Origin of the sequence: Paenibacillus woosongensis (genome assembly GCF_009725165.1) — a bacterium.
In the GTDB taxonomy this organism is placed as follows: domain Bacteria; phylum Bacillota; class Bacilli; order Paenibacillales; family Paenibacillaceae; genus Fontibacillus; species Fontibacillus woosongensis.
On the sequence record NZ_WNZW01000008.1, the window covers coordinates 57,672 to 173,014 of the forward strand.

General features: G+C 51.7%; 99 protein-coding genes and 2 pseudogenes (2 of these 101 cut by a window edge). 36 read left to right on the forward strand and 65 right to left on the reverse strand.

Annotation, left to right across the window (positions count from 1 at the left end):
- From GNP95_RS17780 to GNP95_RS17830, 10 genes are all read right to left on the reverse strand, one after another.
- Positions 1-186, reverse strand: partial view of a M15 family metallopeptidase gene (locus GNP95_RS17780; RefSeq protein WP_330163491.1) — the 5' end (the start) only. 672 nt of this gene lie to the left of the window's left edge; 186 of the gene's 858 nt are visible here — the first part of the coding sequence; its start codon is at positions 184-186; its stop codon lies beyond the left edge, outside the window.
- A 110-nt stretch (positions 187-296) separates the two neighbouring features.
- Positions 297-1,697 carry a DEAD/DEAH box helicase gene (locus GNP95_RS17785; protein ID WP_155612199.1) on the reverse strand — a complete coding sequence of 467 codons (1,401 nt, stop codon included), beginning with the start codon at positions 1,695-1,697 and terminating at the stop codon, positions 297-299.
- Positions 1,698-1,852: 155 nt separating this feature from the next.
- Entirely contained in the window at positions 1,853-2,491 is a 639-nt protein-coding gene (locus tag GNP95_RS17790) for a ThuA domain-containing protein (protein WP_155612200.1), read from the reverse strand.
- Positions 2,492-2,539: 48 nt separating this feature from the next.
- Positions 2,540-3,373, reverse strand: coding sequence for a uroporphyrinogen-III synthase (locus GNP95_RS17795; protein ID WP_330163492.1), 834 nt, complete (start codon positions 3,371-3,373; stop codon positions 2,540-2,542).
- Between the two features lie 252 nt (positions 3,374-3,625).
- Positions 3,626-4,837 (reverse strand): methyl-accepting chemotaxis protein, encoded by a 1,212-nt coding sequence (locus tag GNP95_RS17800; protein ID WP_230873895.1) that lies wholly within the window; start codon positions 4,835-4,837, stop codon positions 3,626-3,628.
- A gap of 223 nt (positions 4,838-5,060) precedes the next feature.
- The gene (locus GNP95_RS17805) at positions 5,061-5,876 is read right to left on the reverse strand and encodes a winged helix family transcriptional regulator (RefSeq protein ID WP_155612203.1); all 816 of its coding nucleotides are present in this window, start codon (positions 5,874-5,876) and stop codon (positions 5,061-5,063) included.
- Entirely contained in the window at positions 5,858-6,247 is a 390-nt protein-coding gene (locus GNP95_RS17810) for a Fur family transcriptional regulator (RefSeq protein ID WP_155612204.1), read from the reverse strand. The genes GNP95_RS17805 and GNP95_RS17810 overlap by 19 nt, the downstream gene beginning before the upstream one ends.
- A gap of 397 nt (positions 6,248-6,644) precedes the next feature.
- A complete protein-coding gene (locus tag GNP95_RS17820) occupies positions 6,645-7,922 on the reverse strand; it encodes a GerAB/ArcD/ProY family transporter (protein ID WP_330163493.1) in 1,278 nt (425 codons plus the stop codon).
- A 14-nt stretch (positions 7,923-7,936) separates the two neighbouring features.
- On the reverse strand, positions 7,937-9,142 hold the full coding sequence (locus GNP95_RS17825; protein ID WP_155612206.1) for a Ger(x)C family spore germination protein: 1,206 nt from the start codon (positions 9,140-9,142) through the stop codon (positions 7,937-7,939).
- 78 nt (positions 9,143-9,220) lie between these two features.
- Positions 9,221-11,779 (reverse strand): spore germination protein, encoded by a 2,559-nt coding sequence (locus GNP95_RS17830; RefSeq protein WP_155612207.1) that lies wholly within the window; start codon positions 11,777-11,779, stop codon positions 9,221-9,223.
- Positions 11,780-11,960: 181 nt separating this feature from the next.
- On the opposite strand from GNP95_RS17830, the gene GNP95_RS17835 reads away from it, so the two are divergent.
- The 4 genes from GNP95_RS17835 (at position 11,961) to GNP95_RS17850 (ending at position 15,552) form a co-directional block, all read left to right on the forward strand.
- Positions 11,961-13,514 (forward strand): FAD-dependent oxidoreductase, encoded by a 1,554-nt coding sequence (locus GNP95_RS17835; protein WP_155612208.1) that lies wholly within the window; start codon positions 11,961-11,963, stop codon positions 13,512-13,514.
- A gap of 163 nt (positions 13,515-13,677) precedes the next feature.
- Positions 13,678-14,004 (forward strand): PadR family transcriptional regulator, encoded by a 327-nt coding sequence (locus GNP95_RS17840; RefSeq protein WP_155612209.1) that lies wholly within the window; start codon positions 13,678-13,680, stop codon positions 14,002-14,004.
- Positions 14,001-14,606 carry a DUF1700 domain-containing protein gene (locus GNP95_RS17845; RefSeq protein ID WP_155612210.1) on the forward strand — a complete coding sequence of 202 codons (606 nt, stop codon included), beginning with the start codon at positions 14,001-14,003 and terminating at the stop codon, positions 14,604-14,606. The genes GNP95_RS17840 and GNP95_RS17845 overlap by 4 nt, the downstream gene beginning before the upstream one ends.
- Complete coding sequence (locus tag GNP95_RS17850) at positions 14,599-15,552, forward strand: DUF4097 family beta strand repeat-containing protein (protein ID WP_155612211.1); 954 nt, start codon at positions 14,599-14,601, stop codon at positions 15,550-15,552. Before GNP95_RS17845 ends, GNP95_RS17850 begins: the two co-directional genes overlap by 8 nt.
- An 88-nt stretch (positions 15,553-15,640) precedes the next feature.
- On the opposite strand, the gene GNP95_RS17855 is transcribed toward GNP95_RS17850, so the two are convergent.
- The 3 genes from GNP95_RS17855 to GNP95_RS17865 all read right to left on the reverse strand — a co-directional run bounded on the left by GNP95_RS17855 (position 15,641) and on the right by GNP95_RS17865 (position 17,815).
- On the reverse strand, positions 15,641-16,090 hold the full coding sequence (locus GNP95_RS17855) for a hypothetical protein (RefSeq protein WP_196427232.1): 450 nt from the start codon (positions 16,088-16,090) through the stop codon (positions 15,641-15,643).
- A gap of 135 nt (positions 16,091-16,225) precedes the next feature.
- Complete coding sequence (locus GNP95_RS17860; RefSeq protein ID WP_155612212.1) at positions 16,226-16,894, reverse strand: amino acid ABC transporter permease; 669 nt, start codon at positions 16,892-16,894, stop codon at positions 16,226-16,228.
- Positions 16,895-16,948: 54 nt separating this feature from the next.
- Positions 16,949-17,815 carry an amino acid ABC transporter substrate-binding protein gene (locus GNP95_RS17865; protein ID WP_155612213.1) on the reverse strand — a complete coding sequence of 289 codons (867 nt, stop codon included), beginning with the start codon at positions 17,813-17,815 and terminating at the stop codon, positions 16,949-16,951.
- A gap of 182 nt (positions 17,816-17,997) precedes the next feature.
- Here GNP95_RS17865 and GNP95_RS17870 point away from each other — a divergent pair, with 182 nt between their 5' ends.
- The 7 genes from GNP95_RS17870 (at position 17,998) to GNP95_RS17900 (ending at position 23,772) form a co-directional block, all read left to right on the forward strand.
- Positions 17,998-18,153, forward strand: a complete 156-nt coding sequence (locus GNP95_RS17870; RefSeq protein WP_155612214.1) for an RAxF-45 family protein — start codon at positions 17,998-18,000, stop codon at positions 18,151-18,153.
- A gap of 104 nt (positions 18,154-18,257) precedes the next feature.
- Positions 18,258-20,261 carry a ribosomal protection-like ABC-F family protein gene (abc-f, locus tag GNP95_RS17875; protein WP_155612215.1) on the forward strand — a complete coding sequence of 668 codons (2,004 nt, stop codon included), beginning with the start codon at positions 18,258-18,260 and terminating at the stop codon, positions 20,259-20,261.
- Positions 20,262-20,300: 39 nt separating this feature from the next.
- On the forward strand, positions 20,301-20,963 hold the full coding sequence (locus GNP95_RS17880; protein WP_155612216.1) for a DNA-3-methyladenine glycosylase family protein: 663 nt from the start codon (positions 20,301-20,303) through the stop codon (positions 20,961-20,963).
- A 140-nt stretch (positions 20,964-21,103) separates the two neighbouring features.
- A complete protein-coding gene (locus tag GNP95_RS17885) occupies positions 21,104-22,396 on the forward strand; it encodes an ArnT family glycosyltransferase (RefSeq protein WP_155612217.1) in 1,293 nt (430 codons plus the stop codon).
- Complete coding sequence (locus GNP95_RS17890; RefSeq protein ID WP_330163494.1) at positions 22,393-22,914, forward strand: glycosyltransferase family 2 protein; 522 nt, start codon at positions 22,393-22,395, stop codon at positions 22,912-22,914. Before GNP95_RS17885 ends, GNP95_RS17890 begins: the two co-directional genes overlap by 4 nt.
- Before the next feature lie 182 nt (positions 22,915-23,096).
- On the forward strand, positions 23,097-23,444 hold the full coding sequence (locus GNP95_RS17895; RefSeq protein WP_155612218.1) for a DUF2304 domain-containing protein: 348 nt from the start codon (positions 23,097-23,099) through the stop codon (positions 23,442-23,444).
- Positions 23,428-23,772: an EamA family transporter gene (locus tag GNP95_RS17900; protein ID WP_155612219.1), complete on the forward strand. Its 345-nt coding sequence runs from the start codon at positions 23,428-23,430 to the stop codon at positions 23,770-23,772. The genes GNP95_RS17895 and GNP95_RS17900 overlap by 17 nt, the downstream gene beginning before the upstream one ends.
- Positions 23,773-23,889: 117 nt before the next feature.
- Here GNP95_RS17900 and GNP95_RS26610 read toward each other — a convergent pair whose 3' ends face one another.
- From GNP95_RS26610 to cidR, 8 genes are all read right to left on the reverse strand, one after another.
- The gene (locus GNP95_RS26610) at positions 23,890-24,357 is read right to left on the reverse strand and encodes an ATP-binding cassette domain-containing protein (RefSeq protein WP_330163496.1); all 468 of its coding nucleotides are present in this window, start codon (positions 24,355-24,357) and stop codon (positions 23,890-23,892) included.
- Between the two features lies 1 nt (position 24,358).
- Positions 24,359-25,744 carry an ABC-F family ATP-binding cassette domain-containing protein gene (locus GNP95_RS17905; protein ID WP_330163497.1) on the reverse strand — a complete coding sequence of 462 codons (1,386 nt, stop codon included), beginning with the start codon at positions 25,742-25,744 and terminating at the stop codon, positions 24,359-24,361.
- Positions 25,745-26,153: 409 nt separating this feature from the next.
- Entirely contained in the window at positions 26,154-28,046 is a 1,893-nt protein-coding gene (locus GNP95_RS17910; protein ID WP_155612220.1) for an ABC transporter ATP-binding protein, read from the reverse strand.
- The gene (locus GNP95_RS17915) at positions 28,043-29,770 is read right to left on the reverse strand and encodes an ABC transporter ATP-binding protein (RefSeq protein ID WP_155612221.1); all 1,728 of its coding nucleotides are present in this window, start codon (positions 29,768-29,770) and stop codon (positions 28,043-28,045) included. Before GNP95_RS17915 ends, GNP95_RS17910 begins: the two co-directional genes overlap by 4 nt.
- Entirely contained in the window at positions 29,767-30,258 is a 492-nt protein-coding gene (locus tag GNP95_RS17920; RefSeq protein WP_155612222.1) for a MarR family winged helix-turn-helix transcriptional regulator, read from the reverse strand. Before GNP95_RS17920 ends, GNP95_RS17915 begins: the two co-directional genes overlap by 4 nt.
- A 657-nt stretch (positions 30,259-30,915) precedes the next feature.
- Positions 30,916-31,713 carry a delta-lactam-biosynthetic de-N-acetylase gene (pdaA, locus tag GNP95_RS17925; protein WP_155612223.1) on the reverse strand — a complete coding sequence of 266 codons (798 nt, stop codon included), beginning with the start codon at positions 31,711-31,713 and terminating at the stop codon, positions 30,916-30,918.
- Between the two features lie 154 nt (positions 31,714-31,867).
- On the reverse strand, positions 31,868-32,917 hold the full coding sequence (locus tag GNP95_RS17930; protein WP_155612224.1) for an oxidoreductase: 1,050 nt from the start codon (positions 32,915-32,917) through the stop codon (positions 31,868-31,870).
- A gap of 94 nt (positions 32,918-33,011) precedes the next feature.
- The gene (gene cidR, locus GNP95_RS17935) at positions 33,012-33,902 is read right to left on the reverse strand and encodes a cidABC operon transcriptional activator CidR (protein ID WP_155612225.1); all 891 of its coding nucleotides are present in this window, start codon (positions 33,900-33,902) and stop codon (positions 33,012-33,014) included.
- 138 nt (positions 33,903-34,040) lie between these two features.
- Between cidR and GNP95_RS17940 the strand changes: the two genes are divergently transcribed.
- Positions 34,041-34,421, forward strand: coding sequence for a CidA/LrgA family holin-like protein (locus GNP95_RS17940; RefSeq protein WP_155612226.1), 381 nt, complete (start codon positions 34,041-34,043; stop codon positions 34,419-34,421).
- Complete coding sequence (locus GNP95_RS17945; protein WP_155612227.1) at positions 34,418-35,104, forward strand: CidB/LrgB family autolysis modulator; 687 nt, start codon at positions 34,418-34,420, stop codon at positions 35,102-35,104. Before GNP95_RS17940 ends, GNP95_RS17945 begins: the two co-directional genes overlap by 4 nt.
- Positions 35,105-35,311: 207 nt before the next feature.
- Here the strand turns inward: GNP95_RS17945 and GNP95_RS17950 are convergent, their stop codons facing one another.
- Positions 35,312-35,728: an exosporium protein C gene (locus GNP95_RS17950; RefSeq protein WP_155612228.1), complete on the reverse strand. Its 417-nt coding sequence runs from the start codon at positions 35,726-35,728 to the stop codon at positions 35,312-35,314.
- Between the two features lie 115 nt (positions 35,729-35,843).
- Positions 35,844-36,824, reverse strand: a complete 981-nt coding sequence (locus GNP95_RS17955) for a Gfo/Idh/MocA family protein (RefSeq protein WP_155612229.1) — start codon at positions 36,822-36,824, stop codon at positions 35,844-35,846.
- 353 nt (positions 36,825-37,177) lie between these two features.
- Here GNP95_RS17955 and gdhA point away from each other — a divergent pair, with 353 nt between their 5' ends.
- On the forward strand, positions 37,178-38,557 hold the full coding sequence (gene gdhA, locus GNP95_RS17960) for an NADP-specific glutamate dehydrogenase (protein WP_155612230.1): 1,380 nt from the start codon (positions 37,178-37,180) through the stop codon (positions 38,555-38,557).
- Between the two features lie 124 nt (positions 38,558-38,681).
- Here gdhA and GNP95_RS17965 read toward each other — a convergent pair whose 3' ends face one another.
- On the reverse strand, positions 38,682-39,578 hold the full coding sequence (locus GNP95_RS17965; RefSeq protein ID WP_155612231.1) for a LysR family transcriptional regulator: 897 nt from the start codon (positions 39,576-39,578) through the stop codon (positions 38,682-38,684).
- Positions 39,579-40,061: 483 nt separating this feature from the next.
- On the opposite strand from GNP95_RS17965, the gene GNP95_RS17970 reads away from it, so the two are divergent.
- The gene (locus GNP95_RS17970; RefSeq protein WP_330163498.1) at positions 40,062-43,163 is read left to right on the forward strand and encodes a X2-like carbohydrate binding domain-containing protein; all 3,102 of its coding nucleotides are present in this window, start codon (positions 40,062-40,064) and stop codon (positions 43,161-43,163) included.
- Positions 43,164-43,907: 744 nt separating this feature from the next.
- On the opposite strand, the gene GNP95_RS17975 is transcribed toward GNP95_RS17970, so the two are convergent.
- The 4 genes from GNP95_RS17975 to GNP95_RS17990 are packed head-to-tail and all read right to left on the reverse strand — an operon-like array spanning position 43,908 to position 50,062.
- Positions 43,908-45,905, reverse strand: coding sequence for an amino acid ABC transporter ATP-binding/permease protein (locus tag GNP95_RS17975; protein WP_155612337.1), 1,998 nt, complete (start codon positions 45,903-45,905; stop codon positions 43,908-43,910).
- Between the two features lie 2 nt (positions 45,906-45,907).
- On the reverse strand, positions 45,908-47,653 hold the full coding sequence (gene cydD / locus GNP95_RS17980) for a thiol reductant ABC exporter subunit CydD (protein ID WP_155612232.1): 1,746 nt from the start codon (positions 47,651-47,653) through the stop codon (positions 45,908-45,910).
- The gene (gene cydB, locus GNP95_RS17985; RefSeq protein ID WP_155612233.1) at positions 47,653-48,669 is read right to left on the reverse strand and encodes a cytochrome d ubiquinol oxidase subunit II; all 1,017 of its coding nucleotides are present in this window, start codon (positions 48,667-48,669) and stop codon (positions 47,653-47,655) included. Before cydB ends, cydD begins: the two co-directional genes overlap by 1 nt.
- On the reverse strand, positions 48,656-50,062 hold the full coding sequence (locus GNP95_RS17990; protein WP_155612234.1) for a cytochrome ubiquinol oxidase subunit I: 1,407 nt from the start codon (positions 50,060-50,062) through the stop codon (positions 48,656-48,658). The genes cydB and GNP95_RS17990 overlap by 14 nt, the downstream gene beginning before the upstream one ends.
- 354 nt (positions 50,063-50,416) lie before the next feature.
- Here GNP95_RS17990 and GNP95_RS17995 point away from each other — a divergent pair, with 354 nt between their 5' ends.
- A complete protein-coding gene (locus tag GNP95_RS17995) occupies positions 50,417-52,681 on the forward strand; it encodes a stalk domain-containing protein (protein WP_155612235.1) in 2,265 nt (754 codons plus the stop codon).
- A gap of 152 nt (positions 52,682-52,833) precedes the next feature.
- On the opposite strand, the gene GNP95_RS18000 is transcribed toward GNP95_RS17995, so the two are convergent.
- From GNP95_RS18000 to GNP95_RS18015, 4 genes are all read right to left on the reverse strand, one after another.
- Entirely contained in the window at positions 52,834-53,256 is a 423-nt protein-coding gene (locus GNP95_RS18000; RefSeq protein WP_155612236.1) for a nitrous oxide-stimulated promoter family protein, read from the reverse strand.
- 17 nt (positions 53,257-53,273) lie between these two features.
- Positions 53,274-54,923, reverse strand: a complete 1,650-nt coding sequence (locus GNP95_RS18005) for a hypothetical protein (RefSeq protein ID WP_155612237.1) — start codon at positions 54,921-54,923, stop codon at positions 53,274-53,276.
- A 3-nt stretch (positions 54,924-54,926) separates the two neighbouring features.
- A complete protein-coding gene (locus GNP95_RS18010) occupies positions 54,927-55,715 on the reverse strand; it encodes an ABC transporter ATP-binding protein (RefSeq protein ID WP_155612238.1) in 789 nt (262 codons plus the stop codon).
- Between the two features lie 144 nt (positions 55,716-55,859).
- A complete protein-coding gene (locus tag GNP95_RS18015) occupies positions 55,860-57,317 on the reverse strand; it encodes a catalase (protein ID WP_155612239.1) in 1,458 nt (485 codons plus the stop codon).
- A 257-nt stretch (positions 57,318-57,574) separates the two neighbouring features.
- Between GNP95_RS18015 and GNP95_RS18020 the strand changes: the two genes are divergently transcribed.
- Positions 57,575-58,354 carry an alpha/beta fold hydrolase gene (locus GNP95_RS18020; RefSeq protein WP_155612240.1) on the forward strand — a complete coding sequence of 260 codons (780 nt, stop codon included), beginning with the start codon at positions 57,575-57,577 and terminating at the stop codon, positions 58,352-58,354.
- Positions 58,355-58,432: 78 nt separating this feature from the next.
- Here GNP95_RS18020 and GNP95_RS18025 read toward each other — a convergent pair whose 3' ends face one another.
- The 3 genes from GNP95_RS18025 to GNP95_RS18035 are packed head-to-tail and all read right to left on the reverse strand — an operon-like array spanning position 58,433 to position 61,613.
- On the reverse strand, positions 58,433-59,278 hold the full coding sequence (locus GNP95_RS18025) for a carbohydrate ABC transporter permease (RefSeq protein WP_155612241.1): 846 nt from the start codon (positions 59,276-59,278) through the stop codon (positions 58,433-58,435).
- 3 nt (positions 59,279-59,281) lie between these two features.
- Positions 59,282-60,223, reverse strand: a complete 942-nt coding sequence (locus GNP95_RS18030) for a carbohydrate ABC transporter permease (RefSeq protein ID WP_155612242.1) — start codon at positions 60,221-60,223, stop codon at positions 59,282-59,284.
- A gap of 43 nt (positions 60,224-60,266) precedes the next feature.
- On the reverse strand, positions 60,267-61,613 hold the full coding sequence (locus GNP95_RS18035; RefSeq protein WP_155612243.1) for an ABC transporter substrate-binding protein: 1,347 nt from the start codon (positions 61,611-61,613) through the stop codon (positions 60,267-60,269).
- A gap of 234 nt (positions 61,614-61,847) precedes the next feature.
- Between GNP95_RS18035 and GNP95_RS18040 the strand changes: the two genes are divergently transcribed.
- Entirely contained in the window at positions 61,848-62,618 is a 771-nt protein-coding gene (locus tag GNP95_RS18040) for a response regulator transcription factor (RefSeq protein ID WP_230873896.1), read from the forward strand.
- Positions 62,615-64,375: a cache domain-containing sensor histidine kinase gene (locus tag GNP95_RS18045; RefSeq protein WP_155612244.1), complete on the forward strand. Its 1,761-nt coding sequence runs from the start codon at positions 62,615-62,617 to the stop codon at positions 64,373-64,375. Before GNP95_RS18040 ends, GNP95_RS18045 begins: the two co-directional genes overlap by 4 nt.
- Positions 64,376-64,472: 97 nt before the next feature.
- Here GNP95_RS18045 and GNP95_RS18050 read toward each other — a convergent pair whose 3' ends face one another.
- Positions 64,473-65,297 carry a helix-turn-helix transcriptional regulator gene (locus tag GNP95_RS18050; protein WP_155612245.1) on the reverse strand — a complete coding sequence of 275 codons (825 nt, stop codon included), beginning with the start codon at positions 65,295-65,297 and terminating at the stop codon, positions 64,473-64,475.
- A gap of 130 nt (positions 65,298-65,427) precedes the next feature.
- On the opposite strand from GNP95_RS18050, the gene GNP95_RS18055 reads away from it, so the two are divergent.
- Entirely contained in the window at positions 65,428-66,714 is a 1,287-nt protein-coding gene (locus GNP95_RS18055; RefSeq protein ID WP_155612246.1) for a Gfo/Idh/MocA family protein, read from the forward strand.
- A gap of 514 nt (positions 66,715-67,228) precedes the next feature.
- Positions 67,229-67,297 (forward strand): annotated as a pseudogene (locus GNP95_RS26845) (oxidoreductase); the annotation flags it as partial.
- 811 nt (positions 67,298-68,108) lie between these two features.
- On the opposite strand, the gene GNP95_RS18060 reads toward GNP95_RS26845, so the two are convergent.
- The 5 genes from GNP95_RS18060 to GNP95_RS18080 form a co-directional block, all read right to left on the reverse strand.
- On the reverse strand, positions 68,109-69,104 hold the full coding sequence (locus GNP95_RS18060; RefSeq protein ID WP_330163499.1) for a siderophore ABC transporter substrate-binding protein: 996 nt from the start codon (positions 69,102-69,104) through the stop codon (positions 68,109-68,111).
- A 44-nt stretch (positions 69,105-69,148) separates the two neighbouring features.
- Positions 69,149-69,907: an iron ABC transporter ATP-binding protein gene (locus tag GNP95_RS18065; RefSeq protein ID WP_330163500.1), complete on the reverse strand. Its 759-nt coding sequence runs from the start codon at positions 69,905-69,907 to the stop codon at positions 69,149-69,151.
- The gene (locus GNP95_RS18070; RefSeq protein ID WP_155612247.1) at positions 69,901-70,851 is read right to left on the reverse strand and encodes an iron chelate uptake ABC transporter family permease subunit; all 951 of its coding nucleotides are present in this window, start codon (positions 70,849-70,851) and stop codon (positions 69,901-69,903) included. The genes GNP95_RS18065 and GNP95_RS18070 overlap by 7 nt, the downstream gene beginning before the upstream one ends.
- Entirely contained in the window at positions 70,841-71,794 is a 954-nt protein-coding gene (locus GNP95_RS18075; RefSeq protein WP_155612248.1) for an ABC transporter permease, read from the reverse strand. The genes GNP95_RS18070 and GNP95_RS18075 overlap by 11 nt, the downstream gene beginning before the upstream one ends.
- Positions 71,795-72,189: 395 nt before the next feature.
- A complete protein-coding gene (locus GNP95_RS18080; protein ID WP_155612249.1) occupies positions 72,190-73,194 on the reverse strand; it encodes a Gfo/Idh/MocA family protein in 1,005 nt (334 codons plus the stop codon).
- 168 nt (positions 73,195-73,362) lie between these two features.
- Here GNP95_RS18080 and GNP95_RS18085 point away from each other — a divergent pair, with 168 nt between their 5' ends.
- Positions 73,363-73,494 (forward strand): DUF4023 domain-containing protein, encoded by a 132-nt coding sequence (locus GNP95_RS18085; protein ID WP_155612250.1) that lies wholly within the window; start codon positions 73,363-73,365, stop codon positions 73,492-73,494.
- 94 nt (positions 73,495-73,588) lie between these two features.
- Here GNP95_RS18085 and GNP95_RS18090 read toward each other — a convergent pair whose 3' ends face one another.
- The 3 genes from GNP95_RS18090 to GNP95_RS18100 all read right to left on the reverse strand — a co-directional run bounded on the left by GNP95_RS18090 (position 73,589) and on the right by GNP95_RS18100 (position 75,566).
- On the reverse strand, positions 73,589-73,771 hold the full coding sequence (locus tag GNP95_RS18090) for a hypothetical protein (protein ID WP_213591880.1): 183 nt from the start codon (positions 73,769-73,771) through the stop codon (positions 73,589-73,591).
- Between the two features lie 115 nt (positions 73,772-73,886).
- Positions 73,887-74,615 carry a DUF6081 family protein gene (locus tag GNP95_RS18095; RefSeq protein WP_155612252.1) on the reverse strand — a complete coding sequence of 243 codons (729 nt, stop codon included), beginning with the start codon at positions 74,613-74,615 and terminating at the stop codon, positions 73,887-73,889.
- 30 nt (positions 74,616-74,645) lie between these two features.
- Entirely contained in the window at positions 74,646-75,566 is a 921-nt protein-coding gene (locus GNP95_RS18100; protein WP_155612253.1) for a prenyltransferase, read from the reverse strand.
- A gap of 177 nt (positions 75,567-75,743) precedes the next feature.
- Between GNP95_RS18100 and GNP95_RS18105 the strand changes: the two genes are divergently transcribed.
- The 4 genes from GNP95_RS18105 to GNP95_RS18120 all read left to right on the forward strand — a co-directional run bounded on the left by GNP95_RS18105 (position 75,744) and on the right by GNP95_RS18120 (position 78,512).
- Positions 75,744-76,250 carry a hypothetical protein gene (locus GNP95_RS18105; RefSeq protein ID WP_155612254.1) on the forward strand — a complete coding sequence of 169 codons (507 nt, stop codon included), beginning with the start codon at positions 75,744-75,746 and terminating at the stop codon, positions 76,248-76,250.
- Positions 76,251-76,351: 101 nt separating this feature from the next.
- The gene (locus tag GNP95_RS18110) at positions 76,352-76,894 is read left to right on the forward strand and encodes a PadR family transcriptional regulator (protein WP_330163501.1); all 543 of its coding nucleotides are present in this window, start codon (positions 76,352-76,354) and stop codon (positions 76,892-76,894) included.
- A 128-nt stretch (positions 76,895-77,022) separates the two neighbouring features.
- A complete protein-coding gene (locus GNP95_RS18115; protein ID WP_155612255.1) occupies positions 77,023-77,742 on the forward strand; it encodes an ABC transporter ATP-binding protein in 720 nt (239 codons plus the stop codon).
- Positions 77,739-78,512, forward strand: coding sequence for an ABC transporter permease (locus GNP95_RS18120; RefSeq protein WP_155612256.1), 774 nt, complete (start codon positions 77,739-77,741; stop codon positions 78,510-78,512). The genes GNP95_RS18115 and GNP95_RS18120 overlap by 4 nt, the downstream gene beginning before the upstream one ends.
- A 59-nt stretch (positions 78,513-78,571) precedes the next feature.
- On the opposite strand, the gene GNP95_RS18125 is transcribed toward GNP95_RS18120, so the two are convergent.
- Positions 78,572-79,519: a 1,4-dihydroxy-2-naphthoate polyprenyltransferase gene (locus GNP95_RS18125; RefSeq protein WP_155612257.1), complete on the reverse strand. Its 948-nt coding sequence runs from the start codon at positions 79,517-79,519 to the stop codon at positions 78,572-78,574.
- A 244-nt stretch (positions 79,520-79,763) separates the two neighbouring features.
- On the opposite strand from GNP95_RS18125, the gene GNP95_RS18130 reads away from it, so the two are divergent.
- A complete protein-coding gene (locus GNP95_RS18130; protein WP_155612258.1) occupies positions 79,764-82,433 on the forward strand; it encodes a putative bifunctional diguanylate cyclase/phosphodiesterase in 2,670 nt (889 codons plus the stop codon).
- A 62-nt stretch (positions 82,434-82,495) separates the two neighbouring features.
- On the opposite strand, the gene GNP95_RS18135 is transcribed toward GNP95_RS18130, so the two are convergent.
- The 3 genes from GNP95_RS18135 to GNP95_RS18145 all read right to left on the reverse strand — a co-directional run bounded on the left by GNP95_RS18135 (position 82,496) and on the right by GNP95_RS18145 (position 86,120).
- Positions 82,496-83,896: a sensor domain-containing diguanylate cyclase gene (locus GNP95_RS18135; RefSeq protein WP_155612259.1), complete on the reverse strand. Its 1,401-nt coding sequence runs from the start codon at positions 83,894-83,896 to the stop codon at positions 82,496-82,498.
- A gap of 203 nt (positions 83,897-84,099) precedes the next feature.
- Entirely contained in the window at positions 84,100-84,627 is a 528-nt protein-coding gene (locus GNP95_RS18140; protein ID WP_155612260.1) for a hypothetical protein, read from the reverse strand.
- 182 nt (positions 84,628-84,809) lie between these two features.
- Positions 84,810-86,120 (reverse strand): NCS2 family permease, encoded by a 1,311-nt coding sequence (locus GNP95_RS18145; RefSeq protein WP_330163502.1) that lies wholly within the window; start codon positions 86,118-86,120, stop codon positions 84,810-84,812.
- A gap of 247 nt (positions 86,121-86,367) precedes the next feature.
- Between GNP95_RS18145 and GNP95_RS18150 the strand changes: the two genes are divergently transcribed.
- A complete protein-coding gene (locus GNP95_RS18150) occupies positions 86,368-87,123 on the forward strand; it encodes an SDR family NAD(P)-dependent oxidoreductase (RefSeq protein ID WP_230873898.1) in 756 nt (251 codons plus the stop codon).
- Positions 87,124-87,330: 207 nt separating this feature from the next.
- Here the strand turns inward: GNP95_RS18150 and GNP95_RS18155 are convergent, their stop codons facing one another.
- Complete coding sequence (locus GNP95_RS18155; protein WP_155612262.1) at positions 87,331-88,407, reverse strand: YeiH family protein; 1,077 nt, start codon at positions 88,405-88,407, stop codon at positions 87,331-87,333.
- A gap of 229 nt (positions 88,408-88,636) precedes the next feature.
- On the opposite strand from GNP95_RS18155, the gene GNP95_RS18160 reads away from it, so the two are divergent.
- Complete coding sequence (locus GNP95_RS18160; RefSeq protein ID WP_155612342.1) at positions 88,637-89,569, forward strand: LysR family transcriptional regulator; 933 nt, start codon at positions 88,637-88,639, stop codon at positions 89,567-89,569.
- A 58-nt stretch (positions 89,570-89,627) separates the two neighbouring features.
- Here the strand turns inward: GNP95_RS18160 and GNP95_RS18165 are convergent, their stop codons facing one another.
- From GNP95_RS18165 to GNP95_RS18190, 6 genes and pseudogenes are all read right to left on the reverse strand, one after another.
- Positions 89,628-89,963: an ArsR/SmtB family transcription factor gene (locus GNP95_RS18165; RefSeq protein WP_155612263.1), complete on the reverse strand. Its 336-nt coding sequence runs from the start codon at positions 89,961-89,963 to the stop codon at positions 89,628-89,630.
- Positions 89,964-89,965: 2 nt separating this feature from the next.
- A pseudogene (locus tag GNP95_RS18170) lies at positions 89,966-90,402 on the reverse strand (SRPBCC family protein).
- Between the two features lie 253 nt (positions 90,403-90,655).
- Positions 90,656-92,767: an alpha-galactosidase gene (locus GNP95_RS18175; protein ID WP_413773760.1), complete on the reverse strand. Its 2,112-nt coding sequence runs from the start codon at positions 92,765-92,767 to the stop codon at positions 90,656-90,658.
- Between the two features lie 106 nt (positions 92,768-92,873).
- Positions 92,874-94,190 carry an ABC transporter substrate-binding protein gene (locus GNP95_RS18180; protein WP_155612265.1) on the reverse strand — a complete coding sequence of 439 codons (1,317 nt, stop codon included), beginning with the start codon at positions 94,188-94,190 and terminating at the stop codon, positions 92,874-92,876.
- 124 nt (positions 94,191-94,314) lie between these two features.
- Positions 94,315-95,961: a response regulator transcription factor gene (locus tag GNP95_RS18185; RefSeq protein WP_155612266.1), complete on the reverse strand. Its 1,647-nt coding sequence runs from the start codon at positions 95,959-95,961 to the stop codon at positions 94,315-94,317.
- Positions 95,954-97,777, reverse strand: coding sequence for a cache domain-containing sensor histidine kinase (locus GNP95_RS18190; RefSeq protein ID WP_155612267.1), 1,824 nt, complete (start codon positions 97,775-97,777; stop codon positions 95,954-95,956). Before GNP95_RS18190 ends, GNP95_RS18185 begins: the two co-directional genes overlap by 8 nt.
- Positions 97,778-97,955: 178 nt before the next feature.
- Here GNP95_RS18190 and GNP95_RS18195 point away from each other — a divergent pair, with 178 nt between their 5' ends.
- The 6 genes from GNP95_RS18195 (at position 97,956) to GNP95_RS18220 (ending at position 103,583) form a co-directional block, all read left to right on the forward strand.
- Positions 97,956-98,843, forward strand: coding sequence for a carbohydrate ABC transporter permease (locus GNP95_RS18195; protein WP_155612268.1), 888 nt, complete (start codon positions 97,956-97,958; stop codon positions 98,841-98,843).
- The gene (locus tag GNP95_RS18200) at positions 98,843-99,673 is read left to right on the forward strand and encodes a carbohydrate ABC transporter permease (RefSeq protein ID WP_155612269.1); all 831 of its coding nucleotides are present in this window, start codon (positions 98,843-98,845) and stop codon (positions 99,671-99,673) included. The genes GNP95_RS18195 and GNP95_RS18200 overlap by 1 nt, the downstream gene beginning before the upstream one ends.
- Positions 99,674-99,911: 238 nt before the next feature.
- Positions 99,912-101,150, forward strand: coding sequence for a peptidase T (gene pepT, locus GNP95_RS18205; protein WP_330163503.1), 1,239 nt, complete (start codon positions 99,912-99,914; stop codon positions 101,148-101,150).
- Positions 101,151-101,311: 161 nt separating this feature from the next.
- Positions 101,312-102,169, forward strand: coding sequence for a carbon-nitrogen hydrolase family protein (locus GNP95_RS18210; RefSeq protein WP_155612270.1), 858 nt, complete (start codon positions 101,312-101,314; stop codon positions 102,167-102,169).
- Between the two features lie 30 nt (positions 102,170-102,199).
- Complete coding sequence (locus GNP95_RS18215; protein ID WP_155612271.1) at positions 102,200-102,871, forward strand: GNAT family N-acetyltransferase; 672 nt, start codon at positions 102,200-102,202, stop codon at positions 102,869-102,871.
- A 40-nt stretch (positions 102,872-102,911) separates the two neighbouring features.
- Entirely contained in the window at positions 102,912-103,583 is a 672-nt protein-coding gene (locus tag GNP95_RS18220; RefSeq protein ID WP_155612272.1) for a GNAT family N-acetyltransferase, read from the forward strand.
- Between the two features lie 131 nt (positions 103,584-103,714).
- On the opposite strand, the gene GNP95_RS18225 is transcribed toward GNP95_RS18220, so the two are convergent.
- The 10 genes from GNP95_RS18225 to GNP95_RS18270 form a co-directional block, all read right to left on the reverse strand.
- Positions 103,715-104,470, reverse strand: a complete 756-nt coding sequence (locus tag GNP95_RS18225; protein WP_155612273.1) for an SDR family NAD(P)-dependent oxidoreductase — start codon at positions 104,468-104,470, stop codon at positions 103,715-103,717.
- Between the two features lie 91 nt (positions 104,471-104,561).
- Positions 104,562-105,314, reverse strand: a complete 753-nt coding sequence (locus GNP95_RS18230) for an SDR family NAD(P)-dependent oxidoreductase (protein WP_155612274.1) — start codon at positions 105,312-105,314, stop codon at positions 104,562-104,564.
- Between the two features lie 18 nt (positions 105,315-105,332).
- Complete coding sequence (locus GNP95_RS18235; RefSeq protein WP_155612275.1) at positions 105,333-105,740, reverse strand: MarR family transcriptional regulator; 408 nt, start codon at positions 105,738-105,740, stop codon at positions 105,333-105,335.
- Positions 105,741-105,965: 225 nt separating this feature from the next.
- The gene (locus GNP95_RS18240; RefSeq protein ID WP_330163504.1) at positions 105,966-108,272 is read right to left on the reverse strand and encodes an ATP-dependent DNA helicase; all 2,307 of its coding nucleotides are present in this window, start codon (positions 108,270-108,272) and stop codon (positions 105,966-105,968) included.
- A 133-nt stretch (positions 108,273-108,405) separates the two neighbouring features.
- A complete protein-coding gene (locus tag GNP95_RS18245; protein WP_155612276.1) occupies positions 108,406-109,404 on the reverse strand; it encodes a DUF3829 domain-containing protein in 999 nt (332 codons plus the stop codon).
- Positions 109,405-109,554: 150 nt separating this feature from the next.
- A complete protein-coding gene (locus GNP95_RS18250; protein ID WP_155612277.1) occupies positions 109,555-109,749 on the reverse strand; it encodes a helix-turn-helix transcriptional regulator in 195 nt (64 codons plus the stop codon).
- On the reverse strand, positions 109,746-110,258 hold the full coding sequence (locus GNP95_RS18255) for a DUF6773 family protein (RefSeq protein ID WP_155612278.1): 513 nt from the start codon (positions 110,256-110,258) through the stop codon (positions 109,746-109,748). The genes GNP95_RS18250 and GNP95_RS18255 overlap by 4 nt, the downstream gene beginning before the upstream one ends.
- A 182-nt stretch (positions 110,259-110,440) precedes the next feature.
- Complete coding sequence (locus GNP95_RS18260) at positions 110,441-112,315, reverse strand: SLC13 family permease (protein WP_330163505.1); 1,875 nt, start codon at positions 112,313-112,315, stop codon at positions 110,441-110,443.
- A 212-nt stretch (positions 112,316-112,527) separates the two neighbouring features.
- Entirely contained in the window at positions 112,528-112,806 is a 279-nt protein-coding gene (locus GNP95_RS18265; protein ID WP_155612279.1) for a hypothetical protein, read from the reverse strand.
- Positions 112,807-112,887: 81 nt separating this feature from the next.
- Complete coding sequence (locus GNP95_RS18270) at positions 112,888-114,501, reverse strand: bifunctional metallophosphatase/5'-nucleotidase (protein WP_155612345.1); 1,614 nt, start codon at positions 114,499-114,501, stop codon at positions 112,888-112,890.
- A 207-nt stretch (positions 114,502-114,708) separates the two neighbouring features.
- Between GNP95_RS18270 and GNP95_RS18275 the strand changes: the two genes are divergently transcribed.
- Positions 114,709-115,343, forward strand: the 5' portion of a protein-coding gene (locus GNP95_RS18275; protein WP_155612280.1) for a phosphate/phosphite/phosphonate ABC transporter substrate-binding protein. The gene runs 352 nt beyond the window's last position; only the first 635 of its 987 coding nucleotides appear in the window; the start codon lies at positions 114,709-114,711; its stop codon lies beyond the right edge, outside the window.

Genomic DNA, 115,343 nt, shown 5'->3' on the forward strand with positions numbered 1-115,343 from the left:
CTGACCAGAGCTTTCCCTAGCAGCATTGCCCTGCCCTTCGTTCCCATTTGACGGGTTAGCTTCCGGTTGGGACACTGCGGCCGAATTATCCGGCTGCGGTGGCGTATTCTCCTTACCGCAAGCCGTTATGGCGACCGCAGCCAGTATACAAATCAACAAGACCGATAGGATCCTTCTGTCCTTCACTTTGCCCTCTCCCCCTAACCTCTTCCCCTCAAGGACGAGGCATTATTTCTATATATTTAAAACGTATTTTAGCCACACTATGTTGCGTTTCAATTTCAAACCGGCTGTATTTACCGCCCCCGGCGCCCTCCCCGTTCCGATCTGCCGCGCCGGCCGCCGCCGTCGCTGCGGGAGGCGTGTCCGCTTTTCGCATTAGATGGCTTGGTTCCCCTAGCCTGGCTCGACCGGGTGGATTGACGTTCACGGCCGCCCTTCCCGCTGCCTTGGCCGCGGCGCACTTCGCCTGCTCTTCCTCCAGCCGGCTTCCTGCCCTCAGGCCGTCTCCCTTTTCCGGCGGAGTCCTTGGATTCCCGTTTGCCTGCTGTATCCCTGCTCACAGAGGCTGCCGTTTCGCTCTTCTCCTGGCGGCGCCGCTCCAGCTTCATCGCTATGCCCCGTTCAATATGGCGCAGCGCATCGATATCCCGCGGAGAAGCAAAGGTTATCGCAACCCCTTTCCCGCCAGCCCGGCCCGTACGGCCGATCCGGTGTATGTAGCTGTCCACATCCTGGGGAATATCATAATTAAACACATGGGTTACTCCTTCAACATCGATGCCTCTGGCCGCTACATCGGTAGCAACGAGCAGCTCCAGCTTCGCATCGCGGAATGCGCGCATCACCTGCTCCCGCTTGGATTGGGATAAATCCCCGTGCAGCTCGTCAGAGGCAAACCCGGCCTCCTGCAAAGCCTCGTTCAGCTTGCTCGCCCGCCGCTTCGTCCGGCAGAAGATAACCGCCAAATAAGGGCGATGGGTGCGGATGAGTTCGATCAAGGCCCCCTGTTTGCCACGATCCGTGCATTCCACAAGAATTTGACGGATGTTATCCAGCGTGACGCGGGAGGTCTCCGCGATGCGGATATCTCGTGGCCGGTCCATGTATGACCGGGCAAGCCGCTTGACATTGTCCGGCATCGTCGCGGAGAACAGCATGGTCTGGCGGTTTTTCGGAACCATATGAATAATCGCCTCTACTTCGGCCAGGAAGCCCATATGCAGCATCTGGTCCGCTTCATCGAGCACGAGCATACGTACAGCACCCAGCGTTAGCGAGCCGCGGCGCAAATGATCCAGCAGCCGGCCCGGTGTACCGATGACCAGTTGTGTGCCATTGTGCAATTTGCGAAGCTGCCGCTCCACATCTTGCCCTCCATAAGCAGCGAGAATCGATATCCCCTCGCGGGAAGCAGCCAGCTTGCGAGCCTCCGCCGTAATTTGGATGGCTAATTCCCGGGTTGGCGTGATGATCAGCGCCTGCGGGTCAGGGCGATCCGCCTTCAGCTTGTCCATGATTGGCAGCAGGAATGCCAGCGTCTTCCCTGTTCCCGTCTGGGCCTGGACGATCGCGTCCTCCCCTGCTAGCAGCACAGGAATAGCCTCCTCCTGTACTGGTGTCGGAGTGCTGATGCCATGATGTTGTAGCGTTCGAATAAGCTCAGGCGAAATGCCCCATTGATCGAAAGTCGTCAAATATATCCACCTCGTTGTTTAGTATCCTGCTTTGTTTCAGGTTTTCCCTGCTTTAAAAAAGGCCGAACCCGCATCCAATCAGCGTTCCGGCCTTTTGTAGAAGGTTGCTTTGGTTCCGTGATACAACGCGGAATGAAGCCGCGCTTCAAATCCGTTTAGCCCGGCGATCTTGCCGCCCACTTCGCGGCCTGCAGCACGAGCTTGCGATACTCCGGATGCTGGAACACAGCCTGATCGCGTCCTGGAAGAAGATAGACTACGCGGCCGAGCCCGTAGCTATGCGCCCAAGCCGCAGGATGCCATTCTCCATTCATCTCGTATTCCAGCAAAATCGTCGTTTCGCAAAACGGATCAAATTCGAACCGGTATGGCTCGTCCTCGATTTCAAAGGGCGAAATGTCAAGCATAATATCATGATCCGGCGCTGTCACGCGCATCTGCAATTTCTGCAAGGAAGGATGCGATACGTTTCGGGCGCCAATGAGCTGGGCAATCTCGTATTTCTTTTGCAAAACAATGCCGTTATGAAGAACTAACAGTCCGCGCCCGCCGCTAATGCAGGACAGAAGACCTGAGGTCTGCTTGGAGGACAGCCTCTCCCTCCAGCTGTCGTGATAGGAAATGCAGAGGTCGAAAGACTGTAAATTGCTTTCCTCAAGCATATGATTGTTCTCAGTACATTGTACTGAAAAGCTATCATTCAAAATATGGGTTATCTCCCGATCAACCCCTTGCAGGGGATAAAATTTAGGATGAGTATAATCACCAATCAGCAGCGCTCTCTTCTTATTCATGAATTGCTCCTCCTGTCCGTAAAGTCCCCATCCCCGGCAGGGCAGGGCTTATTTGCCAGCCAGCAGGGGATCGCTTTCGCCGGCGAAATAACGCGCTAGTTCAACAATCATGCTCCCCATTCGTTCTTCCTTTGGAGCGACTACGCGGGGAATTCCCGCTTCATACAGTCCCTGAGCGGTTACTTTGCCCACGGCAACGGCGATTACCGGCCCGCGCAGCGCAGAGATCAGCTCGTCGAAGCGGCCTTGCTTCTCCGCATATTCCAGCAGAAACCTTACTTGCGGACTGCTTGTAAAGGATACGGCATCAACTTTCCCCTCTACAATATCCAGCAATAAGCGGTTTAAGTCTTCCTCCGGGGGAGCAATATGACGATAAGGCAATATTTCCGTGCAGACCGCCCCCTGCCGCTCAAGCCATTCCACCAGCTTTGGCGCACGGTCGCCGTATAACTGCAGCAATACCGTAGCACCCTTCAATTCATATGCGGCCAGCTCACGGATCAGTCCATCCGTACTGCCGTCATCGTCGCGGACAAGAGGCGTCAACTGGCGCTTCTTCAAAACATTCGCCGTCTTATACCCCCGCGCGGCGATGCGCGAATTAGAGAGATTGGCCAGCAATACCTCCAGCAGCCCCATCTCCTCGGCCATCTCGAACAGAGCATTAAGCCCAATTCCCGTGGTAAAAATAGACCAGTCCGGAGGTTGGCTCACCCACGTCCGAATCCCCTGCCGCAGTTTCTCATCTTCCAAAAACACAGTCCCCTGCGCTGGTCGGTACAACGGAATTCCGCCCATATTCTCGATCAGCTTGCCTAGCTCCTCCGCACGGCGAGGCCCAGTCAGCGCAATTCGCTTGCCTTCTAATCTTCTAGCCACTTCTCTACCCCCGTATTCAGCTATCATTGCCAGCAGCTTCGTTTAACATAAGCTTAAACGACACAGGGGGTTAAGTAAATCGTTCTATTGCATCTTTCTCGTTAGAATGAATTCCGGCCGTTGCATTTATGCATCCAACTTTAGAATCAGGAACACCTGGAAAAAATCCCCCTTAAATGCGAAAATGCCGCCTAGCCATCGTTTAACCGACGGCGAGGCAGCATTCCATTGTTCTGGCATGCCTAATTCTATTTAGGATTTCCGCAATCTAAACTTGCCTGACATCTCTTCCAGCTGCCCCGCAATCGAAGACAACTGGGTCGTGGAGGACGCGATCTCCTGAATTGAAGCGAGCTGCTCCTCGGCGGCTGCGGAAATCGCCCCGACATTGTCCGCACCTTCTTCTGTAATGTTGCGGATTTCGGAGATAATCTGCGACACTTTCCCGGCTCCCTGCGTCAATTCGCGGGCCGAGCCGGATACCTCTTCGATTTTGGCTGCTGCTCCGCGGACGGCTCTACGGATGCGCGAGAAGCTGCGGCCGGATATATCGACGGCAACAATTCCTTCCTCTACGCCCTTTTTCGCATTCTCCATCGATTCCAGCGCCCGCTGTACCTCCGTTTGAACACCGTCAATAAGCTCCTCGATCTGATGGGCGTAGCTCTCAGAGCCTTCGGCAAGCTTCCGGACTTCCGAAGCAACAACAGCAAAACCGCGCCCTTCCTCCCCGGCTCTTGCTGCTTCAATCGATGCGTTCAAGGCAAGCAGATTGGTCTGCTGGGCGATTCCTGTAATGACACCGACAATCCCGCCGATATTCTCGGTATGCTCGTTCAAGGTTTGAATGACCCCGCCGAGCTCATCGACCGTTTGATGAATATACTCGATTTTTTCAACGACGCTGAGAACAGACGTATTTCCTTCTTCAGCCACGGCTGTAGTCTGCTCCATCGTCTCGCTGACCTCTTGAATATGGCCCGAGATCGCCGCGGCCTGCCGTGAAATATCCTCGACACCTTCTACCCCGCGAATCATATTATGCGTTTGGCGTTCGCTGCCAGAGGCCACTTCCTGTATAGCCTGAGTTACATGCTCGATTGCTCGGGTCGTCTGGTCTGCGCTTGCCGACAGCTGGTTCGCCGACAAGCTGACCTGATTGGACGCTTGCTGCATCTCCGCCAGCATAACATTCCATTGATCGACCGCTTCCTGCAGCCGCTTGGCCACTATGCCGATCTCATCATTACGCTCGGCTCCGCTGACCCGCTCCGACAAATCGCCTCCGCTGATTTTCTGAATAGATGCACTTAAGCGTTGAAGCGGACCTGTTATGCTTCGAATCAATAGCGCAGACACCAACAAAGCAAACACAACAGACACTACAGCCACGATCCATTTCATGGACTCGTCCAGCAGCAGCAGTAACACCACAGGAACGGCGGCAATCAACAGACTAGCCATAAATAATGAAAACGTTACGCGTTTCTTCATTCACTTCAGTTCCTTTCCTTCATAGATTTGACCCTAACCTGTTTTGCTTGTATATGTAATATTTATATTGTTATATTCGACATAAATCGCATATTTTCCTTTTTCACAACGACGCATAAAACCGCTCAGCCGATAAGCGAGCGGTTTGCATGATTTTAATAGTATCAGCACTATTCGTTTGTAGTCGGCTCCTTTAATCCGCCAAACGGTATCCAACTCCTCGGACAGTCGCGATATAAGTCGGATTCGCGGCCCGGTCGCCGAGCTTCTTGCGCAGGCTCTTGATGTGCACGTCCACTACGTTGCTCCCGCCCATAAAGGAGGTCTCCCACACGTCAGCAAGCAGCTCTTCTCGGGACAGTACGCTCCCTTCATGATCCAGCAATTTAATCAGCAGCTCGTATTCCGTCTTGGTCAGCTCGATAGCTATGCCGGACCGGTACACCTGCATCTTCTTGCGGTCGATCCAAAGATCTTTATAAGTTGATGTTCCCCCGGCTGGTAAAGCACCGGAAGCCGGACGATGATTGCTTGTGCGGATAATCCGCTGAACATGATACAGTATCTCATGCGGCGAGGAAGGCCAGACGAGGAGCTCGAGGTGCATTAAGCTCGGGTCCATTTGCGATAGCAACGCCTCGTTCACCAGCAGCAGGGAAGGGACATCTTCGAGATCCTGCAGCATTCGCTTGGTAAGCATCGAAACCTCTTCACTGCCCCGATAAGCCGTCAGGTCAAAGATAACAAGATCGGCAGCCAGAGCATTGCGGAGGCCCTGCTCCAAATGATGAAATACAAGGACATCGAAGCAGCCTACCGACAGATCCCTTACAAGCTCATAAATTTCGCTGGGAAATGGGCTGACGAGGATGACGCGCTGCGTCACCGGACATGCCTGAGGATAATCATTACCGAACAGCTGCTCATTGTATCCAAGCCCTTGCTCTGGGCGCCTAAACGGAGTAACCGATCCGCTCTGTACTCTTTTTTTTATTTCTTCTGCCTGCATTCTGGGCACACCCCCCCAAATACAACATGGGCATGATGCACGTCATATCCGGTCTCCTTGGCTACATCAGCGCTCCATTCCTCCGGAACCTTCGACATCACTTCATCCACTCTACCGCACACCTCGCACAGAATATGCTGGTGATCATCCAGCTTGGCGTCATAACGGCTTGCGGCCTCGCCCAGCTTCAATTCACGGATCAGCTCTTTGTCGGTTAAGTATCTGAGCGAATTATATACCGTGCCGTATGCAAAATTATAACCCTGTTCGACAAGACGGTTCATTACTTCCGCCGCAGTCGGGTGGTCATTCGCATTGCGGACGACATCGTAAACTGCTTTACGCTGTGTCGTTAAATTTAGTGATTTCATATATAGAATCATTCCTTATGATTTGTTTTTAGAATTAGTATAAGTCTTATTATATAATTCGTCAAGCCGGCTCCGGCTGCCCCCGGAAAAATTCAACTTCTGCATGGGAACAGCCAGTCCATTCACATAATAAGACTATAAATCTGACTAAAAGGATGGATTACCGATGTACGTGAAAAAATATGCGATTACCATTTTGTTCGCCTTGTTATGCGCTGCATTTAGCATGTGGGTCGATGTCCGGACTGGCTTTCCATGGAACACCATTTTTATAAACACGAGCCATTCCTTCTTCACGGGTGCAGAAAAATGGGCTGCTTGTGCAATGCTCCTGCTTCTCGTTGTACCCGATATGCTCCGTGCTATGTATGCGAAAAAGAAAAATCCGGCCGGCAAGTCAGCTTCCGCCACCCCCAACGCCTCCGCCGCTTCCGGGGCCGCTTCGGGGAACTTCGTATCCGGCTCCGGAACTGCCTTCAGTTCCGGTATAGGCGGTCCCAGCGGCACTAGTGCCGGATCCGCCCATTGTCCCGTCCCCGGCTCCTGTCCCGAATCCCCCGCCGGTTCCGGTTCCAGCTCCGGATCTTGAACGGAAAATAAACTTGCGAATCACAGCTGCAACCAGAAGAATTAACGGAAGCACAATAAAAAATAACGGATCGACCAAATATAGCATTTTCCCCCCTTTCATTAAATGCTCGCTATATGAACGGGTTTCAAAAGCCGTCAGCGCCAAAATAATGAGAGTGAGCGGGTAAATTAATTTCTGGTACGGGATATTGAAAATATTTGATATCCCTATGACCGCTGCAAAGAAGTAAATGCAGGTTTTGAAGTAAATGCCAATAATAAACGCCATAACGGCAAAGATATCTGGCCGCTGAATGAAGTCGGAGATCGAAGCCTTCCCGACCATAATCAACATGGGAAAATAAGAACGCTCGGCAAGATCAGCCCCCAGCACAGCTACTGTCGTCGCCACGGCTAAACTAAGTAGAAGGCCACTAAACAGAAGGGCTAAATATCCGGCTTTAACCCCCTTTTTAGGATGATTCAGGAACGGCAGCAGCATGTTGAACGCAATGACCTCTGCAAATGGGAACTGATAATTTGTTCTGGACACCGCCCGGAGCAGCGGGCCTATGCCCCCGCCCAGCACAGGCAACAGCCGACTAATATCGACAATGTGCGCAAAAGCAATGAGAAGCAGGCTCAGCGCGCCGATCATCATCATGACTGCCAAAAGAATCAAAGCCGTCCGGGCGAGCACCTCCAGCCCTTTATGTAACGTATAAGCAATAGCAATCATCATGAGAATATTAACAATAAAAACGGGGGTTTCCCGCAGCGTCGTAGCAATGACCAGCAGCCCGCCGTCCATCAAATCTCTCGAAGCCTTATACAAGAAAAATACCATATAGCTGATTCCAACCAAGGTTCCCAGGTATTTACCAAGCAGCAGTTTACCATATTCCGTAGGCAGCATATTGGGGAACCACAGGTACAGCATCGAATATCCCGTATACAGCAAAATACCGATGACCATTCCGAGCAGAACAGCCAGCCACTCATCCTTGCCGGCTTCCATTCCCAAATTGACGACAAGTCCCGTACCCAGCTCGAACAAGACTATTAACGAAAATATTTGCAAAGGAGTGATTTTGATTTTCTCCACTTCGCTATGCCTCCCTAGCGTTGATGAAATTTATAGGAACGGTCACGCAGCTGCGTATTGCGTATGACGGAATCCACTTTATATTCAACTTTAAGCTGCGGAAATAGATCTTCCCATTGATTCTCAATCTTTTTCCAAGCCGCAGGACTTTGGCGCTCGATAACTCCTCCAAACCCAAAAATATCGCTCTTTGCCGATTGTGCTTTTTGGACAACGGCCTGCAAGTCGCTGACAATCGCCTCGTTCGCTTTTGCTTCAATCATTTGAAGCACCTCAGGCTGCTTCAAATCAATGGGGGTGTTGACGTCCCTCACTGACAACTGCAATTTGACTCCGACCTGGATCACCGGGTGAAGCGGATCGTCCAGTTTGGCTTTCAAGTCGGTTTTGGAGCGAATAACATCCATGCCCATGCTGCCTATTTCCTGATCGGGCTGCAAGACCAGTGAGGTTTTTTTCATTTTATTCTTTATCCAGACCATTCCGCGGCTTTCGTTCGGGGATAACCAATCCACCAGCTTATCTCCTTTGAAAATAGCGGGGGCGCCGATCACGATCAACGAGCTTTTTACGCTTTCCAAATTGCTCTTCTTGCCCAGTCCACTTACGTCGCCAAACGCCTCCAACCCATTGATGACAGGTCCTCCTCCAGGGATGAGCAAGTCCCGCATGATGTCATCTATTTCCATAGGGTAATTTTCCCCTAGCTGGCTCGACGCAAACTCAACTTTTTCCGAAAGAGAAAAGGCCATAATTTTGCCAATGGGCGTTAGAGAAGTAGTCACAACTTCGGCGGTGAGATCTTCTTTGACAATAACAACATCAGAGGTCAACCGAATATCAGAGTCCCTGTCCAGAAAGTCCATAATTTCCCCAATGCCTTTCCGGGCAACACTCTCAGATATGGCAATGAGCCTGGTATGCGCTGTGGAAGTCAAGCGCGGCACTTGGCGGGAAGCGTTACGGATCGCTTCGCTAATCGTGTAACCCTTGCCACTGTAAACAGAAGTCGGTGTAGCCCCTCTGCCGGTTTTACCCGAGATTTCGTCGGCAATGATCACCTGGAAGGTTACCAGAAGCTGCCCCTCCTCTCCCGGCGCTAGGTCGATGCCGATGCCAGAAACGACCGCCCTCCGGTTCAATTCAATAGCGTCCCAACAGCCGCTCGTCAGCACAATACAGCAGAAAGCCAAAGCGACGGCTATAGTCCTCTTTATCATGGATCGCTCCTCCTGCTAGAAACAAATTAGTGTAAAGAGCGGCCTGCCAGTTCAGTTCATCACATACCCGGCAACCCCTTATAACCCGTGATCCGAAGCCCCCTGTTGATCATGGGGCTCTTGTGAGCCCTGCTGGCCCTGTTGACCCTGCTGGCCCTGCTGGCCTGGCTGGCCCTGCTGCCACTGCTGGCCCTGCTGGCCCTGCTGGCCTTGCTGCCACTGCTGGCCCTGCTGGCCTTGCTGGCCCTGCTGGCCCGGCTGCCACTGCTGGCCCGGCTGGCCCTGCTGCCACTGCTGGCCTTGCTGGCCCTGCTGGCCTGGCTGGCCCTGCTGCCACTGCTGGCCCGGCTGGCCCGGCTGGCCCTGCTGCCACTGCTGGCCTGGCTGGCCCTGCTGCCACTGCTGGCCCTGCTGGCCCTGTTGACCCTGCTGGCCCTGCTGGCCTTGCTGGCCCGGCTGCCACTGCTGGCCCGGCTGGCCCTGCTGCCACTGCTGCCACTGCTGGCCTTGCTGCCACTGCTGGCCTTGCTGGCCCGGCTGCCACTGCTGGCCCGGCTGGCCCGGCTGCCACTGCTGGCCCTGTTGGCCCTGCTGGCGGCTGGACCCTATCGAATTTTTATTTCGGCCCTCCCGAATGAGATGCTGCTCTCTGATCTTGTCTGGCGGAGTCCTTAAGATCCAAGCTGGCATACGGATGAACGTATCCTTTTGATCCTTCGGAACAAATGGTGTAATAGGAGCTAGATACGGAACTCCAAAGGATCGAAGACTGTTCATATGGATGACCAGCATCAGAATTCCCAAGGTAATGCCGTACAATCCGAACGTACCAGCCAAGACCATGAATGCAAACCGGATTAGCCGTCCAGCAACAGCGATATTGTAAGCAGTCGGGGCGAAGCTGGAAATTCCCGTCAAAGCCACGACGATAACCATTCCCGGAGTAATCAGTCCCGCCTCAACCACGGCTGTTCCCAAAATAAGCGCACCCACAATCGATATCGTCTGCCCGACGGCTCTTGGCATGCGCAACCCCGCTTCACGGAGCAGTTCAAAGGTAACCTCCATCAGCATCGCTTCAATAAATGCCGGAAAAGGAACTCCTTCCCGTTGCGCAAGCAGACTGACCAGCAGCAACGAAGGAATCATCTCATAATGAAACGTTGTTAGCGCTATATATAGAGCCGGTCCAAGAAGCAGCACGATAAAACTAAGATAACGAACCCCGCGCATCAGAATAACAATATCGAAACGCTGCGAGTAATCCTCCGGCGATTGAAAGAAATGGCCGAATACGGTTGGCAAAATTAAGACGAAAGGTGTGCCGTCTACAAGGATGATTACCCGGCCCTCCAATAAATGTCCAGCCGCGGTGTCAGGCCTCTCTGTGTTAAATATGGTAGGGAACGGAGTAAAAGTCTTATCCTGAATAAACTCCTCGATATAACCGGATTCCAGTACACCATTAAGCTGAATGTTCTCCAGGCGCTGCCTGACTTCCTGAACAAGCTTCGGGTCAGCCAGGCTCTGGATATACATCATGGCTACATTCGTATGAGTAACAGCGCCAATTTTCATGGTCTCCAGCCATAAATCCGCGTTTTTGATTCTGCGCCGAAGGAGGGATATGTTGGTTGCGATCGATTCAACAAAGCTGTCTTTCGGCCCCCGGACGACTAGCTCCGTAGTTGATTCCGTAATGGATCTCCATTCTCCGCCACGGGTTCCGGCTATAATGGCTCTATTGCTTCCCTCCAGAAATATTGCTGTATCCCCGGACAAAATATCAAACACCACTTGGCTCCACTCAGAAACTATTTTTGATTCACCCAGGGACAGAAGTCGCGCCTGCAATTGGTCCAGCATTGCTTCCGAATCTTTCGCTTCCAATCCCCCCAGACCAGTTATGGTTTCCATAACAAAGGAATTGATAATCATTTGATCGCTTAAACCATTTAAGTAAATAACAGCGATAGAAATCGGCTTCTCTCGCCCCAAACTCATTTTGCGCACAACGATATCCGGGCTATCTCCGGTTTCTTTATGAATGCGCTGTACATTTTGCTGCAACTCCCCAGAAATCTCCTTATTACTGGTTCCGCCCTGTGGAGTACTGCTCTGAAGGTTAGGACTGCCCTGCGAATCAGCGCCTTCCTGGGAGCCGGTACTGCTCTGGGAACCAGAAGATCCTTGCGACCCTGCACCTCCCTGTGTGGAATCTACCTGGGAGGTGGAACCATGCGATGAACCGTAATCCTTCTGTGAATCTGCACTAGTCTGTGAGCTACTGCCATTTTGCAAGTTATGGCTGCTCTGTAACCCGGCTTGATTCTGCTTCGTACTGCCGTTGCTCCGAGACCCAGCATCACCATGCTGCACACTGCTGCTTTCAGACCCAGCATCATTCTTTTGCGTGCTGCCGTTGCTTTGGATACCTGCATCTTCCTGGTGCGTTCTATCGCTGCTTGGAGGCTCCGATTGATTCTGCTGAGAATTAGCATCCTTTCGAGAATCGCTCTCGTTCTTGCCTTGGCTTGTATCCCCGTCCGATCCGCGATAATGATTGCCGCTCTTCCTCTGCTCTTGATTCCCTTGAAATTGGCGTCTGCTTCTACCGATAAATTGATTGCGTTTCATGATGGCAGCTCCTGTCGCTTAACTTACCCCCATTATTTGCTAATAAGCCCATTTTCATGCGGATGCATTACAAGTACCGAAGAAACGCAATCGGCAACAAAAGAACAAAACCTAGCTATGCTTTAATTTGCCAACAACGTGGTAATAATGAAAAACGACTGAGATTATTAGGAGGTTGCCGATGAATAACCAAACTTACGGTTCTGGAGAGCTACCCCGGTATCCCCAATCCATGTGGCGGGATACGACCAACCTGCCCTCTTTTCCCCGGCTCCAAGAGGATATCGAGACCGACGTCGCCATTATCGGCGCTGGCATTACGGGCATTACCACCGCCTATCTGCTATGTAAGGCAGGCTTTAAGGTAGCCGTTGTGGATGCGGCCGAAATTCTTGACGGAACGACCGGGTTCACAACGGCCAAAATCACGGCCCAGCACGGACTGATTTACGACAAGCTGCGGAAGCATTTTGGAGATAAAGAGGCCAGACTCTACTATGAAGCAAATGAGGAAGCCCTCTCTTTCATTCGATTCACAGTGGAGGAGCATCAAATCGACTGCCAATTGCAGCAGCAGGATGCCTATTTATACGCCGACTCCGAGGAGCAGGCAGAGCAGCTTCGCAAAGAATGGGAGGCTTATGAGCAGCTAGGGCTGCCGGGCGAATGGTGCGACACCTTGCCGATTCCCATCCAGGTCTATGGAGCCATACGGATGAAGAATCAGGCTCAATTCCACCCGCTGCAATACCTGCGAACCCTCGTTGAATACGTAACTTCACATGGCGGAACCCTCTACGAAAATACGACCCTGGAGGATGCGGCTGACCATACCCGGGACGGGCGGCGGCAGCTCACTACCGAGGGCGGTCATAAAATCACCTGCCAATATGCGATCTCTGCCTCGCATTTCCCGTTCTATGACGGAGGCGGGTTCTACTTCACTAGACTACATGCGGAACGTTCTTATGTGGTTGCCATCGAACCAGAGATTCCGCTGGAACAGGGCATGTACATTAATTGCGGCGACCCTAAGCGTTCCCTGAGATCAGCCCTGCTGAACGATGAGCAAGTTATTCTGGTCGGCGGAGAATCACACAAAACGGGAAAGGGCGAATGCACGTTCAAGCACTATGAAGAACTGGAGGAATTCGGCGGCAAGCTGTTCGGAGCCAAACGCATCCCTTACCGATGGTCGACTCAAGATCTCGTCACAATAGACGAAATCCCTTACATCGGGGCTATTACTGCAAACGAGGACAAGGTTCTGGTAGCCACCGGATTTGCCAAATGGGGAATGACGAACGGAACCGCAGCCGCTCTGATGTTCCGCGATCTCATTATGGGCCACGGCAACAAGTATACGGATCTGTATACGCCTTCCCGCTTTAAAGCAAATCCGGGCGTGAAGAACTTTACTGTACAGAACGCTGATGTCGCCAAGGAATGGGTATCTGGCAAGGTAGAATTGATCCGCCGTAAAGCGGAAGATTTGAAAAATGACGAAGGCGGGGTTGTACGGCATCTCGGCAAGCGGGCCGGCGGCTATAAGGACAAGGAAGGCCGACTTTACATCGTTGATACGACATGCACACATCTCGGCTGCGAGGTGGAATGGAACGAGGCCGAGCGCTCCTGGGACTGCCCATGCCACGGATCAAGGTTCAACTACGAAGGAAAAGTGCTGGAAGGGCCGGCCACGGAAAGCTTGCCGCTGCTCAGTCAGGAGCCTTGACGGCGGTGATGGCATACCTGAGAATAAAACCTGGATTGCACGTAGGCACCGACTGGTGCCTTTCTTTCATCTTGCTATATTGCATTATTCAGTACTGGATGATATCATGTAGAAAACTGCTGATAAATACTGCTAAATATATGAAAAAAAGAGGCGATGCCACTTGGATATCAGTATCCAATTCAAAAAAGGCGCCTTGGAAATTTGCGTCCTCGTACTCATCCACGAAAAGGATCGCTATGGATATGAGCTGGCCCAATCCGTCTCGGAGCATATCGAAGTGGCGGAAGGCGCCCTATATCCTCTGCTGCGCAGGCTCGTGAACGAAGGCCACTGCACGACGTATTTACAGGAATCGAGCGAAGGGCCTCCCCGTAAATATTACAAACTGACCCCTCAAGGGGAATTACACATGAAGAAGCTGGTGATTGAATGGAAACGATTCGTCAGCAACGTATCCAATTTAATCGAGAGAGGGAACCACTTATGACAAAGAGCGAATTCATCTCGCTGCTCAGTACTCATTTATCGGCGCTCCCGCCGGAGGAGCGCCATGAATTGATGGAGGACTATGAAGCTCATTTTGCTTTCGGCCTTCAGAATGGAAAGACCGAGGAAGAAATCGTCCGTGAACTGGGCGATCCGGCTGAACTGGCCCAGGAAGCCCTGGGCAACCGTTCAGCTCCACAGCACCCCTTATACTGGTTCGGGGAGTCGCCGCAGGGACAAACGGACGCTGTCCCTCCCGGAGATCGCGGCACCCGCTACCGGAAAGCTGCTCCAGCAATTTATGCCGGGTTGTTCTTCCTTAACCTGGTCATGATGCCTTTGCTGGCTGCTCTATGGGCAGCAGGCCTAGCTCTTGCACTAGGGGCCGTTGGCGGCATTGTGAGCCCTGCTGCCCTGCTGCTAGAATATGCATTTAACGGGGCTCTCTTGCCGGCAAAAGCTTTTGCCGCCCTCACCTTGGTCGGAATCGGTATTCTTCTCGCCATCAGTACGCGGCATGCCTATTCCGGCATCCTAAAACTAAGCGCGTCTTATTGGGCATGGAACGTCCGAGTCGCCAAAGGAGTTAAGATCAATGAATAAAAAAGGATGGAGCTTAATCGCGACCCTTTGCGTCATCCTGGGCATCAGCGGGATGATCTATCAAGGCTTCGACTTCGAGAAAGAACAACCTGCCTATACGCAGAAATGGACGTTTGGGGATGACGAACTGCAGTCGCTGTCCATTGACAGCGACTATAATGTCAATTTTGAATTTATCCACAGTCCAGATGGTACGAATTACGTGGAAGCTAGCGGAAATTTGCCCCAGAAATCAATTGATAAGCTGACAGGGACGACAATCGCCTCGCAGTCCCTCGCCCTTCATTTTCAGGAGGAGTATGTCATTCGTTTCCTCAGCTTCAACTTTCGATCCTCCACCCAGCATGTGACGGTGGCCTTGGCCGATCCGGAGCAATCGTTAAATCGAATCTCTGTCGATCTGCTGGCCAACAACGGTAATTTCAAGGCTTTACGCGCCAAAGAAATATCATTGGAGACGAAATCAGGCAACCTGTCGGGCCAGAATTTAACCGCCGACCGCTTGAAGATCCAGAACTTCTCCGGCATAATCTCGCTGGATGAGATTGCGGCCGATACCGAGCTTAAGCTAACCTCTGGCAACGTGAAGCTCAACAATATAAAAGGATCTTTAAATTCCGAAATGACCTCTGGGGATTTCTCAGCTCAAGATATGAAAGGCGATATTCAGGTTACGGGCACCTCGGGCAATATAAAAATCAGTGATTGGACGGGGAACGGAATTATTAAGTCCACCTCCGGCAATATCACGATTAAGGAGCAGCGCTCGGACTCACTGGATATATCCATCCATTCTGGAAACGTTGCCCTTTCTGCTGACCCTGAATTTCAAGGCAACTACGACCTTAGGGCCACTTCGGGCCGAATCGAAGCGCCGGATTCACCTAGCGTAACCGAAGACCTCATTAAGGTGCGCTCGACCTCAGGAAATATTACGATCAAATAACTGTTCTAATCTATCCTATTCAAAAAATAGCCCCTGGCTCTAAAAGCCAGGGGCTATTTTGACATATGACATGCTGAATTGCGATTCGCTAGGCAATTTCGCCCGCGATGGCATCGCGGTATGACTTCAGCGAGTAGTAAATGACCGTCTGCATAATGCTCTGATCTTCCTCCGGGATTAGCGTCTTGGCATAGTCCCAGGCGTTCTCTTCGATACGAAGAGCAATTCTCCTGCGCTCCAGCTCGTTGTCGGCTGCATCCAGAAGATCCGACAGCTCCTTCAGACTGGCATCCTCCGCATGCCCGAGTTCATGGGCGAACACGATACTCAGCACCTGCGGGAAAACATCCAGCGAACCAAAGAGACTTAGGCACTGCTTCTTGATTTCCTCCAAATACATCGTGACGTTATGGTTGGCGATACTGTATTTGCCGCCAACGTTCCGACCACCGGGGAAGCGCGAACGAACGTCGAGGGTAACCGTGCTGCCGGACTGCTTCAGCAGCTGATCCATAATAAGTTGTGCTGTTCTTTTCAAGTAGACTCCCCTTATTTCATGTAAAATTGACACTTCGTAATCTGATTTTCCTCAACCAGCACGTTTTTGCCTTCCTCATTATAATGCAACGGATTTCAGAAATAAATAACAGAGCAACCACATTTTTTACATGGCTTATTTGACGGCAAAACGATCCAGCCGTTTCTCTATATGCGTCTGCAATGCCGAAAGAACCGTGCTGAACAGCAAATAGATTAAAGCCACCTCGCTATACACGAGAAGCGGCTCATAGGTCACGGATGTGATTTCCTGCGCCTTGCGGAACATTTCCGCATAGGTGACCGTAAAGGCCAGCGAGGTATCCTTCACTAGACTGATGAAGGAGTTGCCCAGCGGCGGAACCGATACGCGGGCCGCCTGAGGCAGTATCACGTAATATAGTGCCTGGATCCGGCTCATCCCCAGTGAATAGGCCGCCTCCCATTGCCCCTTCTCTATTGACAATATCGCTGCGCGGACGATTTCCGATCCGTAAGCTCCGACGCTTAACGTGAAACCGATGACCGCTGCGGAAAAAGGCTCCAGCGTAATGCCGACACTAGGCAAGCCGTAGAAAATAATAAACAGCTGCACGAGGAGCGGAGTTCCCCGTATAACCCATACGTAGAACTTCGCGGCTTGACGAATCAGCGTCCACTTTGACAGCCTCGCAAGGGCGGTCAAAATGGCCACCAGCATGCCAAGGCCAAAGGTAATCAACGTAAGGGGAATAGTAAAAGCAACCCCCGCTTTAAGCAGGGGCAGCAGCGAATCGATAAATATTTGTACAAGTCTGTCGTTCATATCAAGACATCCTTTGCGGGCAGACCAGCGGAATCAACCTGTTCCGGATTCAGTTTATTTAGATACGTCTGCGCCAAAATATTTGTTGGAAATCTCCAGGTACGTGCCATCTTCCTTTATCGCTGCCAATGCTTCATTGACGGCAGCTACAAGCTCATCATTTCCTTTGTTGAACAGCGCTGCGCTTTCAGCAGCCTCCGGCAGCTCATCAACGACTTTTAGCGGCACGTCCGGCTTTTGATTTTTCAAATCCAAGAAGGACAACCCGTCGTTCACCGTTGCATCGATCCGCTTCGAGAGCAGCAGGTCGATCGCCTGGTTAAAGCCTTCGGTGCCGACGATTTCCGCCCCGTTCTCCCTGGCGATATCCGTTAAATTGCTCGTCAGCGACTGCCCGGCTTTTTTCCCTTTAAGATCAGCAAATTTCGCAATGTCGTTATTATCCTCGCGGACGATCAAGGCGGCACGGGATACGATGTAGGAATCCGAGAAATCGTATTTCTCTTTGCGATCCTCGCGAATGGTGACCTGATTGAACACGGTATCGAACCGCTTCGCATCCAGTCCGGCGAAAATGCCGTCCCACGGCGTCTCGATGAATTCAGCCTCTACGCCAAGACGCTTGGCAACCTCCTGAGCCAGCTCCACGTCAAAACCTGTCAGCTTGCCGTCTTTGTCATGGAACGTGAACGGCGCGTACGTTCCCTCCGTTCCGATCCGGATTTTGCCGTTTGCCTTGATTGTTTCAAGCAGGTTCTTCTCCCCAGAGGCTGTCTCCGTCTGGGCTCCTGCACCAACATTGCCTTTACCCGCAGAGTCATTTGCCGTATTGCCAGAGCCGCTATTCGCTCCACCGCCGCAAGCGGCTGCAAGCAGGACCGTTAATACTAAGGTTAGAACTGTTAAGCTGAGTTTCTTCATATCTACCAGACCCCTATCTATAATTAAAATTTAATTCATATAATTCAACTCGGATTAATTGAATATATTACGCTTCAACCCCGATTTCGTCAATCCCTTTTTTTATATCAGCAAAAGGGCTGTTGAAAATAAATGCCAAAGCGGATACAATTTGAACATAACATTAAAAGGAGGTGGGTAGAGTGGATCGCAAGTTCGCATGGAATCGAATCAGCCAATTGCCTATGGCATTATTTGGCATTTTCTACGGTGTGGCTGACAACGGGATTAGTCTGTCCATTTTTAGCTATTCGATATCCAAATTACACTTGCGAAATGCCGCTCCTACCTTAACCTAACGGATCGTTACGTGAAGAAGGCTGCAGAATTTCTGCAGCCTTTTTTCGTCTCCAGGGTGGCTTTGCTTCAAGGAAGCGGCATGGGCCGAAGGAGATTATATAGAATGATTATCCAATGCAAAAGTGTCCAAAAATATTACGGTGCCGAGCTTGTGCTCAGCGATGTTACCTTTGAAATCAAATCCGGCGAAAGGGTAGGCTTGATCGGACGCAACGGGACCGGCAAGACGACGCTGATGCGCCTCTTATCCGGCAGCGAGACACCCGATCATGGCTCTATCGCCGTCCGCAAGGACACAACGTTTGGCGTTCTCGCCCAGATTCCTGACTATGACAACCGTATGACGGTATACGATGTGCTGCAATCCGCCTTTGAGCCTTTGCTCATGATCCAGGCGCAAATGCGGAAGCTGGAAGCGGAAATGTCCGCGCTATCCTCGGCAGGCATGAACACTCCTAACATGGATCGCCTAATCCAGCAATATGGAAGCCTGCAGGAAGGCTTTGAACGAAACGGCGGCTTTGAAATGGAGGCGTCCATCGAACGTGTGGCCCAAGGGCTCGGTATCCCTGCCAGCTCCTTCAAGCGGGCCTTCAGCTCCTTATCCGGCGGAGAGAAGACGAAGATCGGCCTAGCCGTCATTTTGCTTCAGCAGCCGGATGTTCTTCTGCTTGACGAGCCAACCAATCATTTGGATATGGCTGCCGTCCATTGGCTAGAGGAATTTCTGCTCGCTTTTAAAGGTACCGTTACCGTGATCTCCCACGACCGCTACTTTCTCGACAGGGTGGCCGATAAAATCATCGAAATCGAGGACGGCGAGGCATTTACCTATCCCTGCAGCTACAGCGAGTACAAAAAAGAGAAGGAACGCAGGCTGCTCCAGCAATTTGCCGACTATCAGGAACAGCAGAAGAAAATCAAGAAAATGCAGGAGGCCATTAAGCAGCTGATCGAATGGGGAAACCGTTCCAATCCGCCGAACGCAGGATTCCACCGTAGAGCAGCTTCCATGCAAAAGGCGCTGGACCGTATCGTCAAACTGAAAAGACCTGTGCTCGAACGAAAGCGCATCGATCTGCAGCTGTCGCAGTCCGACCGTTCCGGCAATGATGTCATCGTCCTGCGGGAAGCAGGTAAAAGCATAGGAGAACGCACGCTCTACCGGGGCGTAAATCATACACTTCGCTACGGAGAGAACGCTGCCTTAATCGGCCGAAACGGCGCTGGAAAAACTACACTTATGAAGTGCATTCTAGGCATAGAACCCGTTCAGGAGGGGGAGATTCGGCTCGGCTCACGCGTGGAAACCGGCTATCTTGCGCAAGAATCAGCACCCAAGGACAACTCCTGCACGGTACTGGAATATTTCCGGAATGAGCTCGCCATGGAAGCTGGGGAAGCCCGTAATCAGCTTGCGCGCTTCCTTTTTTACGGAAGTGACGTTTTCAAGAAGGTTCATAGTCTGTCAGGCGGTGAATGGACGAGGCTGAGATTGGCTATGCTGATGTACCGCAAACCGAATTTGCTGCTCCTGGATGAACCGACCAACCATCTGGATATCGACTCCCGGGAAGCCCTGGAGGACGCGCTCGAGGAATATCCCGGCTCTGTGCTCGTCATCTCCCATGACCGATATTTTATCAACAAAATCGCAGACCAGATTTGGGAGCTTGCTGGAGGCAAAATGTTCATTACCGAAGGCGGCTATGCCGACTATCAGGCTGAGCTGAATAAGCGGAAGCCTGCGGCAAACAGACAGTCCGCGCAGGCATACGAATTCAGCGCGGCGAGAGATTCCGCTCTCCCCAAATTGCCCTCTTCGGAAGCTTCCCCTAACGGAAAAATGCGAAACAAAGCAGAGCAGATCTCGGGGCAAGAGCACGATCCTTCTGTCTCTTCCGCCGCTAACCCTGCCACGCTCCGCAAAATGGAACAGGAGATATCCTCCCTGGAGCAGAGGATTGCACAGATCGATGAGGCTATGCTTGATCCGGGCATCGGGAGCGACGCAGATAAGCTGAACGTTCTGCTGGAGGAGCGTGTTGAAATTCAGCGGACTCTCGATCCGCTCATTGATAAATATATTTCCCTTTTAGAAAAGTGATGGGGCTGTTATTTCAGCAAAATAAGGAGTGAATGTCCGATGAACCCGATATCCTTCCATCTTCAAATGGATGACCCTCGCCTGGCCGCCTTGTCTGAGGCCGATGACCGCATGGGGGCCTTGATCTCGCTGATCGGCGAGATCAAGACGGCGCCGCAAGGCCCGCATTTCGCTGCCCTTGCCCGCTCGATCATCAGCCAGCAAATTTCCGTCAAGGCTGCGGCAACGATCCGGGGCAGGGTGCTGGAATTGGCTGGCGAGCTCTCCCCGGACGCCTTATCGGCGGTAAATGACGAAGCCTTGCGGGGAGCGGGACTGTCCGCTTCCAAGGTGGCATATCTCCGCGACCTCTCCGGCAAAGTGCAGTCGGGTGAAATCGTACTGGATCGCCTGCACGAAAAGAGCGACAATGCGGTTATCCAAGCGCTTACTTCAATTAAAGGCATCGGCAGATGGACGGCCGAGATGTTCCTGATCTTCGGGCTCGGCCGCGAGAATGTCGTATCTGTGGGAGATGCCGGGCTTCAGCGCGCCGCCAAATGGCTCTATGACCTGGAAGAGCGGGTGGATCGCAAGTATCTGCAGCAGGTCATGGATCTATGGAGCCCTTACAGTTCCATCGCCTCCCTCTATTTATGGGAAGCAATCAATATCGGACATGTAGACTCCGGCCAAACGCTCAGCGAGCTTCTCTACAAATAAAATTGAATATTACACTCTGGATCGCTTTATAATTGTGGGATATTTTCCCATAATATATGATATATGAACATGGCCTATTTAAAACGCCGCAACTTGTTTATATATATATTTGAATATTTTCTAGAGTGGAGTTGAAGCTTTTGTTCGGAATTGGAGGGGTGAGCCGCGGGGCCAAGCTGTATTTAGCCGGTTTAATGGCCTTCGTTGGTATTGTTTCCTGTGTCGTTGTTTTGGCCTATAATGATTACTTTTTTCTTGGCGATCCGCTTAAGCCTAACAATGATGACGTCAAATATATTCAGACTTCCCGCCTTCTGCTGAATGAAGGCGTGCTTGCTTATAATACCGGAGACAAGCCGACGGCCTTCATCATGCCTGGCCTTCCGCTTATTCTGGCGGGATTCATGGCCCTGTTCGGACAAGAGGAAGGCGGGGTCATCGCTTACCGGCTATATCAATGCATCCTGCAAGTGCTGTCGATCTATCTGATCTTCTGGCTGGGCAAGCGCATCTTCAACACCCGGACAGCTCTCGTTGCCTGTACGATCAGCGCGCTTTATTTGCCGGATTATTTCTCTTCTGGCGTCATTCTATCGGAAACGACCTTTAGAACGATTCTCCTGCTTCTGCTATGCGTGACCATCATGGCCCTGGAAAAAAATACAGCGCGTTATTATATCCTGATAGGAGCATTGACCGCTGCAGCGGCTTATTTCAAGCCCCATGCCTCCCTCTACCCTGCCGTCTTTCTCGTTCTCTGGTGGAGGCATCGGCTCCCATGGCGTTCCATGCTGAAGTATGGCCTGCTCATGAGCGGGGTTTATATCCTTCTGCTGACTCCCTGGTGGGTCCGGAACTGGCTGACGTTCCATGAGTTTATCCTGTTCACGAATTCCGGGGGAAGCCCCTTCCTGCTCGGAACCAGAATCCATGGGCAGCTGCCGCCAGCCGGCTTCTTCGAGGCCTATCCGCAATACGACCCGGACACCTTGTTCCAGGGCGCTGACCGCCTGGCGATTCAAAAGGGTATCGATATTATCAAATACGGCTTCCAGCATGAGCCCTTGAAATATCTCTACTGGTTTACGGCGGGCCGATGGGTTGAGCTGTATTTTCATCCTTTCTACTCACGCCCGATCTGGCCCGTAACGAGGCCAGTGATGAATGTCATTCAAATCAGCCTGATGATCATCAATATGCTCGGCATTTGCTGGGCTCTGCTTAAGCATCGCTGGGACAAGCTTCTCCCGCTTGTTTTGGCACTCGGTTATTTCACCGTTATTTATATCCCCTTCGTTGCTTTTAACCGGTATGGCTATCCGAACATGATTCTGTTAATACTATTCGGGTCATATTTCGTAGAACAGCTTTTCGGGTACTTCAGCAAGCTTTATAACAATGGCTTAAGAAGAAGGAGGACGGTGACCCCATGAAAACTCTCATTATCATCCCGGCATATAATGAGGAAGGCAGCATTGCCTCCGTGATCGCGGATATCCGCAGACATGTGCCGAATACAGATATTGTCGTCATCAACGACGGCTCAACCGACCGGACGGAAGAAATCGCCAGGGCCAGCGGCGCCCGCGTCTTGACGATGCCTTACAATGTCGGAATTGGCGGCGGCATGCAGACCGGTTATATATATGCAAAAATGCAAGGATATGATGTGGCCGTGCAAATGGATGCCGACGGTCAGCATCCGGCGAAGGAGCTGCCTAAATTGATCGAACAGGCGTCCAAATACGATCTCGTGATCGGCTCCAGGTACGTGAAATCCACGTCATACCGCTCGCCGCATATGCGCCGCATCGGCATGATCTTTTTCTCCAGCTGGTCTCGCTCCTTACGAGACAACGGTTCACGGATACGACCAGCGGTTTTCGGGCAGCCGGACGCAAAGTCATCAATTTGTATGCCAGCTATTATCCGATCGATTACCCTGAGGTAGAATCCCTCGTCTACCTTAAGCGCCATGGCTGCAAAATTACGGAGGTATCCACGGAAATGCAGCGGAGACAGGCAGGCCGATCCTCGATCACGCCCGCAAGGTCCGTCTACTATATGGTTAAAGTAACTCTATCTGTCATTATGAGCGCAATGCGATATAATAGAACGGCGGTGATCAAGTAGATGTTCATCAACATTCTATCGGTATCGGTCGCGATTGCTTTTCTCGTCATCGTATTGGAACTCGTGCGAAGACAGAGGCTGAAAGAACAGTATTCCCTGTTATGGATATTATTCAGCATCGTACTGCTTATCGTTTCATTAAATGTATCCTTGATGGAATGGATCGCGGACCAGCTTGGCGTGAAGTACGCTCCGGCCGTCCTTTTCCTTTTCGGCCTGCTGTTCTGCTTTTCGCTCATACTTCATCTTACGATCGTCATTACCAAGCTGACGAGCCAGGTACTCCGCCTGAGTCAGGAAGTGGCGATCTTAAAGGCTCGGGAGGCTCTTTATGGAAAAAACAATTAGTTATGTAATGCTCTTCGGCAACATTCTGCTGCTGGTCACGGGGCAGGTTCTCTTTAAGGTCGGGCTGACGCGGTCAGGAGGGCTCGTATGGAACAAGCTGCTTCTGTCCCCGATGATTATCGGCGGCGTTGCCCTTTATGGGCTGGCCACGATTCTGTGGTTTGCCGTCCTCACCCGCTTGCCGCTAAGTGTAGCCTATCCGATGCAAGCCTTCGCCTACGTTCTTGCACTTATACCTGCTTACTACCTGTTTGGCGAATCCATCTCGGCTGCTAAGCTGGCCGGCGTTGCCGTCATTCTGTTCGGCGTATACCTGCTAGCGAAATAATCGCATATCTCTGCAAACAAAAAAAGACGCCCCTTTGGCGTCTTTTTGAATTGATCAGTTTGAATGTGATCGACAGCAGCTTACCTTACTGGAAGAACGCTTTAGCATCCGTTTTTATCATACCTCGGACAGAGCCTGTATCTTCCTGCGGATATCGGCAATTGCCCGCATCAATTCCTCCCGTTCTCCGGGAGATTCCGGCTCCGCACGCGCCATCAGAACAGCCAGCTCCAGCCCCAGGCGCTCCCGTTCGTTGTCAGCCACTTGCCCGGCGGAATCCCGCCGGTTCCCCCGATCCTTGGATTCATATTCCTCCACCGTACCCGGGAACCACTCCGGCTCCTTCCTCCCGTCCAGCAGCAGCAGCCGATTGCAGACCTTGCGGGCCAAATATCTGTCGTGTGTTACGATCATAAGCGCCCCTGGATATGAGCACAACGCTTCCTCAACGACTTCCCGCGTCTCGATGTCCAGATAGTTTGTCGGCTCATCGAGGATGAGCAGATTGGATTGGCCGAAAAACAGCCTCAGAAACGCTACCCTGCATTTCTCGCCCATGCTCAAATCGCCGATTTTCTTATACACCTCATCCCTGGAAAATAAAAAAACAGCCTAGAATTGTCCTTGCATGCGATTCGGTCATATCCGGCAGCACCAGCAGGCTGTCCAGAATACTCGTGCCTTCATCCAGGTTATGCAGCTCCTGGGCAAAATAGCCGATCTGAGCCTGCGGATGCAGGGCAACCGCGCCTGAAGATGGGGCAAGCTGACCCGTCACCAGCTTGAGCAGCGTAGACTTGCCCGTTCCGTTAGGCCCCAATACGCCGACCCGGTCCCCCCGTTCCACCTGCAAGTTGAAATGGCGGAACAGCAGATCCTGCCCGTAGCCGAAGCCAACATCGTTCATGCGCAGCAAGGTCGACGCTGCAAACGCTCCGTCCTGCAGGCTCATTCGAAGCTTTTTTGCCTCGCGGGGCTTCTCCACCCGATCCCGCTCCAGTCGCTCCAGCTCCTTCTGCTTCGCATGATAACGCGAAATATTCTTCTTCGCCTTCGCCTTGTAGAAGCTCGCCGTGATCGCCACATCCAAATTATCCGCGCGGGCAGCCCGGTGGGCCATATGGAACCATTCCTGGTAGCGCCGGATGGATTGCTCCAGAGCCTGCTTCGCCTGCTCCTGCTTTTTGTACATCGTCATTTGGGTGCGCCGCTCGACCTCCTTCTGCTGCCGGTAATCGCTGTAGCCGCCTGCATAACGCCGGCATCCGTCGGCATGCAGCTCTAGAACGGACGTGGCCGTCCGGTCCATGAATGTCCGGTCATGCGACACGTACAGGATCGTCCCTTCATAGGTGCGGACCCACTCTTCCAGGTCGTTCAGCGACTGGGTATCGAGATGGTTCGTCGGCTCATCCAGCAGGACGAACTTCGGCTCGCGAACCATCAGGGCAGCGAGCTGCGCTCTCGTCTTCTGTCCGCCGCTCAGCCGGTCAAACGGCAAATTCCACAGCTCCGGCGGCAGGTTCATTTGCCCCAAGCGCTTCTCTGCTTTGACCTCCCAATCATAGCCGCCAAGCTGCATATACCGCTCATAAATCAAACCGTATCGCTCCACGCTTGCCTCCGAGGCTTGACCCGATCCCATTCTGCTCTGCAATTGCTCCAGTTCTTTTTTCAACTCATAGATTTCTCCGGATCGGGACTGCACGTATTCCAGCAGCGTTAATGGCGAATCGAGGTCGACCTGCTGCTCCATCCAGCCCCATTCTTCGAGCGGCAGCACTCTATGGACACGCCCCTCCTCGAAGCTGATCTTGCCCAGCAGGCCCTGCAGTAAAGTCGTCTTTCCGGAGCCATTGCGGCCGAATAGCGCTACCCGCTCTCCGCTGCCTACTTCAAACGAGAGGTCTGTAAACAATGCCTCCCCATTCCATTCCTTTCTTAAGCCCTTAACTGTTAAAACCATCGTCATTTCACATCATCCCCCGTTTCGCGAATATAGAACGCAAATAACCGTGGCCAGCGGCACACGGTCAGATACACATACAGCGAAATAGGGGTACAACCATAAGCGGAAACAGAGCCCAGACGCAAAATAAGCGCTGGTTCAGCTATCCTTATGATTATATCAGTCTTTTTGAGTACAAAAAAAGAAGACCCTAAGTCGACACACGTATCCCCGACCGGCTCCCGATGTCTCGAGAGCGCCGCTTGCCTGCTGACAAGTTGTCTTGTGGGAACGTGTTCTTACTCCATCGTCTAAGGGTCCTCCTGAATAGTTAAAATAATGGGTTGCTTCTTACTCTTTTATTATTACCATGAATTCCAATCGAGAGCAAGCCGCCTTTCCGGATTTACCGGATTAAACGAATTTAGCGGGTTTATCCGACTTCGAGATCAAAGCCGCCTTTGGAGAATTGGCTGTTGTACAAATCGGCGTAGAATCCGCCTTGTGCCAGCAATTCTTCATGGGTGCCCTGCTCGATGACCGAACCGTGATTCATGACCAGAATCAAGTCCGCATCCTTGATCGTCGACAAGCGGTGCGCAATGACAAAGCTCGTGCGCCCCTTCATCAGCTCATTCATCGCCTTCTGGATATAAATTTCTGTCCGCGTATCCACGCTGCTCGTTGCTTCATCCAGGATAAGAATCGCCGGATCGGCAAGAACAGCCCGCGCGATGGTCAGAAGCTGCTTCTGGCCTTGTGAGATGTTGGAGGCTTCTTCGTTCAGAATCGTATCATACCCGTCCGGCAGCGTGCGGATGAAATGATCGGCATGTGCCGTCACCGCGGCCTGGATAATCTCCTCCTCCGTCGCTCCTTCACGCCCGTAGGCGATATTGTCACGAATCGTACCGTTGAACAGCCAGGTATCCTGAAGCACCATGCCAAATAGACTGCGCAGGTCCCCCCGGCTCATCTCCGTAATATCGACCCCGTCGATCGTAATCGAGCCGCCGTTCAATTCATAGAAACGCATCAGCAGATTGATAAGTGTCGTCTTCCCGGCCCCCGTAGGGCCCACGATGGCGATCGTCTGTCCTTTCGAGGCATGAATATTCATATCCTCGATCAGTATCGCTTGATCCTGGTATCCAAAACGAACATGATTGAAGGAGACCTCTCCTTGCGGCTCTTCAATTTTAACGGGGTGAGCCGGATCTGGAATTTCCTCGGCTTCGTCCAGCACCTCGAATACACGTTCTGAGGAAGCGACAGTGGATTGAATGATATTGGCAATGTTAGCCGTTTGCGAGATCGGCTGGGACAGCTGTCTCGTATACTGAATGAACGCCTGAATGTCGCCGATCTTGATTTTTCCCTTCAGGACCAGGATGCCGCCTACCACGGCAACAAGCACATAACCGATATTGCCGATGAAGCTCATGATCGGCATGATCACGCCCGAAATGAATTGCGCCTTCCAGCCCGCCTCATAGAGGCGCTCGTTGATCTCATCGAATTGCTGCAGCGATTTCTGCTCGCGGCCGAACACCTTGACCACCTTGTGGCCAGTGTACATTTCCTCCACATGACCGTTCAGCATGCCAAGCTCTTTCTGCTGGCGGACAAACTGGCGCTGGGAACGCTTGGCGATCGAGGTGATCGCCACGATGCTCAGCGGGATCGTCAATACCGCAATCAACGTCATTAACGGACTGATCGAGAGCATCATCACGATAACCCCGATAATGGTCAGAACCGATGATATCAGTTGGGTCATGCTCTGCTGCAGAGTGGAGCTGATATTGTCCATATCGTTCGTTACCCGGCTGAGAATTTCCCCATGCGTTCTGCCGTCATAATATTTGAGCGGCAGACGCGACAGCTTGTCGTTCACTTGCTTCCGCAAATTGTAGACTGTCTTCTGCGAAACGTCCGCCATTAAATACTGCTGGAAGTAGCTGAATAGAGCACTCAATAAGTACAGTCCAAGCAAAGTAAGAATAATTCTTCCGATGGCATCGAAGTCGATAGCCGCCCCCGGAATCCCCTTCATTTTCCCCATGATTCCTTCGAATAGTATGGTCGTCGCATCCCCCATAACCCTTGGGCTAAGAATGGCGAATACCGTACTGAGGACAGCCATGAGGACCACGGAACCAATCTGCAGCCGGAACGGACGCATATAAGTTATAAGGCGTCTGAGCGTGCCTTTGAAATCCTTTGCCTTTTCGGCCGGCGCCCCCATCCCGGGCGGGCCGCCATGCCCCCGGCCTCCGCCGAAGCCGCCAGGTCTTTTTGCGCTTTGCTTTTGGCTCTGGCTCATGCGATCTCCTCCTCTGAAAGCTGGGACAAGACGATTTCCCGGTACACCTCGCAGGTCTCCATCAATTCCTGATGCTTGCCGATCCCCGCAATTCGGCTCTCGTCCATCACGATGATCTGATCGGCATCCAGTACGGTACTTACCCGTTGGGCAACGATAATGACGGTGGATTCCCCGGTCTCCTGCTTGAGCGCTGCTCGCAGCTTGGAATCCGTCTTGAAGTCAAGCGCCGAGAAGCTGTCGTCGAAGATGTATATCTCCGCCTGGCGTACCAATGCCCGGGCAATGGAGAGACGCTGCTTCTGACCGCCGGAGACGTTGGAGCCGCCCTGCGCGATTGGGGAGTCATACCCATGCTCCATCTTGGAGATGAAGTCGGCCGCTTGGGCAATTTCCGCCGCATGCCGCACCTCCTCATCGCTGGCATCCTCTTTCCCGTATCGGATATTGTCGCTGATCGTGCCTGTGAACAGTACGGCCTTCTGCGGAACGAAACCGATCTTCGAGCGCAGCTCGTGCTGGGACATGTCCCTGACATCGGTGCCGTTCACCAGTATGCGGCCTTCCTCCACATCATAAAATCTCGGAATGAGGTTAATCAGCGTGGACTTGCCGGAGCCTGTGCCGCCGATGATCGCCGTCACCTCGCCGGGACGGGCCGCAAAGCTGATATCCTGGATCGCCGGCTTCTCGGCGCCAGGGTAGCTGAACGACACGTGCTGGAACTCGACATGACCCTTTTGCCCATTCACGGGTGCTGGCGTATCCGTATCCTTGATGACTGGAGTCATGTCCAGCACCTCATTGATCCGGACAGCCGAAGCCGACGCGCGCGGAATCATCACGAACATCATCGATACCATTACAAGCGAGAACATAATTTGCATCGCATACTGCAGAAATGCCATCAGATCCCCAACCTGCATCACTTCCGCGTTGATGCGCAGCCCGCCGAACCAAATAATTGCTACCGACGACAGATTCATCACCAGCATCATGACCGGCATCATGAAAGCCATGATTTTGTTTACTTTAATTGAGGTATCCGTCAAGTCATAGTTCGCTTGGTCAAAGCGCATTTTCTCATGCTGAACCCGGTTAAAGGAACGGATGACGCGGATTCCCGTCAAATTCTCCCGCATGACCAGATTCAATTTGTCGATCTTCTTCTGGATCGCCTTGAACAGCGGAATGCCCTTTCGGGCAATTAGAAAAATAGCCAGCGCCAGCACGGGCAGAACTACCACGAAAATGAGCGACAGCGTGGGGTCCTTCGAGACGGCCATAATGATTCCGCCTATACAGAGCATCGGCGCCATGACCATCATCCGCAAAATCATGATCAGCACCTGCTGCACTTGCGTAATGTCGTTCGTTGTACGCGTAATCAGTGACGCCGTGCCGAGCTTGTCGAACTCCTCCAGGGAGAAATTCTCGACATGGTTAAACACCTTCCCCCGCAGCAGCTTTCCGAATCCTGTCGCCGCCCGGGAGGCGAAATAGCTGGCTGCGATGGAGCAGAGCATTCCCCCAAGCGCTACCAGCAGCATAAAGGAGCCAACCTTCCATATATATGGTGTATCGCCGTTGACTACGCCAATATCCACGATATCCGCCATCAGCGTCGGCAGGTAAAGCTCGGATAGCGATTGAAAAAACACCAGCACGAGCACGGCCAGAACCGGCAGCCGGAACGGCTTCAAAAACCGAAAAAGCTTAGTCATCGTCCATCATCTCCACTTTCCCTATGAATGTCGCTCTTCTCTTTCATACCAGCCTCCAAATGCTCATAGACCTGTTCAAGCAGCGAGGCCAACTGCTCCGTCTTCTCTTTTCCCAGGCGCTCGTACAGCTCCTTGAATCTGCGCGCTACATCCTCCTTGGCCTGCTTCGTCACAGCCTTTCCCTGCTCCGTCAGCTTCACTCTGACAACGCGCCGGTCCTCCTGGTCGTTATACCGGGTGACCAGCCCCCCGCGCTCCAGATTCTTGATGAGCTGGGTAATGGTCGGCGAGGTAACCTCCATCATGGAGCTAAGCGAGGAAACGGAGGAGCCTCTTTCATCCTGAGTACAACCGTACTGGATGCAGAGCAGCATTTTGATTTCGCTATTGTTCCATCCGCCAACCGCCATCTTGTGCCAGTCGGCACGGCGAAAACGGTGAAGCGCCTCAATAAGCCTCTGGGCTACCGGATCGTCGCCCATAATCATGTAATCACTCCCTGCGCATTTATTTATACTATTTAATAATTAGTATACCTATTTATTAGTACACCTAATTATATTTCCGTCATTTTTCAAAGTCAAATATCTGCGGAGCAGCAATGTTATCCAATATGCAGACCGTAAATTTACGCGACGACGGCAGATGATGAGATCCAGAGCAGGAGTGTGACCGCGACCGTCACTTTATAACGGATCTCACAAGCGCTATTCGTTTGAAAACAGCACCTGTCAAAGTGTAACGAATCTAGGGAGCGTTATTTCATTTTTTCTGCACCAAGCAGAGGATAAATGGGCAAATAGAGTGGCTAGCAACCGTTAGGATTAAAATCACAGCAAATATGTACAAATAAGGTGGATGAGATTCGTTAGATCTGGTTAACAGTCAGCAGCAGCCGAATGCCGCCTCTTTCGAGTTGTCTTGTCTGGTGGGTTCATCCGCACGGACGAGACACCTGGCCTTTCACTACAAAATTTGCTTGAAAAGATGCACCGACAAGTCCCCCGATGTTTGCTTCCCTAGCGATCGTATAAGAAAAACGTCTGTCGACATACTCTCCAGGATGGTGCCGCTGAAAAAACTTATCGTTCCATAACCCAAAAAGACCCCGCCGCAGGCGAGGTCTTAATCATGTATACTTTTGTTCAAAATGGCAGCTTAATTCCCTCCAGCTCAGGGAGTGCTCTGAATTCATAGCCTTGCCGCCTAGCCTCGTCGATGATGGACCCCAGCGCCTCCATGTTATCCTTTGATACCGAGTGCAGCAAAATAACGGCTCCCGGATGCAGCTGCCCAACTACCTTCTTGAACGCATAACCGCTTCCCTTCTGATCCTTCGTATCCCAGTCCTTGTAGGCTGCGGACCAGAAAACATTGGTGTAGCCAAGCTCTTTTGTAACGCGCAGCGTCCGTTCGTTAAAGATGCCTCGCGGAGGGCGAAGATATCCCATATCGCTCTGTCCAGTCAAAGCGACGATCTCTTTATTTACCCGTTCCAGCTCTTCCTTGATCTGTGCGTCGGAAATGGTCGTCATGTCCGGGTGGCTCCACGAGTGATTCGCGACGATATGCCCTTCGGCGGTCATCCGTTTGACGAGCGCAGGCTGATCTTTTACAAAATGCCCGGTAACAAAAAATATCGCCGGCACCTTTTTCGCTTTAAGCGTATCAAGAATCGGTGCCGTATAACCGTTCTCGTAACCATTGTCGAACGTCAGGAACAAATCCTTGCGTGAGGTATCGCCCAAAAAGATTGCGCCATGCTTATCGACGATCGGTTTAAATCCCTCCTCGTCGATAGAGGGAAGCTGCCCGCCCACGCTTCGCTTAAAGCCGAAATGATAAGGCCCGTCTGCTGCGGCCGAGGCCGAAGCTGCCGTCCCAACCGGCAGGACGCCCAGAAGACAGCATACCGCCATCGCCGTCAACAACGCCATTCTCATCCTTGGTTCTCTCCTTTTTATCATGATAGGTCATTGTATTTTCAGCTGTATAGGCAAAAAATATGCATCCGTTCGCAACAAATAAGGCTATCCCGCGCAGTCTAATGTATAGACTGACAGAATAGCCCATTCAATATATCCTTATTTTAAATCCTTAGCCGCGGTGATCCAGGGGAAGCACCCGTCCCTGGGAGTGGCTCTCCATAGCCAGTTCGATAATCCGTATCACATCACGGGCATCTTCGGCCGCGACAGGAGAAGGCTGTCCCGCGCTAATGGCATCTGCCAGCTTCCGGTAGAATGTTTCATAGCCCCCCGTCAGCGTCTCCACCGTTCCGCTTACAGCGAGGCCGCCGATATCGGTGGTCAGCTTGCCATAATTCGCTTCGTTATCCCGGCCCCAATTCTCATCGCCAGGGCCTGACCCTTTCCGTAGCTGAGCTTCCTGCGGGTCGAAGCCGTGCTTGATGAAGCTGCCTCGATCCCCGTGCAGAATGAAGCGCGGGCCTTGCTCCCGAACCAATGATCCGGAATGAAGGACGACCCGCAGGTTCGAATAGCCGAGCACAAGGTGAAAATAATCATTAGCCTTGCTGCCTTTGCGTTCCTTGCGCAAATCCGCCCATACGGTGTTCGGTTTTCCAAACAGCGTCAAAGCCTGATCAATCAAATGCGAACCGAGATCATAGAGAATACCCGAGCCCGGTAAATCCTGTTCGCGCCAGCGTCCGGTCACTTCCGGCCGAAAGCGGTCGAAATGAGCTTCGTAGTACGAAACGCTGCCTAGTACGCCAGAATCCAGCAGGCGGCTAATGGTCAAGAAATCATTATCCCAACGACGATTATGATAAACCGTAAGCAGCAGCTTCTTATCCTTAGCAAGCGCAATCAAACGATCTGCTTCCGCCGAGCTATTCGTAAAAGGCTTCTCCACGACGACATGCTTGCCCGCCTCCAGCGCTTGGGCCGCATATTCATAATGGGTTAAATTCGGACTGGATACGACCACAAGCTGAATATCCGGATCGCTCAGCAGCTTTTCTACATCCTCGTATACCTTCGCTTGGGGATAATTCCCCTTCACTTTAGCAGGCTGAGAAGATACGACCGCAGCGAGCGTCATACCTTCCGTCCGGTCAATAAGCGGAGCGTGAAATACGGAGCCCGATAAACCGAAACCGATAAGTCCTACCTGAATTGCCATTCCTGTTCCCCCTCTGTTTCAAGTTCCAATGATCGTTTGTTCAAATCGAATAATGCCCCTATTATACCATCGGACAACTCTAGCAGCACGATTATTAAAACACCGTTGACAGCTCCGATTTGGCAAATGCGATCCACTCCCGGGTAGCAAACGACATATAGCGGTCATCGCGCCATATGATACCGAGCTTCCACGGGATGACGGGCTTCACGAGAGGGATGATCTTAACCCGCTTATTGTCGATCTCCCGGCAAATCGTCTCTGGAAGAAGTGTAATGCCCAGGCCTACGGCCACCATTTCACTGATTAAGTCCCATTGCGAGCTCTCATAGATAACATGCGGCTGAAATCCAAATCTGGCGCACTCGCCGATAATCCGGTCATGCAGCGTAAAGTCTTCCCGAAACAAGACGAAGTCGTCCTGGGCCAGCTCCGCCAGCTCAACTTCCGTACGCTCCGCTAGCGGATGGGAGGGATGGACGACCAAATTCAGCTTCTCCTCCACGAATGGGAAGCTGCTTAATCCCTCATGCGTCGTCGGCAGGACGACAACGCCGACCTCCAGCGTGCCGGCGGCTACTTCAAGCTCTACCTTTTTCGCCCCGTCTTCATACAGCTGGATCGTAATATCTGGATACCTCTTATGAAATTGCCCGATCACCTTGGGAAAGAAGCTGGCGCCTACCATAGGGGGGAGCCCAATTCGGATATGCCCCTTCTTTAAATTACGAAGATCATCCAGCTCCGAGGTCAGGTTGTGGAACGAAGCGACGATCTGCTGAGCCTGTCCGGCAATAATCTGTCCGGCATCCGTCAACTCCACTCTCTTGCCCAGACGGTCGAACAGCACGACGCCAAGCTCGTCTTCCATCGCCTTGACCGCTTTGCTGATCGCCGGCTGCGTGATATATAGTGCACCTGCGGCTTTGGTGAAGCTGCCATGCCGGGCGACCTCGATTAAATATTGAAGCTGCCGAATATCCATAGGTTCTAATAGTCCCCTTCATTATCGATAACTTTTTGGAATAGTATACATTATTTATATTCATTTTACTCATGAAAGTAATTAATGTAACATTTTCATTACTAACTGAAAACAAACAATGAAAGGAACCGGCTTCCCATGAATAAATTACGTAACATCGCCTTGAGCGTGCTGCAAATCACTCTTTTATTCTTCATTTCGATGGCGATGAACCAGCTGGCCGGTATGCTTCATTTACCTATCCCTGGGTCCATACTTGGCATTATCGTCATCTTTGCACTGCTCAAATTGAATGTCATCAAGCTGACCTGGATCGAACAAGGGGCCAATCTGCTTCTGGCCGAGCTGCTCCTGTTCTTCATCCCTTCCGCGGTCGGCATCATGAAATATATTCCGCTGCTGGAGAGTGACGGGGTTCGCATTCTAATTGTCGTTATTTCCAGCACGTTCATCGTCATGCTAAGCTCAGGGCTCATTGCCTCAAGAATTACCAAACGAAGGGAGAGCAACGCATCATGATCACCGGTCTATTCTGGCTGGCCCTTACGCTTATCATCTACGCGCTGTCCAAACGTTTGTATCAGGCCAAACCCAGCGTCTACCTGTCCCCGCTGCTGGTGACTCCGATCGTGCTCGTGATCGGCCTAATGTGGGCGCATATTCCTTATGAGTCTTACAATTCAGGCGGCAAATGGCTTAGCGATATGCTGCAGCCTGCGACGATTGCCTTTGCCGTACCGCTGTACAAATATTATAACGTGCTTAAGAAGCATGCGGCGGTCATCATCGTCAGCGTCCTATCGGGCTCGATCGTCGCTATCATCTCTTCAGCCGTGTTAGCTGAATGGCTGCGCCTGGATCATCAGCTGGTCAGCAGCCTGATCCCCCGCTCCATCACAGCACCCATCGCAATGAGCGTATCCCAGGCCATCGGCGGGATTCCTAGCATGACAGCGATTTTTGCCGTCATTACCGGTCTGCTAGGCAGTATTATCGGGCCCTATGTATTGAAGTGGTTCCGTATCGACAATGAAGTCGCCCGCGGCGTGCTGCTCGGTACCGGCGCCCATGGCACGGGAACCTCCAAAGCGTTCGAGCTTAGCTCCTTAACCGGAACGATATCCAGCATCTCCATGATTCTCGCCGCTTTGTTTACGCTGGGAGCTGCTCCTGCCCTCATCACTCTATTATTCTATGGATGAGTACGAAGTATGTTAATTCTAGGGTTCCTCCAAAATTTATATAGATTCGATTCAGGCTTTGCCGGACGGCAAGGCCTCTTTTTTCGCATCATGAACCTCTTCGTGTCGGCACACGTCAAAAGAGACCGAGAGACGAGCTCTCGGTCTAATCTGTGCAGATCGTGCAAAATCGTGCTGACTGGAAGGGAGGTTTCTACTCTGCCGAAGTTACGGAGCTGTAGCCAGCGCGCTGAATACAATCGGGCCGATGACTCTAGCTGTATTTGTAGCAGCCGCAACTTGTTCCACCGATAAAATGTAGTCATGCACCCCGGGAGCTACGTTCGAATCTACAGCTATCAATGTGGTGAGATTGACGTTCTCGAAATTCGCTTCAACAGCCTGTTCAGCGTAATAGATTTCGTGGCCGTCACGGAGAATACGGAACAATACGCGGGGAATTCCCGTCAAGCCCTGTAGTCCCACTGTCGCCGTCAATTCGACCGTATTTACAGGCGCGTTGGCAGGAATGGAAACGCGCACCAGTGCAATGCCCTGGCCAGCCGGAGTTTGCGGCACATTAATTGCCGCTCCGTTGGTAATAGGGGTTGGCACATTTGTGACATGTTGAAGAAGCACTGCCATATTTCTATCAACTCCTTTCATGGAATACTACATATTATGAAGGAGCGATAGAATGCGATCGGGCGGCTATTCTAAGGATTTTGCTCATTTTTACGAGAAAGCTAGATTAGAAACGTCACATCGCCGGAACAGAGACCGGCTTGCCGCTTAGTGACGACTCGAGAGCTGCGCAGGTCACCGCCTGGGTGCGGACAGCATCCGCATAGTCAGAACGAATCCGCGATGCATCTCCTGTTCGCACCGCATGGATAAATGCGGCAGTTTCGGCGGCGTATGGATTGTCCGTGCTGGAATAGCTCGTGGACACTCCGTTGTTTTTGACCTCCAGCTTATCGGGATCCCATGCCAGGATGCCCTGCTCGGTGTAGAAGCTCAGGCCGATTTCTCCTACCGCCCCCGGCAGCACGCAGGTATTCGAGATATTGGCTATGGCTCCGCTAGAGAGCTTTAACGTGACCGTACCGACATCCGGAACCGTCACGCCTTCATGCTGCCCCTTCACGATCCGATCGCCGTAGGCTGCATAGACTTCCTCCACCTCACCGGCGGTATAGCGCAGCAAGTCGACTAAATGCGTCGTCTGCTCGATGAACTGTCCGCCCGAGCCTTCCTGTTTTCTCCACCAGCCTACGCCAGGCATGCTGCCCATCCAGGCGCCAAGAGCCATGCCGATCGTTTGTCCTTGCAGGAGCTCCTTAAGCTGCGCAACCGACTGCTTGTAACGGAAATGGTATCCGACCGACGTCATGACGGGACTCTGGCGGAGCTGCTCCAGAATGCGGCGGGGACCATCCAAGTTGACGCCTAGCGGTTTCTCTACAAGAAATGGAACTCCCCGGGCGATCAGTTCCGTCTCCACGCCCTCATGCGACATTGGCGGGATGCATAAATACACGGCATCCAGCCGCTCGCTGTCCAGCATGGCCGTCAAGCTGTCATAGCCCTTTGCGCCGGGATAGCGGGAAGCAAGCGCATTCGCTTTTTCCATGCTTGTCCCGCAGGCTGCTGCTACACGTACGCCCTCGGTTTCCGCTAGAATGTCCCCGTGCACCTTGCTGAACCAGCCTGTACCCACAACTCCGATATTCAAAGTCATCGCTATTCTCTCCTTTATCTGCTCTGGTATAGAGGATATCCGGCCCATTGCCGCATTAAATTTAAGCGTAACCGCTCTACCAATAAATCACAAGAATAAAAGCATTCCGTTTAGAATGCCGGCCATTTGGCACATCCCTGTCACAATTTCGATCATCTTTTTCATTAAAACTATGTCATTTTTCATATAATAAAGTAATGAAGTATCCTGCTAGTACCCCAAAGTTCATCTCAATATGGCATGAAGTTCATCTAAATAAAGTTTTGTTTAGGAATGGATTACATATTACAATTGATTCAGACAAATCGTGAAAAAGAGAACACGTTTAATTTTGTGTGAAAGGTGGGATAGCGATGGCTATCATGCAACAACAATCCAGCAACCTTGACGAGGCTAAGCAATACGTCAACGAGGTGTACGAGACGGTCAAGAAGCGAAACCCTGGAGAAACGGAATTCCATCAAGCAGTTAAAGAAATTTTGGATTCCCTGGTACCCGTATTCGCCAAACATTCCAAATACCGGGACAATGCGATTCTCGAAAGAATCGTCGAACCAGAACGGCTGATTACTTTCCGCGTGCCTTGGGTAGATGACAACGGAAAAGTGCAAGTAAACCGCGGCTTCCGCGTTCAATTCAACAGCGCAATCGGACCGTACAAAGGCGGAATCCGCTTCCATCCTTCCGTCAATGCCAGCATCATCAAATTCCTGGGCTTCGAGCAAATCTTCAAAAATTCCCTGACAGGACAACCGATTGGCGGCGGTAAAGGCGGCTCGGACTTCGATCCTAAAGGCAAATCTGATAACGAAATCATGCGCTTTACACAAAGCTTCATGACCGAATTGTCCAGATACGTCGGACCGGATACGGACGTACCTGCTGGCGATATCGGCGTTGGCGCCAGAGAGATCGGATATATGTTCGGGCAGTACAAACGCCTAGTCGGCGGCAACGAAGCCGGCGTATTGACCGGTAAAGGCTTGCTGTATGGCGGCAGCCTGGGAAGAACCGAAGCGACGGGATATGGCCTGGTCTACTTTACGAGAGAAATGCTGAAAACGAAGGGCGAGCGCCTTGAGGGCAAAACCGTTGTCGTCTCCGGTTCGGGTAATGTCTCGATCTACGCCATTGAGAAGGCGCAAGAGTTCGGCGCTAAAGTTGTCGCATGCAGCGATTCCAACGGCTATATTTATGATGAGAACGGCATTGATCTGGCTACGGTGAAACGCATCAAAGAAGTGGAAAGAAAACGGATCAAAGAGTATGTCAACGATCATCCTTCAGCCATCTATGTGGAAGGCTGCGAGAACATCTGGAGCATTCCTTGCGATATTGCCCTGCCATGCGCGACGCAAAATGAAATTAACGAAGAGTCGGCAAAACTGCTTGTGGCTAACGGCGTGAAGTACGTTGCTGAAGGCGCCAACATGCCTTCCACGCTGGAAGCGATCGAAGTATATTTGAACAACGGAGTATACTTTGGCCCAGCCAAGGCCGCCAATGCCGGCGGGGTTGCCGTTTCCGCACTGGAAATGGCCCAAAACAGCGCGAGACTGGCCTGGTCGTTCGAGAAAGTGGACAAAAAGCTGAAAGATATCATGAAGAATATCTACAGAAACAGCGTAAATGCCGCCGAGGAATATGGATATTCCGGCAACCTTCTGGTAGGCTCGAACATTGCCGGCTTCCTGAAAGTTGCTGACACGATGATTGTTCACGGCGTCGTATAAGGATGACGGAAGGTATTTAAACCAGCACAAACAAATAAAGCAAACTAAAAAGGAGCTGTCCCTAAAGCAGATTTCTCTGCCAGGGCGGCTCCTTTTTGTCTTCCTTTTCTAAAAAAAACAGCAGCTAAGATCCGAAATTAGGCGCCATTTCTTTCAGGAAGTCATAGAACAGCTTTTCCGTAGGCGGCAGCTCCCGGTTCGCCGGAATGATCACTCCGACATCGCGCGTAACAAGCGGCTCCGTGATTGGCAAGGCCGTTATTGAATCGGGAAGATATTCGCCTAGCGCGATTTCCGGCAGCACCGTCAGGCCAAGGCCTGCAGAGACAAGGCCCTTGATCGCATCCAGATCGTCCCCCTCGAACGTCACCTTCGGCTTGAAGCCGAGATCGCCGCAGGCGTTCACGACGATTTCCCGCAGCACGAAGCCTTCAGGGAACAACACGAACAAATCATCCTTCAAATCGCTGAGCTTGACCGAGGGCCGGCCCGCCAATGTATGCTTGGCAGGAAGCAGCGCCTTAAATTTTTCCCGGAACAGCACCTCGACTTTGATTTGCGACTCGTTTTTTGGCACAGGGCCCATAATAGCGAGGTTCATATCCCCTTTGATTACGGAATCGACGAGCTCGCGGTACGAACCATGCTGCAGCTGAAAATGTACGGCAGGGTAGCGCTCCCGAAAGGCGGACACGACGCCGGGGATCATCTGGGACGCCAGGCTGCTTGGAAATCCGATCCGCACCGTCCCCCGCTCGGGGTCCAGAAACTCGCTGATCTCCTGACGCGCGTTATCCAGTACTTTGGTCAACTGCTCCATATGAGCGAGAAATAATTTGCCGATGGGGGTCAACTTTACCTTCCGGCCTTCATGGATGAATAAATCGACGCCTAACTCGGACTCCAGTTTGAAAATCTGCCTGCTGACAGCGGACTGCGAGACATGAAGCGCATAAGAAGCTTCCGTCACATGCTCCAGCTTCGCCACCTCGATGAAATATAAAATTTGCCTCAATTCCATTCCGCCGCTTCACCTCCGGGTTCCCATAGTATAGCCCTTATTATATAAGTTAAGCTGACAGAACAAAAGCAGGGGATGAAAACGTTCTCCTTATGTCACAGTCATTATTCTATTTATTGAATAATTTACAATTATAAGGTAATATTAACCTACCTATCCTATTATTTTCACTACTTTTCATAGTAAAATACGCTGTCTAATGCCACAATCTCGTATGGTTCATAAAAAGGAGGTGTTCCTGCACTCATCCGTATATTCTTCTTTGTCTTACCTGCCCCCATTGATCCTGCACATATCTGACGTTATGCCGCGTCACTGTATACTAACTGCAGCTCATTACCTGCGGTCACCCAGATACCACTCTGCCAACGCGAACCAACTCATGGACATTTGAAATTCCCGACCTTTAAATTGTTAACGTGTGCAAAGAATGGAACCCTGTTCTATCATTCAAAATCAATCCATTGTGAGGAGGTTTATTAAGTGCCAAAAACATCTATTTTCAAAAGAATTCCTTATAAAAGATTCCATCTTGTACTATTATCTATCTTTATTGCAGGATCTGCGTTTACAGGCTTGCTGGGTGCAGACCGCTCGCATGCTGCGGCAAGCGAAAGCTACCAGTGGCGCAAGGTGATGACCGGCGGGGGCGGCGGCTTTGTGCCGGGGATTATTTTCAATCCGACCGAACGCAATCTCATTTACGCCCGGACCGATATCGGCGGAGCTTACCGCTGGAACCCGGCCGATAACAGCTGGATTCAGCTGCTGGACTGGGTGGGCATGGACGAATGGGGTAAGACCGGGGTTGATGCCCTGGCTACGGACCCAGTCGACCCGAACCGTCTGTACCTTGCCGTCGGCACTTATACGAACAGCTGGGATCCCAATAACGGCAGCATTCTGCGGTCTACAGATAAAGGAGACACCTGGCAAGTATCCAATCTGCCCTTCAAGGTAGGCGGGAACATGCCTGGGCGTTCGATGGGCGAACGGCTCGTTATTGACCCGAACAAAAATAACATTCTTTATTTCGGAGCGCGCAGTGGCAACGGACTATGGAAGAGTACCGATTACGGGGCCACCTGGAGCAAGGTAACGAGCTTCCCGAATCCCGGCACCTATGTCGAAAATCCCGATTACGAGTATCAAAGCGATATCGTGGGGCTGGCCTGGATCACGTTCGATCCTTCGACCGGCTCGCCCGGACAAGCTACACAAACGATTTACGTAGGCGTCGCGGATAAAAATGAAAGCGTATACCGAAGTACGGATGGCGGGGCGACATGGTCTGCCGTTCCGGGTCAGCCGACAGGGTATCTTCCGCACCACGGCGTCCTAGCCTCCAATGGGCAGCTGTACATTCCATATAGCGATGGCGTGGGCCCTTACGACGGAACGAAGGGCGATGTCTGGAAATATGACACGGCCACAGGAGCCTGGTCTAACATCAGTCCGATTCCGTCCAGCAGCAGTGACAACTACTTTGGCTACGGAGGATTGGCCGTGGATGCCCAGCATCCGAACACCATTGTCGTTGCTACGCTCAATTCCTGGTGGCCGGACGCCATCCTGTTCCGCAGTACGGACGGCGGAGCTACCTGGAGCCGCATTTGGGATTGGGACGGGTATCCGAACCGGACGTTCCGCTACACCCAGGATATCTCCGGCGCCCCATGGCTCGATTTCGGCAACAACCCGTCCCCGCCGGAGGTTACGCCAAAGCTCGGCTGGATGATCGGCGATCTGGAGATCGATCCCTTCAACTCCGACCGGATGATGTACGGAACCGGAGCTACGATTTACGGTACGAACAACCTTACCGCTTGGGATACAGGCGGCAAAGTTAACATTAGCGTGATGGCCAAAGGCATTGAAGAGACCGCGGTCAGCGCTCTGATCAGCCCGCCGTCAGGCGCGCATTTGGTTAGCGGACTGCTGGATGTGACTGGATTCCGGCACGATGACCTGACCCAGCCTCCAGCCAAAATGATGACCAACCCGAACAGTACGACGGACATCGACTACGCCGAGTTGGATCCAAGCTTTATCGTGCGCGTAGGACAGGCCGACAAATCCGCTAACCCGAATGCCAAATCCATTGGCTTCTCCCGGGACGGCGGCTCGAACTGGTACGCCGGAAACGGCGAGCCTGCCGGAACCGCGGGCGGGGGCCAGGTTGCGCTTTCCGCCAATGGGAATGCGATTCTGTGGAGTACTCCGGACGTGGGCGTCTTCTATTCCAGCAATGGAGGGAATTCCTGGACGGCGAGCACCGGCGTGCCAAAGGGAGCAAAAATCGCCTCTGACCGCGTTAACTCCAATAAATTTTACGCTTGGGCGGCGGGGAATTTCTATGTAAGCACCAACGGCGGAGCCGCGTTTACCAAGACTGCGGCGACAGGACTGCCTGCGGAAGGAGACCTGGACTTTAAAGCGGTGCCTGGCATTGAGGGTGATATCTGGCTCGCGGGGGGCAACGCAACGGGCGGCAAATACGGCCTGTGGCATTCTACCGATTCCGGGGCATCCTTTACGAAGCTCGCCAACGTTCAGGAGGCTAACGTGATCGGATTCGGTAAGGCTGCGCCTGGACAGAGCTATATGGCGCTCTACACCAGCGCCAAGATTGACGGTGTGCGCGGCATTTTCCGCTCCAATGATGCAGGAGCTACCTGGATAAGAATCAATGATGACAAGCATCAATATGCCTCTACCAACTCGGCCATAACCGGGGATCCGAGGATTTATGGTCGCGTATATATTGGTACGAACGGACTTGGAATCGTATACGGGGACGCGCTGACGAATCCGCCGGAGCCGGAGCAGCCGACGACACCTGACTCCACGATCTCGCCTACGACAGCCGCCTTCGACAAGAATGCCAGCAATCAGGCCGACGTGACGGTAACCATGACGCTTAACGGGAATACATTAACCGCTATTCGCAATGGGTCCACCGTATTGACGCAGGGCAGTCATTATACGGCTTCTGGCTCCACTGTTACGATTCTCGGCAGCTATTTGGCTTCGCAGCCGCTCGGCCAGCTCAGCTTGACGTTTCAGTTCAGCGCTGGGGCTCCTTCGTTGCTGAACATTACAGTGAAGGACTCGACCGTTACGACGCCTGCCGGAGACATTAAAGTGCAAATGTACAATGGATCCGTAACGAACGTAACGAACACCCTTAATCCGCGGATTAAGCTGACGAATACCGGCAGCCAGGCCATCAGCCTCTCCGACGTCAAGCTGCGTTACTACTATACCGTTGACGGAGAGAAGCCCCAGACCCTGTTCTGCGACTGGACGCAGGTCGGCAGCTCCAATGTGACAGGCACCTTTGTCAAGCTGCCGACTGCGGCAAGCGGAGCTGATCACTATGCGGAGATCGGCTTTACAAGCGGGGCGGGCAGCTTGGCGGCAGGCCAAAGCATCGACCTGCAAATTCGCATCTCCAAGAACGACTGGAGCAACTATTCGCAAAGCGATGATTACTCCTTCGACCCTGCTTCGACATCCTATCAGGATGCCCTGCGTGTCACTGGCTACGTAGCCGGCAGTCTGCAGTGGGGAGTCGAGCCGTAACCACGGCTGACGGGGTTAAGCTGCCGGTCGCCATGATCACACTGGTGGATGCCTTGATGCGCGCGGCCTTTTGCTGAGCATCGTAAGCAGCGTGCGGCGCCGGGCAGCCTGCGGTGCCATGAGCGGCGCGCGGTGCCGTGATAACGCGGGCGGTGCCGTGACGGCGTGGGCGGTGGCGGTGGGCAGTGCCGTGGACGGCGGGCGGTGCGACAGGCATTGGCGATTTCTGCGCGATAGCGAAAAAAAGAACCTTACCTGTGAGGTGCCCCTATGTTAGGTTAGATCTAGCATAGGGGTACTGTCATTCCAGTGAGGTTCTGCCTGGTTGTAGTGTTTCTCTCCAATAAAATTAAAAACTATTGATTTATGACTAAATGGTCATGATCGATCCGGTAACTAAATGTATTTCATGCAGTTAGTTCATCGGTTTTAGCCGTATTAGAGGGAAATAACTGCACACTGCATTTAGTTTTAAGCTATTTCGACGAATTCGCCCCGTTCAGGCAAACTAACTGTATGTTTTACATATAGCGCATAGTTTTTTTATAAAACAGCCTAACTAGCTGTATAAAATACATTTAGTTTCGAATTATCAACGAAGGTTGCATTGTACCGGGGTGTGACCAGTTTTTTTCCTCCTGAGCATTCTGCACTTTCGCAATTATTTTCCCTATCTGTTATCTGAAAGGAGAAAAATCCTGCTTAGAAGCAGGATTCATCTTCAATGCCGGCAACAATACAAAACTACCCTATATCCTCCGGCCGATCCAGCGCATAAAGGCTGCGGTACCGCGGCTCCCGTGCCAGCAGCTCCTCGTGTGTACCGCGCATTATGATCTCGCCGTGCTCCATAAAGACGATCTCGTCCATCATCTCCGCGCCGACCAAATGGTGTGTGACCCATACGAGCGTCTTGCCCTCCGTCGACCGGAAGATGGTCGACAGGAGTTCGCGCTCGGTGCGCGGATCCAGCCCCACGGTCGGCTCGTCTAGGACGAGCACCGGCGCATCCTGCAGCAGGATGCGCGCAAGCGCCACGCGCTGCCGCTCTCCGCCGGAGAAACGCTGCCCGGTCTCACGCATCGGCGTGTCCAGTCCCGCCGGCAGCGCGGCGATCAGCCCGTCAAGCTGCGCTTGCTGCACAGCTAGGCCAAGCTCCTCCTCCGTGGCGCTTTGACGCCCAAGCCGGATATTGTTCGCTACCGTCGTATCGAACAGATGCGGGCTTTGGTTCAACACGGAGATGACCTTGGAGATGTCATCCCCAAGATGCGCCGCGGGAACGCCGTTAATTAGCACGCTGCCTTCAACCGGCGAGATGGCGCCCTGGATGAGCTTCAACAGCGTTGATTTGCCAGCACCGCTGCGGCCGATCACCATGACCCGCTTGCCTTGCGGAAGATTAAGCGATACATCGCGGACGGAGTACAAGATACCCTCAGCAGCCGTTTGCGCCACCTTCTGGTTATGGTTCTTCTGGTTATAGTTCTTCTGCTCACGGCCATTCTCCTTAGCCCGCTCAGCCTTTTGCTCATGATCCTTCTGCTCATGGTCCTTCTGCGCATTCCGCTCAGCCTCATAGGCGAAGGAGACGCCCTGCAGCTCCAAATGCACGTCCATAGCCTGGGCAGCTGCAAGCACAGCGGCCACGCGCTTCTGGTGCAAAGCCGATTCCGCATGAGACTCGTCCACCACAGTGTCCATGGATCGTACCAATGCAGGCTTCGTTATCCGGTCCAAGCGGCGCAGCGATTCCTGGTACTGCGGCGTGCGCTCAATCGCTTCAGACAGAGGCAGGAATGCATCGGCCAGCGGGAATACGACAAGCACGAAGGCCGCGATTAGCACGGGGTCGATCTGTCCAGCTGCCGCCTGACCACCCGACCAATAAATCATCGATACGACGGCAATCCCAACCACCAACTGGCCGATCAGGCTTCTCCATCTCGCCCAGGCACGCAGCTTGCGTTCCTTGCGGGCTACGACATCCTCGTCATGCTCGTAAGATTCCAGAAACTCCGCAGGCCGGCCGCTAACTACCCAATCTCCGATGCCCATGACTGCATCTGTCAGCTTCTGATATAACCCGTTACGCTCCCGCTTCACCTCGGCATTCGTACGTCTGGTCAGCATCAGCGAAATATAAGGCAGCACGGCAACGAGGATGAAAATATATCCCGCTACCAGCAAGGCAAACAGCCAGTCGAACTGCCCTAAAGCGATGACGGCAATCCCATAGATAATCACGGCGACGAGACTCGGGAAAACCGTACGGATATACACATTCTGCAGCTGCTCGATGTCGTCCGCCAGCACGCCGAGAATATCCCCCGCCCGGTAACGGGAGCGGATAAACAACGCCTGGGGCTCCAATATGTTGTACAAGCGAACCCGCATTTTCGATAAAATCCGCAGCACCGCATCATGTCCAACTAGCCGCTCCACGTAATGAATGACCGCCCGGCCGATCCCGAACGCCCGAATGCCAACAATCGGTACATACACGAGCAGAATATTGTAGGGCTGCAGCGACGATTTAGAAATCAGGAACCCGGAAGTGAACATCAGCATGCTGGCAGCTAGGATTGTCAGCGTACCGAGAATCAAATACAAGGCGAATCGTCCGCTGTAAGCACGGAAATATGGAGTAATCCACTGCCCCTGCTGCTCCTGCTGCTCCTGGCCGGCCGAGTGCCCGGCAGGGTTCTTTTTGCGGTTCCAGTTCATGGCATCCTCCCTCATGCTCACAATATCCTCTCCCGGTGTAATGTTAACAAGCGATAATATGCGCCCTTTCTTGCGACCAGCTCGTCATGAGTACCCATCTCAGCAATCCGGCCCTGCTCCATAACGATAATGCAGTCCATGGCCCGCATCCAGTGCAGGCGGTGGGTCGCCAGCAGCACAAGCTTGCCTGCGAACAAAGGCAGCATCGTCGCCTTCAATTCATATTCCGTTTCAATGTCCAAATGAGCTGTCGGCTCATCCAGCAGCAGGACTGGCCGCTCGCTGAGCAAAGCGCGAGCCAGCGCTACACGCTGCTCCTGGCCGCCGCTCAAAGCGCGCCCGCCCCCGCCGATAGGCTCATCATACCCGGCAGGCAGCGAAGCCGCCAAAGCGCCGAGCCCCGCGGCGGCGGCGGCCTGCTCGATTGCAGCACGGGAAGCGACCGGCGAATAGAAGGCAATATTCTCTGCCAGCGTACCGCTGAATATATAAGGATTTTGCGGGATGTACGTAATTTGCTTTCGCCACTCCGCGCTCGCCAGATCCCCCAGCTTCACGCCGTTCAGTTCGATTTCGCCCTCCGTCGGGCGCAGGAAGCCGCCCAGCACATCGATCAGGGTCGATTTGCCGGCCCCGCTCTCGCCGATAATGCCGATTTTGCCCATACCGCCCAACTCAAGCTCGGACAGATCCAACGAGGGCAGCGAAGTTTGACCCTCCTCCTCATGCTGTACCGTCAGCGATGACAGCTTCATGACACTATCGGCATGCCACTCCAGTGACGCCCCTTCGGGCAGCTGCGCCAAGGCGGCTTTCTCCGCCTCTCCTTCGGCGATAATCGCATTCATCGCTTCGCCGGCCTCCTTGCCATCAAGAGTCGCATGATAATCCGCCCCGACCATCCGGACAGGCAGGAAGTACTCCGGGGCCAGAATGAGGATCGTCAGCCCCGTCAACAGCGTCATGTTGCCGTCGATCAAGCGCAGGCCAAGGCTGACGGCCACGGATGCGACCGACAGCATCGTGAAGAAGTCAAGGGCAAACGAGGACAGGAACGCTACGCGCAGCGTCCGCATCGTCGCAGAGCGGTAAGAATCGCTCACTTTCTCGATCGACTTGCTATGCCGCTTGCTGTGCCCGAGAAATTTCAAAGTCTCCAGCCCGCGCAGCGAATCCACGAAATGATTCGACAAGGTGCGGTACGACTTCCATTGGCGATCCATCTGCTTGCGAGCAGCCAATCCTACTAGAATCAAGAATGCGATAAGAATCGGCAAAGTGATGACCAAAATGACAGCCGCCGTAACATCCAGGGTAAATACATACAGCAGAATCAGCGCCGGTGTCATCCCAGTCGCCAGCATTCGGGGAAGGAACAGCTCCAGATAGTTGCGGAACTTCGTCACGCCATCCAGGACAAGTGTTACCAGATTGCCGGTACCCTCTCTTTTGGCAAACCGGGGGCCCAGCTCGAATAGCTTCTCCATTACCTGCTTGCGCAGCTCCTTGCCTGTCCGCTCGGCGAAGCGGTGAGCTATCCGCTGCTGCAGAAGCGAGGAAATTTGCCGGACGATAAAAGCAAGCAGGAACAAGACGGCCCCGCCGAATTGCTCCTGCAGCTTAGCGCCGGCAAACAGGGCGGAGATGACCTCCGCCAGCCATTTGGCCTGCAATATGATTGCGATGCTCTGAATGAGGGTCAGAACGCCGATCCCGGCAAGAACCGGCTTGATCCCTTTAAACTTCATTAAATCGCGTCCCATCAGTACTCTAAATGCTCCTTCTCATTAATGCGTTTATGAAAGACGAAGTAACTCCAAATTTGGTAGCCAAGTACGAATGGCAGCAAAGTCAGTGCAACGATCGTCATGATCTTTAATGAATATGGACCAGACGCCGCATTGTGAATCGTCAGCGAATAAGCTTCGCTGATCGAGCTGATCATGACGCGAGGGAACAACCCAATAAATACGGAAGAGATCGAAAGGGCGATCAACGTACCCGTCATCCCAAAAGCCCAGCCGTCTCTCTTCTTGCTGATGAACTGCCCGGCAAGCAGGAAGGCCCCCAGGCCAACCACTGCGATCAGCGTCAGCGGCAAGGCGCGAACCTCGAATACATCCGTTTGGAAGTACGTCATCACTCCAAAGATAACGAACAGCGCCGCTAGCGGAATAAGCAGCTTATGCGCCAGCTTGCGGGCACGTTCCTGCAAGCTGCCCGTCGTCCGCAAGGTCGTGAACAGCAAACCGTGCACGAGACACAGAACAACAACGGTAATCCCGCCGATAAGAGTGTACAGATTGACCATATCGAACAATCCGGCCCTCATCTCCATATCGCTGTCGATTGGCAGCCCTTTGAGCAGCCCGGAGAACACGACGCCGAGCAGAAATGGAGGCAGCAGACTTCCAAGGAAAATGGCTAGATCCCAGGTTTTCTTCCAGCGCTCGCTCTCCCCCTTGCCCCGGAATTCAAAGGCGACCCCGCGGCCGATCAAGGCGAGCAGCAATACGACAAGCGGTGTGTAATAGCCGCTGAACAGCGTGGCATACCAGTTCGGGAAGGCCGCAAACATCGCGCCTCCCGCCGTCAGCAGCCAGACTTCATTCGCATCCCAGAAAGGACCGATCGAGTTGATCAGCACCCTTCTTTCCATATCATTCTTAGCTAGAAACCGAGTACTCATCCCTACCCCGAAGTCAAAGCCCTCCAGAAAAAAGAAGCCGATAAACAGAACTGCAACGAGGATGAACCAGAGCTCATTAAGAGATAGCATGGTATCCCTCCTTACCATATGGATCTGCCGATTGCTCATCATCATTCGCATTATCGGCATAAGGACCCTTCTTAATCACTTTAACGAATAAATACACCATCACTGCGGCCAATACCGCATAAATTGCCGTAAACGCAATTAGCGAGAATAGGATCTGGCCGGAGGTCACGCTCGGCGATATGCTGTCCTCTGTCCGCATGTAGCCGAAAACCGTCCATGGCTGACGCCCGATTTCCGTCATGATCCAGCCCGAAGTATTCGCGATGAGCGGCAGCGAAATCGCCCACAGCATCATGCGGTAGTACCATTTGTTCGGACGATCCAGCTTTTTGCGCCAAGCCAGATATGTGCCGTACATTCCGAGTACAATCATCAGCGAGCCTGCGGCCACCATAATCCTGAAGCTCCAGAAGGTAGTCCGTACGGGCGGAATGTAGTCGCCGGGACCGTAAGTTTGCTCGTATTCGGCCTGCAGCTCGTTCATCCCTTTTACCTCTCCGGAGAATTCGCTGTAGGACAGGAAGCTGAGCAGATAAGGAATTTTAATCTCAAAAGAGTTCTCTCCGGTCTTCGGATCGATATGCGCATACACCGTCCATGGCGCCGGATCGCCGCTTTGGCCCCATAATCCTTCGGCTGCAGCCATTTTCATCGGCTGAGTCTTCACCAAATATTGCGCCTGCTGGTGACCGTACAATGCCGTGGCAAACGAAGTAATCAAACCGACGATGATCGCGATAGTGAACGATTTCTTAAAGAAATCCATATCCTCGCGTCTCATCAATTTATAGGCGCTGATCCCCGTAATGAGGAATGCTCCCGTCGCGAATGCGCCAAGCACCGTATGCGGGAATTCCACCCACAGCTGACCGTTGCTGATCAGCGCGAAGAAATCATTCATTTCTGCCCGGCCATTATTAATCGTAAAACCGACGGGACGCTGCATAAACGAGTTGGCCGCCAAAATCCAAAAGGCTGAGGCAATCGTACCAATGGATACGAGCCAAATGCTAAGCAAGTGTAATCGTTTGGACAGGCGGTCCCATCCGAAAATCCACAGCCCGATAAACGTCGATTCCATAAAAAAGGCGAATAGCGCTTCAACGGCCAGCGGAGCACCGAAGACGTCGCCCACAAAGCGCGAGTAGTCCGACCAGTTCATGCCGAACTGAAATTCCTGCAGAATCCCGGTTACGACCCCCACGGCGAAGTTGATGAGGAATAATTTGCCCCAGAACTTGGCCATGCGCTTGTAGATTTCTTTCCCTTTGGCCACATACATGGTTTCCATGATCGCGATGAGCAGCACCAGACCTATGGACAACGGCACAAAGAAGAAGTGAAAGATTGTTGTTGCTGCAAATTGGATACGCGCGAGCATTACCGGATCCATAAAAATACACCCTTCTTTCATCTTTGGTTTCACTATTGTGAATTCTATCACGGATTTATGAAAACAAACGGGTAAAAAGTAATCGTTTTGTGACAAGAATCACATAATACGGTGCTCAGTATGTTGACAACGCCATAAACCCGCATCACGACAGGGTTTTTTCGAGATATTTGCATTTGTGGAGATATTGTGAATGGGCCTCTTGAGCAAAACGGCAACCTGCATCTTTTGCCTTTGACCGTAACTTTTCATCCCTATGCAGCGTCTAAACATGAGGTACCGAAAGCTGGAAGTGGCTACGTACTCATTTATTCTAATCGTCAAATATTTAATAGAAGGAGTCATTATATCAAGATGAAATTGAAAAGCATTTCTCTAGCAGCTGCGCTCCTCGTCTTGCAGGCCGCACTGGCTGTACCTGCCGCTATGGCGCAGGCACCCGTTTATGGTTCAGTCGTCCAGGAGGAGAACCTGCCAAGCCATCAGGTACATACTTTAACAAATGCGGTAGCCGCTGGCTCTACAGATTCGAACGGCGTTCCGGCACAAAGTCCGGCAGACGCGACTGTACCGGGCAATACCGAAGCCGGCAATACTAACGAAGGTTCAACCGAACCGCAAGTTCCTGAAGCTCCCGCATCGGATCAGCCGGCAGGCGATTCAGCATCAGGACATTCTACGCCAGATACATCCGTGCCGGGTAGTCCATCCGACACTGCGGCTGATAACCCAGCTGCCCCGCCAAGCGGAGGTGGCCAGCTGATTCTTTATATGAACAGCACGCGCATGGAGCAGGACGGCCAGGAATATACCTCTTCCCAGCCCATGACCGTGAAGGACGGCGTATCCTATGTCAGCATTCGCTCCCTGGTCGACCGGGTCGGCTATCAAATCGCTTATGACTCGAAGACGAAGGAGACAATTATCAAATACGGAGAGGACGAACTCCGCTTCAAGACCGACAGCAAGACCTACCGCGTAAACGGCAAATCGATGACGATGAAGGGCGCCAGCTACCAGGACAATAACGTGTTCATGGTGCCGCTCACCTCCATCACCCAGGCCCTCAACATTTCTTATAAAGTAGAGGGCAAAAAAGTCATCATGCAGTTGTCCACCAAACCCGTTGCTTCCTTTACCGTGCTGAACGACAAAATTATAGCCGGTGAAACGACGGTGCTCTATCAAACGAAGTCCTCCTCCCCTAAAGGCGTGCCCATCGTCGATGAGAGATGGGAAGGACGGCAGGACATCTTTGCATCAGCAGGCACTTACACGGTTTCCTATTCCGTCCAGGATGCTAATGGAGAGTGGAGCGATCCTTATGTCCGGACGATCGTCGTCGCTAATCCGAACGTTCCTCCTGTAGCCCAGTTCAAGACGGACAAGGACCAATACAAGATGGGCGAACCGATTACGATTACCGACCTGAGCTATGACGAAGACGGCGAGATCGCCGACCGGCAATGGATGAACAACTATCCGGCCTTCTTTACGCCGGGGCCAGTTATTATCCAATTGATCGTTACGGACAACGACGGGGCATCCTCAAAAATTGAGCATACGATCAATATTACGACAGAGACGCTGTATACGAAGGATGAGTTCTCCAAGCTCTTCACCCCGATCGGCAGCAACTTTACGATCAACGGCGGAGAAGCCCTTGGCTACGAACGGCTCACCTACACTTATTCAACGGAGCCGTACACGCTATTCAAGGATAATGGCCCTGAGCCTGTGTACTCCGAAGGCGTGCTGTACCGGGATACGATTAGCGGCCTTACACGTTTCATGACGCACCATGTCAATAAAACCGAAGAGAAGGGCAAAGTCTACATTATCGCCAAAAATATCAACGAGGTACCGGCCAATCTGGAGGTCATCACCTCAGGCATGGCCGGCCCGGATATTTATGCGGAAATTACCGGGACGAAATCCGTCGCCCGATATTTTGAGAATTACAAGAATGACAGCAAGAAGCAAACGATCACGCTGGCTCCCGGCGAGAGCAAAATCATCTTCGATGACATGATTAAGCTCGCGCTGAAGCCGCAGGAGACGATCTCCTTCCTAGGCGATCTTTATAGTGATTCGCCAATTGAATACACCAGTGTCTTCGTCAAGGACGGGCAAGACCCGCTCGCGGTTGTAGACACGCTGCCGGTGCTCGACCCGATTCAATCGGTCATGCGCGGCACATTTACGGATTCCACGCGGGTATTCGAGCATTACGAAACGATCGGCGGCGGCAAGAACTACCGCCTGTCCTTGACGGATAATTCCGCCGATCCTTTCCAGATCGGGACGGACACGGTGCTGGGCGTATCCAGCGTCAATGCGGGCAACTACGGCGTTATCTATAAAATCAAGCTCCGCGTAGCTCCTCGCACGCTTATCACGTTTAATCCGCGCGGAGGATTGTACATGGGAGCTGCCCTGATCAACGGCAACCTGGTCAGCTTCTCCCATACAGGCAAAGACAATGTTTCCAGCCAGACCAGCGTGCTGCACCGTACTGGAGATTCTGAAGAAATTGTTGAAATTTGGACGACACCGTCCGCAGGAAGCAACTTGCCATTTTCCATTCTGTTCATGCCTCTTCCTGAAATTAAGCACTAATAAACTCATATCTATAAATATCAACAGCCACCCCTCGCAGCATTGCTGCATATTGGGGTGGCTGTTCCATTTTGACGAGCCAGTGCATCCGCGTCATGCCGGGAAGGCGCTGTAAGCCCCGGCCATGCGGTGCTGCGATGCATGGCAGCAGTCTAGATACTGCGGCTGGTTCTGCCGTCGAGGACATGGCGGAAAGCGAGCCAGGGATGCCTGAACAGCATTCGAGCCCCGGCATAGCGCATCACCCGCCTGATCTCCTCCTGTTCCTGCGGTGCGTAGCAGTGAACCGGGCAGCTGGCACAGGTCGCCTTCTCCTCGCCAAAGCGGCAGTAAGTCAGACGCTTTTGACTGTAATTGTACAAGGCGTAGCAATCCTCGCATAACAGGGTCCGTTTGGCAGGGTTGTTTTTGTCCGCAACCTTCATCCGTTTCTTTCCCTTGTCTATGACCGAATGGCGCTTCTCCGCTTCCAGATGCACGCCTTGGCAATATATAAGCATCATGTGGGCGACAGTCTCCTTCTCACGGCGGATTCTCGGCCCTTCCTGCCTTGCTGCTTTCGCTTCATATACCATGGTTAAATACAAGCCTCCTATTTAGCTTTCGATGATGAGAATACCCGGCTCCAGGTCACTGCATTTAGTATAAGCAAAATAACCAAATATATATAAACACCATAACTTACGGAAGCAGCTGCCAGGTGGATGCCACCGAGCACAGCGATCAGCAGCATCAGCATGAATACACGCAGGCCTTCGCTTTGCTGGGCAGCCTCGAAGGGCTGGGAGAAAGGAAGCACCTTGGATAGAAAGGCGAACGAAACGACCGAGAAGAACATAATGACCAAGCCGAACACGATCAAATCCAGAATGATGGCTGGGCCAAACAAGAAGACAAAAATGACGCTTTCCAGCATATAAACCGGAAAAACCAAACGAATCAGCGCCGCCAAAACCGTTCCTCTATGGATGGCGGATCGTTCGGCAACCGGAACGGTATGGTAAATCCAGGCCGCCTTATACTTGCCCGAATAACGCAGCATCATAATCACCGTCGGGACAAGCAGCGCGCAGGAATAAATGAACAGATGCAGCTTCGTGCCAGGGAGCCCGCGCAAGCCGATATCCTTCAACTGCGTAAATATGAATATAAAAGGGAAGATAAGCGAGAAGCCTAAAGAAGGGTACACCTTCAGCTTAAATTCACGCTCATTGCCGATCATCGTCCACGCAAAACGAAAGAAGGCTTTCTCCTGCGGGCCTACGGGAAGAAGCCTTGCGATGAATCTGCTCCACCCGGCTCCGGCCTTATCGCTGCGCTCGCCTGGATCGGCCAGCTTCTGAAGATTTCGCTCCAGCAGCGGCATCAGCTTAATATACATGGCAATGGCCAAGATCGGCACCAGCAGGCCAAGCAGCGTAAAGAAAATAAACAGCGGATCGCGATTCCCTTGCAGAAGCACCTCAAACGGAGCGCCAAACCAGATCGGCACGATAAAAATCTGCCACCATTTCGGCTGGAACACCACATCGAGATTTACGATATTAAACAGCCGGATGAGCAGCTGGTAGCCGATCGTAATCGCAATCGTAAGGCCGATTTGCACATAATTGATCATGTCCTTCAGCTTCTCGCCGTCGAAAAACCGCAGAACCACAACATATAGCATCGCGGTGAGTACGACGACAAAAAGATCCATAAGGATTAAAGCCAGCAGAAACACGATAAAGAACACCACGCCATGCTTCAACAGACCGACAATAAGCGGAATATTGCCGAGAGCGCCCGTCAGAAACACCATGTAGATGAACACATGGACGGTCTTCGCCATCGAAATCGTCTTCCTGTTGATCGGTTTCGTGCCAAGAATATTCCGGTCCCGGACATCGAGCAGCACGGAGGAGAAATCAGAAATTAGCGCCGTAAGCGTCATAAACATAAAAATGCCGAACAACAGGCTCATTTGAAAAATATAATTATCGCCAAGCAGAATGAACGGTGTGCTGAAGGCGCCGAATATGCCGTAAATCCATAAGGAGCTGAGGAAATTGTTGCTGTCCTTCGCGTCCTCCCGGTCGGGGGATTTCTTCCCTTTCCTATTGTTCATAAAGGTAGGCACTCTGCGGGCATCCATCATCAGCTTCACCTGTAAAATATGCCTCATGACGGCATAGTCCACACCGGCCTTCTCGAACAGGCCGCGAAAACGGTCCAAGACGAGCAATGATTTGTAATTTTTCATCCGCTACACCTCTTGGACAATGCTTACGAACTGTTCCGCGATCGCCCGATGCTCGTTGAATCCAGTCAGTTGGTTGAATATTTGCTCCAGCGAGCCCTCCTGGCTGCGCTCCTTCAGCTCTTCAAACGTGCCGTCGGCCACGATGCGCCCGCCGTCGAGCAGGATGATCCGGCTGCTGATCTTCTCAACAACCTCCATAATATGCGAGGAGTAGAAAATCGTCTTTCCATTAGCAGCTAGAATCGCCAGCAGCTCCTTGACCACCATCACGCTGTTTGCATCCAGGCCGCTCAGCGGCTCGTCCAGAAACAGAATATCCGGGTTGTGCAGCAGGCTGGAGGTGATGAGCACCTTCTGCTTCATCCCCTTGGAGAATGTCGCGATTCGCGTATCCAGCACATGGCCGAGGCCTAGCTGTTCCAGCAGTCTCCGCCCTTTCCTCTCCGCATCCTCCGCCGTCAGCCCGTACAGCTCCCCAATAAACGTTAAATATTCCCGGGCTGTCAGCGTGTCGTACATTTCGGCAATTTCGGGCACATAGCCGATTTTGCGCTTATATTCCACATCCCCGTCCTTCGGACTTTGGCCAAGCACGCGCACTTCCCCGTCATAGCCGTCCACCAGGCCAAGCATGATTTTCACCGTTGTGCTCTTGCCTGCCCCGTTAGGTCCAATGTATCCGATAATCTGTCCCGGATAAACCTCCAGATCAATCCCGTTAAGCACATACTTCTCCTCGAACTTCATGCGTAAATCCCGGATCGAAATTAGAGGCTGCCTTGGTTCATTCATTCCCTCAGTCCCTTCTTCAGCAATATTCCTAATTCATATTATCCAGGATATGTATAGTTTTCTCAATGATACGACTAACAAAAAGAGACTGGCCCCCGCCGCGGCATGGGATCAGTCTCAGTATATGAAGGCATGAAGACGGAATTAAGACTCTTTCGGCATAAAACCGCTAATATCTACGCCAAGCCCTTGGGCCACGCGCATGCCATACTCCGCATCTGCGCGGAAGAAGTTGCATACGGCACGAAGCTGAGTCTGCTCTGGGGTCTGGCTCAGATCGCTAACCAGATTCAGAATCAGATTGTTCTTCTCCTCCGCCGTGAAGCTGCGATACAGTTCCCCCGCTTGCGTGAAATCGTCCGTCTTGGCGATGCGCTCACGGCCTGCTTGGCCGGATACCGGCATTACGCTCTCGCGGTAAGCCGGCGCTTCCTTCGGACTATCATCGAAGCTGTTCGGCTCGTAGTTAATCGGGGAAGGATCCTGCTTCACGTTCATAAGCCCGTCTCTTTGGTGATTACGCACCGGAGCATAAGGGCAGTTGACCGGAATTTGCAGATAATTGGCCCCCAAGCGGTAACGCTGGGTATCCGGGTAGGAGAACAGTCTGCCCTGCAGCAGCTTATCCTCGGACGGCTCAATGCCCGGAACAAGTATACTCGGCGAGAATGCGGACTGCTCTACTTCGGCGAAGAAGTTATCCGGATTCCGGTTCAGCGTCATTGTACCGACCTTTACCAGCGGATAGCTGTCCTCCGGCCATACTTTCGTAGGGTCGAGCGGGTCGAAGCTCCAGCGGTCCAGATCCTCTACAGGCATTAACTGCACATGCAGTTCCCACTGCGGGAATTGGCCCCGCTGAATATGGTCGTACAGGTCGCGGGTCGCATGGTTAAAATCCCGGCCTTGCACTTCGCCGACTTCGGCTGCGGAGAAGGTAGCGACGCCCTGTTTCGACTTCCATGTATATTTTACGTAAGTCACTTTGCCTGCGGCATTTACCCATTTGAAGGCGTGTACGCCGAAGCCGTCCATTTGGCGATAGTTGGCCGGAGTCCCGTGATCAGAGAACAGCCAGGTCATCATATGCGTAGATTCCGTAGACAGCGTCATGAAATCCCAGTAACGGGCGGGATCCTGGATGTTTGTATCCGGTGCAGGCTTCAGGGAATGAACCATATCCGGGAACTTGATCGCATCGCGAATGAAGAATACCGGCAAATGGTTGCCCACGAGATCATAGTTTCCTTCCTCAGTATAGAACTTTACAGCAAACCCCCTTGGGTCGCGGGCCGTCTCCGGCGATCCCTGACCATGAATAACCGTCGAGAACCGGACGAACACCGGAGTCTGTCTACCGGCCTCCTGCAGGAAATGAGCTCGCGTATAGGGGGCCATACTGCTCTCCGTCACGAACACCCCATGCGCTCCAGCACCCCGGGCGTGAACGACGCGCTCAGGGATGCGCTCGCGGTCGAAATGCGCCAGCTTCTCAAGCAAATGATAATCTTCCAGCAATGTAGGCCCATTCTGCCCGGCCGTTCTTGAGTTCTGGTTATCTCCTACAGGAGCACCATGATTCGTTGTCATCCAATTCGTCATCTATATCACCCTTCAATTTGTTATTGTATTTAGACTTAATCTAAGTTCTGTAATAGATATTACCATGCTCTCACTCCGGTTTGCATGAAGTTTGAATGAGGGATTTATGAAGATACGATGCAAAAAGCATCCTCATCATGACATGAGACGAAGTAAGACGGGATCGGTTCTGTTACGGAAATGATGATCTATGAATAGCTAGGTGAAAATGAAGCAACATTAAGCTCGAACGATTATAAAAACGGCGGTGATTACTCATGCCCGAATCCGTGATAAATGGGTACAGGATGCATTACATTGATCGCGGCAAAGGAACAGCTATCGTTTTCATTCATCCCCCTGTGCTGACAAGCACAAATTTTCAATACCAAATCCAGCAATTGTCAGGCCAGTTTCGGACCGTCGCTTTCGATATTCGAGGCCACGGCCGCAGCGGGCCGTCTGAGGCGAGCCTCACTTATCGTTTAATAGCAGAGGATATCAAGAAGCTGATGGATGAGCTGACAATAGAGAAGGCCTGTCTGTGCGGCTACTCCACAGGCGGCTCCATTGTGCTTGAATTCCTGTTAACCTATCCTGATCGCGCATTGGGCGGCATTATCATCGGTGGTATGTCGGAGGTAAGCGACAGGAAGCTAAGGAACAGAATATTTCTCGCTTCTGTCTTCTCCCGTGTCGGTGCGGTAGGCGCCTTGGCTCTGACTATCGCTTGGAGGCAAGCGAGAATGAAGCTGTCCCTGATGCGGCGATTATATATCGATGCCAAGAAGGGGAATTCCAAAAACGCCAAACAATATTATCAATATAGCCTGGGGTATAATTGTACAGCCCAGTTAGGGCAAATCCCCCACCCTGTTTTGTTGGTTTACGGAGAGAAGGACAAGCATTTCTACCGGTACGCCCGGCTGCTTCAGCAGCAATTGCCCAACAATGAGCTCGTATTTATTCCACAAGTGAGTCATCAAATCCCAACTAAAGAAGCAGGATCATTAAACAGGCTGATTCAGCAATTCCTCGATAACTGCAGCCCATCATAAACAGAAGAACCTCGCCTTAGGCGAGGTTCTTCTGTTGGATTTATAGAATTGGGGTTCTTGAAATCCATTTGGCAGATGTTAGCCCTTTAAGCCCGTGGTCGATATACCTTCCACGAAATATTTCTGAGCGAAGAAGAACAGCAGGATGCATGGCACGATGCTTACAACGGACATCGCCAGCACCTGGTTCCAGGACACGGCCGACGAAGCGTCCAGCGACAGCCGGAGCCCCAGCGATACGGTAAACTTCTTGACGCTGCTAATGTAGATGATCGAGTTGAAGAAGTCATTCCACGTCCACATGAACTGGAATATGCCTACCGAGAAAATCGCCGGCTTGCACAGCGGCAGCAGCACCCGGCTCAGCACGGTAAACGAGTTGCAGCCGTCGATGGTGGCCGCCTCGTCCAGATCCCGGGGAAGGCCGCGCAAGAACTGAATCATCATATAGACGAAGAAAGCGCCTGTAGCGAATGCCGCTGGAATGATAAACGGCAAGTACGTATCGAGCCAGTTCATTTTGTTAAACAAGATATACCGCGGGATCATGATCGAGGCATTTGGAAGCATCAAGGTCGCAATCATAATCGAGAACAGCATTGTTTTTAGCGGAAACTCGAATCTGGCAAACCCGTAGGCAACGATCACACTGGATATAATCGTAAATATGACCGTTGGCACAACCAGAATCAAAGTGTTAATGAAGAAATCCTGAAAGCCATACTGCCCCGTTCCCTGCCAGCCCAGAGCGTAGGAATCCCATACATAGGTCGTCGGCAGCAGCTTGCTGGAGCCGAATATATCGGCGTTTGTCTTGAACGAAGAAGCAAACAGCCAAATGAGCGGGTATACCATAATGAAGCCGAGGACGATCAGAAAACTATAATTAAGCATGGTGTTTGTCTTGCTGCTGGTTTCTCTCATGATTTATCCTCTCCCGTCCTCGTAATATACCCAGCTATTGGATGTTTTGAAGATCACGGCGGTAACCGTCATGATAATGATGAACAAAATCCAGGATAAAGCCGAGGCGTACCCCATCTTGAAGAAGCTAAAGGCTTCTTCATAGAGCTTCAAAGCGTACAGGAAGGTCGATTTCATTGGCCCGCCGTTTGTAATGACGAAGGCTCCGGTAAACTCCTGAAAGGCATTGACCATCTGCATGACCAGGTTGAACAATACGATTGGCGTAAGCAGCGGCACCGTGATTTTGAAGAACATACGCGGCTTCGACGCTCCGTCGATCGCTCCCGCCTCGTACAAGTCGCCCGGTATTTGTTGAATTCCTGCCAGGAACAGCACCATTGACGAACCGAATTGCCAAACGGTCAGCAGCCCTAGCGTATAAAGAGCTATATCCGGGCTTCCGAGCCAGTCAACCGGACCGATATGGAGATAGCCCAGCATATTGTTGATGACCCCTTCTTTCATAAAGAGGAAGCGCCACAGTACGGAAATCGCTACGCTCCCGCCCAGAATCGAGGGTAAATAATAGACCGTTCTGAAGAAATTAATCCCTTTCAGCTTAGCGCTGAGCAGCATCGCAATGAATAGCGCGAAGGCCAATTTAACTGGCACCGCGAGCAGTACGTAAATTCCCGTAACCTTCAGAGACTGGTAAAAGTCAGGGTCGGCCGTAAAGATCTTTTTATAGTTATCTAAGCCGATAAATTTAGGCGTGCTGACCATGTTATAATCCGTAAACGAATAGTACAAAGATGACAGAAACGGATAAAACTGAAAGATAAGCAAACCGATAATCCATGGTGCGATGTATAACAGTCCGATGTACTGATAGTTTTTCTTGGCTTTTACCTTCTGTCGCGTTTTCTTCTGAGCCTTGGCCAATACCGAATGTGATGCAGACATAGCGGACTCTCTCCCTTCCTATCCTTTAAAGCTCTATTTTGTTTTATTGTCTGGCTTTGATCTCGTTCAGTTTGGAAGTCAGACTGGCGATGAGCTCGTCTGCGGCTTGCTCTGGCGTTGCTTTACCATAGCTGACCTTTTGAATGACGTCCTCAAGCACCTTTTGCACCTCAGAGTTGTTCGCGACGCTGTTATCTACGATGCCGGCATGGCTCAGTCCGAGCTCAACTGCATTCGTGATGGCCGCATCAATTTTGCCTGCTGCGACGGCCGCCTCTTGTGAAGACTTCACCGGCGGAACGGAACGCACGTCACCGAGAATTGCGGCAGCCTCCGGATCATTCATGAACCAGTTCAGGAATTTAACGGCCTCATCCTGATGCTTGCTCTTGTTGCTAATAGCGAACAGCTGCGAAGGTCTTACCAGTACGCCCGTATCCTTGGCATCCTTGGCGATGACCGGCAGGCCCGTTACGATTTCAACATCCTCAGGCAGCACGTTCTTCAGCGACAACAGCGTACTGCTCATCGAAGGTGCCAGCGGGATTTCCTGGTTGATCCATTTCGGATTCTGATCAATTTTGCCAAAGAACAGATCGCTTTCCCCGATCGGCTGGTACACGCCGGCCTCCATCGCTCTATGGAGCCAGTCAAAGCTGGCTACCGCGTCTTCTTTGCTGAAGCCAACCGTATAATCTTCATTGACCCATTGGCTGCCTGTACGCTGCTTCAGCATTGTGACGATATCCTGACGCAGAGCCGCATGGTCAGCCAGCAGAAGATATTTGGAGCTGTCTTCGGCATGCAGCTTCTTCCCTGCTTCATAAATAGTTTCCCAATCCCACTGCGCATCGCTCGGAATACCGAGCTTGTCCGCAAGCGTCTTGTTGATGATCATGCAGTAAGCATTGACGCCAGTCGGAACCGCCACCAGCTTGTCGCCGTATACCCCGAAATTGCTGAGGAAATTCTGGTCGAAGCCGGAAGCATCAAAATCGGAATGCTCCTTCAAATCGATAAAGAAGTCACCTTTACTTGTCAGCTCCTGCAGCCACGGAAGGTCAAGCTGTATAATGTCCGCAGACGTTCCGCCCGACAGCTGGGTTTTGATCTTCTGTTCATAACCGTCGAAGCCCTGGTACTCCGCTTCGATCGTTACGTTTGGCGCAACCTGCTTATACGCCTCGATCGCTGCCAGCGTAGCCGCATGGCGATCCTCCCCGCCCCACCAGCTAAAGCGCAAGGTGACTTTTCCATCAGCGGAGGCTTGTTTCCCCTCGGAAGTGTTCCCTTGATTTGCGGAGTCACCATTTCCCGAGGAGCATCCGCTCAGCATTGACAAGATGAGTGCAACAGCAATAAATAACGCCCCTACTTTATTTCTCTTCATCATGCATTCTCCTTTTGAGCAATTGATGTAAGCGCTTTTAATTATAGACCTCCCGCCAGGATTTTTTAAGGTAGCTGATCTTAGAAAAAGGTATCATTAAATGCGTTCTTTGCCGGCAAAGGTATCCTCTTGTTGTGAAATGTATCATTTTTACAGATCATAGACCCCGCTTGTTAAATCGCTTACATCGTAAACCTTCCAATCTGCTATAATGCAAATGGAAGCGATAACAACATGCGTGTGGGGTGGAACATGTATAATCTGTTGATTGTTGATGATGAGGCCGAGACGCGTGAAGCCTTGTCGAGCTATTTTCCATGGGGTGAGGTTGGATTCGAGGTCGTCGGCCAAGTCAATAACGGACAAGAAGCGCTGCAGTTCATCTCGGAGAATGATCACGTCGAGGTGGTCCTTACCGATATCAAAATGCCAGTCATGTCTGGCGTCGAATTGGCGGAGCAGCTGTACATCAACCATCGGCACATCAAGACTGTCTTTATCAGCGGTTACCGGGACTTTGAGTACGCTCAAAAGGCGCTGCACTACCGTGTGAAAAACTATGTGCTCAAGCCCGCCAAATACAATGTGCTTATGGAGGTATTCCTCGAAATCAAGGCGGAGCTTGAAGCTGAACAAGCAAGGCTGGAGACGCAGCCGGCCGAGGAGCAGCCTAGAAACGACGAAAGCCTGATCATTCATAAAATAAAATCCTATGTCAAAGAAAACTATAAGGACGCTTCCCTGGAAGAGGTAGCGCGGCTTGTCCATATGAACGCCAACTATCTCAGCTTCTTTTTCAAGCAAAAGACGGGACAGAACTTCTCTGATTATTTGATAAGAACCAAAATGGAGGTCGCGGTTCATTTACTGCAGGACGTCAGCTACAAGACGTATGAAATTAGCGAAATGGTCGGCTACAGCAATGCCAAAAATTTTACACGCACCTTCAAAAGCTATTATGGCAAAACGCCAAGCGAGTATAGGAATGGCCCGGTCGCACCATGAGGGAGAAGTATTTCATCAAGCATCTGGCAACCTTTCTCATACCGCTGCTTGTTCCGATCGTCATTTTCGGCGCCTTGTCGACGGTGACGTCGCAGCATGACATCAAGGCCGATATTAATCAGAACAGCAGCTTTCTGCTGCAGCAGTCGCAGACCCAGCTGGAGATGATTCTAAATGAGCTGGATACGCTGTATTTGGCGCTCTATGACAATAAAGAAATTTTTAACGAGTTGTCCGCTGTGCTGGTCAATCCGTACTATACCTACGAGAGTTCAACGTCCAACCGGATCATTTCCAGCTTCTTGAATGCTTTTACCAGCTCCAAGCCTTATATTCAATCCTTCTATCTATATGTCGATAATCCGAACCAGCGTTTCCTCTCCTCCGTCGACGGCCTGGTGACGCTGGATCATTATTACGATACGGCCTGGTATGAGCAGTTCATGGCCTACAGTGGACCGCCTACAAAGTGGACTGTGCGGAGGAATATCCGCTTCTATGATTTCGAGACGAATCCTACGGCAATCGTGACGTTCTATAACGTACTGGTGCCGCAGAAGATCGGGATTATTCTCAACATCCGCCCGAAATACATCGAGAGCATTCTCGATGACATTACAACTTATGAGGGGCAGCAGCTGCTTGTGCTCGATGAAGAGAACAACGTAATCTTCTCCAACCACCACGGGGACTTGTTTCAGGATAAGGACATCGAGTGGATCGCAGGGCAATCCTCGGCGTTCTTCGATATGAAGACCTCGCAGGGGCTGGTCAATATCACCAAAGTCGAGTCGGAGCGCTACAAGTGGAAATATGTATCGGCAATTCCCCATTCCGAGCTGTACAAGACCCCGACGCGCATTTTCAAATACACGGTGCTCTTTGTGGCGATAGCGGTGGTGTGCGGACTAATCCTTACATATTACGTCGTTAGCCGCAATTACAAGCAGCTGAGAATGATCCGGATGCTGATCAAATCGGCTGAGGACCGCCATGTGCCCTTGAAGCCGCCGGGGAAAGTCAGGGACGAGTACTCCTATATTCTGCACAATATGATTACGCATTTTATTGAGCACCGGTATATCCGAACCCAGCTTCTGGAGAAAAAATACCGGCTGCAGTTCATGGAGCTGCTCGCCCTGCAGTCGCAAATCAACCCGCATTTCCTTTATAACACCCTGCACTCCGTGTATTGGGAATCGGTCGCCTTGACGGGCAAACCTAACAAAGCAAGCGAAATGATCGAGGATCTATCCGATATCCTCTCCTACTCCTTCAGCGAACCGACAAAATCAGTCACCTGGAAGGAGGAAATCGCCAATGCCGTCAGCTATGTCAATATTCAGAAGAAGCGATATAAAGATAAGTTCGACGTCATCTTTGAGTATGAGGAGGAGATTACACAGCTGTTTACGATGAAGCTGCTCCTGCAGCCGCTTCTTGAGAACAGCATCTACCATGGCATTAAAGAGAAGGATGGTCCCGGATTGATCAAGGTGAAGCTTGTCCGTCAGGAAGAGCGGCTGCGCATCACTGTTATCGACAACGGCATTGGCATCGAACCTGAAGCGCTGGCAGAAATCCGGAGCCGGCTCGATTCGGACGAGGAGCGGACGAAGCATGTTGGCATGTTTAATACGAACAAGAGACTGAAGCTGATGTACAACCATATGTACAGCTTCCGGATTCGCAGCAAACCGGGCCTCGGCACCATGGTTGAGATGATTCTCCCTGTACAGGAAGTGCGGCATGACTGATCATGCCGCACTTTAAATTTATCCGGGGCTTCGCTTTATTTTGACTTTATTGGCACACTGTTTACGCATATTGAGGCGTAAGTTCGTTCCCAAGGCCTTACACTTTGTTCTGCTTGCGGTACTGCAGCGGGGAACGCTTGGCAATCTGCTTGAACACCCTGCCGAAATGAGCGATGCTATCAAAGCCGGTCTGCTCGGCGATAGCTGTTATTTTGTCCTCCGTCTCCTTCAGCAGCGTCTGGGCTTCGCGGATTCGCACGTAGTTCAAATATTCGATCACCGTGAACCCTGTCGTTTGCTTGAAAATACGGCATAAATACGTCTCGCTAATGTAGAAATGCTCGGCGATGCCTTCCAGGGTCAGCCTCTCGGTGTAATGAGCATTCAAATATTCGAGAATGCGGTAGACCCTGCGCTGCTTCTCGCTAGACTCCGGAAGAACGGGCTCTGTAGCCTCCTCCCGCATGCGGCCGATCAGAATAAGCAGCTGAAGCAGCAGCGCCTGCAAATACGGCGTATAACCCGCGGCAGCTTCCCTTTGCTCTCGCAGCATATCCTGGAGAATATCGACGATTCGCCCTTGTTCGTGCACGTCCGGCCGCAGCAGGAAGCTCTCTCCCTGAAACAGCGGCAGATCGCCGACGCCTAACCCCAGCAGCGGCTCCAGGAATGAGTCCTCAAAGTTGATCAAAATCCGCTCATGAGTGGAGCGGCCTTTGCTCGTTGTCCGGTGCAGCTGGTTCTTGTTAATGAACAGCAGATCGCCGACCTGCAGGGCATATATCCGGTCGTTGACATAGTAATATCGCTCCCCGGCCAGCAAATAATAGATTTCGTAGCTTTCATGAAAATGGTCGGAATCCATATTGAATGTTCCCGTCCGCTTGATCTGCTCGACATCAAAAAAAGGTACGATATTCATAGAACATCCCTCGCCGCAATTTTAGGATAATATATGCATACTTTTTAGTGAAATGACTAAGAAAAGCTTAGATTTTTGCATTTCATATACTATAAGATAGATTCAAACCAATGTAAATGGAGTGATCACCTTGTCCAAGAAGAAATATGTCATCGTAGGTGTCGGAGGCCGGGCTGAATTTTTCTATAGTGAGCTGATTACTACGTATAAGGAAACCTCGGAGCTGGTAGCCATTTGCGACGTCAACCAGACGAGAATGAACTACACGAACAAGCTGTTGAAGGACAAATACAACTATCATGAAGTACCAACATACAAAGCGGAAGACTTTGACCGGATGATTGAGGAAACGAAGCCGGATTACGTACTGGTATGCACGATCGACCGCACGCACCATAAATATATCGTTCGGGCCATGGAACTGGGCTGTGACGTCATTTCCGAGAAGCCGATGACCGTGGACGAGGAGAAATGCCAGGAAATCTTCGACGCCATCGAACGGACGGGCCGTGATCTGCGCGTGACGTTTAACTACCGCTATGCTCCTCATAACACGAAAATCCGCGAAGTCATTATGGACGGAGCGCTGGGCGAAATTCTCTCCGTCAATTTCGAATGGCTGCTGAACACCCAGCACGGAGCCGACTATTTCCGCAGATGGCATCGCGACAAACGCAACAGCGGCGGACTGCTCGTGCATAAATCTACACATCATTTCGACCTGATGAATTTCTGGCTGGATTCCAAGCCGGATACCGTATTCGCCATGGGTGACCTGCGCTTCTACGGCAAGGAAAATGCCGAGAAACGCGGAGTTACCGAGTTCTATCAGCGCGCCTATGGCAGTAAAGCGGCTGAGAACGATCCTTTTGCCCTGCACCTCGACCGTAATGAGCACTTAAAGAGCCTGTACCTCGATGCCGAGCATGAGGACGGGTATCAGCGCGACCAAAGCGTGTTCGGAGATAACATCAGCATCGAAGATACGATGAGCGTCATGGTGAAATACAAAAATAAAACCGTCATGAACTATTCCCTGAACGCCTACTTGCCGTGGGAAGGCTTCATTATTGTGTTCAACGGCACGAAAGGGCGCATGGAGGTACGGGTTACCGAGCAATCCTACGTCAATTCCGGCGGCAAGAAAGAAAACGAAGGCGCGCTGGAGGGCATGGACATCACGATCTATCCTCACTTTGCCGAGCCTTACAAAGTCCAGGTCGAGCAGGCCTCCGGCGGCCACGGTGGCGGCGATCCGGTCATGCTGCGCGACATCTTCGACAAAAAGCAGGAGGACCGCTTCAACCGCGCTGCCTCCCATATCGACGGCGCCATGTCCATCATGACGGGCATTGCCGCCAACCGCTCGATCCGTACCGGTCAACCGGTGAAGGTCGACGATTTGTTCAAAATATAGGCAGACAAAAGAGCCTTCGCTGCAGAACATTGCGGCGAAGGCTCTTTGTATTTTTTAGGCGTCCAGATTATTCAATAAATTAAAATACAACTACTGGATGGTGATTGTTCCTAGACGGTCAGGTTAAGGTAACTAGATGTAATTCATACAGTTAGCTCATCGGCCTTGGCGTGTCAGAAGGGACTATCTGCAAAACCTGCATCTAGTTTCAAGCTTTTTCGACGAATGAGCTCAATTCAGGCAAACTAACTGCATGTTTTACATTTAACGCAGGTGCTTTTTCACAGAAGTTCCTAACTAGCTGTATAAAATACATTTACCTAGTAAAACCGAGGGGATGGCTATGTGCATCAGTGTAGCTATGTGCAGGAGCGTGGCTATGCGCCGGGGTCTGGTAATGTGCAGAAGTGTGGCTATATACCAGGTGTAGCTGGTTCCTTTTGAGTCTGTAAAATAGTTTGTGTAAACTCCTAAGCCCATTAAAGTGGAAGTAACAGAAAGATAGGGAGAACACGTGGGACTTTGGTCAAAAGAACAACTTCGGGCTTTCATTAAGGAAAATCAGCTGGTTACTGCCCGTGAGGTTGTGGGTGGAAGTGATCGAAATCCTGATGGTCGTGAGCTGCAAATTCTAACGGTTGTGAGTGACGTTATTTCGGCAAAAGTGGGGTTTAACAAAATGTAACGGTTGCCATCGAGCCTATTTACGTTTTTTCGTAGGCAGTGGGGCTATTTCGTCCAAATAAGTGCTAATTCAACCGTTAGAAAAGAACCCCTCCTCTTTTAGGGACGATTAAGCGCGATGACAACCGTTAGCGTAGCCTCTTCAGCCTCTTCCAAACAGGTCGCTCGTACGAGGCTAACACGCTGGTCACTAAGTGTTCCATAACATCTATATTCGGAGTGGCCGTGCGATGGTAGGATGTTCCCCGGACCGAAGGGCAGATCATCGGTCGTATTACTGACTGCTTGAATACTAGTTTCTCATCGTATGACAATTACTAGGTCGAGTCCAAAACTGGGGACAGATGCGCTGGGCTGGAGTTCTCCGTCTTTTTCCCGGAACGCATCGGTAACCATTTACGTTAAGCAGGCTAATCCCCCTCGGGGGATTACTTGAAATGAGTTTACACAAAAATCTAGATAGACCCTTCCTTTTTCCTATTGAGCATAATTGACGTATTTGATCGCAGAATTTTATATAGCAGCAAGTCGCCCAACCCAGCAAACATGACTAGCCTCGGCAAAAAGCAAGAACCCTCCAAACAGTTGGAGGGTTCTGCATTAAATTCTACTTCCACTAGCATGCAGCTTTCATTCAATTTCTTTCCGTTCAACTCTACTCTAAACCTACTCGCTGCCTACTCGATATCTACTCTAGACCTACTCCGTCTCTATTTGATGCCTTCTTGTACTTCTTTGGCCATTTCCGGTACGGAGATCAATCCGCCGCCGGACAGGTACCAGTAGCTGGCATCAAGATAGATGATTTTGCCGTTCTTGTATGCGTTCGTCTTCTTCACCAGGTCGTTCTCCACCAGCTTGGATGCCGGATCTGCCTCCTGGCCTCCTTCGCTAACTACAGCGTCGCGATCAATGACGAACAGATAGTCCGGGTTTTTCTCCGCTACAAACTCGAAGGAGATGCTTTGTCCATGCGTAGACACTTCAATCGTATCGTCTGCAGGCGCGATACCGAACTCATCGTGAATAATGCCGAAGCGGGAGCCTGGGCCATACGCGCTCACTTTGCCACCCGTCGTCAAAATAACAAGTCCCTTGCCCTCACTTGCAGCCGCTTGCTCGTTAATGGCCTTAACGGAATCCTCGATCGCTCCCCATTCCTGACCCACTTCAGCTTCTTTGCCGAATATTTGTCCCAGGATATCCAGGTTCTCCTTCATGGATTCCAAATATTTTGAATTGTCTACGCCCAAATAAATCGTTGGAGCAATTTGACTCAATTCATCGTAAGCTTCCGCCGTACGTCCGGAAATAAAGATTACTCCCGGCTTCATCGCATTCAGCTTCTCGAAATCCGGCTCTTTCAATGTACCGACATTGGTATATTTGGAGTCTTCATATTTCTTCAGGTGAGGCGGCAGATTGGATTGCGGCACTCCTGTCACTTCTACACCCAGCTTGTCGAGTGATTCCAGCGTACCGTAGTCGAACACAGCGATGTTGCCCGGATTCTTCTTCAGCGTTGCTGTTCCAAGCTGATGCGTAATCGACAGCTCTTCGTTATCGGCAGGAGCTTCCGCCGCAGGGGCCGATGTTTCAGGGGCATTACCGGCATTGCCAGCAGTATTTCCTTTATTCGCGCCGCAAGCTGCCAGTACGAATACTAAAAACAAAGACATAACAAGTAAGGATAATTTCTTGTTCACTTCAAATTCACCTCATTATTATATTCGCGATGGCTGCCCATCTGTTATGTGAAATAGACGCAAATCTTATTGCCTCCGATCGTTTCGATCGGAATGTCCATGTCATATACTTCCCTAAGCACATCTTGATCCATGATTTCGTCGGTTGTCCCCTCTTTGACGATTCTTCCATCCTTGAGAGCAACGATATAATCCGAATAGCAGGACGCAAAGTTGATATCATGGATGACAAGCACAACCGTCTTGCCCAGTTCATTCACTAGCCGGCGCAGCACCTTCATGATCTGCACAGAGTGCTTCATGTCCAAATTGTTGAGCGGTTCGTCCAGCAGGACGTATTCGGTATTCTGGGCGATAACCATGGCGATGAACGCCCGCTGCTTCTGACCGCCGCTGAGCTCATCGAGATATTTGTCTCTCATCGGTTCAAGATCCATGTAGGCGATAGCCTCATCGACGTATTTCACGTCCTCCTTCGTCAGCTTCCCTTGCGAATAAGGGAACCGTCCGAAGCTGACCAAATCCTTGACCGTAAGCCGAATGTTGATATGGTTTGATTGCTTCAAAATCGAAATTTTCTTCGCCAGCTCATTGCTTTTCCAGCTGCCGATTTCCTGGCCGTCGATGACGACTTCACCCTCATCCTTCGTAATTAACCGGCTGATCATCGACATCAGCGTGCTCTTGCCCGCTCCGTTCGGGCCGATAAACGAGGTGATTTTCCCTGGGGCGATGTCAACGGATACGTTGTCGACCACCTTTTTGCCGCCGTATTTCTTTGAAACTCCCCTGACCTTTACCACGATTTGTTCTCCTTCAGCAGTAGATAGATAAAGTACACCCCACCAATAAAGTTAATGATGACGCTTAATGAGGTGGAGAAAGTAAACACTCTTTCCACAACCAGTTGCCCGCCGACAAGGGCGATAATGCTAATTAATGATGCCCCGGCAATCAACTGCCTGTGACGGTAAGTGTTCAGAAATTGATATGCCACGTTGGCCACGAGCAGCCCAAGGAAGGTAATCGGTCCAACCAGTGCCGTCGAAATGGAGATGAGAATCGCCACAACAATCAGCATCCGCTTCACAACATAATCGTAGCTGATTCCCAAGTTGACGGCGTGATCCCGGCCCAAGGCCAGAACGTCCAGATATTTATTGAATCTGGCAAAATAAATCCCGGTCAGGAACACCCCAGCCAAAGCGATCAGTAAAATGTCCGAATTGATGTTGTTGAAACTGGCGAACATTTTATCCTTAACGATCAAAAATTCGTTAGGATCAATCAGCTTCTGCATAAAAGACGACAAGCTGGAGAAAAACGTGCCAAAGATCAAACCGATCAGCAGCAAATAATAAATGTTCCGGCCTTCTCTTCGGAAGAGCATCTGGTACAAGAGCAGCGCGAACAGCACCATGAATCCTACCGCCATAACGAATTGCATGTTCTTGTTCATCAGCGTCAGCGCCGTAGAGCCGAATACAAACACAATAATGGTCTGCAGGAGCATATACAGTGAATCCAGGCCAATAATGCTCGGCGTAAGGATTCGGTTGTTCGTAATCGTCTGGAACACAACGGTGGAAAACGCTATGGCCGTTCCTGTGAGGAGGATGGCGATCAGCTTCTTGCCTCGTTTAGGGAGGATATAGTCCCAATGGCCGCCTGCATCAATCGTCATGAACAACACTGCAAGCACGATTGCGAGAATGGCCAAGGCTGCTATTTTTGTTCTAATGCTCATATGTCTTTCTCCTCATTAGCAAGTACAGGAAAACGCCGCTGCCGATAACGCCCACGGTCAGGCCGATGGGAACCTCATACGGGTAAATAATGACCCTTCCCAGAATGTCGCAAGCCAGAACGAATACAGCTCCTAGCAGTGCTGTACCCGACAGGTTCTTCTTCAGGTTGTCCCCTTGGAAGATCGTCACCAGATTCGGCACGATGAGGCCGATGAAAGGAATCGAACCGACCGTCAGCACAACAACCGAGGTGACCAGCGCCACGATAAAGAGCCCTATATTGACGACCTGCTTATAATTCAGACCAAGATTGACGGAGAACTCTTCGCCCATGCCCGCAACTGTAAATTTATTCGCATAAAAATAAGCCGCGACTACAAGAGGGACGCTTATGTAAAGAAGCTCGTACCGCCCCTGCATGACCATGGAGAAATCGCCAAACAGCCATGCATTCATGCTCTGAATCAGATCATACTTGTATGCGAAAAATGTCGTCGCTGAGCTGACTATTCCACCGAACATCAACCCGACCAGCGGAATGAAGATCGAATCCTTGTATTTTACCTTGTCGAGTATTTTCATGAAAATGAGGGTACCAAGCATGGCGAACACGAAGGCTACAGCGATTTTGCCAAGCGGTCCCGCAGAAGAGAACAGAAGCATCGATACCATGATGCCGAACCCTGCGGAATCCATTGTTCCCGCTGTTGTAGGCGAGACGAACTTGTTTCGCGTCAGCTGCTGCATAATTAAACCGACGATGCTCATGCTTACCCCAGCGATAATAATGCTGATCAGTCTAGGAAACCGGCTAATCCGTATGATTTCCCACTGTTCCGGATCTAGGCGAAGCAAGTCCATCAATGAAGTCGTCTTGGCTCCGATCAAGAGCGAAACGACGGATAATACGATTAGCGCTGTTATCAGATATGTCTTCTTCATTTCAAGTCCTTAGTCTCGTCCCTCTGGCCAGAGGAACTTAATGTCATTGCCGGCAAGATCATTGTTAATAATGATATTCATTATCAATTAGTTTAAATTATACATAGGCCCTTCCAGCCCTGTCAACCATTTAAATTTTGAAACTTCATGCAGGACAAGGTCTGAAGCGGATTCTTAACGTTCCTGCAGGCTGATCCACCGCCGCTTTCCAGCTTTTCTTCACCTATCTGAACTCACAATATTGCATAAAAATACATGCCATTCTCAATTGCATTCTCAGTTACAATCGCAGAAAAAAAGCTTGCAGGCTGCATCCTCTGCCTCAAAGGATGAACCTGCAAGCTACCATACGATTAAAGACGGGCTCTAGCTCTAGATGATAGGCCTTGCCCTTCCTATTTCAAACTGATCCGGCGATGCTCACGCGCCGATGCCAGCGCCGCTTCCAGCACCCGCATGCCTTGAACAGCATCCTCGGGCGTGAAGCGCTGCGGCTGTATCCCGAATACGGCCTTGGCCAGGTCATCGACTTCCCAGGTGTAAGGGTCAGCCTTGTCCTCGCGGCCTTCCACCCGGCTTTCGCCCCGGATCGTAACCGTATACGAAGCATCCTCCTCATCCCCAACCGTAAAAGCATGCGGGATATCGATGCGTCCCTCGCTGCCGACAATCTCCAGCAGCTGGCGATGCTCCGTCCACATCCCGCAATCGAAGGTTAGCGCCAGACCATCGGCAAATTCCAATATGCCCGCAGCCATCATATCCACACCATAATGCTTATCGGAAAATTGCGCATGCACAGTTATTGCTTCGGGCTCTTGCCCAAGAATAAAGCGCGCCGCGCTGATGGGATAGCAGCCCACATCGTAGATCGAGCCCCCGCCCCATTCCGGCTGCAGCCGGATATTGTCCAGATCCTCAGCGTTGTTGTAGGTGAACGAGCCGCGGATTAACCGAAGCTGCCCTAGCTCGCCGCTCGCAATAATTTCCTTGATCCGATGCCAGCGCGGATGATGACGATACATGAAGGCTTCGGCCAGAACAACGCCCTTCCGTTTGGCGACGGCAGCCATCTCGGCCGCCTCCGCGCTGTCCATCGCCATCGGCTTCTCGCACAGCACATGCTTGCCTGCCTCCATGGCGCGGATCGCCCATTCTTTATGTAAATGATTAGGAAGCGGGATGTATACGGCCTCAATACTCTTATCCTCAATCAGTTCCTCATAACTGCCATAAGCCGCCGTTATGCCGAATTGCTCGGCTACGGACTTGCTTTTCTCCAAATTCCGGCTCGCGATCGCAGCCAAAACGCCGTACTCTGACTTCTGAATAGCCGGCATAACATCTTTAATCGCTATACCTGCACATCCGAGTATTCCAAATCGAAGCTTCTTATCCATAATCCTCTTCCCCTTTCTTGTAAGCGCCTATCTCTCTCCATTGTACAATCCCCTATACACAAGTACAACGAGCAGCCAGGCAAATGCTCTCCCCCATTATGGGAATCCCCCTAATTGGACATAGTAATGAGAGCAGCATGACCTTGCAGCAAAGGAGGCTAAGCCAGGATGGACAGTACGCATGAATTCGTGGAAAAACTGCATGACAAGCAGGAAAAGGATCGCCGCAACAAAGAGAACCGTGGCAAAGGAAATCCTGCGGGCCAACTGCCTACCAAGCAGCACGGCACGCAAAAATAAACCGCCAACAGCCTTAAGGGGCCTTTCCTCGGTATTTGCAGGAAGGGCCCCTTATTAAGATCTTTCATGGTCTAGCCTATTTCAGCCTGACGGGCTACTGCCGCTTCTCGCTGGCAATATACTCATTCGGAACATCGCCGCCGTGCGTGTTGTGGTTCTTGAACTGGCTCAGTCGACCATTGCCGCCCTCTCCGCCGTTGCCCATGGTCCGGTTCTGCCCATTGCTGCTGCCATTCCCTTTGGGCTTTTGAATTTCCAAATTCGGATCCGTCATCATCAAACGCCTCCTATGCGAATTGTCTAACCGACTGAAGACTGAGATTGAAAACTAAAATCAGCTGTCTCCCGGGTAGGGTTTGTCATTAGGGAACGTTTTATGCGTCTGGCCGGGATTACTCCTTGATCGTCACTTTCACCGGCGAGTATTCGCCAATCACGGTCTGCCCATGCACGGACACGCTGCCTTCCGGTGTTAAGTCCTTCTCCGTCATGATGCCAAGCGCAATCGTAAATTTATTGAACTTGACCGGAACATTCTTCTCCCGCCGGATCTCATTGCCGTTCACGTAAAAGATGACCTCGTCCTCGGCCCGGTTATACGTGATTTTATAGTTATTAAACTCTCGTGCCTTGAAGTCGGTATCCTCCTTGAACACACAGAAGAACCGCGTCTTATCGCTCGGCGGCACCTCCACGCCGGGGAAAGGAAGCACCGCGTACACGCTGGCGTACTTATCGTTGCCGGCAAAGAAATCCAGTGCGGCCCCTGTCGTGAAATCCAGGAGGTTCAAGGACACGTAGCCGTCATAAAGGTCGCCCGGCACCGTGTTCTGTGTGCGCGCCCGGATATCCAACTCGAAGCTGATCTCCCCGTTCTCCGGCACTGCAAACTCCTCGACAGAGTAATACATGTGCTTGGCATTGTCCAGTATCTGCACATGGTCATGCTTCCGGCTAAGCGGGGCGCGGACATATAGTATGCCATTGCGCACAATGACGACCGCGTCCGGCTCGCGGTATTCCCAGAACGTGCCGTCCGGCAGGGGGAACCCGCCGATTTTCCACACCTGTCCTTCATTCAGTATTGTATGAAAGTCGCCAATCACCCGTTGCTTGTCCATTTGTATCGTCTCGCTTTCTTGAAGTTCTAATTATTGCAAAATCCCTTGCAGCAAAAGCGCCGCCATCATCACGAATCCGCAGCGCATGGAAGCCTGCAAAGAAGCCCCCATCAGCGGCAAATAGGCTGCCGGAGCGTTGTGCTCCTTCAACCTTCCGTAGACCCGGTAGAGCGGAATCGCCGTCAATAGCCCAACCAGCGCATATACCGGCAGTATGCCCATTGCGATGCAAAGCAATAAACAAACATAAGCCAGTACGAGCAGCAGCTTGGAAAAACGCAGCGCCCGCTTCTCGCCCCACATGACGACCAGCGTATTTTTGCCTGCCTGCTTATCCGCCTGCCAGTGCAGGAAATGATGATTGAACAATACCAGCGTAGTCAGCAGTCCGATCGGCAGCGACAATAAAGCAGAACGCAGACTCAAATCTCCGGTCTGTACATAATAAGAGCCCATGATGGGCAGGACGCCGAAGGACAGCAGGATGGCCACTTCACTTAATCCTTTGCCGCGGTATCCGAACTGAATCGGAGGCGCCACATAATAATAAGCGATCAGCCCGCCAAGGCCGCCGAATACAAGTACCGGCCAGCCGCTGTAGAGACTGAGCACGATGCCGCACAGCACCCCGAGTCCCAGTAAAGACCAGGTCAGCCGTGCGAAGGTCTTCTCGGACATCATCCCACCAGCCAGAAATCCGGAATTGGTGGAGATCACCTCCGGTGTATTTTTCGCCGCCGTATCCGCGCCGCTCCGGAAATCCCACAGATCATTAATCATGTTCGAGAACAGATGCGCCGCTCCAGCGCCGACCAGTGTGATGATGAAGAGTACCGGATGAAATTCCCCTTTCCATACATAAGCGCCCAGCGCTCCAAGAAAAACAGGAATAAGCATGACGGGAATGACCTGAAACCGGGATGCCTTTCTGAACAATGTCCATTTATTCATCCTCCGCCTCACGCTCCTCCAGATAAAATGATAAAATCAAACCGTACATATTGATTATACATGAACTATTTTGCTAGACCAAAGTCCAGTTTTTTTCTTCCCCAGAGACCGAAGATTGCGTTCAATTAATGTAGTATGCTAATCGTAAATTCAATACATATGCAAAGGAGATTCAATATGAATCGAATGTCTTGGCTTGGACCGTTAATGATTTTAGCGGGCGTTTACTTGTTTTTCTTCCAAAAAGAAGCGATATCAATGGGCAGCCTGTTCGGCAATTTCTGGCCTACCCTGTTCGTTATTCCGCTAGGCCTTTTGTTCCACTGGATGTACTTCTCCCTTACCGAGCGCCGCGGCGCAGGCCTGCTCATTCCCGGGGGCATTCTGTTTACGGTCGGCATCGTCTGCCAGCTCTCTACTCTGTTCGACAGCTGGGGATATCTGTGGCCCGGGTTCATTCTCGCTCCTGCGGTTGGTCTATTTGAATTCTACTGGTTCGGAAACCGGAACAAATGGCTGTTGATCCCCATCAACATCCTTGGGGTGATGTCTTTGCTCTTCTTCGCAGTCATTGCGTTCGGCACATTGTACAACCGTGTAGTATTTGGACAGCCCGTGCTTGCGGTTGCCCTGATCGCCATCGGCGCAGGAATCATGTTTGCCCCAAAAAGAAACAAATTTTAAAATGGTTTGACAACAGGTTAGTCTCCTCTATATAATCATTTCAAATATATCCAACGTTGGATATTCGACTCCATCTCTAGATCGCAAAGGATGATAATAAGGTGACTAACCTGATCTTGCTGGCCCTGCTGCGGGAACGGCCTATGCACGGCTACGAGCTCCAGCAGCTCATCCAGACGAGCCGTATGGATACCTGGACGAATTTGCTGTCAGGCTCGATTTACTACGCCCTTAACAAAATGGAACAGGACGGTCTCCTGCGTACGGAAGCGGAGGAACGGACGGGTGCGCGCTTGCGCAAAATATATGCGATTACCGAAGCCGGAGAAGAAACGTTCCAACAGATGCTGCGCCAATCGCTGACCATAACCCCACACTCCGTCAAATCCGATTTCTCCCTTGGCTTGTTATGGATCGAGCATCTGCCGCCGGAGGAGGCCCTCGGCCTGCTGCAGCAAAACTTGCGCCAGCTGAAAGAGACACTCGACTTGTGGCGCGTCGGCAGAGAGATTAAAGGACAATACGGCCTTTCGCCTATTGCAGAGGCCTCCTTCGACAACGCCATGGCGCTGCTGGAACTGGATATCCGATACGTGGAGCGCATTATCCGGCTTGTAGAACAAAGAAAGGCAGCAGAAGCCTAGCGGCCTGCAGCTGCATCGGCAAGAAGCCTGCTCACGGCACAATAAGCGTCCTGTTTTGCAGGCGATTTTTTCACCACAATACCCAACGTTGGATATATAACATTGAGTAAAAGGAGTGGATATATCAGATGAACTACTTGATTCAAGCAGATGGACTTACCAAAGTGTATAAGAAAAGACACGTTATCCGAAACATCAGCCTGACCATTTATCCCGGCGAAGTCATCGGGATCATCGGGCCAAACGGAGCGGGCAAGTCGACGACGCTCGATTTGCTGCTCGGGCTGCGCCGCCCAGACCAAGGCACCGTAACATACGGACATCCTGAGCTGTATCGCCGAATCGGCGTGCAACTGCAGTCAACTCCGTTCTTCCCCGGCTACAGCGCCCTTGAAAATATGCGCCTGTTCGCCGCCTTCTACGGGGTGAGGCTAAAAACGGACGCTATCATGAGCCTTCTCGCTCAATGCGGCCTTGAGGAAGCTGCCAGGACCGATGCCTTCCGCCTGTCCGGCGGACAGCAGAAAAGGCTTGCTATTGCCATGACTCTTGTCCATGACCCCAGCCTCGTGTTTCTCGATGAGCCGACCGCTGCCCTCGATCCGCGGGCACGCCGAGAAATCAGGGAGCTTATAGCGCTGCTTGCGAAGAGTGGAACATCCGTCGTATTCACCTCGCATGACATGGAAGAAGTATACAAGCTGGCTACGCGAATTGTGATGATCGACGGTGGTATTTTGCGGGCAGACGGCCGCCCGGAGGATTTATTGAATGAATATGGGGCTTCTGGCTTGGAGGAGCTGTACGTCCAACTAACAGAACCCATCCGCAAGGAGGAATGGGCATGATAACCGTGTTTACAACAATGCTCAAGGGAATGCTGCGCGACATGCATACTTTATTCTGGACGATCGCCTTTCCGGTTTTGCTGCTGCTCGGCCTGGGCCTGTACTTTCAGCAGCCAGCCTACTCGGTCAAATTGCTCAGCGGCATACTGGCGATGAATGTGCTGTTTGGCGCAACAATGGTAACTGCCTTCAACGTTATGTCGCATCGCAATCGCGGCGTATATAAGCTGCTGCGAGCCACCCCCTTCTCAACCTTTGCCTTTGTTGCCGCCATGACCGCTGCGAGAACCGCGCTATCCCTGATCGTTAGCGCTGTGACTATCGCTGCTGCAAGGCTGATTCTCGGTGTTAGCCTCAGCCCTCTGAGCCTGCTGCTTATGCTTGTCGTTCTGCTTATCGGAACCGTCTGTTTCACGGCGATCGGCTTCATCGCAGCCAATCTGTCCAGGGATGAGAGCAACGTCAACATGATCTCGAATCTGATCAGCTTCCCGATGCTGTTCACCAGCGAAGCCTTTTACAGCCTGCAGCATGCCCCGGCATGGATTCAGATCTTCGGTTCACTTCAGCCTTTTCACTATTTCGTTCAAGCGATGAATCTAGCCCTTGATCCAATAGGCTCACTGCCGGGATTCGGCATCTCCATGCTGATTCTGGCCGTCTTCACTATCATCTGCCTCGGAGCTGCCGCTCTGACCTTCCGCTGGGATAACGAAGCGCCGGCACGCCGGAACCCGGCAGCAACAATGTCAGGCGGCAGCCCCTCCTAGCTGCGTAGGGCATTTAAACAGCATGCTGATTCCATCGCCGCCCGCAGTGCCAGCGCCCGCTACAGCATCATGATCGCGGCGAGGCCTAGGGCGACGATGCGGGCGGCATTGGTCAGCATAAAGTTCTGCACCGACAGACCGAAAGTAAACTGCTTGGTCGGCTGATCGGCGAACCGTTTTATATTTTTGCGGACCGGCAGGAGCGTGAAGAGCACAAATACCACAATGACCGGATGGACGCGAAGCGCGCACAGTACGATCAGATCCAGATAGGCAGCGTAGTAGAGCATTTTGAACAGGATCATCGCATTCGGACGGCCGATGTAGACGGGAAGCGTGTACCGTTTGTTCTCGATATCATCCTCCATATCGCAAATATTATTCGCCAGCATAATGTTGGCAATGCCCAGAATCGCCGGGATGGACACGAAGAAGACCAATATAACCTCCACAAGCTGAACCTGCAGCACAGCAGTCCCTCCGGTCAGCGTTAAGGAAGCAATGCGTTCTCCGACATGAATGTAAGCCGAGATAAAGATGATGACAAACCCCATGAACAGCCCCGAGAAAATTTCCCCTAGCGGCATGCGCGAGATGGGGATCGGGCCAAAGGAATACAGAATACCTACGGCAAATGACAACCCTCCGAGCAAGAGCAGCAGTAGTCCGACCTCCAGAAATAACAAGATGCCTGCGCCTACGGCCAGCGTCAGCAGAATCGCGATGACCGCCACCACGGCGGAAGGTTTGATGTTGTACTGTACAATGGCATTATGAACTTCATAGCCGTAGCCGTGCTTCTTGACCGCCTTGCGGTAATCGTAATAATTGTTGATCGCCGTCGTTGCCATATCGAAGCTCAGCAGGGATACCAGCATCAATCCGAAATGGTAGGCATTGAACTGCTGAAACCGGAACAAAGCATACACCGTGCCAAGCAAGAATGGAATCATACTGGCGGCCTTCGTTTGAATTTCCACCAGCTTCAAAAACTTTTGAATCGCCATAGGTACCACCCTTTTAGACCATCTATAGTTTTGCTTCCAAATTAGTCTGATCTTTAAAAAGAGGATATCTCATATTTTAAATATTTGCTGTTTCATAAGTCATTGACACGCATCCATTTTCCATTCCATAGTCCCATTATCCCGATCCTTATGACCGCTGTTTTCCGCATAAAAAAAGGATTTTCCCCGAACTGTGCCGAAATGTAGGTATTACGGATTATTATTTCCTCCGGGGGAGGACCACATGATGACCATAAGAAGACATTTCTCTTATACAACAGGCATCATCTTTCTAGCGGGACTCGGGCTTGCACTGCTCAGTGAGTATCATCCTCTTCACTTGATCTTCGGTATTTCGCTCGTATTTACGAATCTGGTGCTGCTTCTGCTCACCCGTCTGTATGGCGCAGGCTGGGGGCTGTTCACTGCCACGCTCGTCTATGCCGCTTCCATTTTCGTGTGGGGCAATCCGCTGTTTCAAGGGGTTCTATGGTTAGAGATTGTCTTTTTGTGCCTTTCAACACATTGGGGGAAACGCATCCGAACGACCATCGGAGCGGACTTCATTTTCTGGGCCGCGGCAGGTATCCCGCTTTTCCTCCTTCTATATTATTTATCCTACCGCAGCCTTTCGATCGAGACATGGTTAATAGCGGCCATCTACATCTCAAATGGATTGTTCAACGTACTGGTCGCAGATGCGATTTGGGAATACCTCCCGAGCAAGTATTTTTACATCCACCGGGCTGACAGGGATAAGCCCATATATTTGAACAAGCTGCTGTACCATATCTTATTTCTTGCTATTGCCCTGCCGTTCGTGTTCTACCTGCTCATGAACAGCAGAAATACATATGATTCTGTTCGCTATAACTCACTGCAGGTGGCTCTGCATACGTCAAGCAGCATTTCCAGCGAGCTCGATCGCTGGAACCCGGATGACATCCGCAGGCTCGAACATGCTGGCAAAGGCAGTCTCGAGGAACTACAGCGTGTTATTGAATTCTTCTCGGCCAACCGGAGCTATCATATTATAGTGCTTGATCCACGGCATGAACGAATCGTTGCAGATAGCGGCAATGATTCCCCTCAGCACTCGGTAACCAAGCTGCTGCCTTTGCCGACCAACTCGGTGATCCAGGGAGATTTATACCTGCATATGCCTGAGAAACGGCTGCGATGGCTGCCGAATCAGGAATGGCAGGAAGCCAGCTACATTTACGGAACGACCCTGAAACAGGTACCCTTCATTCTGTACGTGATGGTTCCTCTGCAGCCGTATCAGGAGCAAATCTACAGCCAGTACTTAACGCAGTTCATTTATTTGCTGGTGTTCATGATCGCGGCCGCGGTGGCCAGCAGATGGGTTACCCGCCGCCTGGTTCGGGGACTGTCGGAGCTTGCCGACATTACGACTGGACTGCCTAGCAAGGTGTACCATCTGCGCAGCCTCGAATGGCCAGAGAGCCGGATTTATGAAATCCGTTCGCTGACCGTGAACTTCCGGCAGATGACCAATAAATTGCTGAGCATGTTCCAGGAATCGCTCACGAGCAACCAGCTTCTTCAGGAACAGACCTTCCAGCTGCAGCAATCCGAGAAGAAGCTGCAGGAGCTGGCCTATTATGATGGCCTAACCGGGCTGCCCAACCGTCTGCATTTTACGGAATATATCGGTTCCCTTGGCATTCATTACGGTCCGGAGCATTCCTTTGCCGTCATGTTTGCCGATTTAAACCGCTTTAAGCAGATCAACGATACTTTAGGCCATGAGACGGGGGATATCCTCCTGCAAAAGGTAGCCTCCCGCTTCTCGCTGCTGGTTAGCGACCAGCTCCGCGTGTTCAGGCTTAGCGGGGATGAGTTTGTCTTCGTCTACCATTTTAATGATACCGCTTCCGTTCAGCAGGCCGCTCAAGCAATCTGCGATGCGCTGAATGAGCCCGTTACGATCAACGACGTCGTCCTGTACGTCTCCGTAAGTATTGGGATTAGCATCTATCCTTACGATGGCGATAATCTGGACTTAATTATGCGCAATGCGGATATCGCTATGTACGTAGCCAAAGAGCAAGGGGACAGCATATATCATTTCTATGATCAAATGATCGAGAACCAGCGCTCCGAGAACATGAAGCTGGAGAACAGCTTGCGCAGCGCCCTTTTAACGGGTCAGTTCTCCCTGAATTATCAGCCGAAAATCGACGCGCATACAGGCCGCATCAGCGGTGCCGAGGCATTGATTCGCTGGCTTCATCCGGAATACGGGTTCGTACCTCCAGACAAATTCATACCCCTGGCTGAAACGTCGGGCATTATTATGGATATCGATGAATGGGTCGTCACTGAGGCATGCCGCCAGAATAAAGTCTGGCAGGAGCAAGGGCTCCCACGGTTCCCGATCGCGGTCAACCTTTCTGCACGGCATTTCTATCAAGGCAATTTGATCGGAATGATCTCCCGCGTACTGAAGAAGACCCGGCTGGATCCACGGGATCTCATCCTCGAAATCACCGAAGGCTCGCTGATCAAGAGCGCGGAATATGTCATCAAGGTCATGGCGGATTTGCGTGCAATGGGCATCACCATTTCCCTGGACGACTTTGGCACCGGCTACTCCTCCCTGAGCCAGCTCCAGCGTCTGCCGATCCACGAGATGAAGCTCGACCGGTCGTTCATCCAGGGGCTCGCCCATGATCCGAAAAAATCGGCCATCGTGCGCGCCGTCATTGAGCTCGGCCATCATATGGAGCTGAATATTGTGGCCGAAGGAATCGAATCGCAGGAGGAGCTTCACTACCTGCGGAACCTGAAATGCGATCAATTCCAAGGCTATCTGTTCAGCGGCCCACTGCGGGAGAAGGAGTTTGCCCGGTTTGTGAAGCAATGGAACGGAAGCAAATGGCTCGGGTGACCCGCAAAGCAAAACAAACAAAACCTCGCCGCTCGGCGAGGTTTTAATTTATAATTCCGCGTTTATGCTTCATGCGAAGCCACGCCATCCTGCTGTGATAAATACTGCCGCACCCGGCTCTTCTTCGCGCCGTACATCGCTTCATCCGCCTGCCGGATCATTTCCTCCAGGTCCCCGGTGCCGCTTGGCGCCACACTGAAGCCGATACTCGCACCGGCGGTCAGCCGATAACCCTGATACAAATACCCTTCGGCCAGGCTCGCTTTAATGCGGTCAGCCACCTTAACCACCCGGGTTTCGTCTATGTCTACCAGCAGCACGAGAAACTCGTCGCCGCCGAGGCGGCATACCATATCCTGTTCACGCACAATACCGGTCAATCTATTCGCAATGTCCTTTAACAGCAAATCCCCTGCATCATGGCCAAAAGTATCGTTTACTTCCTTGAAATCGTTCAGGTCGATAAATAGAACCGCCAGCGACAGCTTTCCCTGGCTTGCATATTCTTCGAACCGCTTGCTGAACAGCGTACGGTTTGGCAGCCCTGTCAGCTCGTCATGGTAAGCCAGATGCTCGATCTTCTCCTCCATCTGCTTCCGGTCGGTAATATCGATCATGACGCCTTCCAGCCGTACCATATGATTCAAATGGTTAAAATACGGCGTGCCGCGGTTTTGCACCCATTTTACCGTGCCGTTGCGGCAGATAATGCGGTATTCGCTTACCGCGCTGCGCCGGCCGATAATCATCTCCTGCTGAAACTTATGAAACTGCTCCTCATCCTCGGGGTATACCAATTCATCGAACTGATTGGAATTGCTTCTGAACGACTTGGCGGAGAAGCCAGTCAATTGCTCGAAACCATCCGACACATCGGCCTTCATCGTGCTTAAATCAAGCGTCCAAATGCCGATAGAGACGCTGTCCAGAATCGTTCTCAGCCGTTCTTCGCTTTGCCCCGCCCGGCGCCAAAGATTGCGCGTCAGCTTCGTATGGATCACCGAAAAGGCTGTAATAAACACCCCGTAAGAGATTAAGTAAGACACTTCCCTGCCCTGCAAACCAGGAAAAAGAACCTCCTGGTAGGCAAAGAAATAATACACCGAAGAGAGGATAAATAAAATCCCGGAGAGGAGCACCGCCCGAAAGTCATGATAAAATAAGCTCAGAAGAGGTGCAAGGGCCATGAATATAAAATTCGGCAGATAAGGATCGCCTGTGATCAAAAAGTAGAAGAACACAAAGAGGAAACACACAGTCAGCAGCATGGTGAAAGAGGCCCAGCGTTTCTGCAGCACTACCCCTGTCAGGAGCGCAAGCAGAATCAGTCCGACCAGTGGATATACGGGAGCCAGTTTCCCTTCGACAATCAGGTTAATGATATTGGCAATGGCAAAAAATCCCCACAATATTTTCAGCATCAGCATGTTTTTTTGATGGATGAGTTCAGCTTCTTTATGCATTCATTTCACTCTTTCCTTGAATAGGCATAATGAACTACGTGTTAAATTATAGTATACCTGATCAGCATTTTTTTGCTAGACGGATCTTAAGAAATGGACATCATTGACAACAGACAGCGCCCCATCCCGCTTCTTCGGCTGGATGGGGCGCTGCGTCTACCTTCTATCTATTTTGGCTTAGCTTGCTGCTGAGGATGTGCGGCTTACGGTATATATTGCTGCACCATTTCGACGATAATGCCGTCCTTCACCGTAAGATGAAAAGGAAAGTCGCGGACATCGATCCATTCGGTATTCTGGAGAATGTTCTTGAATTGCTCCAAAGAAACCAGCTCACCCCAGCGAATATCCATGTCCTCCACATCCCCCGTACGGTCATAAATCTGCATGAGGATTTTGACATCCTGCGCCACCTTGTAGCTAGTCAGCTCATGATCCTCATTTACGATATAGTATCCGTCCGGCGGCCCATCAATTCCTGCATCCGGTTCATGCTCCAGAAAGGCCTGTTCAGCGGCCTCCCCTTCGTACCACTGGATTTCATCCGCAACCAGCTCATGATTGCCGTTCGACACAGTGTTCAACTGCTCAATATACACGACCTTGGTATCAGGCGTCTGCTCGACCGGCGCATACCGCGGCTCCGCTGCCCCCGAACTGGACGTACCAAACGAAGACATCACGACGATAAGGACTAAAGGGATCATTACAGCCAGCCATTTTCTCAACATTGCGTTCTCCCGCCTTTCCAGTCTTCGAGACATATATAGTTAAAAGTCTATACCCTTTTATAACCATTTTCAGGTCGTTCAAACTAAAATGAAATGATTTCATCCTAATTATATGTTTTGGCGGGAGCAAAAGGGTCTCAATTATGTTAAAAGGAGTGACAATATTTTATTTATTTCAATCATCAATGCGCCGGAAAAAACGCCAGCTGGACGATAAAGATTAACCCGAAAATGTAGAGCAGCGGGTGAACCTCTCTGCCTTTCCCGCTAACGAGCTTCAGAACCGGGTAGGTAATGAAACCGACCGCAATTCCCGTGGCGATGCTGGCCGTCAGCGGCATCATTAACAGAATGGCAAAAGCCGGGAAAGCCTCGTCGAATTTCTTCCATTCAATTCTCGCCAGCCCTTCCATCATGAAGCAGCCCACGATAATAAGCGCCGGCGCCGTAATTGCCGGAAGCGAGGAGATCGCCCCTACCAGCGGAGATATAAACATGGACAGCGCCAGCAAAACTGCCACGACGAGCGAGGTCAATCCGGTTCGCCCGCCTGCGGCCGCGCCCGTGGTCGATTCGATGTAGGCTGTAGTCGGGCTCGTTCCGAACAACGAGCCTACGGTCGTTGCCGTCGCGTCGGCAAGCAGAGCGGACTTGGCTCGCGGAAACTCGCCGTTCTTCATCGCTCCCGTCTGCTCGGCTACCCCGATCAACGTACCGGTCGTATCAAAGAGCGTGACGAGCAGGAAGGCGAACACCGTCGCATACAACCCCTGGCTGAATACGCCGGGCACATCCATGTCAAAGAACACAGGAGCCGGCGGAGAAGAGACAAAGCCGTCAAAGGTCAGCTGATGTGTAAAATAACCAACCAACGCAGTAAGAGTCATTCCGATGAACAGCGCTCCCGTAACTCTCCGTGCCAGCAGGATTAAGGTAACAAACAGGCCAAAGATCGTCAGCAGCGTGACGGAGCGGTGCAAATCCCCAAAGGTCACCAAATTATCCGGATTCGCTACAACGATACCGGACATCCGCAATCCAAGAAAAGCAATGAACAGGCCGATCCCTGCCGTAATCCCGAATTTGAGCGAATCGGGAATGGCGCGGATCAGCGCTTCCCGCAGCGGCGTCAGACTGAGCAGCAGGAACAGAACCCCGGCGATAAATACCGTACCAAGCACCGTCTGATACGTTAGCCCAGTAGAAGCAACTACGCTCGTAAAATAAGCATTAAGGCCCATACCTGGTGCAATCGCAATCGGGTGTTTGGCGAACAGCGCCATAAAGAGAGTACCGATGGCCGCAGAAATGACGGTAGCCATGAAGACTTGCTTGAACGGAATCCCTGCCGCAGAGAGAATGGCCGGGTTGACGACCAGGATATACGCCATAGCCAGAAATGTCGTGATGCCGGCCAGCACCTCGGTCTTGACATTCGTTCCGTGCTGCTCCAGCTTAAAAAATTTATTCAGAGCCTTGTTCATCTCAATCATAGTTCTCCCTTCTGTCAAAAGGCGTTATGTATTAGTATTAACCATTTTGAACCTCCCTTATTTTCCAGTGATCGCGCTTGTTAGTCAAGCCTTATCCTCATGTTATCCAAGGATTGTTCTCAAATTCACAAATAATATAGTATAATCTCATTAACTAGATTTAATAGGTCGTTCGAACTACACAACACGAGCGAACCATATTAGGTACCTGACAGATATACAAAGTTAAGTTAAAAGGAGCCCAACTATGATGACTAGTAACGGTAAGCAGCAAAAATTCGCCCTTATCACGGGGGGCAGCCGAGGTATCGGCAAAGCGATTACACTGGAATTCGCCAAATCCGGCATTCATGTCATGATCAATTATTATGGCGATGACAAGGAAGCGGCCGATGTAAAGCGGCAGGCTGAATCCTATGGCGTGCGGGCAGAGGTGTTCCATGCGGATGTCAGTGACTCGGCCCAGGTCAGGGAGATGTTCGCGGCGATTGATGAACATTTCGGTAGGCTCGATATTCTGGTGAACAACGCAGGCATTGCCCAGGCGGTAAAAGTGACCGAGATGACCGATGAACAGTGGGATCGCATGCTCAAAATCCATCTTTACGGCGCCTTCTATACTTCTCGCGAAGCAGCGTCCCGCATGCTGGCCCAGAAGTCTGGGAAAATCATTAACGTCACTTCCGACCTGGCCAGCCAAGGAAGTGCCGAGCTAGCGCATTACTCGGCCGCAAAGGGCGGCGTCACTTCACTGACGAAATCGCTGGCAAGAGAGCTTGCTCCTTTTGTGCTCGTGAATGCTGTGGCGCCGGGCGGTACCTTCTCCGATGTACGTTCATCGCTCGAGGAAGGAACGCACAGCGGGGATTCCCGTCATCTGCTGGGCCGGCTGGCGTTCCCTCAGGAGATTGCGAGATCGGTGATGTTCCTCGCTTCGGACGATGCCAACATATACACCGGGCAGGTGCTGGGTGCAAACGGCGGCAGCGTGATGAACGGATAATACGGCATTAATGCCGAGCTTATTGCAGGTTCAGGTTATAGATCAATCCAAAATCGGGTACATTGCGATCGAGAGATGTTACCCGATTTTTTGTCGAGACCATTTATTTTTGTAAAAAAAGAGGGAGAGGAGAAGACATGATCCGCGTTTGTTCGACTGGAGTGGACATTATACAGACCGATCTCATTTTTCATAGTAATATAACCGTTAGTTCAGCCCAAATAGAAACAATGTTCCATAACCGAGCACCGTCAAACCGACCGACCCGAGCAGCCCTGCCCAGAAAGGCTTAATCCCCAGCCGCCGAAATACAGCCAGATCGACCCCAAGCCCCAGCCCGGCCATGGCTACGGCAATCAGCAAATAAGCGGCCGCAACGATCAAGCTGGCTGCATTTCCGGGGATAACCCCCAGCGTATTCACTCCGCTCATGAGAAGAAATCCAAGGATAAACCAGGGAATTTGAATCTTCTGTCTGGTCTCCTCCGCCTCTGGCTGGGCATCACAGCTTGCCGATAGCCGAGCTTGCCGTTCCTTGCGGCGCATCCACATACCCAACCCAAGCGATACCGGCACAAGCATGGCTACCCGCGCCAGCTTAACGACAACAGCGATATCCTCGGCTTCTCTTCCTCCAGGCGCTGCGGCGGCGATGACATGAGCTATTTCGTGCAGCGTAGCTCCTGCGAATACCCCGTAGCCGTGAGCGGACAGACCCAACAGCGGATATAGAAGACTGTAAATTAAAGTGAACAAGGTACCCAGAATAGCAACGACAGCCGCTCCGATCGCTGTCTCTTCGTCTTTGGCCTGTACCTGCGGCGCTATGGCGACGACCGCGGCAGCTCCGCATATCGCGGTTCCGCAGGCGGTCAGAAGCCCAAGCTTGCCGGAAATCTTCATCCATTTCGCCAGGCTGGCCACAACGGCGATCGTAAATGCAATATGGAGCACCGCCATAACAAGCACCTTTGGACCTGCTTGAATAATACTTTGTAAGTTAAGCCTCATCCCGAGCATAATAATCCCGAGGCGAAGCAATTTTTTGCTGGAAAAGGAGACGCCGCCCGCGATCCGCTCGGGAACGCCGACGGCCGCCCGCCAAACCAGTCCAAGCATAATGGCGATCACGAGTTGTCCCATTACGCCTAGCAGCGGCAAGCTGGATAAATACTTCGCCGCCACAGCCAGCAGCACGGTTAATCCGATGCCCTGCACAAAACCGATGCCCTGTCTCCGTTTGAACGGTACAACCTTCGTCTGTGACTGTACAGTTTGTGCCATGAAAATCACCCCAAGACTCGTATTGTCGAAACCAGCGCTGATTCATGTTTACTATAAATCCATGCACACCGGATGTGAAATACGAATCTGCTATCTGAACCATAAGCAGGACTGATGATTCGGGGGCTATCCTGTATCCCGGGTTCAAAGCGGAAGGATCATGGCACCGGATAGATTGAGACTCATCTCGAAGAAGGCTACAATGAGATTATCGAAAGGGGAAGTGAATATGATCGTCGACACCCTGCGTGTCTTTGTTACGGTTGCAGAACAACGTCATTTCTCAAAGGCCGCAGAACTTCTAAACATGTCCCAGCCTGGCGTAAGCCAGCATATTCGCAATATGGAGAACGAGCTCGGCACGAAACTGATGCTGCGCTCACCCAAGCAGGTGAAACTGACAGAAGAAGGAACCATCCTATACAGGAAAGCCAAACAGATTTTAAGTCTGTACGAGGAAGCGAAGCAGCAAATCCATTTGCTGCATGAAGTGGTAACCGGCTCGATTCAAATCGGTGCCAGCTTCACGATCGGGGAATATATTCTGCCTCGGCTTCTCGCTAAATTTGCCGGACAGTATCCGGAGGTCGATCTTCAACTGACCATCGGCAATACGGAGGAAATCGTGGCGGGAATCCGCTCCAACGATCTCGATCTTGCGCTCGTAGAGGGCACTGTGGAAGAACATCCTGATTTGATCATCACTCCTTACATGCAGGATGAAATGATCGTCGTGGCGGCGAAGAATCACCCGTTAGCTGCGGCAGCGGCACTGGAGCCGGCTGACCTGGCCAATCAAAATTGGATTATCCGCGAAATCGGCTCGGGCACCCGCGCCTTTAGCGATCATTTCCTGCAAGCGAACGGATTGACCGCCAAGCGGTCCTATGTATTCAATAGCAGCCAGGGCGTGAAAGAGGCGGTATCTGCAGGCCTGGGGATCGCTATACTCTCGCGCCTGACCGTCCGCAAGGAGCTGGGGAACGGTGAGCTCTGCGAGCTGGCGGTAAGCGGCCCGGCCATGAAGCGGGAGCTGTCCGTCATTCGCAACAGACAAGGCTCCCTCACCTTGGCGGCGGAGATGTTCCAGCGGGAAGTACAGGAGCGGCAACAGACAGCGGAATGGACCTGCGATTTACCCGAACTGGCCGACCATCTCTAGGCTCAAGGCATACGCCAGGGTGCCAGCAGGCGCAGGTAGCCGCCTTGAGGACTGGCCCCTACTCCGCTGTCTTGTTTCCCTCGTTCTCCACGTAGTATTTGAGCATGGAAAGCTTGTTGTCCCAAAATTGCTCAAAGTAACTCAACCAATACTGCAGCTCCTGCAGCGGCTCCGGGTCAAGACGGTACCTGGTCTCCCGGCCTACCTTCCGCTCCCGGACCAGCCCGGCTGAAGACAGGACATGCAAATGCTTGGATACGGCGGTACGGCTCATCGGAAAGTGCCCGCTGATCTCCTTGACGGGCATTTCCTGCCTGCTGAGCAAACTCAGCAATTGCCGGCGAGTCGGGTCGGCTATGGCCTGGAACACATCATACTTCGGGGCTTCCGACATGCTCAGCCTTCCACGTAAGAGGCCAGCTTCTGCACCAGTCCGCCCCAGCCTTGATCCATACGAGGACGTACAATGGAATGAGCCTCTCCGAACTCCGTAACCTGATCCGCGCTCCAGCCGCTGTGAATCAGCGTGAACTCTGTTTGCCCGCCTGCTTCTGCCAGCTCAAAGGACAACGTCCAATCTTTCCCCCATGTAAAAGAAAGCCGGTGCGGCGGCTGAATCTCCGTCACCTTGCAAGGCGAGTTACCAAATGGCCCGGCATTCAGCACGAATTCGAACCCCACCTTCGCGGTTCAAAATTGTTTGGCATAAACCAAGCAGCGATTCCCTCCGATGTGGCCACAGCCTCCCACACTTTGCCGATGGGTGCGTTCATTACAATCGTGCGCCGTATATCCGGAAGCGATCCGCCGTTTGTTTGTTGGTCTTTGTTCATATCCACACTGCTCCTTATCGATTGTTGAATTTATCTCTGCGCAGAATATGAAACCTTTTGGTTTCCATTCCAATGGTATGACACCTAAAGGTTTCATGTCAAGCGCCAGATTTTACACCTTATCATGCCCGTCCCGCAAAAAGTCACCACCCCTTCTCTACTTTCGGTCATCCTCCGGTTCGAAGCCGAAAATAAAAGGCCGCACCTACTATAAAAGCAGATACGGCACTCAGGCACATTACAGATATGACAATTACTTCACCTTGATTTCAAGCAGCCTTGCCGTCTCCGGCCGCGGCAGAGCGACCTGGAGAACACTCTCCGCATCGTTCCACTTCCAGCTGCAATCAAATCCCTGCGGATAAGCGCAGCGAATCTCAAGCGCCTGGCCCTGCAACTGCGCGAGGGGCAGACCTATTTCGGCGGACTCGCCACGAACGCGCCAGACGGCCAGATAGATGCTATCCTCGTTGCGCAGTCCTAGACAGATCCACTCATCCTGCTGCTTCGGCAGCCCTAGCGGCCAGAAAGGCAGCGCCTGCGGGATATGATGGCGGATCGACTTATAGTAGTCGAGCGCCTCTTTGACCAACTCGCGGCGGCGAGGGCTTAGTTCGGCGAGATGGCCGCTTTGGTGCACCCGCATCAGCAGAGCGTTCACCATATTGAACACGACTTCCTCATCATCGCCCTCGCGCAGCGGGTAAGACCAGATGGCCGATTGCTCCGGCGTAAGCGCCGAAGGCGACGCTGCCGCGATAGCCGCGTAATTTACGTAATTCTCCTGATCGCTCGTCGACTGGATGCTGTGGCGGCTTAGCATGGCGTAATCCATCCGCATGCCGCCGCTGGAACAATTTTCGATGACCAGCTCGGGATACCTTGCAAAGATCCGGTCCAACCAGGCCAAATATGCCCGGTTGTGCTGAAGCAATCCGTCGCCGAAGCTGTCGGCATCCTTCTCGGTGCCGATCCCCGCATTGATGTTATAGTCCATCTTGATATACCCTACGCCGTAATCCTCCACGAGCCGGCGGATAACTTCGTCCGCATGGGCGATGACCTCTGGATTCCGGTAATCCAGCTGGTAGCGGCTCCGATCCTTCACCCGCTTCCCATGACGCTGGAAGAACCAGCCGTCGTTCGTCTCCTTGAGCTTCGGACTGTTGATTCCCATAACTTCAAGCTCGAGCCATAAGCCGGGAACCATACCCTTGCCGCGGATATAATCGAGCACGTATTTAATCCCTTCCGGGAACCGTTCTGCCGATGGGAGCCACTCGCCTACGCCGTCCCACCATTCGCCGGAAGCGTACCAGCCGGCATCAATACAGAAATATTCGCAGCCTACATCCGCTGCCGCATCGATCAATGGAAGCAGTCTCTCAGGCGTCGGATCACCCCATAGGCAATTCATGTAATCATTAAAAATAACCTGCAGTTGGCGGTTATCTTCATTTGGCCGCCGAATCAATCGGCGGTAATGCGTCAATTGCCCAGCCGCCTCATCGATGGAGCCTTGCACGGCCCCAACCGCAACCGGAACCGAACTGAAGGTTTCGCCCGGTTTCAGCGAAATCCACCAATGGTTGTCGTGTTCAGTCGGTCCGCTGATCAATAGCGTCAGCAAATCGGACTGCTCGATAATTTCCCAGTGCCACGAGCCGTTATGCTCGATTTGCCAGAACAAGGCTGTTCCCGTCTCGCCATTTTCCAGAATCGCCATCGGAACATGCTCCGCTGCGGACCAGGAGCCTGTATTGCTGCAGGACACCCGCTTGGAGCCCCTGTCGATCAAATGCGACAGACCCAGCTCCGGCAAGCTGTACGTCCGCCACTGCAATTCGCTCTGCCAGCCATGGTGCGGAATCGATAGCCGCATTTTGTCGTCCCGAACCCCTGCGCCTTCCTTATCAATGCCGGTTAGCGCGAAGCTGGAGACGTATTCTACGCCTACAGGCTGCGAGCCCTGATTGATCAGCTCGACCCAGCAGCGGACAACAGCCGTCCCCTCATAGAACTGGAAATGCTGGACCGCCTGCAGTGAGGTCACCGGATCGTTTAAGACGATTTCCAGCTTGCGTCCATGAACCGTCCGCTCATCCCGATGCGTCACGTATTGCAGACGCAGGCCAGGATAACTGGCCCGGTGTGTTCTCCCATGATATTCATCCCGGTCTTCGCCCGTCAGCTGCAGTTCGAGCAATCGCAAGCCTTTCTTTTGCGTATCGCTTAAACTGCTAATGATGCCCTCTACAGCCGGCCAAGGCGCAGCACCGAAATGAAGCAATAAGACATCCCGCTCGTCCGTTACCTCAAATACCAGCTGCAGTCCGTTTTCTTCCAGCGTTATGATTTGATTCACCGTAGTTACACTTCCTTTCTTTTGTCCACCGTTCATCTCCTAGATAAAACTTAACTCAGCACCGGGGAGTGCTGAGTTAAGAAAGGAAATATTAGGGTACGCAAAGTTATTCCGCAGAACCAAGTTGGATCCAAGCTTTTTGAATTTCGTCGATGATTTTCTCCTTGGACTGATTTCCGCCAATGTACGCCTGCATCAGCTCACCGAATTTTTGGTGGAATGTATCCAGCGAGTAGTTGATCGCCAAATCGCCAGACGGCTGTACTTGCAGAATTTCATCCATTTGTTTAGGCATATCCAGGTCTGGAAGCGGAGCGTCCTTGATTGGAGGGATAACCTTCGCTACGCCGGAGAACCAGTTTTTGCCGTAATCGGAAGTATACAGCCAGTTGAAGAATTCAACTGTTTCTTTAACAACTTTAGAGTCTTTGTTAATGCGCAGAGCTTGGTCAGCACCGGTAATAATCGTAGCTTGCTCCGCTTTATCGCTTACAGGATATCCTGCGATTCCAAGGTTGATGTCTGGATTGATTTTCTTGATGGCTTCTTCATCCCACGCGCCTTTACCTGTCATGAACGCTGCCTTGCCGGAAGCAAAGTCGCTGACTTGGGCGTTGCTGTCACGCTCAAGCGGCTTATCTGTTCCATGCTTGATCGTTGTGTCGATGAACTCAAAGAAGTTATTGGCCAGAACCGGATGTTCAGCAAATGTCGTGTTGCCAGAAATGAAGCTGTCAACCAAATCCTTCGCGCTCATACTAGCATCCTGAGCTGCCGCATCCACGAAGTGCTGGAAGACGTGCTTCCACACCCACCACTCTTTATAAGCGTTGGCAAAAGGAGTGATGCCTTTCGCTTCCAGCTTGGTGATCGCATCTTGCAATTCAGCCGTAGTCGCAGGCACCTGCGTAATACCGGCTTGCTCAAGCAGATCTTTGTTGTAGATCAGCGTGAAAAGGTTGCCTTTAATCGGAAGACCCAGTACTCTGCCGTCGGAGGAAGACATGTTCGAACGAACGGCATCCGTCATAGCGGCAGCTAGCGGCTCACCTGTCAAATCCGCGCTGTATTCCGCAAAAGTGTCAATATCTCCGCCAGCTGTCGTTTGGAATACGTCCGGCGTGCTGCCTGCCGCAATTCTGGATTTCAGGACCGTATTGTAGTCGGCCTGCATGATTTCCAGGTTGATCGTTACGTTAGGCTTAACTTTTTTGTACTCTTCGATATAAGCATTAAAAGCGTCTGTATATTCCGGAGAAGCTGTAAACATGTTAATCGTTACGGGCTTGGAAGAATCAGCGTTTCCGCCCTCTCCTGCTGCGCCGTTTGTCCCATTGTTGGCTGCCTTGTCGCCGCCGCAGGCTGACAGAAGTCCCATCAACAGCACCAAACTGAATGACATGGCCAAAAATTTCTTCTTCATAAGTTTTTTTACCCCCACTTTCATTGGTTAGTATGTCTATGAGACTATTCTAAAGAAATGGGCTCTTGATAAAAATGTAGATAAGTGGCAACTTGAGGGTAAAAAAGTGTAGTCCTCCCCCTGTTCACTTTTTCTCCCCTTCCTGCCTCAACCTGTACTCTGAAGGCGACACTCCGTAGTAGTTGCGGAATGCCTTGCTGAAATAGTTCTTGTCCTTATACCCCAGCATTTCCGATATTTCCTGGATTTTCAAAGACGGATCGTCCAGGAGCACACAAGCCTTATCCATTCTTACTTTCTGCATGTACTCATGAATCCCGAACCCGAACTGCTGCTTGAACAGCTTCATTAAGTATTCCCGGCTCAGGAAATATTTCTCGGTAAACATGGAAATTTTAATATCCTCGAAATAATGCTGGTCGATGTATTCCTTAATATCCTCGATATGGAAAGGCCGGTTAACGGTCATCGATTCCCGGATCTGCTCGCTGTAATAGTCCAGAATGCGATGAAGCAGCTGCTCGTATTCGTCTGTTGTGCTGAAATCCCCGCTTAATCCCGCTGCATCAAGCGAGCTGCGGGATCCGGTCGCGGGGAGCTTAGCGGAGGAAACACCCAAATCCAGTGCCATATCGTTGAACAGGACGATAATATCGCGAATCATCCGCTCGGCTTCTCCTAGTGTGAAGCTGTCGGCCTCTCTGATTTTCTTCGTAAAGTCTGCGAAAACAATCCTGGCATGATTCATATTTCCGGATTCCAGGGCAGTTCTTAGAATAGGCATCCGGCTAGTCAAAGACATCGGTTCAGGCGCTCCTGCTCTCTCCTTGACGCCAAACACGGTTGTCCCCTTGAGCCTATGGAGGTCGATAGCCATAATCGAGGAGCGCGCTTCATCGTAAGAATCGGCTAACTGCGTAACCTCTTCGTACACATGCCCAATCCCTGCCGCTGATACGATCCCGAACAGGTCGCTTAGCGTATGCCCAACCTTCTTCATCAAATAGTCGGCACGGAAAGCAAGGTCCTCCGGATATCCTCCCTGCATCGTAAAAATCGCGATGATTTCCCTGTCCTGCTTCGGATTAGGGAAGCTGAAGCACATGTCGTCCTCCGTAGCCACCTCGTTAATTACATTCGCCACGGCGAAATACAGCAGCTCCGTGTCCCGGTTAAAGCGCTTGTCGCGGACATGCTGCATATTCAGAAGCTGCAATACGAGCGCGCCAAAACGGTTATCCTCCTTATCGGCACCGATGAGCGGAAGAAACGCTTGGTTGCTCTGCTTCTTGAAGCCCCGCCCGAGGATGGATAAATAAATTTTCTCCTTCAATTTAGGCAGGGACATATTAAAGGCGATATTCCGCGTAATCAGCTCGCTATGCGTCTGCCGCTTCGCCTGCAGCACATCAATCGCCTTGCGCAGCGCTTGATTCAGATCCTGGCGGTTAATCGGCTTCAGCAAATAATCAACGACCTTGGAATGGATCGCCTGCCTTGTAAATTCGAAATCATTGTAGCCGCTAATGACGATCGTCAGCAGTTCGGGATAATCCTGCTCCACAATGCGCAGGAACTCCACCCCGTTCATCTCCGGCATTTTCATATCTACCATCACGAGATCGGGCTGATGCTTCTTAAGCATGTCCAGCCCGGCAACACCATTTGTAGCCTCCCAAATCTCTCCTACCTGCAGTCCTTCCCAATCGCCCAATATTTTAATGGCCTCGCGCAGCGGCTCCTCGTCGTCAATGATGAGTACTTTATACATGTTCTACGCCTCCCCGCGGTATCCTCATCGTCATTTCCGTTCCTGATCCATCGCTGTGGATTGCAAGTCCCGATTGATCGCCATACAGCAGCTTCAAACGGGTATTCAAATTTTTCAGGCCGATATTCTCCCCTTCTTGCTCTTCCCACTCTACTTCAAATGTATGCAATATTTGCTCCAGCCTGTCCGCAGATATGCCCGAACCATCGTCATAAACCGAAATAATGGCATGGCTCTCGTTCACCGTGGCCCGAACGACAATCGTAACCGTCGTGGACACCTTCTCCACCGCATGCTTGATCGAATTTTCAACCAGGGACTGGATGGACAGCTTGGGAATTTGCAGCTCCATTAGCGATTCGTCCCACTCGATATTTACCCGAAGGCGGCTGCCAAATCTAGCGCTTTGCAGCGCCAGATATCTCTCGATATGCTTGAGTTCTTCCCTAGCGTATACGATATCTTTGCCGCTTATGCAGTACCGCAGCGTCAGTGCCAAGGCGTCCACCATATCGGCCACGTCGTCGTTTCCGCTCTTCAAGGCCTTCGTAGATATCGCCTGAAGCGCATTGTAGAGGAAATGAGGGTTAATTTCCGCCTCCAGCGCCTTCAGGATCGCATTTTTCTCGACCAGCTTCATGCGATAGCGTTCATTGATCAGATCATTTGTCCGCCGCACCATCTGATTGAAATGCATCGTCAGGTAAGCTATCTCATCATTGCCCTGGACGGGGGCCTCCGCATCAAACGTCCCTTCGCTGAACCGCCGCATATGGCGCGAGAGCCGATTTAGCGGCCTGGTAATGGCATTTGAAGTCAAAGTAACAAGAATGACCGATATGACCAGAAAAATAAAGCCGATCAAATAACTCAAATTCCGCGCTTTCGTAGCTGCTTCATAAATGCTGCTGTATGGAATCGGCTTGATCAGTTTCCAGCCGTCCTGCTGCCCCACGTCATACACGACGAGGTACCGCTTGTCCCCATCCGACCAAGTGACAGGGCTTCCCGAGTCATCGCCAATGTTCTGGAACCAGTCGGCCGAGCTGATCGCCTCATAAACCTCCAAATCATCCATGTGAAAAGGAACGTTGTCCGGATCGAGGTACATGAGATGTTCTCCCTCTTCGAACGGGATGTCACTCATAATGCTGTCCTTCACCGTCGGCTTCAGGTAGAACGATAGCACCGCCCGCGGCTCCCGCGAGGCAATCGAGCGCAGCACGCGGTGGTAGCCCATGAATTCCGGCTCGGTAATCATCGTATATCCGCTAGTCGCATCCGGCAGGACGAAGGATTGGAACGAACGGTTCTGCGGACTGTTCATCGCCTCCTGGTACCACGGCTGCTCATCGACGCCGCCCTGATAACCGGATCTGACCGTTATATTGTAGGCCTCGCGGCTAATCGAATAATATTTTTGCTGATCGATCAAATACAAATAAATGCTCTCCAGGTCCTTGCGGCTGTAGAACAAATCCCTTAAATAATCTTCGAGATACATTCTGGCGGCATAATCATTGCCCTCTTGCATGACAGCCCGAATAATCTCGTCATATTTGTTGTGGGGCAGTGAGAACTGCTCGATCCCGTCCAGGTAATCCTCCAGCTTCTGATTCACCAGCATCAGGTTGTTCGTCGTACTGGCAATGCTGTTGCTGACTGATTCCTTCTGGAGCATTTGATAGGAAATGACCGTAAGCGATCCTACGATAAGTATAATAATGGATGTAAAAAGCAAGTTTAGCTTATTGACTAATTTGCGAGACATCCGCTCAATAAGCGATTTCATAGCTGCGGTTAAACTTTTGATCATCGCTGTCCCGTCCCCCTGCACGTGCTACAGTTTACCTTTTTACCCTTAACTGTTTTCTTATGTCCATTTAGACGCGTCCGCCCCTGAATTATAATTATTATAGCCGAAAACGACAGAGTGTATAGAAATGGCTGCTCTCTTGTCTGTATAAAATACGTTACGAAAAAGAGGTGCGACTATGTTCAAATTGGGGAGAAAATGGGCTGAACGGTTGGAATTTGGCGTTTTCACACTGCCTGTTCTAATTAGCGTAATAGCCGTGTTCTATTACCCGTTTATGATGACGATTCGCTATTCCTTAACGAAGTGGAATGGAATATCCAAAAACCCTAAATTCATAGGCTTGGACAATTTCAAGCAAATCTTTAGCGGCGATGCCAACTTTATGAATGCAAGCTGGTTTACGATTAAATATGCGATTTTGTACATCGTGCTCGTGAACGTGCTGGCCATTCTGCTGGCGCTTGTTCTGGATATGAAGATGAAATCAACAACCTGGCTCAGAGCCGCATTCTTCATTCCTTACATTCTCAGCTTGGTTATCGTTGGTTTCATTTGGAAGTTTATCTTCATGCAAGGCTTCGAATCACTCGGGGCAAGCACAGGCTGGGGCATATTCAAGCTGAGCTGGCTCGGGGAACCAAATCTGGCCTTCATCTCCGTCCTGCTGGTCTCGATTTGGCAGTCGGTCGGTTTCTATCTCGTGATTTACATCGCCGGTCTGCAATCGGTGCCGGATGATATGAAGGAAGCAGCTACAGTAGACGGCGCGGGTCCAGTCCGCCGCTTCTTCAGCATTACGCTGCCTTTGCTGGCGCCTTCCATTACGATCTCCGTGTTTATGGCGCTGACGAACTCCATCAAAGTATTTGACGTCATCCTGTCCCTCACGGGCGGCGGTCCTGGCGGTACAACCTACAGCGTCGCTTACGATATATACCGGGATACGTTCCAGAATAACCTGTATGGATACGGTACGGCCAAAGCGCTTATTCTATTCGTTGCCGTGCTTATTATCACTATGATTCAATTGACGATCTTCAAACGCAGGGAGGTTGAGGCATAATGAAGAGCAAGAAGGCAGGCCGCATCGTCTTTGAAATATTCATGGTCATTCTCTCGCTGCTGTTCTTGTATCCTTTGTTCTTGACCATCATCAACTCTTTGAAGAGCTTCTCCGAAGTCATGACGGACGTGATTGCTCTTCCAAAAAGTTTGGCCTTCGAGAACTACAGCTATGTATGGAAATACATTAACTATCCGAGATTGTTCCTGAACAATACCGTCATCACGGTGCTTGGCCTGGCCGGGATCGTCCTGATCTCTTCCATCGCGGCTTATAAGCTGGCCAGAACAAAGTCCAAGATGAGCAACCTGATTTATTTCATCGTGATCATGCCAATGCTGATTCCGTTCCAATCGATCATGCTCTCCGTGCTGCAAATGGCGAAGAACTTCCATCTTTCGGACAGCACCTGGGGCCTTGGCATCCTGTATTGGGGTTTCGGCGCACCGCTGGCCATGTTCATTTACCACGGCTTCGTGAAGGGGATTCCCAATGAGATTGACGAGAGCGCGACGATCGACGGCGCTTCCGGTTTCCGCCTGTTCTTCCGGGTCATCTTCCCGCTGCTGAAATCGGTAACGACCACGATCATCATTATCGACGTCATGTGGATCTGGAATGACTTCCTGCTCCCGCTCCTGATGGTCAACGGCTCTCCAACCACGAAGACATTGACACTGGCCGCCTATACCTTCGTAGGGCAATACACCTCGGACTGGCAATATGCCATGACGGCGATGGTGATGGCCGTACTGCCATCCATTATCGTGTTCATGTTCCTGCAGAAGCACATTGTGAAGGGCGTTGTAGCCGGTGCGGTAAAAGGTTAAGGATCGGCACTCAACAAAGTTCTTATTCAATGCAGTCTAACGCCGGGCTTGCGGTTCATCCGCAGTCCGGCGTTTTTGCGGTATATTGGCGGGATTTTCGGATATTTTAGCAATAAGCGCGACTGTTTCCTTCCAGATCGCCCCCTCCTTAGCCGCTTTCATGGCTGCACCCGGTTTGATACAATCTAAACAGATGGAAAAGTAGGATAGAAACCACTAATGAAGAGAGGCTGATCCCGTGAGAGACGAAATCATCAACCGCTTTACTTCCTATGCCCGAATCGACACGCAATCCAATGAAGCCAACGAGATTTGCCCGTCTACTCCCGGTCAACTTACTTTGGCCAGACAGCTGGTACAGGAACTCCAAGAGATCGGCATGGAGGATGTCAGCATGGACGACAACGGCTATGTTATGGCCACCCTGCCGGGCAACACGGTTAAGGACGTGCCTACCATCGGCTTTCTAGCCCACCTGGATACGGCTACCGACTTCTCTGGCGCCAACGTACAGCCGCAAATCGTAGACAATTACAACGGTGGAGACATTCCTTTAAATGAAGCTGGAAATATCGTATTATCCCCTCGGGATTTTCCAGAATTGCACAAATACAAAGGCCATACGTTGATTACGACGGACGGCAACACGCTGCTGGGCGCGGACGATAAAGCGGGGATTGCCGAAATTATGACCGCGATGGCCTATCTGATCCAGCATCCTGAAATCAAGCATGGCAAAATCCGCGTCGCCTTTACGCCTGATGAGGAGATCGGAAGAGGGCCGGAGCGCTTCGACGTAGCGGCGTTCGGCGCGGAGTTCGCTTATACGGTAGACGGCGGGCCCTTGGGCGAGCTGGAATTCGAAAGCTTCAACGCCGCTATGGCGAAAATAACGTGCAAAGGAGTCAATGTGCATCCGGGCACGGCCAAGGGAAAGATGATCAACTCGGCCAAAATCGCCATGGAATTCCACGCCCAGCTTCCAGCCGGGGAAGCGCCCGAGCATACCGAAGGCTACGATGGGTTCTACCATCTCTCTTCGATTAAAGGTGACGTAGAGGAGACACGGATGCAATATCTCATTCGCGATTTCGACCGTCAGCAGTTCGAGGGCCGGAAAGCCAGAATGGAGAGCATCGCCGCTGAACTAAGGGCCAAGTATGGCCATGACAAGCTTGTCCTTGATATCCGCGATCAATATTACAATATGCGCGAGAAAATCGAGCCAAACATGGATATCGTGAATGTCGCCGCCGAGGTCATGAGAAATCTCGGGATTGAACCTGTCATGACCCCGATCCGGGGCGGCACTGACGGCTCCCAGCTGTCCTACATGGGATTGCCCACACCCAACCTGTTTACCGGGGGCGAAAATTACCACGGCAGATTCGAATACATCTCGGTCGACAATATGGTTAAAGCCACCGAGGTCATCATCGGAATTATCCGGCGGTTCGAGGAAAGAGCGCAGTCCTAGAAGACTGCGCTTTTGCGTACACCTCCTGCTTCCTGTACATCGTCCGCCTGCCCGCTTATGGGCGCACACTATACAAAAACACTTTAAATTTTATGTAAAAAGAGCTATTCTGAATGTTCAACAGCTAGGCTGCCATTAATTACTCATATGGGGAGGTACTAATGAAAATCAGGGTATCTGCAGTACAATATCATCTTCATACGATCCGCTCCTTCGAGGAGTTTGCCGACCAATGCCGGCATTACGTAAGAACAGCAGCGGAATACGATGCCGAGTTCATTCTGTTTCCCGAGTTCTTCACCACGCAATTAATGTCCATCGGGAACGAGCGCGGTCAGGCGTTGACCATAAACGAACTTCCCGAATTTACGGAGCCATATTTGGAGCTCTTTACGGCGCTGGCCAAAGAGAGCGGCACTCATATTATCGGGGGAACCCATGTCGTCCGCAAAGGCGGCAAGCTGTACAATACGGCGCATTTGTTCTATCCTGACGGCAGGATCGGGGAGCAGCCCAAGCTGCATATCACCCCAACAGAAGTGAAGGAATGGAACATGAGCGCAGGCGAGGGTCTGCAGGTGTTCGAGACGGACAAAGGAACAATCGCCATGCTCACCTGCTACGACATTGAGTTCCCGGAAATTGTGCGAATGGCCAAAGCCAAGGGCGCGGACGTCATATTCTGTCCTTCATGCACCGACGATCGCCACGGCTTCCACCGCGTTCGCTATACGAGCCATGCCCGAACGATTGAGAACCAGATCTACGTTGTCCTTACCGGAACGGTCGGCGCGCTGCCAACGGTCGATTTCATGCGCGCCAACTTCGGACAGGCGGCGATCATTACACCAAACGATATTCCGTTCCCGCCGCGCGGCCTGCTGGCCGAAGGCGAAATCAACCATGACATGATCGTGACCGCCGACCTGGATCTGGAGCTCCTCTATCAAGTGCGGGACAGCGGCTCGGTCACAACCTGGCGGGATCGGCGCACCGATTTATACACGGATTGGAAATAGTCAGCTGCTTTTCGTGAAGGAGGGCTTGCCATGTATCATAAAGAGCTGTATGTATTTGACGGGAATCGCCCTGTTCCAGCCGTCATTCGGAACTATGGCCCAGGAGACTTCCCCGGCCTGATTGCGGTGCAGCAAGAGAGTTTTCCGCCTCCCTTCCCGCCCGAGCTGTGGTGGAATACGGAGCAGCTTGGCAATCATGTCCGACTGTTCCCGGAAGGAGCGCTGTGCATCGAAATCAACGGTGAAATCGCCGGATCGATGACGGGGCTGCTCGTGAAGAACGAGAGCGTTCAGCCAGGCCATGCCCATACTTGGGAAGAAGTGACCGACGGCGGGTATATCCGTAACCATGACCCTCATGGAGGCACGCTGTACGTGGCGGATATTAGCGTTCGCCCCACGTACCGGAAGCTGGGACTGGGTAAGTGGCTGATGCTGTCCATGTACGACGTCGTTGTCCAGCTCGGGATTGACAGGCTGCTCGGCGGCGGGCGAATGCCCGGATATCATTTACATGCCGGGAATATGACGGCAGAAGAATACCTTGAAGCCGTAATCAGCGGCAGGCTGAAGGATCCGATCATCACCTTCATGCTTCGCTGCGGCCGCACGCCGGTCGGCGTCGTCCCTAACTATCTGGAGGACGAGGAATCCTGCCATTATGGGGCATTAATGGAATGGCGGAATCCCTTTAAAAGATAAATGACCTAGAACAATAAAAAGACGATTAGGAGGTTCACCTATGGAATATCATCGCATTACGAGCATTGAAGATCCTTTGTTCCGCAGCATGCACGAGCTGATGCAGGAAGTGTTCCCGCCTGAGGAAGTGCTGGAATTCGGCCTGTGGAAGGAGCCGCTGGAGGACCCGGGCATTCGCGTATTTGTCGCCGTACATGAAGGCAAGGTGGTTGGAGCTACGGAATACCGCTATTATGAGGATTTTAACGTGGCCATGACGGATTTCACGATTATCGGGCGCTCCGGGCTTGGGATAGGACCCTTCCTGGCGAAGCAGCGGGGCAAGGATCTGGAGGCGCTGGCTGCGGAGAACGGCGTCAAGCTGCATGGCATGTTCGCGGAGATCTATGATCCTTACCAGGTAGGAGAGCATGAATTCGGCGGCGTGAAGCCGATGGATCCTTTCGTGCGCCGTGAAGTACTTTCGCATCTGGGCTACAAGCGCCTCGACTTCGAATACGTGCATCCGTCCTGGAACAATGACGGGGAAGCCGTGACGGGGCTCGATCTGTGCTTCCTGCCTACCGACGACGAGCAGGATCGGCTGTCGGCCGAGCTGATCGTCAGCTTCCTTAAGCGTTATTACGCTGTGCTGCCTAACCGGCCGCAGTCCTGGTATGACATGGTGAAGCGTTTGGAAGCTCAATCCGAAGTAGCCTTGCTGCCGCTATAGAAGCTATTTTCAACTGATCCTGAACAACATAAGAGACCCGTTCCTAATCGTATCCTGAGATACGGGGAACGGGTCTCTTCTCTTTGTGCATTACTTCAAAGCTAAGCTCAATTTAAAGGCGCAAATTAGGCTTACAGCGTTAATCCGCCATCCACGGTAACCAGCGACCCCGTCATGTAGCTGGAATCAGGAGAAGCCAGGAAGGCGACCACCCCGGCGATCTCCTCAGGTTCAGCCGGACGCCCCATGCGCATGTTCGAAATTTCTTCAGGCACATAGCCGCCCTCTTGGAAGGACTTCGCCACGTTTTGGGTCAATGGGGTCTTTACGCCTCCAGGACAAATTGCGTTGACACGGATGCCCTGCTTCACATATTCCATCGCCGCCGACTTCGTTAGTCCGACAACCCCGTGCTTAGTTGCTGAATAGACGCCGGCGCTATGCTCACTGCGGATGCCCGCCGTTGACGCGGTATTGAGGATATGGCCGCCGCCCTGCTTCTCCATTACCTTCAGCACATATTTCATGCCGAGGAAGACGCCTTTTAGGTTGACGGCCACTAGACGGTCGAATTCCGCTTCCTCCACGTCCGCGGTCTTCGCGAATTTCTGTACGACTCCGGCATTGTTGAAGAAAAAGTCGATCCGTCCGTAGGCTTCCACAGCCTTATTGACGAAGTTCTGAACATCCTCGCTCTTAGCCACGTTCGCCTGGACAAAGATCCCTTCCCCGCCCTGCGACTTGACAAGCTGCAGCGTCTCCTCCCCCGTCTCCGCATTGAAGTCGACAAGAACTACCTTGTAGTTTGCCGCCAGCTTCAAGCTGGTGACGCGGCCGATGCCGCTGCCGGCACCTGCAATAACCGCTACCTGCTCCAAATTTGACATGAATGACACTCTCCTTGATGATTATAGTCTTGGTTAGTATGAGCTTGTCTTGTCAACTTCATATCCTATATGAACAAATACATCGGAATTGTTATTTCGCAGCATATCCGCCGTCGATCGGCAGCTCAATCCCCGTAATGTAGGAGGACTCGTCGGATGCGAGGAACAATACGCCTGCGGCGATGTCCCCCGCTTTGCCCAGCCGTGGCAGCGGCGTCATCGAGAGGAACCAGTTTCTCATTTTCTCATCATTCATCATATCGACGGTCATCGGCGTCTCAATAAAGCCCGGGTGCACCGAATTGGCGCGAATGTTATGCTTCGCATAGTCGACAGCTGTCGCCTTGGTGAGCATGCGAACCGCTCCCTTGCTAGCCGTGTACGGGCCTGTACCGCTTCCGCCTGTAAGCCCGGCTATCGAAGAAATGTTAATAATTGAACCGCCGCCATTATTGATCATGTGCGGGATGACATGCTTCTGTCCGAGAAATACGCTAGTTACGTTGATGGACATCGTCTTCTCCCACTGCTCGATGGTCAGCTCCAGAAATGGGGTCGCGTTTGATACCCCGGCATTGTTGACCAGAATATCGATTTTACCGAATTTTGCGATCGTGCCTTCAACCACGCGAACCCAATCCTCTTCGGAGGCTACGTCATGCGTGAAGCCGATCGCCTCCCCGCCGTTCTGCTCAATTTCCCGGACAACCTCCTGAACTTTATCCTCCTGGATGTCGGAAATGGCCACCTTGGCTCCTTCTTTGGCAAAAAGGAGAGCGTCCGCCTTCCCCATCCCTCCGGCTGCACCTGTAATGATAGCAACTTTATGGTCTAATCTACCCATGATGGTATCCTCCCGTTGTCATTTCTGGATCTTGCCGACTGGCAGCAAGCTCCCCATTTTTTCGTAAGCGCTTATCAATGTATCGATTTCTTGTTCCGTAAGACTGTCCCACATCGGTTTGGTCAGCTCCTGGTATCTTTCAAGCATGGTTGCCATCACTTCATGTCCTTGCTCCGTAAGCTGCAGATAGACGCTGCGACGGTCGGTATCCGGGGTTATGCGTTCAATATAACCTTTGGCTGCCAGCTTGTTGGACAGATTAGTTATGGCCGGCAATGTGACATCCAATACCTCTGCCAGCTCTGAGCAGCTCTTCGGCTCGTCCTCAGCCAGAATTTGAATGATCAAATACTGAGGTGCCGTCAAATCGTGCTCGAGCAATTTGGCATAGCCGACGACGAACCGGTTCATATAGCCAGATATCATAGCTGACAAGCGTTCCTGCTTATTCAGCGCCCCTCACCTCTGTTCCTTTTATCCAAAATTTAATTCATCCAATATAATAGTTTAAAGGTTTTAACTATTATATTTTTATCTTAAATCTTAGACGACCAAGAGTCAAATTGTCCCGGCAGGAAAAAAGCACCTTCGAGGCCTAGCAGGCCTCAAAAGTGCTCTTGGATAAATAACATCCTATGGGGACGGCACGGGCTACAATGTGATTATAGCGTGGTCGCTCCACTCCGCTGGAAGCAGCCTGGCGTAATGCGGCTGAAGGTACCGGTCATCGACCAGCACCAGCAATCCCGTGTCCTGCTCGGAACGGATAAGCCGCCCTCCCGCCTGAAGAACCTTGTTCATACCCGGAAACACATAGGCATAATCATAACCGTTCCTCCCCGTCCGATCGAAATAATCGCGGATAATATTCCGCTCCAGGCCGATTTGCGGCAAGCCCACGCCAACAACGACCACGCCCGTCAAGCGGTTGCCCACTAAATCGATGCCTTCGGAGAAAATGCCGCCCATTACCGCAAACCCTATCAATGCCCCGCCGGATCGGCCGGCTTCAAATGCAGCTAAGAAATCCTCCCGCTCTGCCTCCGACATTTCCCCATGCTGAACCAGCGTATCCGCCTTAGGATCTCCTGCCATAAAGCGTTCATAAACCATATTCATGTAAGCATAGGAGGGAAAAAAGAACAAATAGTTCCCGGTCCGCCGCTCCGTCAATTCCCGCAAATAAGCGGCGAGCGGATCTACCGTTGTTGCCCGGTCACGATAGCGCGTCGATAAGGGCAGCAGCACAATCTCCAATTGCTCCCTAGAAAAGGGGGATGGGACAGATAGCGTATAATCATCGGCTTCCGCCCCTAGCATATCCCTGTAAAAGCCGATCGGCGCCAGCGTCGCCGAGAAATAAATATGCGAGCGGTAGCCTTTTCCCATTTCCCGCAGCAGATGAGAGGGGTCCAGACAGAACATTCTTACTCGCACCTCCTGGCCGGAAATATTCACGTACGTTACATAGCGTTCATCGTACAGCTTGCCGATTTTCACAAAATGGACGGCTTCAAAATACGTCTCAAGCAGCAGCGGCCCTGTTTCCGGACCATAGCCCCCTGTCCCCCCAGCCAATTCGCGTTCCGCCTGCTGGACGAAATCCTCCAGCAGCTGCAGCAGCTCGTCTGGAGCCTCGCGCTCGATCAAACGCTTCTCCTCCGCCTGCTTTCTCCGCTGGATGAAATGGGCGTTTACCGCTTTAGCCGCCGCAGACAATCTCTTGTTCGCCGCCTTAAATTCCCGCTGCAATGCGAGAAATGACGACTTGCCGAGCGCGCTGGAAAACATCTCTCTGGAGCGGTCCACCAAGTTATGGGCCTCGTCCACCAGCAAAGCGGTATGCCGTTTGTGCTCGGCAAGCTGCCTTTTCAAGGAAACCCGCGGATCAAAAATATAATTATAGTCGCAAATCACCGCATCGGCGGCATAAGCGGCATCCAGCGAAAATTCGAACGGACAGACACGGTGCTTGCGAGCGTACGCCTCGATGACTCCGCGGTCAATCAAGGTCTCGTGGCCAAGCATATCGAGGATGGCTCCGTTCACCCGATCATAGTAGCCGTCCGCATAAATACAGTCTTCTTTCCGGCAGCTGATCTGTTCCTGAAAGCAAATCTTCTCCTTCGCGGTAATGGTTACCGCATGAAGTTGCAGTCCCGCAGCCTGCAGGCGTGCAAAGGCCTCCTCTGCCGCAGTCCGCGTAATCGTCTTAGCTGTAAGGTAGAAAATACGCTGCAGCAACCCGGTGCCAATCGCCTTAACCGCCGGGAATATCGTCGACATCGTCTTGCCGATTCCCGTCGGCGCCTGGGCAAACAGCTTGACCTTCTCGGCAATGCTTGTATATACTGCGCCCGCAAGCTTTCGCTGTCCTTGACGATACGCTGGAAAAGGAAAGGCTAATCCGTCGATGCTTGCATCCCGCTTCGCCCGGTGAGAATGCAGCATTTCAGCATAAGGGGCGTATCTCTGAATCACATCGGCCACGAATGCCTCCAATTGCTCGCGCGTCATCCTCTGTACGAATCGCTTGTGTACATCCATATCAACCTGAACATATGTCAGCTGAATGTTCATATCCGGGACATCGTTTGCCACGGCATACATATATGCGTAGCATTTCGCCTGCGCCCAGTGGACGGGGAAGGTATCGGACCCAATCTCGTCCAGCTCCATAGCCGTAGATTTGATCTCATCGATCGTCACCTGCCCGTCCTCATCAACCAGCAGGCCGTCGCAACGCCCGTCAATGACGAAGACGAACTCTCCGCAAGGCACTTTCAGCGACAAATATACTTCCTTTTGATCCAATTCTCCGTATTGCTGCTGTGCCCTCTGATGTGCTTTCGTGCCTTCCGTCAAGGTGGCGGCGCTCCGAAATCCGCCCTCCAGGCTTCCGCTTCGGAACACATACTCGACCAGATGACGGACGGCGATTTCTACCTGATGATTCACGATGTCCACCGCCGATCTATTAAGAACATTTGTTCTCTATAGTATAACACGAATCAACATAGGTTAGCGCCAGTTCTTCCTTGAACACAAAAAAGACAGGCTGATATCCGCCTGCCTCTGTTGCAAAAATTTACTATGCCTTATCCATTCGAATATTGTAATTATAAGCGTCGATCAGGTTCGACACCTTAGAGAAGTAGCTGCTCACAAGATTGTTGTCCCTGTTGCTGCTCGTATCCTTTGTTTCTAAAATGGTTAAAATATCGGTTGCCGTTCCGATGACCTCCTGCAAAGCGGCGTCCAATTCCGGGACCGTCGCCCAGGTCTCCTGCTTCCTCCGCTTGGCATCCTTCGCATATTCCGTAAACTGCTTCGAATCCTGAACCAGCAAGTCAAACAAAATTCTATATTCCTCCAGGTTGCAGTCCAAAATATTTTCATCAAAAATTTCGGCTTCAAAAAAGGCCTTTTCAATATCCTGCGCACGCATCACTACGCTAAGGGCATGATACCGGATTAAGTAGTCCTGCTCTTTAAGCTTATCCAAATCACTGAGCTTCTGCTCCGCCGCAATCTGGTCAAAATCGTTATAAAACTGGTTGGCCAATGGCTCGTATGTATGGTATTGGGCAATAAATTGGCTATGCAGCTCCTTGCCTTTGGCAAACTGATCGTCGGCGTACGTCCCATCGTTATAGTAATCGGTTATTTCCTCTATCGTATCCAGCAGATCAAGTATTACCGGGCCTAGTTGAATGAGCGCTTCGTCTGCAGCTCCATACGACGGTTCACCGGCCGCGCGGTCCACTGCAGTGTTCACTGTCTTCGCCAGTCCGTCCAACCCCGGAAAAGAGGCGAGTTCACTGCCGCTGAAGTCCTCGCTGATATACATATTTTCATCCATGCCAAATTCGCTAATATAACCCTCGATCGCTCTATCGAACGTTCCGCCGGTCATCATATTGTTTAAATTAATATAAGCGCCGTACTTGGCGGCTGCATGCTCTTCTTCTATGCTTGCTCCATTGACATTGACGCTTGAGCTTCCCTTCAGCTCATCGATCAAACTGCAGGAGGTCAGCAGGATGCAAAACAATACGCTGCAGAATATGAGATATATCCGACTCCTCATGTTTGGAAGGCCCCCATTCTATTTACCCGTCTGAATTATTTATCGGCTAAACTGTGGGGATTTTTTACTAGAACAGCCATTCTTGCGCAGACAATATGCCCATATCCAAGTAAATCTAGGTTCTGTTGACCGGGATGCCGCTGCCTGCGGCTATTCCTCCCAAAAAAGATCATTCAGCGTCTTCGACAAAGCTTTGCAGATCGCCACGCACAAGCTAAGGCTGGGATTGTACTTTCCAAGCTCGATTAACCCGATGGTCTGCCTCGATACGCCAACGATTTGAGCCAGCTGCTCCTGGGACAAGTCCTTTTCGACTCTCGCCAGCTTCATTCTGAGGTTCTTCATTCCAGATCATCCTTGTTCACGTGAGCACTGGCTTTATTCGCCACTGAATGAAGGCCGAAGGTTAACGCCAGGAACAGCGGAACATAAATCATCAATGAGACGATGGCCACAAGCACGAAATACCAAAGAGACTGCAATCCCCCGTCAGCATAAAGAACTGCGCTGCGGAAGCCAAAGAACAAGGCCAGTCCTACACCCAAAACGCTGCCTGCAATGATATTCTTGGTGCTCATCTTGAATTTGCTCGTTCGATCGTGAACCTCGACGGCATCTGAATAAATACCCAGGGAAGCCGAACGAATCAAATAATAGAGGCTGGAAGCCAGCAAAATGGCGACTTCTGTGATTACCGGTGTATCCGTGCCCAGCATGATGAATTTGCCGATCACCGAAGCCAAGCAGATCAACATGACCAGTATGTATATTTCCTTGTAAATTTTATTTTGGATATTCACGATTCTTTCGTCCGCTTGCTTGCCCCGACTTGAAAGCCATTGAAACCATTTCATGTCCGTACACCCTCTCTGTGTAGATATAATAAACACTCGTTTCACACCCTAAATCTACAACATAAGCGTCATAATGTCAAATATATATTGCATTTAAACAGTTATAATTGTCATTCTGATTTCTCACCCCATAGAAAAACGCCCCCGGTCGCAGCCGCAGCCGCAAACGAGGACGTACCTGATTAAAACGGGAAAAATATCGGCAGCATCGCCACCATCACTATACCGATAAAGATTTGCAGCGGGAGGCCAACCTTAATATAATGGCTGAATTTATATCGTCCAGCTGACATGACAAGTGCGTTTGGCGGCGTCGAGAACGGAGACGCAAAGCACATGCTTGCCCCGATCGAAACCGCAAACAGAAACGGATACGGGCTTACGCCAAGCTGAATCGCTGAGGTAAGGGCGATGGGCGCAAACAGTACCGCGCAAGCCGTATTGCTGATAAACATCGTGAGCAGGGATGTCGTGAAATATACCCCGGCCAGCAGCACAATCGGACCATAACCGCCAAGCGTACTCACCAGCCCCTCGGACAGCAGCGCAGCTGCTCCGGTCTTCTCAATGGCGATCGACATCGGGATCATTCCGCCGATTAAGACGATGCTCTCCCAGTTGATGCTTTTATACGCCTCCTCCATATTGCGGACGCAGCCGAAGACAACCATCAGTACGGCGGCGATCATGACGGCCGCCACAGCAGGCACCAGCTCGGTAATGAGCAGGATCACCATGAGCAGCATAATGCCTGCAGCGATCGGGGCCTTGATGTCCATTGTTACCTTGCGCGATTCTTCGATTGGCTGGCCGACAACAACGACGTTAGCCTGATCCGCAGCCAGCAGCGCGATATCCTTCCACGTGCCTTGGACGAGCAGGGCATCGCCGAATCTCATCCGCTCCTCCTTCAAATTATGCAGCAGATAGTGCTCCTTCCGCTGAATGCCGAGAATATTCACACGGTATTTCTCGCGGAATCCTGAATGCTTGACCAGCCTGCCGATCAGGCTGGAGTTCGGTGTTAACATCACTTCGGCAATGCCCACCTCACTCGTCGCATACTGTGCATCCTGCTCGGGCTGCGGACCGCTTCTTTCCGGGACGTGACGATCAAGCAAGCTCAACCCGTAGTGCAAGGCAAATTGCTCCGCTCGCTCAAACGTACCGTTGACATACAGAATATCATCCTCGTGAATGACGGTATCCGGCCCGGCAATCTCTTGGTTAATCGTCTTGAAAAATTGGTTCTTCGCCGAGATTTTACGGCGGATTTCAATGATGTTGACCTCGAACCTGGCCGAAATATCAAGCTCCTGCAGCGTTTTTGATTGAATCGGCGAATCCTTACCTACCTGAACGCGAAATAAATTTTGCGTTAACTGATACTGCCTGGCGAGCTCCTGTAGCGAGCGGCCATTCTTCTTCCGCTTGCCCTCCGCCCTCTGGTGGTCAGGCAGAAAGCGGCGCAGAAAGAGCAGGCCGACGATGCCCGCAGCCAAGCAGACGAGGCCAACCGGTGTAAAGCTGAAAAAGGACAGCCCTTTATACCCGGCCTGCTGGAGCGTCTCCTGGATCACCAGGTTCGGCGGCGTACCAATCAGTGTCAGCATCCCGCCAAGACTGCTGGCAAAGGCGAGCGGCATGAGCAGCTTGCCTGGATGGGTACCCGCACTTATTGCCAGGCTCACGACGATTGGCATCATCACGGCAACCGTGCCGGTATTGCTGACAAAGGCGCCGATAAACGAAGTTACAAGCATAACCATAATCAGCAGCCGGGTCTCGCTCGTCCCCGCCAGGCGAAGCAGTATCCGGCTCGCCATCTTGGCCAGCCCAGTCTGAAGTATGCCTCCGCCCACGACGAACAATCCGATCATCATGATTACGACCGAATTGGAGAAGCCGGATAGCGCCTCAGCTGGAGTAAGGATGCCCAGCAGCATCAAAATGATCAGCGATCCGATCGCTACGAGATCAGACCGGATTTTTCCCGAAACAAACAGCACCGATGCCGTTATCAGAACGATAAGAGTGATGATCATTGGGCCATTCACGGTTGTTCCTCCTATGTAAAACCTGGATTTATTTCGTTATGTACGAACTTCAATAGCCATATCATAACATTGGGCCAAGCTGGGGAATAGGTGTTTCGACAAGAAACATACTTTACCGGCTTTATGCCGGGGCCTATTATCACCCGGTGCGGCGCAAAAATCCCCTTCAGCCGCTCAGGCAAAGAAGGGGATTTGAATAGTCTCAAAAGGCTCTAATCCACGTAGCCGGCAAGACCCTTGTCCATCAAGTAATCCATCTCCAGCTCCAGGATTGTCTCCACGGTCAGCTCGTCCAGCTTCACGTCCGGCCGGCTCAGCACGTAATCCACCAGCTCATCGCCATCGATATCGACATCGCCTTTGGCGCCCTTATGGGCATTGTTGATGAACGCTTCCTCATGCTTCAGCACAGCCCGGATCGCCTCCGGTTTCGCTCCGGTGCGCTCGGCAATGTACTGAACGAGTTCTTGCTCATTAATTTGTTCGCTCATGAATGGTCAGCTCCTCTTTCACGATAAGTTATGCGCATCAGCTGAAGTTCTCATACAACTTCTAGCTTGCCCTGATGTCTGTCATTGTACCATAGGATTGTGCGCAATAACCCGCCAATTATGGTCGCAGCTGGCCTGAATGATCCGGTGCTTCCGAATGTATTCCGCGACCAGCTCAGCCATGTCGGCCGCGATTTCCCGCACGACGGGCTTTCCTTTGAACATTTCATAATCTCCCCCGCCGCCGGCCCGGTAGCTGTTCATGACCACATCCATTTCCGTCTCATCCTCAATTTCGTTGCCGGCAAGATCCGTCAGTTTCATAACCCGCTGCCCGAGCGGCTTAGCTGGGTCCAGCTCATACCGGATGCCTTCCCACATATCGTAATTGTAATGCTGGGCTTTCGGCTCCAAGTAGGCTGAACTGACCGTAGGCCTGCCATCCGGGCCGGCCACGAAATAAGCAGCCGTCTGCTCCAATGCATCCCGAATATCCTTCCCCTTCAGCCGGAGCACCGTCAACGTATTGGGGTACATGAAATTGCCCAGCACATCGCGCATGGTTACGGTTGTGCCAAAGCCGCGGGACTCCTCACTCAGCAAGGCGGCGCACGATACCGCGGCCCCAGCGGCCTCCATCTGCACTTTATTTACGAACTCAATGAAAGGATGATCCGCCGTCCTGCAGATTAACGGACTGTGGATGCGCATATCTCCCGCCACCTGCCCGATTGGCTGATCCAGCCAGCTCTGTGTTGCGGCCTCCAGACTGGAGAACATCTCCAGAATCGTCCTGTCTGCATTTACCGAATCATCGACCAGGAGCAGCTCTGCCGTTTTACGGCGAATGATCCATCCTTCCTCCTGCTTCTCCAGACAAACTACGACCTTGCCCAAAGCCTGTCCCAAGCTGCCGGGCTGGACTACGGTAACATCACCAAGCTGCGTCGCCAGGAAACGATGCTGATGTCCGGTAATCAGCACATCTATGCCTTCTACTTCCCGGCAAAGCGCGTAGCCCTGATTTTCCCCGGTCAGCTTCTCGCTTGCTTCTCCGCTGGCCAGATCCCGCTCGAAGCCGCCGTGATAACAGACGACGAGCAGATCGGGGCGCTCCCTCTTCCGGATCAAAGATACCCATGCCTTCGCCGTCTCAATCGCGTCACGAAACTCGAGGCCTTCAAGATACAGCGGATTCTCCCAATTGGGAATATACTGCGTCGTCAGGCCAAGAATCGCCACTTTGACAGGATCATCTAGCGGGCCTCTCTGTTTGATGATATAAGGTACGCCGAAGGCAGGCTCCCCCGTCTTGGCATCGATAATGTTTGCCGACAACCAGGGGAACTCCGACATTTCCATAACGCGGCGCAGCACATCCTGCCCGTAATTGAACTCATGGTTCCCCGGGACAGCCGCGTCATAGGACAGACGGTTCAGTACAGCCGCCGCTGGATGGGTTGCCCCCGTTCCCTTCTTTACATCATACGAGGCCATCGGCGACCCTTGTATCAAATCGCCGTTATCCAGCAAGAGCAGGTCGGGAGCTTGCCGCCGTTCCTCCTGGATTAGCGAGGCTATTTTGGCCAGACCCAGGTTCTTATCCTCTGCCGTTCTATAATCTGTAGGGTAAATATGCCCGTGAATATCGCTTGTCACAAGAATTTCAATTTCGCAGGCTGCCGTTTTATTCATCGCCATCTTCAAGTCCCTTCTATAGCTAATTTCCAACGCGTTTCCTATTTAGTCTATCAGGCCAAATCATGATTTATATTAAATAGGCAGTCCCGAAAATCACATTTTTTTACATAATACTATAATTCTGCTGACAAGCCGTTAATAAACCTCTCTTATAGTTAATGGTGCAATCCAAAAAATAGATTTATGTGGAGGTCATACCGTTTGAAGAAGATCACCCGATTTATACTGCCTTTATTTATGTCCGTCGCCTTCCTTAGCGGCTGCGGCAGCAATGCTGCTGTCAGCAATACCGGAACAGATACTGCGGCGAACGCATCCGCCGATCAGCAGAACCAAGCGGCAAACGCGCCGAAAGTCGAAGGTTATGTGCCGGAGACGCTCACCGTGCAATTCGTTCCATCCCAGAATGCTGATACCCTTGAAGCAAAAGCAAAACCGCTGGAAAAGCTGCTGAGCGACCGCCTTGGCATTCCTGTCAAAGTCAGCGTATCGACCGATTACAATACCATTATTGAAGCGATGGCTTCCAAGAAAGTTGATGTCGGCTTCCTTCCGCCAACCGCTTATGTTCTGGCTAAAGAGAAAGGCGCTGCCGATGTCATTCTGCAAGCCCAGCGTTATGGGGTACAGGATGATACGGGCGCTCCGACCGAAGAGCTCGTCGATTTCTATAAAGCTATGATTATCGTCAAGAAAGACTCCCCGATCCAGTCCGTAAGCGATTTGAAAGGCAAGCGCATCGCCTATCAGAACGTCACATCCTCCGCAGGCTTCGTATGGCCTGCCGGCAAGCTGATGGAATCGGGGCTCGATCCGCTTAAAGACGTGCAAGCCAT

Excerpts from the sequence above, each read along its gene's own strand:
- GNP95_RS17790 (WP_155612200.1), bottom strand. The coding sequence starts at position 2,491 with ATGAATAAGAAGAGAGCGCTGCTGATTGGTGATTATACTCATCCTAAA.
- GNP95_RS17800 (WP_230873895.1), bottom strand. The coding sequence starts at position 4,837 with ATGGCTAGTCTGTTGATTGCCGCCGTTCCTGTGGTGTTACTGCTGCTG.
- GNP95_RS17805 (WP_155612203.1), bottom strand. The coding sequence starts at position 5,876 with ATGCAGGCAGAAGAAATAAAAAAAAGAGTACAGAGCGGATCGGTTACT.
- GNP95_RS17810 (WP_155612204.1), bottom strand. The coding sequence starts at position 6,247 with ATGAAATCACTAAATTTAACGACACAGCGTAAAGCAGTTTACGATGTC.
- GNP95_RS17825 (WP_155612206.1), bottom strand. The coding sequence starts at position 9,142 with ATGATAAAGAGGACTATAGCCGTCGCTTTGGCTTTCTGCTGTATTGTG.
- GNP95_RS17830 (WP_155612207.1), bottom strand. The coding sequence starts at position 11,779 with ATGAAACGCAATCAATTTATCGGTAGAAGCAGACGCCAATTTCAAGGG.
- GNP95_RS17835 (WP_155612208.1), top strand. The coding sequence starts at position 11,961 with ATGAATAACCAAACTTACGGTTCTGGAGAGCTACCCCGGTATCCCCAA.
- GNP95_RS17845 (WP_155612210.1), top strand. The coding sequence starts at position 14,001 with ATGACAAAGAGCGAATTCATCTCGCTGCTCAGTACTCATTTATCGGCG.
- GNP95_RS17850 (WP_155612211.1), top strand. The coding sequence starts at position 14,599 with ATGAATAAAAAAGGATGGAGCTTAATCGCGACCCTTTGCGTCATCCTG.
- GNP95_RS17860 (WP_155612212.1), bottom strand. The coding sequence starts at position 16,894 with ATGAACGACAGACTTGTACAAATATTTATCGATTCGCTGCTGCCCCTG.
- GNP95_RS17865 (WP_155612213.1), bottom strand. The coding sequence starts at position 17,815 with ATGAAGAAACTCAGCTTAACAGTTCTAACCTTAGTATTAACGGTCCTG.
- abc-f (WP_155612215.1), top strand. The coding sequence starts at position 18,258 with ATGATTATCCAATGCAAAAGTGTCCAAAAATATTACGGTGCCGAGCTT.
- GNP95_RS17880 (WP_155612216.1), top strand. The coding sequence starts at position 20,301 with ATGAACCCGATATCCTTCCATCTTCAAATGGATGACCCTCGCCTGGCC.
- GNP95_RS17890 (WP_330163494.1), top strand. The coding sequence starts at position 22,393 with ATGAAAACTCTCATTATCATCCCGGCATATAATGAGGAAGGCAGCATT.
- GNP95_RS17895 (WP_155612218.1), top strand. The coding sequence starts at position 23,097 with ATGTTCATCAACATTCTATCGGTATCGGTCGCGATTGCTTTTCTCGTC.
- GNP95_RS17900 (WP_155612219.1), top strand. The coding sequence starts at position 23,428 with ATGGAAAAAACAATTAGTTATGTAATGCTCTTCGGCAACATTCTGCTG.
- GNP95_RS17905 (WP_330163497.1), bottom strand. The coding sequence starts at position 25,744 with ATGACGATGGTTTTAACAGTTAAGGGCTTAAGAAAGGAATGGAATGGG.
- GNP95_RS17910 (WP_155612220.1), bottom strand. The coding sequence starts at position 28,046 with ATGAGCCAGAGCCAAAAGCAAAGCGCAAAAAGACCTGGCGGCTTCGGC.
- GNP95_RS17915 (WP_155612221.1), bottom strand. The coding sequence starts at position 29,770 with ATGACTAAGCTTTTTCGGTTTTTGAAGCCGTTCCGGCTGCCGGTTCTG.
- GNP95_RS17920 (WP_155612222.1), bottom strand. The coding sequence starts at position 30,258 with ATGATTATGGGCGACGATCCGGTAGCCCAGAGGCTTATTGAGGCGCTT.
- pdaA (WP_155612223.1), bottom strand. The coding sequence starts at position 31,713 with ATGAGAATGGCGTTGTTGACGGCGATGGCGGTATGCTGTCTTCTGGGC.
- GNP95_RS17930 (WP_155612224.1), bottom strand. The coding sequence starts at position 32,917 with ATGGCAATTCAGGTAGGACTTATCGGTTTCGGTTTATCGGGCTCCGTA.
- cidR (WP_155612225.1), bottom strand. The coding sequence starts at position 33,902 with ATGGATATTCGGCAGCTTCAATATTTAATCGAGGTCGCCCGGCATGGC.
- GNP95_RS17940 (WP_155612226.1), top strand. The coding sequence starts at position 34,041 with ATGAATAAATTACGTAACATCGCCTTGAGCGTGCTGCAAATCACTCTT.
- GNP95_RS17945 (WP_155612227.1), top strand. The coding sequence starts at position 34,418 with ATGATCACCGGTCTATTCTGGCTGGCCCTTACGCTTATCATCTACGCG.
- GNP95_RS17950 (WP_155612228.1), bottom strand. The coding sequence starts at position 35,728 with ATGGCAGTGCTTCTTCAACATGTCACAAATGTGCCAACCCCTATTACC.
- GNP95_RS17955 (WP_155612229.1), bottom strand. The coding sequence starts at position 36,824 with ATGACTTTGAATATCGGAGTTGTGGGTACAGGCTGGTTCAGCAAGGTG.
- gdhA (WP_155612230.1), top strand. The coding sequence starts at position 37,178 with ATGGCTATCATGCAACAACAATCCAGCAACCTTGACGAGGCTAAGCAA.
- GNP95_RS17965 (WP_155612231.1), bottom strand. The coding sequence starts at position 39,578 with ATGGAATTGAGGCAAATTTTATATTTCATCGAGGTGGCGAAGCTGGAG.
- GNP95_RS17975 (WP_155612337.1), bottom strand. The coding sequence starts at position 45,905 with ATGAGGGAGGATGCCATGAACTGGAACCGCAAAAAGAACCCTGCCGGG.
- cydD (WP_155612232.1), bottom strand. The coding sequence starts at position 47,653 with ATGGGACGCGATTTAATGAAGTTTAAAGGGATCAAGCCGGTTCTTGCC.
- cydB (WP_155612233.1), bottom strand. The coding sequence starts at position 48,669 with ATGCTATCTCTTAATGAGCTCTGGTTCATCCTCGTTGCAGTTCTGTTT.
- GNP95_RS17990 (WP_155612234.1), bottom strand. The coding sequence starts at position 50,062 with ATGGATCCGGTAATGCTCGCGCGTATCCAATTTGCAGCAACAACAATC.
- GNP95_RS17995 (WP_155612235.1), top strand. The coding sequence starts at position 50,417 with ATGAAATTGAAAAGCATTTCTCTAGCAGCTGCGCTCCTCGTCTTGCAG.
- GNP95_RS18000 (WP_155612236.1), bottom strand. The coding sequence starts at position 53,256 with ATGGTATATGAAGCGAAAGCAGCAAGGCAGGAAGGGCCGAGAATCCGC.
- GNP95_RS18005 (WP_155612237.1), bottom strand. The coding sequence starts at position 54,923 with ATGAAAAATTACAAATCATTGCTCGTCTTGGACCGTTTTCGCGGCCTG.
- GNP95_RS18010 (WP_155612238.1), bottom strand. The coding sequence starts at position 55,715 with ATGAATGAACCAAGGCAGCCTCTAATTTCGATCCGGGATTTACGCATG.
- GNP95_RS18015 (WP_155612239.1), bottom strand. The coding sequence starts at position 57,317 with ATGACGAATTGGATGACAACGAATCATGGTGCTCCTGTAGGAGATAAC.
- GNP95_RS18020 (WP_155612240.1), top strand. The coding sequence starts at position 57,575 with ATGCCCGAATCCGTGATAAATGGGTACAGGATGCATTACATTGATCGC.
- GNP95_RS18025 (WP_155612241.1), bottom strand. The coding sequence starts at position 59,278 with ATGAGAGAAACCAGCAGCAAGACAAACACCATGCTTAATTATAGTTTT.
- GNP95_RS18030 (WP_155612242.1), bottom strand. The coding sequence starts at position 60,223 with ATGTCTGCATCACATTCGGTATTGGCCAAGGCTCAGAAGAAAACGCGA.
- GNP95_RS18035 (WP_155612243.1), bottom strand. The coding sequence starts at position 61,613 with ATGAAGAGAAATAAAGTAGGGGCGTTATTTATTGCTGTTGCACTCATC.
- GNP95_RS18040 (WP_230873896.1), top strand. The coding sequence starts at position 61,848 with ATGCGTGTGGGGTGGAACATGTATAATCTGTTGATTGTTGATGATGAG.
- GNP95_RS18045 (WP_155612244.1), top strand. The coding sequence starts at position 62,615 with ATGAGGGAGAAGTATTTCATCAAGCATCTGGCAACCTTTCTCATACCG.
- GNP95_RS18050 (WP_155612245.1), bottom strand. The coding sequence starts at position 65,297 with ATGAATATCGTACCTTTTTTTGATGTCGAGCAGATCAAGCGGACGGGA.
- GNP95_RS18070 (WP_155612247.1), bottom strand. The coding sequence starts at position 70,851 with ATGAGCATTAGAACAAAAATAGCAGCCTTGGCCATTCTCGCAATCGTG.
- GNP95_RS18075 (WP_155612248.1), bottom strand. The coding sequence starts at position 71,794 with ATGAAGAAGACATATCTGATAACAGCGCTAATCGTATTATCCGTCGTT.
- GNP95_RS18080 (WP_155612249.1), bottom strand. The coding sequence starts at position 73,194 with ATGGATAAGAAGCTTCGATTTGGAATACTCGGATGTGCAGGTATAGCG.
- GNP95_RS18085 (WP_155612250.1), top strand. The coding sequence starts at position 73,363 with ATGGACAGTACGCATGAATTCGTGGAAAAACTGCATGACAAGCAGGAA.
- GNP95_RS18090 (WP_213591880.1), bottom strand. The coding sequence starts at position 73,771 with ATGATGACGGATCCGAATTTGGAAATTCAAAAGCCCAAAGGGAATGGC.
- GNP95_RS18095 (WP_155612252.1), bottom strand. The coding sequence starts at position 74,615 with ATGGACAAGCAACGGGTGATTGGCGACTTTCATACAATACTGAATGAA.
- GNP95_RS18100 (WP_155612253.1), bottom strand. The coding sequence starts at position 75,566 with ATGAATAAATGGACATTGTTCAGAAAGGCATCCCGGTTTCAGGTCATT.
- GNP95_RS18105 (WP_155612254.1), top strand. The coding sequence starts at position 75,744 with ATGAATCGAATGTCTTGGCTTGGACCGTTAATGATTTTAGCGGGCGTT.
- GNP95_RS18115 (WP_155612255.1), top strand. The coding sequence starts at position 77,023 with ATGAACTACTTGATTCAAGCAGATGGACTTACCAAAGTGTATAAGAAA.
- GNP95_RS18120 (WP_155612256.1), top strand. The coding sequence starts at position 77,739 with ATGATAACCGTGTTTACAACAATGCTCAAGGGAATGCTGCGCGACATG.
- GNP95_RS18125 (WP_155612257.1), bottom strand. The coding sequence starts at position 79,519 with ATGGCGATTCAAAAGTTTTTGAAGCTGGTGGAAATTCAAACGAAGGCC.
- GNP95_RS18130 (WP_155612258.1), top strand. The coding sequence starts at position 79,764 with ATGATGACCATAAGAAGACATTTCTCTTATACAACAGGCATCATCTTT.
- GNP95_RS18135 (WP_155612259.1), bottom strand. The coding sequence starts at position 83,896 with ATGCATAAAGAAGCTGAACTCATCCATCAAAAAAACATGCTGATGCTG.
- GNP95_RS18140 (WP_155612260.1), bottom strand. The coding sequence starts at position 84,627 with ATGTTGAGAAAATGGCTGGCTGTAATGATCCCTTTAGTCCTTATCGTC.
- GNP95_RS18145 (WP_330163502.1), bottom strand. The coding sequence starts at position 86,120 with ATGATTGAGATGAACAAGGCTCTGAATAAATTTTTTAAGCTGGAGCAG.
- GNP95_RS18150 (WP_230873898.1), top strand. The coding sequence starts at position 86,368 with ATGATGACTAGTAACGGTAAGCAGCAAAAATTCGCCCTTATCACGGGG.
- GNP95_RS18155 (WP_155612262.1), bottom strand. The coding sequence starts at position 88,407 with ATGGCACAAACTGTACAGTCACAGACGAAGGTTGTACCGTTCAAACGG.
- GNP95_RS18160 (WP_155612342.1), top strand. The coding sequence starts at position 88,637 with ATGATCGTCGACACCCTGCGTGTCTTTGTTACGGTTGCAGAACAACGT.
- GNP95_RS18165 (WP_155612263.1), bottom strand. The coding sequence starts at position 89,963 with ATGTCGGAAGCCCCGAAGTATGATGTGTTCCAGGCCATAGCCGACCCG.
- GNP95_RS18180 (WP_155612265.1), bottom strand. The coding sequence starts at position 94,190 with ATGAAGAAGAAATTTTTGGCCATGTCATTCAGTTTGGTGCTGTTGATG.
- GNP95_RS18185 (WP_155612266.1), bottom strand. The coding sequence starts at position 95,961 with ATGTATAAAGTACTCATCATTGACGACGAGGAGCCGCTGCGCGAGGCC.
- GNP95_RS18190 (WP_155612267.1), bottom strand. The coding sequence starts at position 97,777 with ATGATCAAAAGTTTAACCGCAGCTATGAAATCGCTTATTGAGCGGATG.
- GNP95_RS18195 (WP_155612268.1), top strand. The coding sequence starts at position 97,956 with ATGTTCAAATTGGGGAGAAAATGGGCTGAACGGTTGGAATTTGGCGTT.
- GNP95_RS18200 (WP_155612269.1), top strand. The coding sequence starts at position 98,843 with ATGAAGAGCAAGAAGGCAGGCCGCATCGTCTTTGAAATATTCATGGTC.
- GNP95_RS18210 (WP_155612270.1), top strand. The coding sequence starts at position 101,312 with ATGAAAATCAGGGTATCTGCAGTACAATATCATCTTCATACGATCCGC.
- GNP95_RS18215 (WP_155612271.1), top strand. The coding sequence starts at position 102,200 with ATGTATCATAAAGAGCTGTATGTATTTGACGGGAATCGCCCTGTTCCA.
- GNP95_RS18220 (WP_155612272.1), top strand. The coding sequence starts at position 102,912 with ATGGAATATCATCGCATTACGAGCATTGAAGATCCTTTGTTCCGCAGC.
- GNP95_RS18225 (WP_155612273.1), bottom strand. The coding sequence starts at position 104,470 with ATGTCAAATTTGGAGCAGGTAGCGGTTATTGCAGGTGCCGGCAGCGGC.
- GNP95_RS18230 (WP_155612274.1), bottom strand. The coding sequence starts at position 105,314 with ATGGGTAGATTAGACCATAAAGTTGCTATCATTACAGGTGCAGCCGGA.
- GNP95_RS18235 (WP_155612275.1), bottom strand. The coding sequence starts at position 105,740 with ATGATATCTGGCTATATGAACCGGTTCGTCGTCGGCTATGCCAAATTG.
- GNP95_RS18245 (WP_155612276.1), bottom strand. The coding sequence starts at position 109,404 with ATGAGGAGTCGGATATATCTCATATTCTGCAGCGTATTGTTTTGCATC.
- GNP95_RS18250 (WP_155612277.1), bottom strand. The coding sequence starts at position 109,749 with ATGAAGAACCTCAGAATGAAGCTGGCGAGAGTCGAAAAGGACTTGTCC.
- GNP95_RS18255 (WP_155612278.1), bottom strand. The coding sequence starts at position 110,258 with ATGAAATGGTTTCAATGGCTTTCAAGTCGGGGCAAGCAAGCGGACGAA.
- GNP95_RS18265 (WP_155612279.1), bottom strand. The coding sequence starts at position 112,806 with ATGAGCGAACAAATTAATGAGCAAGAACTCGTTCAGTACATTGCCGAG.
- GNP95_RS18270 (WP_155612345.1), bottom strand. The coding sequence starts at position 114,501 with ATGAATAAAACGGCAGCCTGCGAAATTGAAATTCTTGTGACAAGCGAT.